Below are 83959 nucleotides of genomic sequence, written 5' to 3' on the forward strand. Positions count from 1 at the left end.
TATACAAGAGCGATGCTTAAAGGGGGCTGAATAGAAAAGAATTTAAACCAAATAAATTTTATGCTCGGCATGTGCCACTACTTCGCCAATGATAGCGCTACCAGCGTAGCCTGCGTTTCTTAAATTTGCAAGCGCTCGCGCTGCGTCCTTTTCCGCTACGGCAAGCAGAAGTCCGCCGCTGGTTTGCGCGTCGCAAAGCATTATGTCCGGCTCGGAATCGACGCCAGGCGCGATAAATTTTAAATTTTTATAGCTTCCGGCAGGGATTAGCCCCTCATCAAGGCACCTGAGGGCGCTTTTTAAAAGCGGAATTTTGCTAGGATAAATTTTAAAACTCACGCTCTCATTTATCATTTCAAGCGCATGTCCAAGCAGTCCAAAGCCCGTCACGTCGGTCGCGGCATGTATTTTTAAGCCTGCTAGCGCGCGCACGGCATAAAAATTTAACAAAATCATGCTCTCTATCGCGTCACGAAATTCTTCAAATTTAAGAAATTTCGCCTTTATAGCCGTAGCGATGATTCCCGTACCGAGAGGTTTTGTTAGGATCAGCAGGTCGCCTTCGCGCGCTGTATTATTGCTCCAAAATTTATGCGGATTCACCCGCCCCGTGACGCTAAGCCCGTAATAAATTTCGGGGGTAGAGATGGTGTGACCGCCTACCAAGACCCCTCCGCACTCTTTAATTTTGTCTTTACCGCCGCGCAGAATTTCGCGCAGAATTTCGTTTGAGAAATGACAATCGTCAAAACCCACGATATTTAGGGCATTTATTACTTCGCCGCCCATCGCAAATACGTCGCTTAGGGAGTTTGCCGCCGCGATCTGTCCGAAAATAAACGGATCGTCCACCAAAGGGGTAATGAAATCGAGCGTCTGCACGAGCGCAAGATCGTCGCTTATGCGAAATACGCTCGCATCTTCGTTGCTGCAGGTGGACGACAGCAGGTTTACATTAGGCTCGATTAAATTTCCAAGATTTTCGGTTAGACCCGCCGGGTCAAGCTTGGCGGCTCAACCGGCGGCTGCAATAAATTTCGTGAGGTTAAAATCTCTGTAGATCATAGCTTGATTACTTCGTATTTCGATAGGACGTCCATGATTTCGTATGCGTTTGAAATTTCGCCGATCGCGAGCTTATCGACCAGTTTGTAACCCTCTAGGCAGCTTCCACAGCTTAAAATTTCAGCTCCCGCTTCGTTTAGCTTCTTGATCGCCTCAAAGCATTCGTGGCCGCGGTTGGTGGTTATGCGCACGGCGTTGTTTACGCAGATGACCTTCACTGGCTTTTCGTCTAAGCTTAGCGTTGCGCCTAAAAATTTAGCAAGCAGGCTTTTTCCGATCGGGCCGCTTCCGCACTGCTCCTCGTTTAGGAATATCACCTTGCCTCTTTTTGGCGCCGCGACGTCACAATAAATATCGTCGATACTTTCATCTTTCAGCTTGTCCGTTTTTACGGTTTTTATAAGCGTGTCGGCACCTGCTTGTGAAATTTGCGCCTCAAAGCCGTTTTTAGCCAAAAAGCGCTTTATGTTTTCGCGCGGCGCTACATCGTTTACTAAAATTTCTAAACTCTCTCCGATTTTTAGCTCGCCGAGGGCTTTTTTAGTGCGCAAAAGCGGCTCCGGGCAATTTAAATTGCGACAATCTAGTTGCATATGTAATCCTTAAAATAAAATTCTTTGAACCTCAAAGCTAATGCGAGCCTCACGCAAGCAGGCCCGCATAAAATTTACCCAAGTTATAAGCGCGGGTACTTCGCTTCGAATTGCGATTTGGCGATCTGCCCCTTATCCAACAGCTCGCGATACCAGTAGTGGTGAAGTACGTAAACTTCCTCCTCCGGCTTGTGTCCATCGATCATCGAGTGGATGGCGCCGCTGATCGCAAAGACCGCCATATAGATATGCACGAGCAAAAACACCGCGCAGACTGCGCCCAAAAGGTTATGGATAATCGCGCTTGCTCTTAAAATTTCGATCTGGCTCATACCTAGTGCGCTTCTCATCTCAGGGATATTGTAATCTAAGAAAAACATCGATGCGCCCGTGGCTATCATCACTATGCCGCCTAAAGTCGCGACCCAAAACCACGCCTTTTGGCCTGCGTTAAATTTACCCGCAGGAATCGTGCGCTTCTTCTTACTTAGATAGCCGCCCACGATCATCATCCATCTGATATCGTAAGTTCGCGGCAGCATACGCCAAAACCATGTCACTAGCATAGGCATAACGGCGATCGCAAAGGCTATCGTAGCCAGCCCGTGAGCGTTTTTACAAAATCTCACGAAAGCGCCGCCGCCGAATTCCTCGCCAAACATCATAATTAAGCCTGTCGGAACCAAAATCGCCCATGCTACGGCCGCTACGAGATGATATAATCGCTCAAATTTATTAAATGCATAGATCGGTTTGCCCGCGTGATGATCGAAGTGCTTCGGCCCTATGATCGCGTAGTGCCCAATAAAAGCTATGATTACGCCCAAAACCGCACCCAGCGCCAACCAAGCAAAAAAGCCCGAGCTTTGCAGATGTCCTTGAAATTGCAGAAAAATCGGACCGAAGCCGTTGCCGTAGCTATCGATGTTTTCTAGCCTTGCGTTGCCCCAAACATCGCTATTTCCCTGCACGATATCGGCGTATTTTTTCTCCTCGGCCTGCGCATAAATACAGGTGAAAAGCGCGAGAAACAATCTTTTCATGGATTTCCTTAGATATAAAATTCGAGCCGATTATATCATTTTTTGCAAAAAAATTTCTTAGAAAGCAAAATTACATTTTTGCATTAAGCGCCGCGCTAGTTTCGCCTCGCATACTCGTCGTAGCCGAATTTTTTGATCATTAAAACCTCTCCGCACTCGTCCGCCAAGACGAGATCGGGCAGCTTGATGCCGTTAAAGGTCGTGTTTTTCACGATCGTGTAGTGGATTTGATCCTCGAAAATGACCCGATCGCCGATGTTCAGCGGCGCGTCAAATTTATACTCGGGCTGCCCGCTCTCAAGCCCCGCGACGTCGCCTGCGAGGCAGGTATTGCCGCCGAAGCGATAGCTAAATTTACCGCTCTTACTCTCGCCGCGCACCGCAGGACGATACGGCATCAGCACGGTATCGGGCATATGAGCTTCAGCGGAAGCGTCTAAAATAGCGATTTTAGCGCCGTTTTCTACTATGTCAAGCACGCTAGCGACCAAATATCCGCACTCCCAGCCTACCGCCTCGCCCGGCTCGAGATAAATTTCGACTCCATATTTTTCGCGAAATTTTTTAATTAAATTTATCAGCAGCTCCACGTCGTAACCTGCACGCGTGATATGGTGCCCGCCGCCGAAATTTAGCCACTTTAGGGCTCTAAAATACTTGCCGAATTTCGCCTCGAAAACCTCGAGCACCCGCTCTAAGCTCTGAGCGCTCTCTTCGCACAGCGCGTGAAAATGTAGCCCCGAGATGCCGCGCAGAAACTCGCCGTCTTGCAAGATCGCCCGCTGCAGCGCTTCAAGGCTCATCCCGAGCCTGCTAAAGCTGCCGCACGGATTGTAAGCGTCTTTGGGCGCGAAGGAGGTCTGAGGATTTAGCCGCAAGCCGCACGATGCGCCCGCAGCAAGCGCCTTTGCGCGATATTTTTGCCACTGCGCGGCGCTATTGAACACGACGTGATTTGAAATTTTTAAAATTTCGTCCAAATCATCCTCTTTGAATGCGGGCGAGTATGTGTGGATTTCGCCGTTTTTGATAAATTCCACGGCAAATTTCGCCTCGTACAAGCCGCTGCAAGTGGCGCCCCAGAGGTATCTGTCAACGTAGGGCATCGCGAAGCTAAACGCAAAGCCTTTCAGCGCGCATAGAATTTTTGCTCCGCTTCGCTCGCCTACGCCGCGTAAAATTTCTAAATTTTTTACCAGTTTTTGCTCCTCGCACACGTAAGCGGGGGTCGAAATTTCATCGATTTTCATCATTTTTCCTCATTAAATTTTTACGCAATTATATAAAATTTTATGAATTTTTGGTTAAAATCGCCCAATCTTTAAAAAAGGACAAAAATGGTAGAGATAGAATTTTTAGGACCGATCGGGCGCGAGCCCCTGCGCCTAAACGCAAACTCCTTGCAGGAGGTAAAAGCGGAGCTGCAAAAGGACGAAAGTCTGCGAGAGTGGCTCGTAAACTGCGCCGTAGCAGTAAATGATAAGATGATTTATGATGCGAATTTCGAGCTTAAATCCGGCGATCGCGTGAGCCTTCTGCCTCCCGTTTGCGGCGGCTAAGCTTAGGAGGCGGCGATGAGTAAGGCTAAATTTAATCCAGAAATTTTAAACGGGATCGAGCCTGAAATTTATGAGGGCAGCTTGGACGTGAACGCGATTTTATCGCGCTGGTACGCTAAATTTAAGGACGCAAATTGCGGCGCGTTCATCACCTTTGTGGGCATCGTGCGCGAAGAGGGCGGCATCTGCGCGCTGAGCTTTGATATATACGAGCCGATTTTGCGGACGTGGTTTGAAGCGTGGCAGCAAAAGGCCGCGGCACAGGGCGCATTCGTGCTTTTCGCACATTCAAAAGGCGATGTACCGATCCACGAAAGCTCCTACGTCGCAGGCGTCGTAAGCCCGCAGCGCAAGGTCGCTCTGGCGCTAATAAACGAGTTTGTGGAGGATTTCAAGGCGGCTGCGCCGATCTGGAAATATGACGTAAAGGGCGGTAAAATCGAAGGCGGCAAGGTAGTAGGCGGGAAGAGGTTCTACGCGGTGGATCGCTCACAGAGGGTAAAAGGCGCGGGGCTTTTGGGTTAAATTTACTATTTGATTCTTAATTCAAAACTAGCGAAGTCTAGTTTAAGTTGTTTTATAATTTTTTTATGGACTTTATCCTATATTTCCAGTTATCGATAAATTCTACTTTATCTTTTAAAATACATGAATCCGTAGGTAGCCATCCATCAGGCATCCACTTACCAAACTTTTTATTATAATACCTCTGTACTATTTTTTTCTTCCTATCATTATACAAGCTACACCATATCTTATATCGGAGGCCTTTATAACCAACACTCCTTGCGTTCTTTATATCTTTGCAAGCTGTTTGCCAAGTAATATATTTTTGATCATGTTCTGACACTGCATTGGAATAATCCGGCTTAGTCTTTCTAGGAAAAATTTCAACAATGAAATAGTTAAAATCAATTCTCCCATCGATCCTGTCGCAAATATTGCTCTCAATGATATCAACCCACTTACCGATCGTATTTACGCTTCTCACCAAATCTCTAGTAATAAGAACTGCGGCGGAATTACCATTTCTAATATAGCTAATATATTCTGCATCATATTTATGATTATTTACAATATTATCAGCCATTGTTTTTACTCCATATAAAATTCCGTTATTACAAAATTTACTTAAAAATCTATTCAAACCAAAATATTAAAATTTAAACACGCTCTTAGCTTCAGCGATGCGCTCACCAAGGCTCGTAGCGGTATCTTCGCCGCTTGCCGCGCACCTAAAGATCGGCTCAAGCACCTCGGCGAAAAAGCCGTTTAGCCCCTCCTGCATGATCTGCGCGCCACTTTGATAGCGCGCAAGCCCCATAAATACGCCGTGTCCGATCGCACCCAGGCCCTTTGCCTCATCGGTGATAAACTTATTCAGCGCCTTGCAAACCGCAACGACCGCGCTTGCATTTACGATCTCGCGATCTCTTAAATAATCCTCAAGCGCGCCGTAATCGCACTCGCATCTGATCCATCTAAACGCCTTTGCAATCGACGGCGAAACGCATTTGTGCTCATTTAGAGTGCATAGGACATATAAATTTTTAGGCACCGCAAAATATGAGCGGCTGTCCTTTAAAACGACGCTAGCGCGCACTTTTTCGCCCTCTTCAAAGCCGTCGATTATGTGAGAGTTTTTCGTGCGGATCAGCGAAAGCTCGTCATTCTCGTCGTAGCGGCGATCCAAAAGCACCGCCGCCTCGCCAAAAATTTTATCCAAGCTCGCGGCACTTGCATTGTCGATCAGAAAATAATACTCGCCCTTCGGATCGTTTAGCGCCTCTTTGCAAAGCGCTTTAAACTCGCCGTCGATGAAACTTTTGCCGTAAAATCCGTCTATAAAATCGCGATATTCAAAGCCTTCGTGCAGGCAAACGTAGCGGAAATTTTTTGCCGCAAGCTTCTTTTTGGTGATCAAAGATCGCAATCTGCGGGTCTTGCCGGTACCGATCGCGCCGTAAAAGATCGTATTTTTTGCGACCTCTTCGCTCTTGTAATTTTTAACGTATTCGAAAAATAGCGAGGAGTACACGATCCTAGCCGCGCCCACGACATCCTGCGGATACGGGGTAAATTCCGCGATAAATCGCGAACTTACTTCGTAAAATTCTTCGAAAATTTCAACCTTTTCGTCGTAGAGCAAGGATAAAATTTGCGCGGTTTCATCGCGATAAACGAGCGTCGGAAACTCATCATTGCACTGCGCAAATATGCTAGCTAGCAGATAGAGCTTTTCGCGCGAAATTTGCGCGAAATCGCCGTCCTCGGCAAGTCCTAAATTTAGCATCCCATCATCGCTTAAGTAGCTGTCAATCAGATAGAAATTATCGGCATTTATCGCGGATTTTAAAAATTCCATCAGCACGAAAGGCTGATTATGCAGCGCGACGTCGAAAAAATCGATCGCCAAAGCGCTGTCCACCGCCGTAAGAAGCCTGTAAAGCTCATCGTAGAAATTGACTAGCTTTTGTTTAAAAATATCGCGCGCAGTGCGCTCCTGCGAATAGCTATTGAAATTTTTGACGATATTTTCGATGAAAACATAAAGCGAGACGATATTTTTATCCTCGCCACTAAGTACGCTATCTACGCTTTTTACGGCATTTTTAGGAAACAGCTCCTTTTTGCCGACGATGCGGTCTTTGAAAGCGAAATCGTAATAAAACGCGCTGATATTGGAATCAAAATACTGATCCATAAAGAAATACTCGGCGTGCGCGAACTTCTCGCCCAAAGATAAAATTTTGCAGCTTCTAAGATTGCCGTCACTGAGATTTATATACAGAGTTTGCAAAAACTCGTTCTCGGCCTCATCAAAGCTCGCCAGACAGCGTTTGATCTCGCCTAAATACTTTGAAATCGCGGTTTGTTTTTTAAGCCAGAATTGGTTTTTGTTGTGATTTTTCCAGCTGACGACCAGCGACTCTATCTTTTCCTTGCTAAAATCTTGCATGACTCATCCTTGAAAGATTAAAATTGTGTATTGTACTTGAATTTAAATAAATAATTAATAAAACTCTGATCTCGCGACAGAGCGCGAAAGCAAATTTTATTAAATTTACGCGCCCGGGGCGATAGGAAATTTTAAAATTTACTGCGCGCTAGATCTATCCGCGACCCTGCACCAACGGGACGAATTCGCAGGCGCCAAGCTCCTCTTCTTTGATCTCGCTTGGCGAAATTTTACTAAATCTAACGATCTTTTGCGAGCCGCCTCTATTCATCGGAGCGACCAAAATTCCGCCGTCCGCAAGCTGCGCAAACAGCCGCTCGTCGATCCGCTCGGCGCACGCAGAGAGCAAGATCCTATCAAAAGGGGCAAAATTTTTCCATCCCGCGTTGCCGTCGTCATGACGCAGGCTGATATTTGAAATCCCGAGATTCGCAAAGTGCCTTTTCGCCTCGCCCACCAGCCGCTCGACGCGCTCGACGGCAAAGACGCGGTGAACCATCCTGCTTAAAATCGCCGCTTGATAGCCGCTGCCGCAGCCGATCTCTAAAATTTTCTCGACCTTCGGATCCACGTTTAGCGCCATCGTCATGCGCGCGACCGTCAGCGGCGAGCTGATCCACTGGCTGGCCAAAATGGGCTGCGCGTTAAGGCTGAAAGCGTGCGCGCCGAGCGGAGCGAACTCGCTTCTAGCGACGCTACAAAACGCCTCAAAAAGCGCCGGATTTAAACTTACCTGCTCGGCAATGTCGTTCGCCATCTTTTCGCAGCGAAGCCGCTCTAGCGAGACCATGGCGCGCTCTCAATTGAACTCGCTTCGAATTTAAAGCCGCGGAAATTTTCGCTTCGCTTAAATTCGGGGTCGATAAAATTTTTAAAAATACCGCCAAAGCGTTCGCGCTGCACCGAAAAAGCATACGCCGCATTTCGGTACATAGCGCGGCTAAATTTTAAAAATTTTGCCGACGATGGAGCACTTGCAGCACTCATCGCATGTCCGTGCCGCGCCGGACAAGTATCTGCAAAATATCCGTGCCGCGATGCGGCAAAGCAAAATTTCAAACCGCAAAATCCGCTAAAAATCATCGAAACTCAAACTTCCTTTGCTGTAGTTCGTGACTTTGCTCTCAAAAAAGTTGCTCTTTTGATCGTTAAATTTAGAAAAATCATCGACCCATTTTATCGGATGTTTCGCGCCGTATCGTTTCTCAAGCCCGATGGCAAGCAGGCGCTGATCGACCAGGTAGTGGATGTATTCTTCGATGATGTCGTCCGTAAAGCCCATGATTTGGTTATCCGTGATGTATTTGCCCCAATCGATCTCTAAGTTTCCCGCCGTCTCGAACATCTCGTAAATTTTATCCACGTTGCGCTTGTTAAACAGATCGGCACGCTCCTTGCGAACGGAATTTATCATGTTTTGAAAGAGCAGCAGATGCGTGATCTCGTCGCGCTGTATGAAGCGGATCATCTGCGCGCTGCCTAGCATCTTGCCCGCGCGAGCAAGCGCATAGATCGACGTAAAGCCGCTGTAGAAGTAGATCCCCTCTAAAATTTGATTTGCCACCATCGCTAGCAGTAGCTTATCGTCGCTAACCTCGCCCGCGAGCTCCTCATAGACGCTTGAGATGTAGTCGTTTTTCCTGCGGAGCATATCGTCGTGCTTCTCCATCTCGTAAATGAGATCGGTGTTTTCACAGATCGCCTCGACCATGACGGCATAGGATTTGCTGTGGTTGGCCTCCTCGTAGGCTTGGCGAGCGAGCACGGCGTTGATCTCCGGAGCCGTGATGTAGGGGTTGATATTATCGGCGAGATTGTTGGTCTGAAAGCTATCCATCGATATCAGCTGGCTCCACACGAGATCGTACATCCGCTTCTCGGCGCTTGTGAGATTGAAGTTATAATCGCGCACGTCATCGGTGGTATCGACCTCTTTAGGAAACCAGGTGTTGGCCTCCATTAGATCCCAAAGCTTCAGCGCCCATTGATATTTCGCCTTGGTAAAATTTAAAATACCCTGCGGATTGCCGCCGAAGACCTTGCGATCGGTAAGCGTCTCGTCGGAGAAGGGGTTGTAGATTTTTTTCCTATCCATTTTTTGCCTTTTTAAAAATTTAGGGCGTATTGTAACGAAAAAAATCTTATCGAAGGCTTTGCAGACAAAATTTAAAGGCGTGAAATTTCACCCGTAAAATTTGCGCAGAATTTTATAAGACGCACACAGCTCGGCAGGAGCACATGGCGGAATTTTGCGACTAAGCGTGCAAAAGCTAAATTTTATACCAGCTGCATACTTGGAGCTTTGAAATGAAATTTTACGGCGAAGCTTTGGGGTAAAATTTTATGATGGAGGAATTTTATGATGAAATTTTAAAGGCATGCGGTGCGATTCCATCTATTTACTTTTTGCCAATGCCTGCGGCAAGCGCCATTGCGGCAAACGACGAAACAAAATTTTATCGAGACACGCAATACATACTGTAAAATGTGCGCGCTAGATTAAAATTTCATCGCATTCATTGCGGCAAGATGCTCGTGGCAGCGCAAATTTAATCAAAATTTCGAAGTTCGATCTTTAGATCGGTGCGGATTTTGCTCGGATCAAAGCTCGCAAGCGGCGCGCTTAAATTGCCGAAATTATCGCCGGTAGGCAGGAAGTTTTGCAGATAATAGACGCCGCGGTAGCCCTCGCTGTATAGAATTTGCGCCATCCGCTCGATCTTCGCTTCGTTTAAAAAATCCGCATGCATGGTCGTGCGCACCTCAAATTTAAAATTTAGCCGCTGCAAAAGCCTAAGAGTTTGTAGAAATTTATCATATAAACTTGACTTCGTAATGAGCTCAAAATCCTGCCGCGGCGCCTTAAAATCAAGCGCGATATAATCGATCAGCCCTAAGTTTAGCGCCTCTTCGATCTTTTGCGGATTTGATCCGTTGGTGTCAACCTTTAGCAAAAAGCCGCGCCGCTTAACTTCGTGCGCCAGCGGGATAAAATCGCTCGCACAGGTGCATTCACCGCCGCTAAATACGATGCCCTGAAGCTTGCCAGCGCGCGCATCCAAAAAGCGCAGAAACTCTTCGTTTGAAATTTTACCCTGAGAAGTAACGATTTGTGGGTTGTAGCAGTATATGCAGCGCATATTGCAGCCGCAAAACCACGCAATCGCGGCGATGTGATCAGCAAAATCAAGCATCGTAAACGGCGTGATCTCGTAAATCTCCGTGTTACGCAGGTTTAAGGCTTGCGGCGGCTTCGTATGCGTTTGTTGCATTTGGCCGGTAGCGGCGACTAGGCGATCTGCTTTTTGTCTTTTTTCTCTTCAAAAAAGACGCGCTCTTTGTGTTCGCCCTTCTTTCCGATATTAAAGCTCTCTACGGGGCGCAAATAGCCCATTACTCTTGTGTAAACGACGCATTTTGTGCGTTTTGCTTCTAACTCTTTTGGAAATTCCATCCTCCATCCTTTCATTAAGATTAAAATTTAAATCGCTATTTAGGCGCCCTTGCTCTGCTTGGCCTTGTATTCCGCAAGCAGCTCCTCGTCGCATTTCGGGCAGTATTCATGCTCGCCGCTGATGTAGCCGTGCTTATGACATACGCTGAAAATCGGCGTGATCGTGATATAAGGAAGCTTGTAGTTTTGCACTACGCTTTTTACGAGCTGTTTGCATGCCTGAGCCGAGCTTATGCGCTCCTTCATATACAGATGCAACACCGTGCCGCCTGTATAGGAGCTTTGCAGCTCGTCCTGCATCGCCAGCGCCTCGAACGGATCGCTTCCGAAATTTGCCGGAAGCTGCGTAGAGTTGGTGTAGTATATGTTTTTATCAAATCCCGCTTGGATGATATCTGAGTAGCGCTTCTTATCCTCTTTGGCGAAGCGATACGTCGTGCCCTCGGCAGGCGTAGCTTCGAGATTGTACAGGTTGCCCGTCTGCTCCTGAAACGAGCGGATCTTCTCGCGCAGATACTCAACCATTTTAAGGGCAAATTTACGCCCGAATTCCGTCGTAATATCTTCTTTGTTGCCGCTGAAATTTCGTATCATCTCGTTTGCGCCGTTGATACCGATGGTACTGAAATGGTTATTAAAGCCCGGCAGATAGCGCTTCGTATATGGATACAAGCCGCGCTCGAACATCTCGGTAACAAATTTTCGCTTCTTCTCAAGCGTCGATTTTGCAAGCTCTAAAAGCTCGTCCAGCCTCGCATAAAGCGCCTCTTCGTTATTTTTATATAGATAGCCTAGGCGGGCTAAATTTATCGTTACGACGCCGATACTTCCCGTCATCTCCGCGCTTCCGAAAAGTCCTCCGCCGCGCTTAAGAAGCTCGCGCAGATCAAGCTGCAAGCGGCAACACATCGAGCGTACGGCGCCAGGTTTATACGCCTTTGGATTCGGTACGCGCTCGCCCTTTTCGTTCGTGATATATTGCGAGCCGATAAAATTTTGAAAATAGCTAGAGCCTACCTTAGCGGTGTTTTCAAATACCGCGTCGGCCGCAGGAGTATCCCAATCAAACTCCTCCGTTAAATTTACCGTAGGAATCGGGAAGGTAAAGGGCTGACCGCACTTATCGCCCGTGGTTAAAACCTCGTAAAACGCGATCACGATGCGATTCATCTCAGGCTCGAAATCGCCGTAAGTCAAGGCCTCGAGCGAGTCCTTGCCGCGCCTTTTAGCCTCGGCCAAAAGCTCCTCGTCGCGTAAATTTTTAAATAGATGTTCGTTGTTGTGCGTAGGGATCTGCGTTTTTAGATCATCCGGGCAGGTCATATCGATGGTGACGTTGGTAAACGGGCTCTGACCCCAGCGCGCCGGAACGTTTAGGTTAAACACGAAGCTCGTGATCGCCTTTTTGACCTCATCGTCGCTTAATTTGTCGCGGAAAACGTATGGCGCCAGATATGTATCAAAGCTACTAAACGCCTGTGCGCCCGCCCATTCGCTTTGTAAAATTCCAAGAAAATTCGCCATCTGATACAGCGCTTCGCGGAAATGCTTCGGCGCCTTGCTCTCGACGCGACCGCGCACGCCGTTAAAGCCCTCGTTTAGAAGCACGCGCAAGCTCCAGCCCGCGCAATACGCCGTAAGGCAGTCCAGATCGTGGATATGATAATCGCCGTTTCGGTGCGCCGCGCCCTCCTCGCGAGAGTAAATTTTATCTAGCCAGTAGTTTGCGATGACCTTGCCGGCGGTATTATTGATAAGGCCTGCGTTTGAGTAGCTGGTATTGGAATTTGCTAAAATTCGCCAATCCTGCTTGCTGATATATTCATTGACCGTCTGGGTGCAGTTGATATAGGTCGTATCCTCCTCAAGCCCCAAAATGTGCTCGCGCTGCATCTTGTGCGTGTGGCGGTAAATCATAAAGCTTTTCAAAACCGCGAAATTACCCGCTTCGAAGAGTTTTTTCTCGATGAGATCCTGAATATCTTCGACGCTTAATTTATCTTTAAAAACGATCGCGCTCATTACATTATCAAAGACTTTTTCGTCAAACTCGCTACCCACGCTTTTGTAGGCTTTTTTGATAGCATCTTTTATTTTGTAGGATTGAAATTCTTGAAAACTTCCGTCTCTTTTAATGATTCTCTTCATAATAACCCCGCGAATTTTCTGAATAAATTGGCAGAAAGTATATCAAGGAATCTTTAACTCAAAATTAAAGGAACGAGCGGAATATCCGTTACAAATTTTGCTTATAAAAAACGAAATTTAACCAAATCTCGCTATAATCGCGGAGTTTATTTTATAAAATTTGGAAATGCTATGAAAAATTTTAAAATAAGTTTTTTCGTGATCTTGCTGTGTGCCTTTTTAGCGGGCTGCGCTGCGCTTAAAGGCTCCAAAAGTGCGGATAATTCGGCACTTGCAGGAGGCATAGATCATGCTGGGTATCCAAACGCATATCTGGAGCGCATCGCAGGCGAAAGCATCGCCGATCTACTCTCGAAGCGCATAGTCGGTAAGAAAGGCGGTAGATTCAGCGTCGTCGGCATCGAGCCACTGGACGGGACGAACGCGCACGGCGTAGATGCAGAATTTTTAAGCAAAAAAATTAGAATTTCGCTGCTGCATTCAGGCAAAGCGGTCGTCACAGACGCCCCAAGTAAAGATGAACTCGTATTTAGCAACGATGGTGTAAGCCGTGGCTATCACGCCGTAGAAAGTGGCTCGATCTACGCGCCAGATTACATCTTGGTAGGTAAAATTTTACCGCAAAGCCCCGCTGCGACAAACAATGGTAAAACAGGATCTAAAAAAGCAAAAAGCTTAAATTCTGCAGCCAAAAATTCTACCGCACAAGCAAGCGAAAGCCTACTTTTAGAGCTTTCGATGATAGATACTCGCAACAACAAAAGCGTGTGGAAGTATAAAAAAGCGCTTCAAAAGCAAATTTAAGGAATTTTTCGCTAAACTCACAATTCATTTTTTTGAAAGGCGGTGAGGAAAGTGCCTGGAGTAAAGGTATATCCGAACGAATCATTTGACGAAGCCTACAGACGCTTTAAGAAGCAGACCGATCGTAATCTAGTCGTTACTGAGGTTCGCGCGAGACGATTTTTTGAGCCGATGACGGAAGTCCGCAAAAAGCAAAAAATTTCAGCTCGCAAAAAGATGCTTAAACGTCTTTACACGCTACGTCGCTACGAGTCACGCTTGTAGCAGCTTGCGCGGATTTGCGGATTTTAAATTTGCAGATCTGCGCGAAATTTTATCCCACATCTTTTTTAAATTTATAGCCCGCTTAAAATTTATCCACCGCGTCAGCGCCGAAATTCCGATCTAAATTTTAAAATTTATCTAATTAAATTTACCCGCCTTTTTGCGGCGCCTGCTTTATACGACATATCCGCCGGCGAGCCACTAAATTTTGAAATTTATTTTTACCTATTCGTTTTTTAGATATACTTCTACATAAATTTCAAGGAGTAACCATGGACTTAAACGACTACCTCCACACTCAAGGCCAGCAGCCCTCAAACCCTCAAGAAAAAGAAGTAGCACTCATCAAATACACCTTCATCGCAGCCTGTGCCTTAAAAGCTATAGCTGAACTAGTGCTATTGCTATTAGGAATTTACGGTGGATTAGGAGTATTGCTAAGCGCAGCGGCATTCGTGCTTTTTATCTTTAGTATTTATAATATCTCTAAGCTTATCGCAAGCCACAGTCTTTTGCGCAACGCAGCCATCGCCTTTGCGGCAATATTTATAGGCGTATTGTTATTTATATTTTTAGCGGGCGGCATCATCGCTCAAATACTACTTGCATTGGGATTCATCGCATCGTTTCTATTTTTTTATAGATTTTATCAGGAGCTTGCCGACACTAGCGGCGTCGCGATATTTTCATATTGCTTTATCGCGCTTGTACTTGCAGCTATTGCAAATGCGTTTTTGGCGCGTTTTTCACTGCCTGCTACGGTGCTACTAAGCTTAGCGGCTCTTGCGCTTAACGCTTTTGCTATGTTCAGCGTAGAGGGTTTTTCTCGTTCGTATTATTCTTATGATCTTAGAGGCAAGAGATAAATTTTGATTGCTTGATCGATTGTGGAAAGACCAGCAAAGAGCTAAATTTTTAAAATTTAAAATCAAGGAACAAGCCGTGGTCTATTTCAAACACATATTTCTCGCGCTATTTTGCGGAGCGCTGTTTTGCGGTGCGCTTTACGGCGAAAATCCAAATAAAATTTCAAAGCAAAATTCTAAATCCGACTTCATCTGGGGCGTTACGATCGACGACGGCTGGTACGAGGACGCGCAAGACGCTTCGGGCGCGAAGCTGCAAAGCATCGTACGCGCCCTGCAAGCCCTACCCGTAAAGCCGACCGTGCGCGTCGTAATGTCAAAAGAAATTAGCCCGCGCGAATACGAGCCCCTTTTTAGGCGACTTAGCGAGGTTTCGTACGTGATGGCCTGCCCCGTGGACTCCTACGAGATGAGCTCATACAAAAGCGTGAAAAGCTACGAAAAGAGATTCGCGGACGCCTTCGCTGCGCTCGCGCCCTATGTGCAGATCTGGGAGATCGGCAACGAAATAAACGGCGAGGGCTGGCTCGGGGACGATGCGAATTTCATCGCCGCTAAGATGATCGCGGCCTTCGAGCTCATCCACAAAAATGGCGCTAAGACGGCGCTTACGGCGTATTATACGCCGAGCGGAGCGCAGAAAACGCAGATGCGCGAGTGGCTTCGAAAATTCGTGCCGCAGGATATGAAAGATGGGCTGGATTATCTTTTCGTAAGTTACTACGAGGACGACAACGAGGGCTTTGCGCCTGATTGGAGCGAAATTTTTACCGATCTGCAAAGCGCCTTCCCCGCTTCAAAACTCGGCATCGGCGAGTGCGGAAACACGGCATCAGGCGCTACGCAGGCGAGCAAAAAGGCGATGATGAGGAGATATTATACAATGCCGCGCTACGTGAAAAACTACGTAGGCGGGTACTTTTGGTGGTATTTCGTGCAAGACTGCGTAAGCGGGGCGGGACTCGGCGCTTCAAACGGCAAAAATCGCGGCGAGCGCGACAAAGCAGAGGCCGCGAACGAACTGCTAAAAAGCCTTAGCGAAGCAATAGGCGAAGCGTACAGATAATGCGCGGAGGATTTCAAATTTAAAGCGAAATTCTACGATTTTTAAGTGCAACGAGGTAAAATTTAGATATGAAAACTTTTATAAAAATTTTAAAAATTACCGCCTTGGTCGTGAGCGTTGCGTGCGTGCTTTTTGTGCTGTATATATTTGTGATTTTAAATTTGCTTTTTTCATCCGATACGCCCGAGGGTTGCGATCCTAGTATGCCACTAGCGCTTGCGATTATATAGATGAAAAATTTGAAAAAGAGCTACAAAATTTGCCTCCCGTCGCCGCTCTGCCGCCCCTAGAAAAAAGACCCGTATTTTGGCTAGGCGAGAAAAAATTCGCAGGGGGTGCGAATTTTGATTATCTATACATTAAGGACGATTTTGGGGTCTGGCTTAGGTATAAAGACAGCGATAGCGACGACTTTTTGCTACAAAAAGATATGCCAGAGCGCTACTATGGATACGACGAGATCGATCGTTCGCCGGACGAAAGGTGGGTAAGTAGAGAGCTTGGATATTATAGCTACGGCATCTACGATATTTCGCTTTTTGAAAACGAAGCCAAGATATTTTCTCAAACGGCGTATAAGGTCGTGAGAAAATTTATCGGTTTCTTTAATCTACACTCTATGAGGGGCACCTCTTTTGCGGCTCCACAAGGCACCGAGGAAAATTTAAACGCTATAAGCGAGCTTCAAACTCCGCTTGCGGATTTTCCGCAAAAGCAGAACTACTCCTCGCTCGGTTGGGCTTATAAACCAGAAGCCAGAGGTTATGTCGGAGATAAAATAGCCAAAAAGCTCGCTCGCAATATCTTTGAGATCCCTGGCGAGGGATGGCAACAGACCATACGTATAAACAGCAGCGCCAAGGATATCAAGGTTATCTGCGGAGATGAAATTTGCCTCGCGCTTGCCTTCGATGAAAGCGAATTTAATCGCTGCGATAACGATACGCCTCATACAGCAATTTATACGCTAAATTTAAAGCAAAAATTTAATAATTTTCATACGCTTACTAGCGAAAATTTTAACTACGTCAAGCTCGGTGATAAATACTCTTTAGACGATGTGGAATCCTTTAAAATAGTTTTATCGAGATTCAGATATATCAAGGGGTATAACAAAGATCGCGAAATCACGGACTACGAGGTTATATTGCGAAATAGCGAGGGCGAGCAGGTTAATGAAATCTGCAGAAATGAAATTAAGAGGGCTCGCAGCCGCTTGCGATAAATCTAAGATAGCGCCGCAGGATTTGACACATAAGATCATAATTACGACGCGCTTTAATTTAGCTCTTAAAATTTACGCGAGAATTTTAAAAATTCGATGCTTCAAGCTTTAAAATTTGCCCGCGGAGCTTTTAAAATTTATCGCGCGGCTTAGGTTTATTTTATCCGCGCCAAGACGGCGAAATTTTTAGGGCATCGCGATAACTAAGCACAAGATAGCGAAATTTCACAAAGCTGCGGTGAACAAGATACGCAGAGAATGCACGCAAATTTCAAATTTATCTGGATTTTGCCCGCCTGCCCGACGCCTAGCACAATTATTTAGCTACAATCCCTCTTGCTCGCTTTACTTTTCGCTCGTCTTACGATTTGCTCGTCTTGATAGCTATTGAACTTTGCCGAAGCTACTGCGCGCCCTTTTGCAAAACTGCGCGGTATGCGGGATTATATGGCCATCGCTCGCAAGTTTTGTAGCACATGCGCGCGATAAAATTCCGTAGCGCAGGTATTTTAAATAAATTTTGATTTAAAAGCGCAGACGCAGAGGCGATTTAAATTTAAAGCTCACGTGCTCCACGGCTAGCCTGCAAGCGCTCTGCCCGCGAGCAGCCCAGCGTAGCAAAACAGCATACAAACGCATACGCTTAAGACCGCGTTTAGCACACCCATAGCAAATTCTCGCGCCAGCAATAATTGCAGCGTATCGTAGCTGAACGTAGAAAATGTCGTAAAGCCGCCCAGCGCGCCTGCGACAAAAAATACCCGCAGGCTCTGCGTTAAATTTAGTGCGAGTAAAAACCCTATCAGCAAGCTTCCCAGCGCATTCACGCAAAAAGTAGCGATCGGAAACGCGCTCCAAAATCCGGCGCGATCCATTGCGCGCGCAATCACTCCGCTTAAGCCTACTCGCGCCATCGCGCCTACACAGCCGCCTAGACCTGCTAAAATCAAGTTCGTCAATCCAAGTCCTTTTAAAATTTGTAAATTTTATTTCGCTATCTCGCCTCCATAGGACGAAAGATGTGTGACTTCGCTATTTTAACGCGGCTAGTTAAAATTCAGCTTTTAAAATTTGCTCGCGCTTTTTGAAATTTTGTTTTAAAATTTTACTCGTGCGGCGAAATGCGACGTTTTACGCGCCGCCGCAAAACGGCGATCAAACGCGCGCAGTGTAAGAGGACGATAATGCAAAAGGGCGGCGTAGCAAAACAGCGCGAACGCTTAAAATCGCTCTGACGTGCCCGTAGCAGGCGCTTAACCGCGCTTGTAGCGGAACGATCGCAAAGCAAAACAATAGCGCGGCAATCGCTGCAGCGCTACTACAGCGGGCGCTACTGTAGCACCTTTTTTAGCGCCAGCGCAAATAGCACGACGTAGAGGACGAGCAGCCATTTTTTCTGCGTTTCGCGCCTTGCGCGGCGAGCTTGAGAGGTGCCGAAATACACGCCCAAAAGCCCGCCCACGGCTAGCAGCGCGCCGCGTTCGTAATCCACATGGCCGTTGTACGAAAGGCTCAAAAGCGCGCTAAATGAGCCAAAAACGATGAAAAATAGCCCCATGCAGACCGCTCTTTTGATATCGACGCCCAAAAATCCTACCAAAATCGGCGTCAGAAATACCGCGCCGCCCACGCCCATGCTAAGCGCGATCGCGCCGATAGCAAAGCCGATAAAAAACAGCACCGCGCCGTGGGGATCGGCGTTGCCGCCGCTTGTTACGTTCGTGCTAAAGAGTTTAAGAAATGAGATCGCAAGCGTCAGCAAAAGACCGATCTCAAGCACGATTTCTGGCGAGTATTTTACGATGAATCCCGATATGCTCGCGCCGCACAGCCCTCCGAGCCCCACCGCGATGCCGCTATCTAGGCGAAGCTTGCCCGCGCGGTAGTTCAGATATGAGCCGAAAAGCGAGACGATGAACATCTGCATCACCGAGATGCCCGCGGCGGTCTTGACGTCGTATCCCAGAGCCATCATCACGGGCATTACAACTGTACCGCCGCCGATACCGAAAAAGCCCGATATGAAGCCCACGACGACGCCGACAAAGGGGAGTTCTAGCATTTTTGATCCTTAAAATTTGAAGCGAAGTTTATAGCTTTAAAATTTAAAGCTTGATAAATTTACGGAATTTTGGATTTGAAAGCGGGAAATTTGCGGGGTTTTGAGGCGGGGAATTTTGATAGTGGGATTTCGGTTTAAAATTTTATGTGTGGGATTTGTGAAATTTGGAAATTTACGGGATTTTAAAGCGTGAAATTTCAGAGCACAGAATTTTAATTGCAGAAATTCGGCTAAGAACTTTATGCGCTGGGCTACTAGAGTTTGTAGCGACGGCGTATTTTTACTGCGTTTGCGGATTTTTGGAATTTCAAAGCGTAAAATTTTGTCTCAAAATTTTATTACGGCGTAATTTAATACTGCAAAATCTCGCAAAGTAAAATTTTAGACAGAATTCCTGCGGTGAATTGCAGTTAAAATTTTTTCCGCACAGAGCCCCGTTTCACGTATATATACGCGGTGCGTGTTTCCTAGCAAAATTCTTTCTATGCGGAGGACGACAGCAAAATTCCCGCGCTCCGTATCCTAAAAATCGCCGCAAAAGCGGTGCAAAAGTCACGACAAGATCGGCATAAAATCGGTTTAAAATTACGGCCAGATCGCCGTAAAATTTTATGCAAAGCGCGTATGAACTCAAAGAGCGTAAATTTTGCTCTGAAAAATCCTTACGGTAAAATTTCGCCGCTAAAAGCTCGTTCAAAGCTCGCCAAAAGAGTGCAAAAAGACTAAAAAGCCGCCGAAAAATCCTCGCGCTGAAATTACGCCCGCAAATTTCTCCCGGTAAAATCGCTTTGGATATGGGGTGGGCTTTGAACTCGCGGCAAATTTTCCGGGCTAAATTTTACGCAAAATCCGCATTAAACCTGCAAAATTTATCGTAAATTTCTCCGAGCGGTTTTCGCGCTTTATGAAATTTCCAGCACGATCTCCTTTTTTAGCCCGATCTGTTTGATCTCAAGCACGGAAGCGCCGCCCAAACGCAGCGCAAGCACCTCCGCCTCGCTGCAGGCACGAGCAAGGGCTATTTCGCGCAACACCTTGCCGCGCCAAGCCTTGGCGTAGTGGCTCAGCACCTTGCCGCCTTTTATGAAACTAAAACTCAAATATTGGCGCTTCATCTCATAAAATTTTTCGTAAAATCCCGCGCGCAGATCCACGACGCACTCATCCGCCAGATACCGATCCAGCGCAGCGGAGAAGCTATCGCGATAAAATTTCGCCGCGTCTATGCCGCCAAATTTTTCGCCCTGCTTGAGCTTATAATTCGGCAGCGCGTCGCCGCCCAGCACGGGGCCGAAAAGGTTTGAAAAAATTATCGTGTTTCGCTCCGCAAACTCCCGCGCCCCGGTGCTTAGCGACGCGTAGCCTAGGGCGCGATACGCGGTGCCGGTGTAGCGCAAAAGCGCCTTCGCGCAGCCTTTTTCAAAGATGTTTTCGCGCAGGGATGCATCCCATTTTTTCAACCCGAAAAGCTTGCAAAGCTCCGCCTCGCTCGCTTTATCCACGAAATCCGCATAGGCGCGCAGCATCTGCAGGCGCTTTTCGTAAAGATCTGCAAAGATGAAATTTCGCTCGCAAATGCGCGTGCTGCCGCTTTGCTCGCTTTTCATCTCGCTTGGGGAAAATAAAATCTTCATACGCTCTCCTTAAAATTTGCTCATTTTACTAAAATTTTGCTTGCATTAAGCCCGTCTAGGCTCGCGCCGCCCGCTCAAATTTAAGCTAAGCAGCGTATAATGGCGCTAAAAATTCCAAGGACGAAAATGCTTTTAGAAGAGCCGCTTTTTTACTACCGCGAAATTTTAAAAACGCATCCGCAAAGCTACCTCGCAGAGGACGACGCTCAGGTCATCATCGGCATCGATTGCGATTATTTCGACGGATTTAAGATGAGCTTTGAGGCGCTAAAGCTTAAATTTGATGAGGTAAAAAACGCAAAAGCGGGTGCAAGCGAGTTTAAAAACGCGAGCTTTGCCGGGTTTTTCGGCGTTTTGGGCTACGACATCGTGCGCGCGTTCGAAAATATCGGCTCGCCAAAACAGGCGCTGTATAACTTCCCGCCGTTTTTTTACGCCGACGCCGCAAACTACCTGCATTACGATAAAATCAGCAAAATTTACGATTTTTACGGCAAAGACGCCCAAATTTACGAAAGCCTGCGCGAGCTTAGATTGCAAGCCTCGCAGCAAAGCTCCGCCGAAGAGGGAGCTGCGCCCCAGAGCGCCGCAAGAACGGATGCCGCGATAAAGGGCGGCTCGAAATTACAAAACGCGGCGAAACCTGCGCCGCAGAAAAGAGAGCTTAAATTTAAAATTTTAACCGATCTTGGCGCCGAGGAGTCGCATTTTAGCGAGATGGTCGAAGAAGCGAAAGAAAAGATAAAAAGCGGCGACGTGTTTCAGGTCGTGCTGGGCGAAATTTTAAAAATCGGCACGAATCTCGGCAGTTTGGAGTTTTACGAGCGACTCAAAAAGAATAATCCAAGCCCCTATATGTTTCACTTTCCGACGCCCTACGGCTGCGTCGCGGGCTCCAGCCCCGAGCTCATTATGGAGATCAAAAAGGACGAAATTTTTGTAGCTCCCATCGCGGGCACCCGCAGCAGAGGCGCGAATGCTGAAGCCGACGCGGCGCTTGAGCGCGAGCTTTTAAGCGACGAAAAGGAGCTTGCGGAGCATCGGATGCTGATCGATTTAGCTCGCAACGACATCGGCAAATTCGCTGCGCCAGCCTCGGTGCGGGTGCAAAACGCGATGCGCGTCGTGCGTTACGAAAGCGTGATGCACATCGTAAGCGAGGTCTATGGCAGCAAGCCGCGCGGGGTGAGCGCGTTTGAGGTGCTTGGCACGATCTTTCCTGCGGGCACTCTAAGCGGTAGCCCGAAGATCCGCGCGATGCAGATCATAAACGAGCTGGAGCGCTACGAGCGCGGTATATACGGCGGCGGAATCGGGTTTTGGCGCTTTAGCGGCGACGTGATGCAGGCGATCTTGATTCGCTCGGCGATCTTTGTAAATCGCGACGCGCAAAATTCCTGCTCGGACGAGAATTTTAAACGAAATTCCTGTTTAAATTTAGACGCTGCTTGCGGCGGGATAAATTCCCAAGCGATGGAGCTTTGCGACGGTGAAAATCCCGAGACGACAGAGCTTTGCGGAGCTGCGGCGCAAAATGGTAGCGGTGAGGCGCAAAATTTACCGGCTCGCGCAAGCGAGCGCGATGCGAGATTAAATTTAAAAGCTTGCGCAGGCGGCGGGACGCAAAATTTAGAAAGCGGGCCGAGCTTTAGCTGCGCGATGCGGTTTGAGGCCGTTAAATTTAACGCGGAAAATTTCGGCTGCGAAGGGCTAAGTAATCTCGTATTTATCGGCGCGGGCGCAGGTATCGTTTACGACAGCTCGCCAAAGAGCGAATACGCGGAGATCTGCAAAAAGCGCAAAAGCCCGCTCAAAGCTATCGAGGAGCTATGTGAGGAAGTTTAGACGCTTTAAATTTAGCTAGCCGGGCGCGCCGCTTGCTTCGGCACGCTGTTCGCTTCGGCTAAATTTAAAAGCGTGATCGCTGCGAGAGCGTTAAAATTTAACGGCGAGCTTCATTCGGTATCGTAAAGCGCGCAACGTCACGACAGATGCGGTAATGCCGCAGCCGCGAGCGGAATCTTAAATTTAGCCCGCAAGCGACGCTAAAGCGGCATCGGATTTGTCCGCCGCAAAGTGGTTAAATTTAAACTATTTAGAATTTTAAAGAGGCGCAAACGCCATAAAAAAGGATAGAACTTTGATTTTAATGATAGATAATTACGACAGCTTCGTTTTTAATATTTATCAATACATTTTGGAGTTAAGCGATGAGGAGGTGCGCTACTTCCGCAACGACGAGATAACGCTAGAGCGGGTGCGCGAGCTTGCCCCGTCGCACATAATCCTAAGCCCGGGGCCAAATCATCCAAAAGATAGCGGCGTCTGCTTAGAGATTTTGCGCGCGGATTTGGACGTGCCGATTTTAGGCGTGTGCTTGGGGCATCAGGCGATCGGATATGCGGCGGGCGCGGAGATAAAGCAGCTGGAGGTGCCGCTTCACGGCAAGAGCTCGGTGATCGAAATTTTCAATGACGGCGTGCTTTTTAGCGGGCTGCCGCGTAAATTCGAAGTGATGCGCTACCACTCGCTTTATGTGGACGAAGCGACGCTACCGCGCGAGTTTGAAATTTTAGCAAAGAGCGAAAATGACGGCATTATAATGGCGATGAAGCACCGAAGCAAGCCTGTTTTCGGCATTCAATTTCATCCCGAGAGCTTTTTTACGCAATACGGCAAAAAGATCATCGAAAATTTCATCAATTACGGCAAAAAGATAATTTTAAAGGAGAAACTCGTGGTAAATTTCGCCCCGTTTATGTTGAAGCTACAAAAGGGCTTCCCGCTAGATAGCGACGATTACGCCGTCATTTGCAAGGCGCTTTACGAGCAGGATTACGACATCGTGCAGCTTGCGGGACTACTCGTGCTGATCAGCGAAAAATCGCTCTATCCGAGCAGTCTCACGGCGCTCGTGCGCAGTATCTTAAAATACTCGATCACCTACGACGATCCGAGCCCGATGTTTGACATCGTAGGCACCGGCGGCGATAGGCTAAAAACGATCAATATCTCAACGACCGTGGCCTTTATCGCGGCAAGCTTCGGCGTACGCGTCGCCAAGCACGGCAACCGCGCGATTACCAGCAGATCGGGCAGCTCCGATGCTCTGGATGCTCTGGGCGTGCCGCTACTTAGCGATCTTGCGCAGATTAGGGCGCTGCTAGATCGCACGGGGCTAGCGTTTTTTCACGCGCCGTTTTTTCACAAGATCACCGCCGAGGTCAAAGAGGTGCGAAACCGCCTAAAAATCGGCACCGTCTTTAATATAATGGGGCCGCTTCTAAATCCAAATTTAAGCCTAAGCAATCAGATCGTAGGCAATTATCTGGAGGAAGTAAACGGGCTCATCGCCGAAACGTTGATGATTTTGGGGCGCAAGCACGCTCTGGTGGTGCACGGTATGGACGGCATGGACGAAATCAGTCTGTGCGACGAGACGCTAATCCACGAGGTCAAGGACGGCAAAATTTTAGAATACCGCGTAAATCCCGAGCAGTTCGGCTTCGCTCGGGTATTTCACAGCGATATCGAAGGTGGCGACGGCGAAGCTAATGCCGAGATTTTAAAGCAAATTTTAAAAGGCGAGCTGAACGGGCCGAAATTTGATATCGTAGTGCTAAATGCGATGTTTGCGCTATACTGCGCGGATGTCGCGGCAAGCCCTGCGGAGGCTAAGCCGCTCATTTTAGAGGCGATCAAATCGGGCAAAACGTGGAAATTTTACGAAAACTACGTAGGAGCGAGAGCTTAGATGGCTAGCGGCGAAAAGAGGGAGTTTTTAAGCGAGCAGCTCATTAGCTATTTGGGTAATAAGCGCTCGCTGCTAGCGCCGATAGAGCGGGCGATCTGCGAAATCAAAGCGGAGCTTGGGCGGGACAAGATCAGCTTCGCAGACGTCTTTAGCGGCAGCGGCATCGTCGCGCGCCTTGCCAAAGCGCACTCAAACCTCGTGATCGCAAACGACTTGGAGGGCTACTCGCGCGCGATAAACTCCTGCTATCTTTCAAATTTTAGTGATGAGCTATGGCGAGAATTGAGCGAGCTGCACGCCGAAATTTTAAGAAATTTTACGCCGGAGGAGAGTTTTTTTAGCGAGCTGTACGCGCCGAAGGACGACCTGGATATCAAGGCGGGCGAGCGCGCTTTTTACACGCGCCGAAACGCCCTGATTTTGGGCGGGCTTTGCGAGCAGATTGGTAAAATCCCGCAAAAATTTCGCGATTTTTTCACCGCGCCGCTGCTTAGCGAGGCGAGTATCCACTCAAACACGGGCGGCGTTTTTAAGGGCTTTTACAAGGACAAAGCGGGCGTAGGCAAGTTCGGCGGCAGCGGCGAAAACGCGCTAGCTCGCATAATGGGCGAGATTTCCTTGCGCCTGCCCGTGCTTTCAAGCTTCGCCTGCGAAAGCGCAGTCTTTCAAGAGGATGCCGCGCGCTTTGCACAGAGCGTGCGCGAGCGCTTTTCACAGCTTGACGTCGCGTATTTTGATCCGCCCTACAATCAGCACCCCTACGGCTCGAACTATTTCATGCTAAATTTGATCACGGATTTTATAAACGAAGGAAAGCGCCCAAATGTCGCAGAGCTTAGCAAGGTCTCGGGAATCCCCGCAGACTGGAACCGCTCGGCGTACAACAAAAAATCAAGCGCTGCTGAGGAATTTTTCGCGCTGCTGGCCAAATTTCCGGCGAAATTTTTAATAATCTCTTTTAATTCCGAGGGCTTTATCTCGAAAGCGGAATTTTTAAAAAACCTCGCGCACATCGGCTCCATGCGCACGATAGAGATCCGCTATCCGACCTACCGCGCGAGCAGAAATTTAAATGCGCGCGAGCTTTACGTGACGGAATTTTTATATGTCGTGCGAAAGTAAGATCAAAATTTGCGGAATCAAAAGCGCCGCCGAAGCCCGTGCGGTGCTGGCGTGCAGTTCGGCTTTATACGCAGCGAACGACGCCAAAAATTTACCGCAATCAGGCAGCGAGAGCTCGATAAAAACTCCAAATTTTTGCGGCGAAAATTCTGGGCGGAATTTTAATTCGGATGCCGAGAATTCTACGCGAAATTTCAATTCTGACAGCCAAAATTCCGCACAAAATTTTAATCAGGACGGCGAGAATTTTACCTGCCGCGCACAAAATCATGCAAATTTTACGTCCGAGCAAAATTCTAATTGCAATAAAAATTTTGGCAGCGATTCGCGAAATCTGGGCGACGGCTCAGGCGCGCGCGTGGAATTTTTAGGCGTGATCTTCGTATCAAGCTCCAAACGCCGCGTTAGCGTAGAAACAGCGCGCAAGATCGCGCGTATCGCGCATGAAAACGGCGCAAAGTGCGTTGGAGTTTTTGCTTTGAGCTCCGAAAAACACGCCGCCGCGTGCGAATGTAAAAATTTTGGCGGCAAAACTCGCGGCGAAGAAATTTGTGAAGATAAAATTTATGCAGACACGAGCGGCGGCTTAAAATTTTACGAAAACGAGCGCGACGATTTGAGCGTAAATTTAAACGCAAACTGCGCCGCACCTGCTTCAGTAAAGGATCTAAATTCTGAAATTTTAGATACGGAAGCTTTAGACGAGGAGCAAATTTTAAAAATTTGCGAGGCTTGCGAGCTGGACTGCGCTCAGATTTATGGACACATAAGCGCGGACTTTAAAACGCGCCTCAACGCGGCGGGCATCGAGGCATGGCAGGTGCTAAGCATCGGCGCTGAGATGCCGCCGCTTGAGGGTTTGAGCTGCGATCGGATATTATTTGACGCCAAAGGGGCGAGCCTGGGCGGTAACGGCGTGAGCTTCGACTGGGATCTGTTGCTATGCGCAGGGCTTGGCTGCGAAGGACAATACGGCGCGCCACGTGATGAAAAATATTGCGCGGGTAGCGCAACTCAAAACATAGACGACACAAAATACGACTCGGCTAGCGGGCGTTGCGATACGCAAAACGACACAGCAAGTAACGAAAAATACTACGTAGCAGGCACAATGCAAGGCGCTGGCGACACAAGGAGCCATCTTAAACATAGCGCGATCTGTAGCGGATATAGCGAGGGGAATTTAAAGCGCGATAAAAATGGCGACTGCAACAATTCCTGCGCGGAGCATAGCGAAAACGGAAATTTAAAGCTCGAAAGAGTAAGTAACGTTTGCTGTGCCTCTAATAGTAACGAAGTGAGCGAACGCGCACATGATATTGTTCGATCGAGCAATATAAAACAAGAAACGAGCGCCGATCGTCGCGCCGCAAAGAATGACGATGAGTGCAAATTTAGTGCGTGTGCTACCGCTCGGCTGAGTGGTGTAAGACCCGCAAACGAAGGCGTCAATGATCAAGGTGCAAGCGACTATGAGGCGAGTGCGCCAAATACTTCAAATGACGACGGCGAAGTGGACAAGCTGGGTGCCACAAAAGATGATAGTGCGGATAAACATGGTACTGCTGCTAAAAACGGTGCGATCTCTTTTATTCTTGCAGGCGGCATCGGCGCGCAAAATATCCGTGAGGCACTCGCACTGCGCCCATACGCTATCGATCTAAACAGCCGCGTGGAGGACGCGCGAGGCATTAAAGATCCGAAAAAGATAAGCGAAATTTTGCGAATTTTAAAAAATGCGCAAGGCTGATCTCCGTGTGCAAACTCGCGCGATAGTTATATCTAAATCAAGCGCGTATAAGGAGGAACCAAATGCGTAATGACCAAATTGCTAGGTTTGGCATAAACAAAACGCGGTATGATAAAAATATAAAGGATTTCTTGCAAAATAAAAATTGCGATAAGCGAAATTTGGCGGGCGGTAGGCTGAAATTTGCGAGCAATTGCGGGCAAAATTCTATAAATGCCAACGAGCAAAATTTTACGAATGCCGTTGAACAAAAATCGCAAAGCAATCTCTCTTGCGCCGCTGATACACCCTCGCAAAATTTTAAAACTCAAGCAAGGGATTACGACAAAGAGCCGATAATCATAAAAGACAACTCGATAGAGATGATTAAATTTTATTCGCCATTTCTGTATTTTCTTAATTTCATAGATTTTGGAACAAGGCAAGACTCGCCAAGATCCGTTAAACGCTGGCTAGAACTTTCGGATAAATTTGGCACCTGCTATATAAAATTTAAAAATTCAGTTATCGAATATTATTCAGAGAAAAAGAGGGCGACTCTATACTCTATAAATTTATCCGAAATAATTGCAATAAAACGCACCTTTGGACCGTCTACTTTTAAAATGACGAAAAAAGGTAAAATTTCAACATTTTTTGTCGCGTTCGTGTGGATAATCCTTTTATCTTTGGTAGTAACTTTTAAAAATAAAATTTCTTATGGAATTTTAATTGTGCCGATTTCCTTATTTTTGGCGTTTGCGCCCTTAATCATATTTAGATTTAAGAAAAATTTGGGATTTGACATAGGTAACGACAGCCTTATTTTTATGAGCAACGGTAATTATATCGAAGCAAGCATACTAACAAGTAAAGAATACAGGGAACTAAAGACATATTTTCTACTCAAAACAGGGAAAAATTTAGATAAAATCCAGCCGCAAATTTTTGTGTAGACTATAAAGAATAAAAGATGAATAAAAAACAGAGGCTTGAGAAGCTAAAGAAAATTCTAAATGAACGGCGTCAAAATTTAGAGCAGGGTTCAGGGCGGAATTTTGATGCCGAAAATTTTAACAGTAAGAATTCTAAATTTGAAAAACTCACGGATGACTCTACGATAAATACAAACGAAAAATCTAATAAATTTGAACAAAATCCGAGTTGCGCTAGTGATTACAATAAAGAGCCTTTGGTGGTCAAAGATAGGACGAATTTTTATATAGTTCTTGCTACGGTATGCACGCTTGCGATTATGATTTTTATGTATTCATACGAACCCAATCAAACTAGATATAATCAGCTTTTTATAGTATTTCCATTTTTCGGATTGCCTATAATAATGGAATATTTTACAAATTTTTACAATAAGAAACTTGTAAAATTTTATAATGATCGAGTTACTTATTATACAAATAAAATGCCCGAAAAAACTATATTCTTAGATGATCTTAAGGATGTACAAAGAGCCTATTTTGCAAGAGATAATGAGTGGCTTAGGAGGCAAGGCGCTTTTTATAGATTTCTCTTTAAATTTGAACCATACACTACGATAATCGCTTTTTTATTGATCTGCATATTGGTATTAGCTATCGGCGTAAGAAAATATATAGAAACAGGTAGTTCCAAAGTAATTTTTATATTAATATTGACGTTTTTGTTTTTATTCATCTCAAAATTTATATATTTTTTGGTTTTTAAATTTCAACTTAGATTTATATTCTACGATAATATAATAATCCGAGGCAAGGATAAAGATATCGCCTTTACGATAGAAACTATGGATGACTACGTTAGGATAAAAGAATTTTTTATGAGGACAAAAGACATTGATTTGGATAAGACCGAGCGCCACGTATGGCTGGATTTTAATTAATAATTAAAGAGTTTTAAATGAAAAAAGCCTCAAACGGCAAAGCCTTTAAATTTTAAAATTTAAAGGAGCGACTCTTAAAAATTGATCGTAATCTTTCTTGCACGGAATATATTTTTATCATTTGCTTTATCACGTTATGAATACGGCTACAAATTCTTAAATTCCATCTCTAGCTGCTTGCGCCAATCTTACAGCGAGCGCTCTGCTCCAGCAGCGTATTTCTTTATAAGTACGCCGCCAGAGCTTGATCAGATACGCTGCCTATGTATTCGATTGATCTCTTAGATTGAATATCAGCTTTAAGCGTTACGTCTTTGAAAAATCCCCACGTAAAGCGCGAAAACAAAACCAATCGCAACCGCGTAAGGAGCGAACTCGGTGATACCTTTGGCCGAACTTGCGAGCAAGAAATTGTGCGCGATCGCAGCGCCCGCCGCCATGCCGATGACGAAGACGCCCGAGCTTAAATTTCCCGTCCCGGCCTGCACCAGATGCTTACCCGGGCAGCCCTCGCTGAGGCTAAAGCAAAGTCCTGCGAGAACCATGCCTAAGAAATTCCAAACGAAATCGTTATGTGCGATAGGCTGGCCATCAAAGCCGAGTTTGTATTGCCCAAACGCGATATTTGCGATGCTCGCAAACACGATGACGCTTAGCACGCCCCAAAACATCGAGAAATCGCCGCTGAAAATTTTGCCGAACGCGCCGACGCTGCAAAATTTGCTCTTGTGCATCAAGGCGCCCACGATAATGCCCGCAGCCAGCGAGATGCCTACCGCTGCGTGTTGCGCGCCGGGGCCTTTAGCGGAGATAAAAAGTGCGCTGCCCTCGCCCGTTTTGAGTCCGAAAACCAAAGCCGCAAGCAGCGCAGCGCCCAGTAGCACGGGCAAAATTCCGATCGCGCCGCTAAGTCTTGCCTCTTTGCTCGCCTCATAGCCGCGCTTTTTAAGCAAAAACCCGATCGCTACGCCGCAGATCAGACCCGCTAACCCGGCTAGCGCAGTCAAATCGCCGCCGCCTAGGCGCAAAAACGCGCGCCACGGACATCCCAAAAATACAAGGCAGCCGATCATCGCGAAAATCCCTAGGAAAAATTTCGCAAACGGCGAGCTGCCGGTAACCGGCGCAAACTCGCGCGTCCAAAGCACGCTTGCCAAAAAGCCGCCGAACACGAGCCCTATGATCTCGGGTCGGACGTATTGCACCGCGCTAGCTCGGTGAAAGCCCAGCGCGCCCGTGGTATCGCGCAAAAAACAAGCGACGCAAACGCCCATATTGCCCGGGTTTCCCAAATGCACCAGCGTCGCACCCAGCACGCCTAGCACGGCGCCTGCGATGATGTACCATTTAACGTTATTCATGAAAAAGTCCTGAAATAATCTAGATCGACCGATCTCTTAGGCGCGATTTTATCCTTTGTAAAATAAAAAGCAAATAAATTCCGATCTAAATTTTAAAAAGCAAGAATCCTATCCATACTTAAAAATGACTAAAAATAGAATTTAAAAAGTAGTTAAAACGGGGTTCGGACATACGAAGCCAGTCTTAACTATAGAATTTTACTTAAATATAAATAAACCAACCTTAATTTCTCGCACGAAGTCGGAAATTATATTTTACATACGGTCGCAAAGCCCGCAAGTTATGAAATTTCTCGCCTCATTAATCGATAGCGTTGGAGCTTTTTAATACCACTAGATGTTTTTTGCCTGCGAAGCTTAGCACTACGGCAGCATTATTTTCGTCGATCTCGCGCACCAGCTCTACTCGCACATCGCTAGGTCTTGCGGTATCCGAGCTAAGCAGCTCATTTTCTAAAATGCTTTTAAATGCCGAAACTTTGGGCTCTTTTGCATCCGATCTTTCTTTTGCTCCCTCGCAAAATTCCATCGTGCCACTCTCGACAGGGCTTACTTTAAGCGGCGAAATTTTATCCGCTGCCCTTATATTCTCGGCGCTCTCAGAGCTTTCGTCCGCCTCCGTAGCTTCCGAACGCTCGGCACGCGCAACCTCATCGTAAAATTTATCGTGGGCACTCTCTTCGCTCACATTCTCGCCTCTGAAAAAATCTGCGCTATCTACGCTTTTTGAGTCATTGGAATTTTTGGAATTTAAAGCAGAGGTCTCATCTTTCTTCGCAAACTCTTGCGCGTCAGAATAATTTGCGTTCTTTGATCCGCTCTGATTTTTAAAAGAGGAGTCGTTTAAAATTTCATCGATGCCCACTTCGTCCACATCGGCATCCTCCATGCTAGCGTCGTCTTCAAAAACCCGCCATGTCTCGTCTATACTTTTTTGCGGCTTGTGTGATAAAAATTTCCGCACGCCGACGAAAGCCGCAGCCGCAAGCAGTAGCGCTACGATTATCGGCATTACAGAAACTCCGCTACTACCGCTTTGCGCCGTCTCATTCGCTTCACTTTTGACGCTCATCTTGCTTTGATCGAAAGCGGGGTTTTTTACGCGCAAAATGAGCTTTAAATCATCGTCTTGGGAGTGGGCATCTACTAAAAGATCGGCTCCGGTGGGGAAATTTATCTCGATATCCTTACCCTTAGGCGCTATCGTAAAGCTTTTTAAGACCTTTTGATTAGTGCGCATCTCGTTAAATTTCTCATCGCCGCCAAGCCCCTTTAAAATGAGGCTCATCGACTGCCCATTAACTATGCGTGCAATATTGTTAGGCTTATAGGCAGAGTCAAACGCCAAAACGATGTCGACGCTGTCGTCGTGGTTGAAAAGATCGTATTGCATCAGATTGGCGCCGAGGCAAAAATTTGCGATTAAAATCAAAAATATCTTTTTCATGCTCTTTCCGTTAGTTAAAAAGTTCGGCGATCTTGCCTTGCAGCTCGCGCCCGCCGTAGTTCGCGCATAAATTTACGATCGCGGTGCCTATGATAGCGCCGTCTGCGTATTCTTTCGCGGCGCGAACGTCGCCGGCAGTGCGGATACCAAAGCCGATCGCTACGGGCAGATCGCTCATCTTTTTAAGATCGGCGACCATATTTTTTAGGCGCGAGATCGGAGTTTGCTTGCTTCCTGTCACGCCGATAGCGCCTACGCCGTAGATGAAGCCTCGCGCGCGGCTCAAAACTCGCGCGGCGCGGTGCTCGCTCGTAACGCTGATAAGCGGGATGAGCGCGATACCGAACTCCTCGCAAAGCACGAAAATTTCTTCGTTTTCCTCATACGGCAGATCGGGGATTATTAGTCCGCTGATGCCGTAGCGCGCCGCCTGCGCTACAAACTCGCGCGCGCCGTAGGCAAAGACCACGTTGTAATATACCAAAAACACAAGCGGCTTGCGCGTTTGCACACCTTTTAAAATTTCAAATACCTTCTCCGCGTTTACGCCGTTTTGCACCGCGGAAAAGCTCGCCTTAAAAATTTCGGGACCGTCTGCGAGCGGATCGGAATAAGGAATGCCGATCTCAAGCAGGTCGATCACGCTTTCGTCTAAATTTGACAAAAACTCCTTCGTGTGCGCTGGGCTCGGATATCCCGCTACGATGTAGCCGATGTTTGCCTTTTTGCCGGAAAAGGCCGCCTTGATCTTATCCATAAATCGTTCCTTTTTTATAATTCATCACGGTATCCATATCCTTATCGCCCCTGCCGCTTACGTTTACGACAATCGTTTTTTTGCCTTTTAACTGCGGACAGAGCTTTTGCAAATACGCTAACGCGTGCGCGCTTTCGATCGCGGGGATAATGCCCTCAAGCCTACAGAGCAGTTTAAGCGCCGTGATGCACTCATCGTCGGTTACCGCTTCATATTTTGCGCGACTTATCTCGTGCAGATGCGCGTGCTCAGGGCCTACGCCCGGATAATCAAGCCCCGCCGAGATGCTGTGAACAGGCTCGATCATGCCGAATTTATCCTGCAGTACGATCGTTTTCATGCCGTGTATGATGCCCGCGCGCCCGTTAGTAATAGTCGCTGCATGATAAGGGGTATGTGCGCCCAAGCCGCCCGCTTCGACGCCGATGAGTTGCACGGCGGGATCGTCCACGAACGCGCTAAAAATTCCTATCGCATTGCTTCCGCCGCCCACGCAAGCTAGGACGTAGTCGGCTTTGATCCCCTTGCTTGCGAGCTGCGATCTGGTCTCGGCGCCGATGACGCTTTGAAAATCCCTAACCATCTTAGGATACGGATGCGGTCCGACCGCCGAGCCGATGACGTAAAATACGCTCTCGATCTCGTTCACCCACGCCTGAATCGCCGCGGTGGTCGCCTCTTTGAGCGTTTTTAAACCGGTGCCGATTTTGATTAAATTTGCGCCCAGAAGCTGCATCCTAAAGGCGTTGAGCTGCTGGCGCGCCGCATCGGTCTCGCCCATATACACATCGCACTCAAGCCCAAATAGCGCCGCTGCCGTCGCCGTCGCCACGCCATGCTGCCCCGCGCCGGTTTCGGCGATGATCTTTTTTTTGCCCATTTTTTTGGCGAGCAACGCTTGCGCTAGGGCGTTATTGATCTTATGAGCGCCCGTGTGGTTAAGATCCTCGCGCTTTAGATAAATTTCATGCCCGTAGTGCTCGCTAAGACGCGCGGCGTAATATAACGGCGTCGGACGCCCAGCGTATTCGCGCAGCAAGTAACCCAGCTCGTCTTTAAATTCCTTCGTCTGCGCTATGGTGTTGTACGCCTCCTCCAGCTCCTCAAGCGCAAACATCGCCGTCTCAGGCACGAATTGCCCGCCGAAACTCCCGAAATACGCCTTTTTATTCATCCTATCTCCTCGCATTAAATCGTAGGATTATATAAAATTTCGCGTTAAATTTCGCTTTTTTGACGACACCTTTTGTGGCGCTATTTTAAAATTTATCGGATATGCAGCCGTAAAAACGCACGGCGCAAGATAGTAAATTTTAAAATTGTAGCTAATATTTTGCTTGATGAGTAGCCTTAGCTTCGTAAATTTGAATGATTTGTGAATTTATTTGCTTTCATTGCTAATATCGCTCTTTTTAGAATTACCGATAGGACAAATTATATTGTCAGTATCCGTAAGCCTTAATTTTTTCCACTCTTCAAAGCTGTTAACTCTAATAAGATTATGTGGGATCTTTGACGGTTCATCAATAATTTTAAGGCACTCGCTCGTCTCTCTTTTAAAATACTGCATAATAAGGTGATTATCGTCATTTTCCAAAGCCTTTTTTATACATTTTGCTTTTAACTTAACATAACCGCTATTACTTAGAGAATTTTTTGAAAAGAGCCTTATTGGGGCGCACTCGCTAATTATTTCCGTATAAATCATACGAAAAACAAAAAACGAAATAATTAGCAAAAATGGTAATAGAATAATATTTTTGTATCGTTTTAAAAATTTTAATTTTCTTTGAGCCGTCATTTTTATTCTCGCCAATATAACTTATACAATTCAAATTCATCTTGTATTTGATTGCTTATATTTATATCGTCTATACACCTGTGAGATTGCAAATCCAACTCCTTTAATTTCCTTTTATTCTTCGTTTTATTTGCTTCATTTAATTCTTTTATAAAATTATCATAGTTAAAATCCGCGCATATCATTTTGGAAGCTTGATTATAAATTTCTTTTTGTCCGCAAACTCTACTATCAAAGGCAATACCGTTTAATAACAATAAATTTTTAGTTTCATTTGCTTCTTTTAGCTTAGCTGAAAGTCGTATTTCCACAAATAAACATTTGCTTTTATCTAGCATATACGGTAGAATTAAAAGTAACGTAAAAATAATTAACACCAAATAAAAGACTATTTTTAAAATCTTTTTTAGCAATCTCATTTTATCTCTTTATTTTTTGATTAAAATTCTATCTATAAAATTAGTATTGCCGTCTCTATAAATGACCTTGCCATTTCTGTATATGACTTTTCCTGAGCCCGGATTTAAATACGGCACATAAACCAGTTGTGTTGCATAATAACCTTCATAAGCAATAATTTCTCTATTTGGCTCCAACAAACTCAATTCTTTTTGAATATCGCTTCCACCAATATAACATACAGTCAACTCTATAGGCATGTTGGGATTATTTTTATACTTTTCTAATTTTAGAAATTCTTGCTGTAGCTTTTTTGCGGTTTCTATTGGAGGATCGTTATAAAAACTAAATAATGTAATGCCTTCTTTATCTGAAATACCGTGGTCTGCATAGGTTATTTTATCGGAAGGGTTATACTTATCCATACCTATTTTATTAGCCGTTTCTATAAGCCGCGATATAATATTTGTCTTTGATTCCGGATCCAATTTATTTATATCCACATTCCTACTTTTTGAATAATCGAGTCCTGAGAAAATTCGCAAGTTATTTATCAATGTACTTTTATTCGCCATAGAGTTACTAGCCGAAAAACTATATAGACCGATGTTGGAATTTCCTTTTGAGCTTATGCCTAGAGCCTTATTGAAATAATTGAGGCTATCTGTTGCCCTAGCGTTAGCTCTTGTCTCCTGATTACCATCGATATCAGCTCGATAAATTCCATCCTTAAAATCTTGTAAATGGCTGTTTTCATGCGATTGTACAAAATAAAAACTGCTAAAATCGGTTTTTATATTATTGTGTTTATCTGTAGAGAATACAGTTGTAATAGTTTGGTTTTTGGGATTAAAATTCCCCATTAATACTTGACTATTTTTACCATTAGGGCTCGCTAGATATACTGCTGTGATATCCGTTCTTAAGCCCATAGCATAGTTCTTGGCATTCATATATGCCTCTTGAATTTGTTTCTTTTCTGCTAGGCTTAGGCTTTTATCACTCATAGCTTTAGCAAAAGATTCACCAAATTCTTTATCGAATTCATAGCTTGTATTATATCTACCAAGCTCCGTAAAATATTTATCAAACGATATGTCTCCCATCAATATATTATATCCGACATTTCCTATCATAGAAGCGCGATTATAATCATCCTTTATCTCATTCCTTCCCCCTTTACTAAACAACCTCATATCCACGCTTGCATCAACGTTAGAGCTTAGCTTGGTAGAGTATAGCTCTTTGCTTAGCTTGGAGCTATCTCTGTTTAATCTAGTAAGATCGTCTGAGTTATATAGAGCCTTATTGTTGGGATCGGATTGTAAAGAAGCAAGCTCATCTTTACTTAAAGAGCTTATATCTTTATCTCCTACTATAAGCTCTCCTTTTCCTATAGTAGCTAAGCTCTTACTCATAGAGTAGGATAGGTTTCTATTATTAGCGTAGTTAATCGATGAAATTTTAGACTTAGGATCGGTAGAGCTTTCTTTAGATTGAGCGTTTTGGCTATCCTTAGCTTGGGTATCGTTCTCTTTGCTTTCGCTTCCCTGTTGCGGATCTTTAAAAGCATAATTTGCCCCTATGCTTAAAGAATTTGATTTGTCGTATCTAGTGTTACTTAAATTTGAAAAAGTTAGAGTATCTGTTTTTAATCTAAGCTTGCCGTTATCTATGAAATTTCCATTCTCATCATAGTAGCCTGCGGCTATTAGTGAGCCTTTTAGATCGGTATTAGCTCCTACTTCTATGTTTAGCTCTTTGGCGGTTATACTAGATAGCACGGTCTGTTTTACCATAGTGCTTGATTTGGATCTGGAGTAGTTAGCGTTTATGCTTGAAAGCTTGGAATTTGAATACCTTACTATGTTGTTGCTTATGTCAAAGGGATTGTCCGGATCGGAGTTTGTTTTAGTTCCGCTTACGCCTATGCCTGCTGCTATAGAGCTTGATTTGCTATCGTAATTATAGCTATCTCTTAAGCTATGAAGGCTTAGATCATGTCCTACCTTTAAAGCTAAAACGTTATCCGCTCTAAGGTTTGCTCCTTTTATTAAAGCGTCGTTACTAGCTAAGGCGTATATATTATGTCCTGCATAAACTTTAGCATTATTGTGGCTAAGGCTATCCTCTTTCATATTGCTTCTAGAGTAATCAAGCCCTGCGCTTCCTCCTCCGCCTCCATACATAGTAGCAGATACTCTTCCGCTTACGGTTTTAGAGCTTTGTTTAGCTTCATAGCTATCTTGCGAAGCATCGATAAAGAGATTATGAGTGTTTAGGTGTATATCGTTACTAGCATATAAATTTGAGCCTTTGATATTTATAGCGGTATCTTTATTGCTATCAGTTAAAATTTTAATATTCTTGCCGCTAAGATTAGAAGCTAAGGAGCCAGTTGATTTAGAGCTATCTTTGGAAGCGGTTCCGCTAAGCTCTGCGGAGGCGCCTACGCTAAAGCCCCAGGTATATGAGCTTGCAGATGCGGCGCTTTTTTGGGAGATGAGGGCGGCGGTTAAAAGAGCAAGGGTAAAGAAAGAAAGCTGCTTTATAAATTTATTCATTTTTACCTTTTGAGCAGGGTATTAGAAATTTATTTTCTACGCCGTCTCTCTCCCCACACAAATTAATAATATATCCCGTCTACGCAGACATCGGCATTTAGTTCGGCGCACATTTTTATCATTTCTTTACTAAAGTCGATGGAATATATATCGTCCTTTTCTGTCATATCTATCACTATATCGATATTGGCGTCTAAATTTAATTCCGATACCCTCTTTTTGATATCATCGAAGTTCGTTTTTAAAATTTCATACAAATCTTTTAAGGCATCGCTTGTAAATACGCACTCTTTCTTGGCAGTATAGCATAGCCATCTACAGCTATTTCTAACCTTGCCGCGCCTTTCATCTATGTCGCCGATTTTATATTTTTTTATATAACTAATTTTATATTCATTGGTCTTCTCATCTAGGATCAAGTCCGAAAAATCAAAGTTATATTTATCCGACGATAAATAAAAAGCAACATACATAGTAGTCATTTATGCTCCTCATAAATTTACAAATTTACTGGGCTTCTATCATTCGCCCGGTAGTTTTATGCTTCAAAAATATAGTTTTACTTTCCTTATGATAATATATATCATAATGTGAAGGTATTTTATCAAATTGACCATCTAAATTCGCTTCTTTTAGAGCATGCGCATCTGCATAATCTCGTGTTTTTGCTAACTCATTTGCCGCTGCGTTACTACCAACTCTTTTGGCATCTTTTGCATTGTCTGCATAACGTATATTCTCCCCAAATCCCGTTTCTCTACCCTGAATACCGCCGCCGATCGTTAATTCTGGTTTTATAGGCGATTGAGGCATTTGAGTGTATGGTAGTTTTTCTTCTCTATTTTTAGGGAATATTTTTATATGATCATTTTTGTCCCAGCTTCTTGCCTGTATATTTTTATTTTCTAAATCGTTTAGAATTCTATCATAATTTATGTTTGATCGTTCCTTTGTAGTGCCGCCATTGTCAGGATATTTTCCAGGATAATTCCAGTAAGCATTGTATTGATCGCCTTCATACCAATTTGTTAACCAATTTCCAAAATCTTTTGATAACTGTCTAGTCTTAATAAAAAAGATAGAAGCGGAGGCTGCCTCTATAATAGGCAGAACAGCTGCCACAGCAGCATCATCACTCTTCCTCTGGTCCAGCGAGTAAAAGTATCTGGTATCGGCTACTACGGTTTTATCGTTAGGATTTACTTTGGGCGAATAGTCGTTAAGGCTTCTACCGTTTAATCTTAAAGCCTTTTCCGACATACTTAACATGCCTAGGGCATAGTTGGTAGCGAATTGATTTTGCGCGGGATCTTTAGGTATGAAAGAGCCTCGTTTATTATCGCTGCGATGAACAAGCTCGTGTCGCAAAGATGTCATAAATTCTTTCGCATTGCTAATGTGCTTCGTATTGATATATACGGCATTCGGATCGTCTGAGTTAAATTTTCCTCCGCTTCCTCTATTTAGATTGGCAAATTTAACCTTTACCCCCATTTGATTTGCTATATCCTGTGCGGCTCGTTGCTTTTTAAATATATCGGCACTAGGATCGTTTAGTACGTCAAGATTTGCCGCAAGCGACATACTATCTTTATCGTATCCGCTAGTAAAGCCTCCGATATAATCAAATATTTTAGAGACTTTCGCATTCTCGGTAGTGGCTATTAAATTTATCGCTTCGTCTATCGCACTACCCCTATTAAGCTCATCCTTTATCTCATTCCTTCCCCCTTCGCTAAAGAGCCTCATATCCACGCTTGCATCAACGTTAGAGTTTAGCTTAGTAGAGTATAGCTCCTTGCTTAGCTTAGAGCTGTCTCTGTTTAATCTCGTAAGATCGTCTGAGTTATATAGAGCTTTATTGTTAGGATCAGATTGTAAAGAAGCAAGCTCATCTTTGCTTAAAGAGCTTATATCTTTATCTCCTACTATAAGCTCTCCTCTGCCTATAGTAGCTAAGCTCTTACTCATAGAGTAGGAAAGGTTTCTATTATTAGAGTAGTTAATCGATGAAATTTTAGACTTAGGATCGGTAGAGCTTTCTTTAGATTGAGCGTTTTGGCTATCCTTAGCTTGGGTATCGTTCTCTTTGCTTTCGCTTCCCTGTTGCGGATCTTTAAAAGCATAATTTGCCCCTATGCTTAAAGAATTTGATTTGTCGTATCTAGTGTTACTTAAATTTGAAAAAGTTAGAGTATCTGTTTTTAATCTAAGCTTGCCGTTATCTATGAAATTTCCATTCTCATCATAGTAGCCTGCGGCTATTAGTGAGCCTTTTAGATCGGTATTAGCTCCTACTTCTATGTTTAGCTCTTTGGCGGTTATACTAGATAGCACGGTCTGTTTTACCATAGTGCTTGATTTGGATCTGGAGTAGTTAGCGTTTATGCTTGAAAGCTTGGAATTTGAATACCTTACTATGTTGTTGCTTATGTCAAAGGGATTGTCCGGATCGGAGTTTGTTTTAGTTCCGCTTACGCCTATGCCTGCTGCTATAGAGCTTGATTTGCTATCGTAATTATAGCTATCTCTTAAGCTATGAAGGCTTAGATCATGTCCTACCTTTAAAGCTAAAACGTTATCCGCTCTAAGGTTTGCTCCTTTTATTAAAGCGTCGTTACTAGCTAAGGCGTATATATTATGTCCTGCATAAACTTTAGCATTATTGTGGCTAAGGCTATCCTCTTTCATATTGCTTCTAGAGTAATCAAGCCCTGCGCTTCCTCCTCCGCCTCCATACATAGTAGCAGATACTCTTCCGCTTACGGTTTTAGAGCTTTGTTTAGCTTCATAGCTATCTTGCGAAGCATCGATAAAGAGATTATGAGTGTTTAGGTGTATATCGTTACTAGCATATAAATTTGAGCCTTTGATATTTATAGCGGTATCTTTATTGCTATCAGTTAAAATTTTAATATTCTTGCCGCTAAGATTAGAAGCTAAGGAGCCAGTTGATTTAGAGCTATCTTTGGAAGCGGTTCCGCTAAGCTCTGCGGAGGCGCCTACGCTAAAGCCCCAGGTATATGAGCTTGCAGATGCGGCGCTTTTTTGGGAGATGAGGGCGGCGGTTTTAGAGGCTACGTTGGCAGTAGCCAGAGCGATATTTGATAGATAGTATTTCTCTTCGTCCTTTACGTCCTCTATTATGTTTTGTAAGTCTTCGATATCGGAATAATCTATGCCTACCTCTTTGGCCTTATAGCGGTTTTTTAACTCGATAAGTTTATCCTGTAGAGCATTTTTCTGATCCTTATACTCCTTAAATTGCTTTTTAGTCTGATTTAGCTGTTTTATCGCTTCCGCTAAAGCAATAGCCGCAGGAGCGAGCTGGGCGTATTCGTTTTGTACGGTAAGAGATAGGGATCCTTCCAGATGCTTAGAGCTAGATGAGGAGCTTGCGGTATCGGTGGAATTTATTATATTTATATTTCCATCTTTGGATATTAAGTTAAGATCCTCTTCGGCCTTTAAGCTTGAACCTATAACGCTTAGGCTATTATCCCCTCTAAGAGTTATGTTTTTAGCTTCCATATTAGAAGAGACGGTCTCGGTACCGTATAAGTTCGTATTGGATTTATCGTATGAGGCGTCGGCTAGCTTTACTTTAATGCTCGTATCTTTCTTAAACTCATCTAAGGACTTAGGCTTCATCTGATTTAGCGAGTCTTTCGCTTTAGTAATAGATACGGAGGCGCTTTTTGCTACATTGTGCTCGCTGTATTCGTTAGTGGCTGCGGATATCGTTAGGTTTTTAGCGTCTATATTTATATCTCCGCCCGCTTTCATATTTGAAGTTATAAAAGCTGTAGGAGAGTTTAAGCTTATATCGCCCGCGGCTTTGATATCGGATAGTTTAGATATACCTTCCTTTACCTGCTTGCTATTATAATCCGATCTATATACCTCGGTAAAGTTACTACCGCCTATCTTTTCTATCCCGGCCTCTAATGCGATATTATCCATTGCCCCTACGGAAGCTGCTATCGCTACGGGATAGTTGAACACCGAGAGCGGATTGAAGCTTCTTTTCTTATGGGCGCTTAGCTCCTCTTTATACTCCTTGGCCGCTAGGATATTTATGGAATTTCCCGCGCCTAAGTTTAGATTGCGTCCGCTTGAAATATCCGCGGATATTAGGCCTAGATCGTTCTTTGCTCTTAAGTTTATATCTCCCGTTTCGCTCGATAGGGAGGAGCTTTGCAAATTTCGTTTATAAAGCGAGTGCATATCCATACTAGCTTTCAATCCGCCCAAAGAGGATTTGGAGCTATTTTTATAGTTTAAGGAGTTATAGCTTAGAGGCGATATATTTATATTGTTTCCCGCCTGCATATCTATGGCTTCTTTAGCTTTTAACGCAGAGCCCGCTATATTGATATCCGCTTCTTGCGAGCTAAGCATTATATTTTTAGCCCTTATGCTAGTTGGTACTACGCTTTGATTTAAAGCTTTAGTAGTAGTGCTTTTTTTGGATAAAAAGCCGCTTTCTTTAAATTTGCTCTCGTAGTAGTTGCTATCGATATCCCCACTTAGATTTATGGAGTTCTTTGCCTGTAGCAAAGCATCTCCGTTATGAGCATTAATATCCGCTCCGCTTATGGCTATACCGCCTGCTTTTATTAAGATATTATCTTTGGAGTTAAGTTTGGAGCTTGTATTCTTAACGATATCCTCTTTATAGTATCCGCCCTTGCTTTTAAAATTATAGCTTAGCTTCTCCTCCGCGCTATTTATATTTACGTCCTTTGCGGCGTTTAGGATTAAATTTGCAGCAGAGTCTATGCTTGCTCCGGTTACGGTTATATCACGAGCTGCATTTAATGCTACGTCGCCTTCGATAGATTTTATATTTGAGATAGTGCCTATATAGGTGCTGCTTTGATCGCCGTAGGCTCTATTTAGGTTTATCTCTTTACTTAGAGTTTTATGTACTATATCTCTGCCCGCGTTTAAGCTTACGCTGCGTCCTTGTATCAAAGAGGATGCGTTTATTATATCCTTTTTGGCCGATATGCTTAGGGCGTTCGCGGCGATGATGGAGGCGGAGTTTAAATTTGATACGCTGCCCGCTTTGAGGCTCATATTAGAGCCCGCGTAGATTATCCCTTCGTTTCTAAGATCGCCGTTTACGCTTAGATCTATGCTGCCTCCTGCGTATATCAAAGAAGGTGCGGAGCTAAGCAGGGTGCCGTCATCTTCCTCCGAAGAGTTCAAGGATGTCCTTTTTTTATCATAAAGCAAGCTTAGCTTATTGTGCATATATGAAAAATCCGGTATCAGCTCGCTATAAACGTAGAAGGTGTTATAAAATTTACTGCTTATAGGCGAAAAGAGATTGTTTATATAGCTGGGCCTAATGATATCTTGCATATCCGCTTCGTTATTAAGGCTAGGCGCGAGATCGTTTTTATCGAGATTTAAAGCGTTAGGATTACCGAGCCCTTTGCCTATTAGGGAGTAATCTATTTTAGAAAAAGCTTCCTTTATAAGAGTAGGAGCGTTACCAGAGTTTATCTGCCCGTGTGAGTTTAAATTTGAAATATCGCCCGCGTAGCCTTTTATATCTTTTTTAGCTCCTATTATGGAGATAATAGCAGGCTGGGAGTAGTAGATAATCTTTTGGTCGCTATAGCCGCCTTTACCGCCGTGGCTTTTATGTTTCCATCTATACTCCGCCTGGCTCGTTATACTATGATTTAGACTTAAAGAGCGGTTGTTTAGACTCTTTACATTTAAGAGCAGATCGTTATAGGCATAAATTACGCTCTTATCGTTATTTAGCTCATCTATGTTAAGGTTGCTATCCCCTGCGGAGATTATGTTTGAACCCATAAATTTACTTAGGCTATCTTCGCTTATATACTCTTTATTGATGCTGTAGCTTATCTGCCTTAATCTCTCCTTCTTATGAGGCTTGCTTCTTCTTATGCCGAAGAGATTGTCTTTTAAGCTTAACGTTATAGCGTCATATAGCCTAGTATCCTCCCCCGGAAGCCTAGTATTTTTATATAAGCTTAATACGTATAGATTCATATCCTGCTCGCTAAGCTCCTCCATGATCTTAGCGTTTAGCTCGTCCGGGCTAATATTGGGATTTTGCTTGAGGATGCGCTCTTTTATCTCTGCCGCATTGACCTTTAAAGGGATGGCTACGCCGCTGCAACCCCAACCGTCACCATTGCAAGTAAAATCTATATTATAACCGGTGCTTTGAACCCTCTTTACGGGCTCGTTAACCGAGCGGTTGTTTAGCTTTTTAGCGCCGATATTAAGAGTGTTTTTTGCATATATCAAAGAGGAGGCGTTAATTATCTCGTCTGCCTTGCCCTCCCCGCCTCTTTCATTAAAAATATTTAAATTTCTTTGAGAGATGATGTTGGATAGCGCTTCGTTGCTAAGAAGGCTCGTATTTATAACTATATCCCCTCCGCTAAGTATATTGGACGCGTCTTGATTGAGGATATTTTTAGCGTTTAAAGCTATGCCGTTTTGCGCATAGATGAGAGCTTTTTTATTGATTAGGCTTTCAGAGTTTGTTATCAGCTCGCCGCGCGCGATTAAAGAACCTAAATTTAAAATTTGCTCCTTTGCTTTTAAAGCTAAATTTCCAAGTGCGGCTATGATGCTTTCGTTTTTGATACTCTTTGCGTTTATGATCAGATCTTTATTGGAAATCAGCCTTTGCAAGGCGATAAAATTTCCTTGTAGGTTTAAGTATATATCGCCACTTGCGTAGATCCCTCCGTTATAGCTCAAATCGTCCTTTAGCCCCAGATATAAACTACCGTCAGATCTTAACTTACCTAAAGCGCTAAGACTATCTAGGTTTAAAGCGAGATCCCCTTTGGAGCTTATCAGCCCCTCTTCGTTGTTAAGAGTGCCTTTGTTTATGATTAAATTTCCTCCGCTTAGGATAGAACCCTTAGAGTTATCTATGCTGTCGTAGCCTAAAAGAGCGCCTCCTAGGGAGATGATCTTTGAGCTTTCGTTGCGTAGATTGTTGCCGCGCAAGCTTAAGCCCTCTTGCACTATAAAGGTAGAACCTGAAAGGTTATAAAAATTTGGAATTTCAGAATCCAACGCCCTTAATACCATTAGGCTATTATCGTTTAAGAGACTCTCTTTTATATCTAAATAGCTTTCGTTTGAAAGTATCGCTCCGCCTATATTTGATATATGATCCGCGCTTATTATGCTAAGCTCGTTTTTGGATGGAGGGATAACTCCTGTTTTAAAAGAGTCTTTGCTCTCATCTAAGCTTAACTCCTTTAGTCTTTCGCTCTTAGCCGCTCCTATTACGGCTCTATCTTTGTTGCTTAGGCTTTTCGCTTCTATCTTTAAGGCAGAGCTTGAGCTTATGGAGCCTTTTATATTATCTAGCCTATCCGCTTTTATCTTTAGAGTATTAGCCTGTATATTTCCTCTGTTTTCTACCGAGGAGGCTTTTATACCCAGATTAGAGGCTGAAATTTTAGAGCCCTTTTGGTTGGAGACGGTCTTGGAGCTGATTTGAGTCTGTCCGTTAGAACCTAGCTTTCCTTCATTTATCAGATCTCCGTTGGCATCTATCTTTAAAGAGCTGTCCGCCAAGATAGCCCCTTTATTGTTTATGCCCGCTCCATCTTTAGTAGATATTATATTTATCCTGCCCGCATACATTCCTCCTAAGGCTGAGGAGTCTATGGATACGCCATTGGGATGCGATCCCCCTTCTTGCTCGATCTTTAGATTATCCTGCCTCAATCCGGAGTTTGTATTTTTTAAAGATACCTTACCGTCAGTCGCTACTACGTTGATCTCGTTTGCGTAAATTTTACCCTCCAGCTTTAGGCTATTAGATATTACGTTTAGATAATCTCCGTTGTCGTTTAGGCCATTCGCTCCTATATTTATAGAGCCTTCCTTGCTTATGTTTAGGGATTTAAGATGTCCGTTTTCATAGGAGGGTGTGGTGGTGCTTAACGTAGTGGAGGAGGAATTTATTATGGTAGCGCCGTTTACGTTGATGCCGCTAGGATTAGCGATGATGAGATCGGCTTTTCTGCCCGCTATCTCTATATTACCCTGTAAATTTGAAGGAAGAGGCGAGTTTACCTGATTGATTATAAGCTTAGCCTCGCCGCGATTGAGCCTCGGATTTGGCGGTATGTAGCCTGCAGTTTTACTTATGGATCCTGCTTGAGAGTTATTAAATACCGTGCCCTCTTTAGGAGTGTTGAGCTTGGAGTATTCGTTGATAGAAATCCCCTTATCGTTAGGGGAAGCGATATCTATTTGAGTGGCGGGAGCATTCGGAGTTTGAGACACCGAAGCTCTATGATTTACGGGAGCGGAGTTATCGGGTATTATCTCGCAATATGAAAAACAGGGAGCCAGCAAACTAAGAAGCAAAAGAGCGGCAAGGCGTTTCTTCGCTTGGGTAAAGACGCCGAAATATTCTTTTGTATCAGTAGGGGCGCTAAGACGCCCTGCGCCATTAAAAATAGAGCTTAAACATAAGATTTGCATACTAATAACCTCCGATTGCGATGGGTTTATATCTTAAATTTCTTGAATACTTTCTTAAAAAAATAGTAAATTTAGGATATTTTATTTAAAATTTGTTTGAATTAACTTTGGAGTTCGGTCTGGGCGCAGGATTGCTATTTCTCGGCTCTTAGTACGGCGTATCTGCGCTAAAATAGTTAGTAAAATTTATTAAGCATTATATAGTCTTAGTTTATATTAAACGCCGCGGTAAGCGCCGATAAAATTTCGCTAAATTTAAAAGTCGTAGCTTAAAGAGAAATTTAAAGCGGGACTATCCGTTTTAAAATTTTCCGGTTTGCTAATAGGAAAAGCCACCAAAAGATCATAGGTAAAAGAGCCTGAAATATTTCCTCTAAGGCCTACGCCTCCTCCGCTAAGCATTTCACCCTCTGCTGGATAATCTTTTCCCTTAGAGCTGAGTTTGCCGACATCAAAGGCCAGGTAGACGCCGTTGTTTTTAAAATACTTATATTCCAAGGTATTTCTTATATAAAAACCGCTATCTCCAAGCAGGCTCATCTGCCCGTCAAACCCTCTAACGCTATAGTATCCGCCGATATTTAGCCTATCTATGGGGCTAAGATGAGTGCTGGCTCTTCTTGCATAAAGCTCCAGTTCGTAGCTTAAAGGGATGGCGGAGGATCTGGTTTTAAAATTTAACGCGGCGTTTATCAAATGGTACCTTGAGCTTCCGCCGCCGAAGTCTTCATCGGGCGCCCTTAGAGCGTTAAACTCCCCCGTGGATTTTAGGTACGAAAGCATCATCTCTACCGAAGAGTTGTCAAAAAATACCTTGGATTTTAGCCCCGCCTCATAGCCGCCTTCACGCTTTCTTTGGTTACTAAGCTCATAATCTTGTATATAGTTTTTATACTTTTTTTGCCAAATTCTAAAAAACAGAGAATTTTTGGAGTTTTGATTTCTAAAATATACGTAGTTAAGATCCAAATTTCTTCTAACGCTGCTTCCGCTATAGGTATAAAGCTCATACGCTCCAGGCACTATTTGATCATAGGTGTATCTGTTCTGCCAAAAAGATAGAGAAAAGTATCCAAAAGGTATACTAAAGCCCGCATAGTAATTAGCTGATCTTCCGCTCTTGCTATCATCTCCTAAAGATTTTTTATCTCCTCTTAAAAAATTTCTACCGTAAGAAGCAAATACGCTCTCGTTTAATCCAAGCAAATTTAAGCCGTAAAGCATAGCTGCACCTTGGTATTTGCCGCTAGATTTGGAGCCCATATTATCCGCGCTTAATCTAAGCAATAAAGGAGAGCTTTGCTGCTTAGAGATATTGATATCGGAGTAGCCCTGCTTTGCGGAAGGGCTTAAGCTTATCTCCGCCTCGCTTCTTGAAGCGGCATTAAAATTTTCCATAGCCTGCTCCAGATCTCTTAAGCTTAAAATCTCTCCCCTCTTATCGCCGCCGAATGCGGTAAAGATGCTCCTTTGATTTTTAGCTCTAGAGCCCGGCTCAAGCGAAATCTCGCCTATGCGTCCGGGATGCAGAGCCAAAAGAAGGGTGCCCGAGGAGATGTTTTGCTGGGGGATGGAAACGGACGTAGTGATAAAGCCTGCGGATATGATTTTGTTGTTATACGCTCTTGCCAGAGCTAAAATTTCATCGCTTCCCAAGCAGTCGCCGCTTTTAAATTTAAGCTCTTTTAGAGTGGAGCTTAGAATTCTTTCAACCCCGGGCGGAACGGAATGATCGGAATTCGAGGTAGAATTGATGGACTTAGCGAGAGTTTTTACTTTCGCGCGCCCCAAGTTTTCATCATTCGGCTTAAAGGGAAGAACACCCCAGCCAGCACCGTCTTTAGGGTTAACGGCTGGAGTTTTGGGATCATCTTTGTTTTTAAATTCGTAATCCGCTTCGTTAAATTTAGAATCCGCGCTACTTTTCTGCTCGTTTTGCGCTTCTGCGCTAATCAGTTTGATATCATAAATTTTAAAGCAAATTCCCGCTTTCTTGGGCTCCGCGGTTGCGCTTGAAGCGAGAGACTCTTCGCTGCGTATCGTTATGAAAGGATCCTCGGTGCCCTGTCTAATTGATCTTATTCTTTGCTCTTCGGAATTTATGGCGCCAGAAATATCGGCAGGAGCAGCCATTAACACTTTAGGAGCTAGGCTTAAGCCTATAAAGATAGAAGCTAGAATAAGCTTGACGCTTTTAACGCCACAGGGTTGCAAAGAGGCTCCTTTAAATTTGCTATCGTAGCGATAAGATAATGGTTTTTTATAAAACATCGATTGCGCCCATTTTTTACGATCGGAATATTGCCGCAAAAGAAAACTTTTTATAGCTTAAGCTGGCAAAAGCATCTATTGGCATATATTCGCATATATTCGCTTTTTATAGGCTTTGTCTTCCGCTAGGGCTATCAATTAAAATTGATGATAATACACTAATTTTTTAAATTTTCGGGCAAGGCTTCTTGGGTTTCGGTGCTAATTGAGATTTTAGATTTTATTATGCCTAGAATTTTGATTTTTAATATAGTAGTTTCTCTTAAACTACCTGTATAATCTAGCGTTTTTAGCATTTGAAATTTTTTTGAAAAAATTTACAAAAGCCGTAAAGTATGGCTTTCAAAAAAATCAAAAAATTAAAAATAGGGATGAAATTTGATAGATGGTGTCCCCGACAGGATTCGAACCTGTGGCCTCAAAATTAGGAATTTTGCGCTCTATCCTACTGAGCTACGAGGACAAAATCGACAATTTAATCGCCGATAATATTCATAACATCGTCTAGTTTTTTGTGAAGATCTTTGTCATTGATGGGCTTTGTCATAAAGTCATAAGCACCTTTATTTAAAGCCTCTCGTTTAGCGGTCTCGTCCGTCGTAAGGACAATGACGGGGATATGAGCTATACTTTCTCTAGCGTGAAGATTATCTAAAAATTCCAGCCCATTCATCACAGGCATTACGATATCTAATAAAATTAAATCAACGGGCTGAACTTCGAGTACGGCAAGGGCGTCCAAGCCGTTTTTGGCTTGGAGTATGGTTTGGAATTTGCCGTATTTTTTTAGCATAACTTCAAGTAACTTTAAATTTATAGCGTCGTCATCAACCGTTAAAACTTTCAAATCTCTCATTTAAAACCTCATCCTTATATATATTTTTGTGCGAGTTTCTCAAGACCCGACTTGGTGATATTGTAACTAGCGACTTCGCTAAATAGTGGATTTTCATCGTTGTCGTTAGAAAACAGCACTAGCTTTGTCATAGGCGCTTTTAGGCGTAAGCTCTCTAACGCCGCCAAGTCTAGCCCTGCTAGCTTTTTATCAACCAAAACAAGCTTATAGCTGCCCGTAGCCGCCATAGAAATAAGCTGGTCGAAATTGCCCGCAATTTCTACGTCTTTATACTGGTGTTTTAATATGCTGGCAAAAATTTTACTTTCCATAATGTTTGCCTTGCATATAAGTATATCTTTTGTCGGCACACGCGCACCTTTAGCTTTCACTACGTCATCGGAAACTATGCTTTTTTTAGGAACTAGCTTCATTATCGTCTTTGGCACTTTGACAGTTTTAATGACCGTCTTAGGCACCTGGCGTTTGACAAGCTTTTTAACCAGCTTCTTTGTAGTTCCACCGGCAGGCGCTGCATCAGATCGTTTATCACCGATAAAATTATCTAACATTTGAGCTAAGATATCTTTTTTGATTGGCTTGGTGCAGTATTCGTCAAGTCCTGCTGCCATAAATTTCTCTCTATCGCCCTTTAGCGCATTGGCAGTAACAGCCACGATCGGGATGTGGCGAAGATTATTCTCGTGTTCGTATTGCTTGATCTGCTTTGTAGATTCGATACCGTCCATAACAGGCATCGAAATATCCATAAATATGAGATCATAGTCGTTATTAGCTTTTCTGGCTTCCAGTGCTAAAAGCCCGTTTTCTACTATCGTCAAATTCATATTAAAGCTATTTAACGTATGCTTCATAAGCTTTTGGTTGATCTCATTATCTTCCGCTATAAGAATTTTAGCGTTATATTTTCTATTGACCAAAGGTACATTTTCATCGGCAGGATTTCGCTCTACCGGCACTTCAACCTCTTCTTCAACTTCGACATCCTCTTCGACCATAATGGTTTCTTCCTGCTGCTCGTCTTCGTATACGGTGACGGGCACCTCGACCATCTCCTCTTCCTCAGGCTGCGGGATAACTACCGGTTCGACTTTTACGCTAACAGGCTCGATCTCGGGCTCTTCGACATAGTCGTTTTGAGTAGCAGGCTCCACCTTAGGAATATCTACAGGCTCCGGCTCAATACTCGGCTCTTCGACAGGAATATTTTGAGCTGCTGGTTCTACTACTGGCGTTACCGGTTCAGACTCGATATTTGAAGGCTCCTGTTTAACCTCTTCAAGTTTTGGCTTGATAGGTTTTAGTTCAGGCTCAATTACTACCGGCTCTGGCTCAACAGCGATAGGTTCTGGTTCGATTATCTTTTCAGTTGGAATTTCAGGTTCTGAAAGTTTAACACTTGAAATTTCATCTTCATGAGCAGAAACACTTGAAGTATCAGGCTTCGAAGCTTTAGCGATAGGAATTTCAGGCTCGGTTTTAACGGCTACAGGAATTTCTTCTTCTACGCTTGGAATTTCAACCTTTTTGGCAGGCTCTTGCACCTTGGCACTCGGTTTGATATCCGAAAGATCGATATCTATATCAGGAATTTCAATCTCAGCCTTAGGCGTCTCAACCTTAGCCTTTGGAATTTCTATTTTTGCAGGCTCAACCTTTACTTCTTCTTCCTCTTTTTTGATCTTAGGAAGCTCTATTTCGATATCAGAAAGATCAATGCTAGGAGTTTCGGCTTTAGGAGCCTGGGTCTGCGTCGCATGTGTTTTGAGCCCCACAAAATCATCAGGAATTTCCAAAGATATAGGCTCATCGATATCAGTCTGGGCATCCTTTGTGCTTGAAGGCTCTACCTTTGGCTTTTCTGCGCGCGGGATTACTATTTCAGGAATATCAATATCGATCTTTGGCGATTCAGGCTCTATCTTTTCAATCTTAATATCACTCATAGGCTCGATATCTATAGGCTTAATGACCGGCTCTTCCACCTTAGGAGCTTCTTTTTTGAGCTCTTGAGCAATACTAGGCTTACTAACAGCCTCCTCTTTATGCGCAGAATGAGCCTCGGCATCATGCGTACGCCTTCTGCTTTGCAAGATAGCGCGTAGCTCGTCTGCCGACGAAGTACTAGCATGTCGTAATTCATCGAGCTTGTTGATGATAGGCCTTTCTTTTACTACCGGCTCTTCCATAATCATTTCATCAGCGACGATAGGCTTTTCTACCTCAGCATCCAGCTTAATCTCATGCGTCTGTGGAGCAAAATCCGATCTGCTTAGAGCAATTCCGGATTTTGAAATTTTATCTAGCGTCTTAACAAATTTAGTTAAGTTAAAAGGCTCTGTGAGGGTAAAAATTTTAGAATTTGAAATACTAATACTTTGAAGCTCTTTCGGCTTAAGAGTTAAGATCGTAGGCATACTCAATATATCGCTAACCTCGCCGTAATTCTTAAATCTAGTGATAAGAGCGTCATATTTATTATTATTTTGCGCTGAGCGGAACTGCGCGTTTGTATTAAATATCGAAATTTTACCGCCTAGCTTGCTGATATAGTTTTTAACGATATCATTATACATCGTATCGGCGCTATCGGCTAAAAGCGCAAAATTTAATCCTTTGATACTTTCAAATACTGCGTCCGCATCGGTCTTTTGTGTCTCTTTAAAAGCAAGGGTGAAATAAAATCTAGTACCTTTTCCTACGGTAGATTTAACCTGAAGCTTACCACCCATCATCGCGACGTATTTGGACGAAATCGTAAGTCCAAGGCCCGTTCCGCCGTATTTACGCGTGATGGTAGAGTCTGCTTGCGAGAAGGCGTTAAATACGTTAGCGAGCTTATCTTCCGAAATTCCGATACCGGTATCCTCGACGCTAAACGTTACGATCGCCTCTCCCGGAGCTTTGCTAGGCTCTCTTAAAATTTCAACTACGATAGTGCCGTGCTCAGGCGTAAATTTGACCGCATTTGACATGAGATTGATAAGAACCTCTTTGATCTTCGTAATATCTCCGTATAGGTGGTGCACGAGTGTAGGATCGATGTAAAGCAAGATGTCGATATTCTTTTCGGCAGCCTTGGCGACGTAAATTTCAACCGCACTTTCGAAATCTTGGATAGGATTGAATAAAATATCCTCAAGCTCGACCTTATTGCTCTCGATCTTAGAGACATCCAAAATGTTATTAATGATCGTTAGAAGGTTTTCGGACGATTTTTCGATGGTATCAACATAATCGCGCTTCTCTTCATCCAGATCGGTATTTTTAAGAAGCTCCGTAAAGCCGATGATGCCGTTAAGCGGCGTTCTGATCTCGTGCGACATATTGGCTAAAAAGATCGATTTTGCCTTATTGGCATCCTCCGCAGCACCCTTTTGATATGCAATCAGATCGAGCGCGTCCTCAATAAGCGAATACGCTTTGTTAACACCCTCACTAGTCCTAACGTCGATATGCTCGTGCTGATTCGTCAAATCGCCGATTCGGCTAAGCACGTTGCCGAGGTCGGTAACGTTCTGTCTTAAACGTCTTGTGATACCCAAGGCAAAAACGACCAAAATAGCCGCTAAAACCCATATACCAAGAGCTATAAATAGGTTTCTTAGTCTTTGCGCTAGATAAGTATCAGCATGCGCTGCAAGCTCAGCATTGATCTTTTCAGAAATTTCGCTTAACTTTTTATATTTAAGTGTAGTAGAGGCAAACCACTCTTGAAAAGGCACGCTATAGTGTCCCTCATCCGCTTCTTGCTGCAATGTGGCTGAAATTTTAGCAGTCTCTCTTAATGCGTTTTGAAATTCCTCTCCGTCTAGAATTTTTAAAATCGCGGCTCTAGCATCCGATTCCGGCAAGAAGTAGTAATTAGGAAGCGAACTAGATAGGTTGAAGCTAGCCCAAGTCCTTAGTTGCGCCTGATTCATCGCTTTGCTGCCGATGATGTATTCGATAATATAGTCGCGCTCCGATGCGGTGGCGTCCATCGCCTCATAGGTATTAAGCAATGAAACCGTCCAAACGGTAATATTTGAGCTTACAAGACCCTCTCTTAGCACTCGTTGGATTGTTTTTACATCATTATCGAATTTTTGAAAATATGAGCTGAAAAGCTCACCGAAGCTTTTGCTTTGAGCATCAACATCCCTTCTTACCTGCGGAAGCTTGTCTAATAAACCGTCTATATCGGCCTCGGCAGCCAAAAGCTCGTCATTACCGGTGCCGTAAGCGAAAATATCAAAAATAGTCTTTTTTACGACATTTTCACTGATATTTTTGCTTTCTTTATACTTTGCAAGCGCATCGTCGGTTTTTTTACGTTGACCCGATAGAAGGGTTCCCATACCGGGGTTTCCCTCGCTACCCAAAAACGCCGAAGTAATACCGCGCTCTTTATCTACCTGCTCTACTAACGCCGCGAGATTGCTATTTTTAGCAATTTGCTGCTGCAAAATTCCCACCCTGGCGTAATCCTGTAAAGAGATAAACAAGAAATATGATGCAAACGCGAAAATCAAAAGTAGCGGGATACCGCTAACAAGTCTCAAAGCACTTGTAGTATTTAAATTCATACAAAATCCTTCAAAGCGCAGCTTACGCGACGTTAAATTTTATTCAACCGGAGAAACGAAGTCGCTTCCGTCACGCTAGGCGGAGACGATTTAGCCGTCCTGCAAAGTTAATGGGTGATTTTACTAAACAAATCTTTAAATATAGCTTTTTGCGTTAGGTTTTCGTTAATGATTGTTTAAAATTTTTTCGGCGGTTTGGATATTCGTAAGCGATCTGATCTCCTCGAAGCTCGCCGCATAAATGCTCTCAAAATCGCCGTAAAAGTCCAAAAGCTTCTTCAGGCTGCCCTTGCTAACGCCCAAGCTTAGCAGCTTTGAGCTTTGCAGATCGAGTTTGCGTTTGCTCTTTTGGTGAAACGAGATCGCAAAGCGGTGCGCTTCATCGCGTAGGCGTTGAAAAAACTGCAATTTTTTATCATCCGTAGGCAGCGAAAAAATTCCGCTTTTCGTGCAAATTTTATCTTTCGCAGCTCCCTTTGCACGGTGGGCCTTGGCGTCGATCTTTTCTTTAGAGATAGCGATTATATCGACGTTTGCTCCGACGCTGCAGATTATTTCCTCCGCCAAGTTTAGCAGAGCCGTTCCGCCGTCGATAAGCCACAGATCGGGCGCTGCGAGCTCGTCAAATTTAAGCGCACGGCTAGTTAGATACTCGCGCATCTGATCGTAGTCGTTGTTTGAGCTAAGGTGCTTGTGGCGGTAGTTTTGCTTGTTAAACTCGCCGTCTTGAAAGCTTATCATAGCCCCCACGGCCGCGGCGCCGAACATATGCGAATTGTCAAAAACTTCGATATTTACTGGCAAATTCGTAAGATTAAAATAATCCTTCAGCTCCTGCAAAAATGCATAATCGTGCGTTTTTAGATGCTTTTTGATATTGATCTCGCAGTTTTGGTATGCGATCTCGCAAATTTTACGCTTCTCGCCGATCTTCGGCGCGTAAATTTTAAAGGCTCTTTCATGCCGCTTGGATAAAATTTCGCACACCAGATCCGCATCGTCAAACTCGTCGTAAACGTAAATTTTAGCGCACGCCACGGGAGCCGCGGCCGGAAAGGCGCTTAAGATCATCTGTTTGTAGGCGTTTGCGATATCATCGGCGCTTGGGGCTTTGCAGTTAATTATATGCGAGTTTGAGGCTGAAATTTTACCCTCGCGTATGCTAAAATGCACGGCACAGACGAGCTCGTCGCGTGCAGCAATCGCAAAGACCTCGAAATCATCGAGCTTTGCCAGATCGACCTCAACCTTTACATTCATCTGTTTTAAAATTTCGATCGTATCGCGGATCTGCGCGGCTTCTTCGAAATTTTCGCTCTGCGCTAGCCGCGCCATCCGATCCTGAAGCTGCGGTACCATTTTTTGCGGATTTTTAAGAGCTGCAAGCGCGCTTTGTACGATACGAGCGTAATCCTGCTTTGAAATTTTATCCTCGCACGGAGCGGCGCAGCGCCCGATCTGGTGGAACAAACAGGCCTTTTTGCCCTTGACGCAATTTTTCTTCTGCACGAGCGGAAACTGCATGTAAAGCGTCTGTAAAATTTCCTTTGCGCCGTGAAAATAGGGGCCGAAGTATTTGATGTTTCTGCCCTTTACGATCTTTCGTGTGATCTCAAAGCGCGGGAAATCGTCGTCTAAATTTACGTAGATATAAGGATAGGTCTTATCGTCGCGCAGCAGGATGTTATATTTTGGCTTAAGCTGCTTGATGAAGGAATTTTCTAGTATCAGCGCGTCGCTCTCGCTGGGGGTGACGATGTATTCTAAATGCGCCGCCTCGCTTATCATCTTGGCAATGCGCGCGCTTAAGCGCGGGCTCGGCGCGAGAGCGGGCGTGAAAGAAAAGTAGCTTTTGACGCGATTTTTTAAAATTTTAGCCTTGCCGACGTATAGCAGCTTGCCCGCGACATCGAAGTACTGATACACGCCGGGGCTAGCAGGCAGGCTCTTAATCTCCTCTATTAGCAAGGATCAGCCCTCTTATCTCTTCAAAAATTTTATAAATTTGCGGATCTTGGATTTTGTTTTTGAATCCTCCGTTCGAGCGCTCGGGCGAGAAAATTTCGCTGCTTCGGCGCATATTCATTTTAAAGGCTTGCGCGCGTCTTTTATTCATCAGCCTACTTGCGACGAAAAATTTTATATCGCGCACGCTGCAAAGCTCCGCCGTCTCTCTAGCGGCTACGAAGCGCTTTAATACGTCTTTTATTAAATTTATATTACTATCGCGTTTTAGTTCGCAAAGCCCCGCCGGGTGCTTCGCGGCTATCATCAAAATGCCATCTTTGACGTAGATGAAGGCGATCAGCCTTTGCCAACTAAGCGGCAAAATCGCTAAGAACTCGCCTCTTTCTCGCATCTTGGCATATAAAGGATCTTTTCTGATATGAGCGATTATTTCTCTTGCATTTTCCATAGACGGATTTTAGCATTTTTTATCTTAGTTTTGCTTAGCGGCTGCGGATACAAAGCACCGCCTTTTTACTCGGACGCGGATGAGCAAACCGTGAATGCAGAGGCATCCGCCGCGGATGACAACAAAACAAACGACACGAAAGGCGGCGTTAGAATTTTACGCGATAAATAGCCTACTTTTAGCTTTGCTTTGTTATACTTTTAAAAATTTTTACAAAGGAATTTCATGCAAACGGCAGACATTTTAGTGCTGGACTTCGGCTCTCAATACACCCAGCTGATCGCTAGGCGCTTGCGCGAACAAGGCGTTTACACTGAGCTAATCGCATACGACGCGCCGATCGACAAGATAAAAGCAAAAAACCCTAAAGGCCTTATTTTAAGCGGCGGACCCGCTAGCGTTTACGCCAAGGATGCGTATTTTTGCGACGATAGAATTTTTGAGCTTGGAATTCCGATTTTAGGTATCTGCTACGGCATGCAGCTCATCGCGCATAAATTTGGCGCCAGCGTCGTGCCTGCGGGCAAAAAAGAGTATGGCAAGGCTTCTTTAAAGCTGCTTCGCGCTAGCAAGCTATTTGGCGGCGTGGAGGATAACTCGATCGTTTGGATGAGCCATTCGGACAAGGTCGAGAGCCTGCCAGATGGCTTTGAGGTAATGGCAAGCTCGGACGAGAGTGAGTGGTGCGTATTTGGTGACGAGATCCGTAAAATTTACGCGCTACAATTTCACCCCGAGGTCTGCCACAGCGAGTTCGGCGATAGAATTTTAAAAAATTTCGCCAAAGAGATCTGCGGAATAACCAGCACTTGGAATATGGGCAGCTTCGCCAAAGAGCAGATGATCAAAATAAAAGAGCGCGTAGGCAACGCCAAGGTGCTTTGCGCGGTAAGCGGCGGTGTGGATAGCTCGGTCGTAGCGGCGCTTTTGGCACATGCGGTGCCGCAGAGCCTGATAGCGGTTTTCGTCGATAATGGACTGCTCCGCACTGGCGAGCGCAAGGCGGTAGAGGAGATGTTTAGACTCAAACTGGGCGTGAGCCTGGACGTAGTCGATGCTAGCGAGCTGTTTTTAAGCAGGCTGAAAGGGGTGGTCGATCCGGAGCAAAAACGCAAAATCATCGGCGCGACCTTTATCGAGGTTTTCAGCAAAGAGGCGGCAAAATACAAAAACGTAAAATTTCTAGCCCAGGGTACGCTCTACACCGACATCATCGAAAGCTCGGTCGCGGGCTCGAGCAAGACGATCAAGAGCCATCACAACGTAGGCGGCCTGCCTAAGGATATGAAATTTGAACTGATCGAGCCTCTGCGCGAAATTTTTAAAGACGAAGTGCGCCAGCTGGGGCTTGAACTAGGCCTTTCGCGCGAAGTCGTTTTCCGCCATCCATTCCCGGGTCCTGGCCTTGCGATCCGCATAATGGGCGAGGTAAATACGCCAAGTCTAGAGCTACTGCGCAAAGCCGACGTGATCCTACGCGACGAGCTAAAATCAAGCGGCTGGTACAACAAAACGTGGCAGGCGTTTTGCGTGTTGCTAAACGTACACTCCGTCGGCGTCATGGGCGATAACCGCACCTACGAAAACGCCGTGTGTATACGCGTAGTGGACGCCAGCGACGGTATGACGGCCAGCTTCTCGCACCTACCTTACGATCTGCTAGAAAACGTCTCTCGCCGTATCATAAACGAAGTGGACGGCATCAACCGCGTAGTTTACGACATCTCGAGCAAACCGCCTGCAACGATAGAGTGGGAGTAAAATTTTATAAATCAATATTAATGCAAAGAGCCAAAGATATGAAATTTAAATATTGGTTGCCAGACGAAAATAATGAGAGGCAAGAGCATGAAACAGATAAAAATGCAGTTATTATAGTCGGCGCTAATGGCTCTGGAAAAAGTAAGCTAGGAGCATGGATAGAACAGCAGAGTATGGACTTGGTTCATCGTATAGGAGCACAAAGGAATTTAAATTTCAAAGAAAATATTCCTTTAAGAAATTATTCCCAGTCGGAAGATTTGGTATTTTATGGGACTGACAATCCTGACTCTAAGGCAAATAAAGGGTATCGATGGGACTGGGGGAAATATACAACGAAAATGATGGATGATTTTGAAGCTGTTCTCTCGGCTATACTTGCATTAAAAAATGAAGAAAATGATGCATTTGTTAGTGAATACAAGAAAAGTAAAGAATCAAATCACAACATGCCAGATCCTCCAACAACAGCTGTTGATAAACTACTGGCTATATGGGATTGCGTATTTCCTCAAAGGAAACTTTATATATGTGATTCAAAATTTTATGCGGTACTGGGGGATCAAAAATATCCTGCTAATCAAATGAGTGACGGTGAGCGTTCAGTTTTATATTTTGCCTCTCAGGTATTATGCGTTCCTAAAGATAAAATTTTAATCATAGATGAGCCAGAAATTCATTTGCACAAATCTATAATGAATACTTTATGGACTACGCTCGAGCAATATCGTAAAGATTGTTTGTTTATTTATATTACACACGATATAAATTTTGCTACTTTACATGAGCATGCAGACAAATTTTGGATAAAACAATATAATGGTGTAAAATGGGTTTTTAAGAAAATTGAAAAAGATATAAATCTTCCTGAAAATTTACTACTGGATATACTTGGAAGTAGAAAAAGCGTATTGTTTGTCGAGGGCGGTAAATTTAGTTGTGATATACGACTTTATTCAATATTATATCCAAATTATTACATAATTCCTTGTGGAAGCTGCGAGCAAGTTATATCTCGAACAAAAGCATTTAGAGAAACCAATATACTACATCATTTTGAAGTATATGGAATAATAGATAGAGATTTTCGTAGTGAACATGAATTGGAAATATATAAAGCGAAAAATGTGTATGCCATTAATGTCGCGGAAATTGAAAATTTATTTATAACCGAAGAAGTTGTGCGATTTATAGCTAGCTGCTTTGGCAAAAACGAAAATGATATTTTTTCAGAAATTAAAAATTATATAGTAAAAGAAAGATTTGAAAAACAAATCGATAGCCAAATATCCAAGAGCGTCTTGTATGAGATAAAGTATAGGCTATCAAATTCCGCTATAGACGGCAGAAATAAGGAGGAAATAAATAGTTCGCTTAAAAATTTTATATCATCCTTAAAATATGAAGATATATGGAAAGAACAAAATGATAAATTTCAAAATGCATTATCAGACGATAATTACAAAGATATTATTAAAATATTCAATGAAAAGAACTTATCAAGCGCAATCGGTCACTATTTTGGAATTAAAAATAAAGAATACATTGCAACAGTCATTAGTATGATGTCTGCAAATGAAGTAAATAAGAAAAAATTTGTGTCAGCCTTGACATCATATTTGCCAACAGAAATACCAAGAAACTAAAATCATGTGGGCGAATTACGCAAAACTAATAAACTCTATAGAATAAGTAAAATTATATAAATTTTTGAATATAGAAAGATAGGAATATGAAACAAATCTGCATCATTTTAGCGCATCCTTACGAGAGAAGTCTAAATGCGGCTATTGCGAACGTAGCAGCAGAAAAACTGCAAAATAGCGGCTACGAGGTTAAATTTCATGATCTATATAAAGAGAAATTTAACCCAATCCTTAACGACGCTGAGCTCGTGAGCGACGAAAGCGACGACGAGCTGTTAAAAGTGCATCAAAAAGACATCGCAAACGCCCATGGTATCGTGATCGTCCATCCGAACTGGTGGGGCGAGCCGCCAGCCATCCTCAAGGGCTGGATTGACCGCGTGCTAAGGCAGAGAGTAGCCTACGATTTTGCGCCGGGCGATAACGGCGGTGGGCTTCCGATAGGGCTTTTAAAGGCTAAAGTCGCCGTAGTTTTCAACACCTCCAACACCCCCGAGGCCAGAGAAAACGAGATATTTGGCGATCCGCTGGAAAGAATTTGGAAAAACTGCATTTTTGATTTTTGCGGCGTGAAAACCTTTGAGCGGCTGATGTTTAGAGTGGTCGCAGATAGCGACGAAGCTGAGCGAAAGGTCTGGTTAGAGCAGGTAGCGCAGACGCTGGATAGGTACTTTCCGAAGCAGATTAATTTGCTTTAAATTTGAAAATTCGCTGCTAGCAAAATCCGCGCGGCGTAGAATTTTGATTGCCTATTTTAAACAAATGTGCGCAAAAATTTTGTACGTGTATTCGGTGCAAAATTTATGAATTTAGGAGGCAATTATGCTTAGATTAATCGCTGCGATGGCGATTTTAGCGGCTCTCATATACTTCGTGATGGGAGGCGGCGGCAAAAAGACGATCAAGGATTACAAAAATTTCAGCCGCGAGGAGCTAGAGACTTTATGCCTCGAAAAGAACGATAAAATCGCCTGCCAGCGTATCGCCGTGGACTATATCAAAGAAAATAAACCGAAAAAATGATCTAAATTTGCGAGGCTAATTTTGCGGTTTCGTTCAAACAGCGCGCAGCTAAATTTCTGGCCCGGTCCAAACGCTGCGCGGATAAATTTGCCCGCAAAGCACGGCCGAAATGCCGATTTGATAGGTACCGAGCACCGCGCAAATAGCGTAAATTTAAGCAACAGCAAGGATTGGCATGCGCGCTGATAAAACCGCTAGCACAAATTAAAAGCAATAAATCGTGCTGTGTTCTTACGCGCAGACGGAAGGAGCGACGGATGAAAATTTTATGGCAAAGTAAGCTTCAAAACAGGCTTCGAGATATCGGCGAAAATATCCTGATAAAGGGCGATCGCGCATTTTACGTAGGCGATAACGACGAACAAAAGCAGATGAAGCTTAGAAAATTCTCGCTCGAAAGCGGCGAGCAGCTAGCAGGCGCGCCTTTCCGCGATTTTACCCGTGCCGCGACCTTTGACGATGACGGCCGCACGCTCGTAGTTTTGGGCTTTATTGACACGATTTATAAATTTAACGCCGCGGATCTCGCGCTCATCTCAAAGCATAAAAAGGGCGTGCTAAAATACGGCAATTTTATCGCGCTAAGTAGCAAGGGCGGCGATAAAAAGGCTATTACGGCGACTGACGATACGCTTTTTATTTACGATTTTGAGACGCAGACGGGCACGCGAAAGCGATTAAGGAGCTGCGCGGCGATTTTTAAGCAAGATGAGCTAAATTTCTTGATTTTTACGCGCTCGGGTCAAATTTACGGCTTAAATTTGAGCAGTTGCGAGCTTAAAATCATCGCTAAAGCTTGCCCTATGACGCAGGCGCAGCGCGCAAGCGGCGGATATTGCATTCGCGCGGGCGAGGCTGGCGAAAACGGCGAAATAGAGGGTGCTAACGAGCTTGTTTTTACGGACGCAAATTTTAACGTTAAATTCCGTGTGAAGCTGGACTTTGATTTCGATAGATTCGAGCTTGCGGCGGATGGACCAGACGGCTGGCGCGGATACTTTATAAACGAGCTGAATGAGCTGAAGGTTCTTGATCTGCGTAGCGAGGCGGGCGGCTTCGAGCACGGCAAAACGGGCGACCTCGAGAGCGGCGAGCACGACGGCTCGGGCAAATTTGCGCACGATAAAGCCGAGGAATTTAGATGTGACGAAGCGGACGAATTTAATTGCAGCGGCTCGGATAAATTTACACGGAACGAGACGAGCAAATCCGGATGCGAAGCGATGGATAAATTTAAACAAAATGAGCCCGCCCGATATCTCGCGACAAAGCCTGTTTTGACGCATCAATTTAAACAAAAGGGCGCGAGAATTTTAGGCGTCGTTACGGCTGCTTCTTGCCAGGCTGCGAGCGCAAAATACGAAGCGGAGCAAAAGGGCGCATTTGCCGAGCAAAATTTAATGCCCGAAGGCGGCCGTGGTATCGAAAACCGTGAATATTCACTCCTCGCTCCCAGTAAAAATGAAAAACGCAGGCATCGCACGCCCGAGCGCGCCCTCGATCTCGTACTAGTCGATAACGCTTACGACGAGGACGCGGATCAAATTTTAACCTGCTATGAGATCTAAGCCATTGTCCAAGCACACCCATATTCCTGATTTAAAATTTGCAGCCGTGATTTCACGCCTTTAATTAAGGCGGGTTTGTTAAAAATTTTGCAAAAATTTTATATAGAATTCTACTAAGACGCGGAAATACCCGTTTAAAAATTCTACGACATGCAGGCGAGACCGCTGCAAAGCGTCGCGGCTAGCGATGAGTACAGCGCGACGGCAAGGACAAATCTTAACGCCCTAAGTGCGAGCAAATTTAAAGCGCAATCTCAAAGAGGTACGCGCGAAATTTTATCCCTAGCAGCGGGTTAAATTTCATGACTCGCGCACCCGTGCCCTATCAAATTTAAAATTTCAAATCCGCGGCGAAATTTCGTGATATGACGGCAAAGCGTCGCGGGTCGGCGATTTGTACGGCGCGACCGCGCCCTTTTCGCCGCTATCAGCACTTGACGTTTTTTGCCTTGCTATCTTGCATCGCGCGGAAAAATTCCGCCCTGCTTAGCGGGACTTCGTCAGGATGGGCGCTTCTGAAATGGCGCAGATAGCCCTCGTAATCGCCGAGCCCGATGAGCGGCGCAAGCGCGGCATCCGCGCGCGCCAAAAACCTCGCCACGGCCTTCGGGGCTGCGAGCGGGTTAAATTTAAACTTTTTCATAAACGCCCCTATCTATGTGCTCGCTTTCTGCCAGTTTGAAATACCCCTCGTTCGCGCCGCCCTTTGAAATTTTAAGGCACATTCGGATCGTTTGGGCGATGACGATGATCGTAACGACGACGAAAAGAGCACATAGCACGGCGTCGATGACGTTATTTCTGATGATAGCCTGCGCCTTTTCGATCGCGGCGGGATCGCTCAGGCTAGCGAGCTTGGCGGCGGTATTTTGCGCGATGGCCACGTGGCTTACTGCGTCGTGCACGCGCTCGCCGTTAGCCGGCATTAACTTTAAGATCGCCGCATAAAGCGTGGTTATAAGCACCCAAATCGCAGGAGTGATCGTAACGAAGGCGTATTTTTGCTTGCCCATTTTAAAAAGCACCACCGTCGCAAGCAGCAGCGCGATGCCCGCGAGCATCTGATTGGACGCGCCGAAAAGCGGCCACAGCGTGTAAATTCCGCCCATAGGATCGGTAACGCCGCTGTAGAGCAGATATCCCCAGCCCGCCACGCAGATCACCGTCGCGATGATGCCGTAGAGGGAATTTTTAGTATCGGAGAATGGCTTATAGACGTTGCCTAAAATTTCTTGCACCATAAAGCGCCCCGTGCGCGTGCCTGCATCGACTGCGGTCAGAATAAACAGCGCTTCAAACAGAATCGCGAAATGGTACCAAAACGCCATCAGCTCCTTGCCGCCGATGATCTGATGCAGCAGCATCGTTAGCCCCATCGCAAAGGTAGGAGCGCCGCCCGTACGGCTCATCATCGTGGTTTCGCCGACGTTTGAAGCCAAGGCGCCGATCTGCTCGGGCGTAATGCTAAATCCGATAGAATTTATATACGCCGCGGCGCTTACCGCGTCTTTGCCGAGTACCGCGGCTGGCGAGTTGATAGCGAAATATTCGCCCGGGCTTAGGATGCACGCCGCTACGAGCGCCATTACGCCCACAAGGCTCTCCATAAGCATCGAGCCGTAGCCGATGAAAAGAGTGTGGGTTTCGCGCTCGACCATCTTAGGTGTCGTACCGCTGGAGATCAGCGCGTGAAAGCCCGAGATCGCGCCGCATGCAATCGTGATAAACAAAAACGGAAATATCGAGCCTGCAAAAATGGGACCCGTGCCGTCGATAAATTTCGTCGTAGCGGGCATTTTAAGCTCGGGCGCGACAAAGATTATCGCGACTGCCATGCCGATGATGACGCCGAGCTTAAGGAAGGTACTTAGATAATCGCGCGGCGCAAGCAGCAGCCACACAGGCAAGATCGCCGCGATAAAGCCGTAGCCGATCGTAAGAAGCGCGAGCGTCTCGCCCTTTAGCGAAAAAACGTCGTGCCAGTACGGATCGATCGAGACGTAATGCCCACCCCAAAGCGCAAGCATCAGCAAAACAAAGCCGATGATCGATGCCTCGCTGACCTTGCCCGGGCGCAAAAACCTCATGTAAATTCCCATAAATATAGCGATCGGTATCGTCATCGCGATCGTAAAAAGCCCCCACGGCGAGTTCGCAAGCGCCTTTACGACAACCATCGCCAAAATCGCCACGATGATCAGCATGATGAAAAAAATCCCGATCATCGCGATGCCGCCCGTGAGCTTGCCCATCTCGTCTTTTATCATCTCGCCGAGGCTCTTGCCACCGCGTCGCGTAGAGAGCACGAGCACGATGAAATCATGCACCGCGCCTGCGAGCACGACGCCTACCAAAAGCCAAATAGTGCCGGGCAGATAGCCCATCTGTGCGGCCACTACGGGACCTACGAGCGGTCCTGCGCCTGCGATAGCGGCGAAATGGTGGCCAAAAAGGACGTATTTATTCGTAGGGACGTAATCTCGCCCGTCGTTTCGGATCACCGCAGGAGTTGCGCGGCGATCGTTCAGCTCGAATACGCGATACGCGATAAAGCGCCCGTAGAAGGTGTATCCGATCAGATAGATGCACGCGCTGGCCACTACGAGCCAGACGGCGCTGATGCTCTCGCCTTTATTTAGCGCAAGTACGCCGAAACACCACGCCCCTATGACGGCGACCGCCGCCCAAAGGATCTTTTGCCAAAATTTCATACTCACTCCTTAAAGCTTAGCGAGCGGCTTTGGCGCAGTTTGCCGTTTAACAAAACGGTTTGCGCCTTTAAAGCGGGACTCGTTAAATAAATTTAGTGCGTATTTTATCGGCGTTTTTATAATTTAAAGCTGAATCGCGAAATTAAAAAGAGCTCTTTCGGCGTTTAAATTTAGCGCCTAAATTTTGAATTTCAAATTTAAATAGACGGCTTGGCGACGCACAAAATTTTAACATTTAATCGCCCAAATTTAACCTCGCAGCTTTTAGCCATCACGGAATTTATCGCGATTTAAGAAATCAAGCGATAAAATCCCATGATAACGATTTTAATTTCTTAATAAAAATCGCGAATACTTTTAGGAGGAAATTTATGCCGGATCAAGTGTGCGGCTATGTACTTTTTCGCGCTGATATCAAAAGCTACGCAAACCGTAAAAACAACGATGCGAGCCGCGAGAATTTCATAAATTCCGCGCGCATAAATTCCTGGCACCGCTTAAATTTTAAAAATATCCGCCGCGACGAAAATTGCGCGTATAGTTCGCCTGGTGGGCTATGAGCTTTAAATTTTATCTCTTTCTAATCGCAGCTTTCGTCTTGCTTGCTTTAGTAGCCGTAAGTAGCGGCGGGGCGAACATTTCGCTGGGCGACGTCGCGAAATTTTTTACCTTCGGCGAGATAGACGAGACCAAGCAGCTCATCTTGCTGCAAATGCGCCTACCGCGCCTAGTAATGGGTATTTTAGTGGGCGCGCTGCTGGCAACTTCGGGCGTGGTAGTGCAAAGCGTATTTTTAAACCCGCTTGCAGATCCTTACATCATCGGCATTGCCTCGGCGGCGACCTTCGGCGCGGTCATAGCCTATCTGCTGGGGCTTAGCGACGTTTTTTACGGAATTTTTGCGTTTTTAAGCGCAAGCGCGCTGTCACTCGTGATCTTTAAGCTCGCAGCCCACACCCGCTCGATCTCGACTTTGCTGATCGTAGGTATCGCCGTATCGTCGTTTTTGGGCGCATTTACCTCTTTCGCGGTCTATCTCATCGGAGAGGACAGCTTTAGAATTACGGCGTGGATGATGGGCTATCTAGGCGGCGCAAATTGGCAAAAGATCGCGCTTTTGCTGCTGCCGCTGCTGTTTTGCATGGCGTATTTTTACGCGAAGCGTCACGAGCTAAATATCATCTTAAACGGCGACGAGGAGGCGAAGTCACTGGGGCTCAACGTCGAGAAGTCCAAAAAAAGCCTGCTCATCGTCTCCTCGCTCATCATCGGCTTTTCGGTCGCGTTTACGGGGATGATAGGCTTCGTGGGGCTCATCATCCCGCATACCTTGCGTATGGCGCTTCGCACGTCTAGCAACGCCGTGCTGATCCCTGCTAGTGCGCTTACGGGAGGACTTTTTCTTTTGTTTTGCGACGTCATAGCCAAAAACATCCTATCGCCGGTAGAAATTCCGATCGGCGTGGTGACCTCCTTTTTCGGCGCGCCCTTTTTTCTATACCTCGCATTTAGGAAGCATGCATGAAAATTTCGGCGCTAAACTTCAGCTACGGCAAGCGGGCGATCCTGCAAGACGTATGTCTGAATTTAGAACGGGGTAAATTTTACGGGATTTTGGGCCCTAACGGCTGCGGCAAGAGCACTTTGTTAAAAAATATCTTGCAAATTTTAAAGCCTGCAAGCGGGATCATCGAAATAAACGGCAGAAGAGCGAGCGAATACGGCCTTAAAGAGCTTGCGGCGCTCATCGGCTTCGTACCACAAAAAACGGCTCTCGCCGCGCCGCTTAGCGTGAAAGAAATTTTGCTTGCGGGCAGATTTTGCCGATTAAAAAGCGCCTTTAGCGGCTACGATGCGAGCGATCACGCTAAAGTGGAACAAATGGCAGAGCTTTTGGACGTGAAAAAATTCCTAGAGCGTAGCGCATTTGAGCTAAGCGGCGGGGAGTTCGGACGCGTGCTGCTTGCTAGAGCGCTCGTCAGCGAGCCTGAAATTTTACTGCTCGATGAGCCCACGGGCGCGCTAGATATGAACTACGCCATCGAGGCGATGAGCATCTGCGAAAACCTGACGCGCTCTTTAAATTTAACGAGCGTCATCGTGCTGCACGATCTAAATTTAGCCTCGCTGTTTTGCGATGAAATTTTTATGCTAAAAGACGGCGCAGTGAGATATCGCGGTAGTGCGAGCGAGCTTTTTACGCCGCAGATCATAAAAGAAATTTACGGCTTTGAAGCCTTAATAGTAGAAGAAAACGGGGTAAAGTTTATACTACCCAAAAAGGAGAAATTATGAAAAAAATTCTTATAGCTTTGACTGCGGCGAGCTTTGTATTCGCCAAAGGTCTAGTCGTACTTGATCCCGCCGCGGTCGAGATCATCTACGCTTTAGGCGCGCAGGATCAGATCGCTGCGATTGCCACCACTTCGATGAGCAAGATCCGCCCGCAGGCTGAAACCGCGAAACTACCCAGCGTAGGCACTTACGTCAAGCCGAATATGGAAAAGATCGTCGAGCTTAAGCCCGATCTGGTTATCACGAGCTTCCACTCCGCAGGCGTTAGCGAGGATCTGAAAAAGCTAGGACTTAAGAGCCTTGCGATGGATGCAAACTCCACCGCAGACATCTGCCAAAACGTAAAGAAGGTCGCGGCGATCGTAAAAAAAGAGAGCGAGGCGGATAAAATTTGCGCTCAGATGGATGGAATTTTTGCAGACAAACCCGCTCTTCGCGGCAAAAAAGTGGCGCTATTTTTCGGCTCAAACGCCACTATGGCCTTTAACGACAAAACTCTAGTAGGCGACATTTTCGCTCGCCTAGGCGCCAAAAACATCGCAGACGGCCTAAAGGGCAGCACGCCTTCAGTATCTGCAGAATACATCTTGGAGCAAAACCCCGATATAATCGTCGTCGTAGGCGGCGAGACGGAGGATTTTTTAAAGGCAAATCCGATCCTTAGCAACACCAAAGCGGTAAAATCGGGCAAAATTTTAAAGGCCCCGACGCTCATCTTGCGCGGAAGCCCACAGATCGGCGAGACGGTGGATGAAATTTACGCGGAGGCAACGAAATAGATGTTTAAAGAACGCATTAAATCCCACCATCGCTCCAAACTCTTCGAGAGCGTCTCCGCGAGCGAAAACGAGCTGTTCAATGCGCTGGAGCAGCCCGCGAAAGACAGCGATTGCGTGATCTATCTGCACGTGCCGTTTTGCGACAACATCTGCTCGTTTTGTTCGATGATGCGCTCCAAACTCGGCGACGAGCTGGACGAATACGCTAAATTTTTGATCCGCCAGATCAAAGACTACGGCGAGATGCCCTACTTCGACACCAAAAAGATCAAGAGCATATACTTCGGCGGTGGCACGCCGAGCGTCTTTAGCGAGACGCACTTCGAAAAGGTTCTAGGCGCGCTGCATAAAAATTTCAAGATCGCAGAGGACTGCGAGATCAGCATAGAAACTACGCTGCATAATCTAGATACGCAAAAAGCGCTCGCTCTGCAAAGCTTCGGCGTAAATCGCTTTAGCATCGGTGTGCAGACCTTCAGCAGACAGGGGCGTGCGCTTCTAAACCGCGTGCATAAGCCCGCTCGCGCAATCGAGCGACTAAAGGATCTTAGAGAAAAATTTGACGGCATGCTCTGCTGCGACATCATCTACAACTTCCCGAACGAAAGCGTGGAGGAAGCGATCGCAGACGCGCGCTACGTAAATGAGCTAGGTCTAGATAGCGCCAGCTTTTACTCGCTGATGTTTTTCGAAGGCTCGGAGCTATCCAAAAAGATCGACACCTCCTACTACGATCTGCCGACTGATAAAAAGCTGCACCATGCCTTTGCAGAGGCGCTACTGCAAAGCGGGAATTTCGAGGTTTTGGAGCTTACCAAACTTGCTCGAAAAGGTCGCGATAACTACGGCTACATCAAGCTAAGCCACAAGGGCACGGATATCCTGCCTATCGGCAACGGCGCGGGCGGACACGTAGCGGGCTTCGGAATTTACGGCGTGTCGGGGCACAAGATGATCTCGCGAATCGATGAGCGCGAAGCAAAATACGGCGTGCTAAGCAATTTATTTCAATACCCGATCGTAAGCTTAAACGCGCTAAAAGACGGCCTAAGCGCGAGCGTTTATGACGAAGCGCTGCAGAAACTAAAGGAATTTGAGAGCTGGGGGCTTTTGGAGCTTAAGGATGAAAAATCGGTCTTGAACTTGGACGGAATTTTTTGGGGCAACAACATCAACGAAGAGATGGCAAACATCATTAGAAAGGACTTTGTATGAAAAAAATCGTGCTTTACACCTCGCAAACGGGTAACACGAAAAAAGTGGGCGACGCGATCGCCGAGCAACTAGGCTGCGAGAGCCTAAATTTCCGCGACTTTGAAGGCGAGATCGATGACTACGACTTTATAGCCTTGGGCTTTTACGTCGATAAGGGCGAGGCCGAGGCGAAATTTACGCGCTTTTTACGCAAGATTCACGGCAAAAAGCTTGGCGTTTTTATGACTCTGGGCGCGGAGCCGGACGGCGAGCATTCGCGCAAGTGCCTAGATAGCTTTGAAGAGGGGCTTAAAGCAAACGGCAACGAGATCGTAAGGGAGTTTGCCTGCCAGGGCGCGATCGATCCGAATCTACTTGAAACGATGCGCAAAATGGCGGCCGGCGGCAACTCGCCCCACCCTATCACCCCCGAGCGACTTGCGCGCTGGGCGGAGGCTGCGAAACACCCGGACGAGAAGGATCTGGCGGACGCAAAAGCAGCATTTACGGGGATAGAATAAATTTTAATTGCGTTGCGCCGCCTAAATACTGCGCGATGCGAACAAAATCAAATCATTAACCGTCCCCTCCCGCGATTTACACGATTTAAAATTTTATCTTTGCTAAATTTGAACGACAAATTTCATTCCTACAAGCAAATTTGCCGCCACGGGCACCGGTCTTTCTTTGGAATTTAGATGATAAATTTTATCTCACGCACAACATATCAAATAAGCCGCCGACCTTGCGCCGCTAATGCGCGCTCTGAACGCGAAAAGCGCTTTTGTAAGCAACCGCGAGCGCTACCGTCATCCAATACACCGCCCGTCGCCTTACGGCGGCCTGAGCGCAAAAAATCCGCTTCTGCGAACAAGTAGGCTGCGAGCGCTGCAGTCGCGATCATAGGCTACCCCTGTCGTCACGTGCCGTAGGCGCCGCTATCAGACGTCCGCCGCCGCCGCGCGATACCCATCCACCGCTACTAACCGCCCGCACGACAACCCGTCGCCGCTCATCGCCCTGCCGCTTTGTCGCTGTACCGAATCAAAACCGAATCGCTAAATTTTAAATTCTACAAAAGTCTCATCGCACATAAATTTTAATTCGGCAAATGCGCAAAATTTAGGTAAAATTCCACCCAAACGCTTTGACGGTCAAAATTTAAAGGGGCGAAAATGACGAATTTCGAGTACGCTAGTCGCATTAACGAGACTGCTGGGCTAGATCTTGATTTAGATTGCGAAGAGATCGATCTGCAGGATAAGCTTTACGGGCTTTTTCAGTGCTTCATGCCTGACGGTGCGGGCGCGCGGGCGGTGTTTGCGCCGCTGCAAAACGGCGCTGAGCTACAAGCGCGCATAATGCCGATCTACGCAGTCACGGCGCAACAGACGCGGGAGGCGTTCGATCAAGGCGTGGCGCCCGGGTATTTTTGCCCGCCGCAGGATCCGAAATTTAACGACGAAGCGCTTAAAAGCCTAGCTTTAGCATACGTTCGAAATTTAAAAATTTTTGCCGAGTTTATCGGCGATGACGGACTTTTAGAGATGCTTGGCGAAATAAAATCCGCTCGCGTGCAGGAAGGTTTTGATCTCGCGCATAACAAAGACGAGCTTGCGCACGCCGTCTATGAGACGATCACGGAGTGGATGATAGATACGCCTAAGCTCGATGCAAAGCTATGGGTGCTCGGCGAGGCGTACTATTCGATTAACTGCGACTACCTGCTACCTGCGTACTTGCAGTATCCAAACTACGCGCAAAGGCCGCGGGAGGACTTTTTGAAGCCCTACTTCGAGCTGTATCTAGCGGGACGGCAGATCACGTTTGAGCGCGACGAGGTCGTGGCTTTCACGCGCTAAATTTACGCAGGCAAGGAAGCGAATGAACGCTCGTAAGCATTTAAAATTTAAACTTTTTAAACAATAAAGTGAGCTACGCCCACAAATGGCTGAAATTTAAGCTCAGCAACTATGAGCGCAAATGTTTATCGCATATCCAAAAAATCTGCCTCCTAATCAAGCAATCTAGTAGGTTTCTGCGCGTCGCGTAAAATCGCTTAAAATAATTTCTGCTTTGCGTAGCCGCTGCTTTCAGTACCTTACTGGAGCAAAATCTCAACACATCGTTGATGTTTGGATAATTGAATTTCTTCCATCACCCTGCTGCCATCACTTCGTTTGTGGCGCTCGAGAATTCACTCTCGCCAACGCTTGCTAGTTAGAATTTATCTAAATTTTAAAGAGGAATTTTGACGCAGAATTTTATGGAATTTCGCTACCGCAAATCTCGCAAGCAATAAAATTCTATCGATTTACGCTCTTAAATTTACTCAAATCGCCGCCTGTTTTATAAAATTCTTCAGCGTCGATCATAGTACCGTCAGGCAGCTTACAAACGGTGTAGTCCACGCCATTGCCGTCTTTGCGGACGATCAGCTCGCCGCCGTTTTTGATACAAAAATCCCCAGCAGCGCTAGCCTCTGCGCTCACCGAAGCGCAAGCGCCCACCACAAGCGCTACTGCAAAAAATCTCTTAAAACTCATTTAAATCCTTTCGTTTAATTTTGCCCGTTTTTAGGGTTAAGCTTAAATTTAGACGCCAGATACGCTAAACCTGCGCCTAAATAAATAAACCGCCGACCCTCCTCGAACACCGATAATAGCGTTTTAGATGTTAAATCCTACCTAATAAATCCCAGCAGCACCAAGTCTGCTTGCCGCTGCAAAATCAAAGCAATCAAACTTCATCCAATGCAAAATTTTAACATCATAAAATCTCATCTTCAATAAAATTCTAGCGACGAAATCTAAGCCGAATCAAAGCTATTTCTCCCGTAAAATACCAGCTATAAAAGCTAGGGCTATGGCAAACACTAGCTCAGCGGCAAGGCAAGCGCAGATCCTAAACAATCTTGTCTATAAGCGCGAGCTGCGCTCAAACCCTCTAAATTTAACCGCCGCTAGCCGTTTTTGCGCGCAAACTCGCTCATAAAAGCGACTAGTTTTTCCACGTCCTCGTAGTTTATCGCGTTGTAGATCGAGGCGCGGATGCCGCCTAAAACGCGGTGTCCTTTAAGCCCGATCATCCCCGCTACCTCCGCCTGCGCGACGAAAACCGGCTCAAGCGCGGCATCTGCGATATTAAAGCTCACGTTCATCAGGCTGCGGCTCTCCTTTTGCGCGTGGCCGCGGTAGAAGCCGCCGCTAGCATCGATCGCGCCGTAGAGTAGCGCTGCCTTGCGCTTGTTGCGCTCATGCATTGCCGCGAGCCCGCCGATTTCGTCCTTGATCCAGCCGAGCATTAAATTTAGCATGTAAATTCCGAAAGTGTTTGGGGTGTTGCTCATCGAGTCCGCGTCCGCCTGCGTCTTGTAGCGCAGAATCATCGGCGTTTTGGGGTTTGCGCGGTCCAGCAGATCCTTGCGGATCGCCACCATCGTGACGCCCGCAGGGCCGCCGTTTTTCTGAATGCCGCCGTAAAACATCCCTACGCTGCTAAGATCCACGGGGCGCGAAAACAGATCGCTCGAGCTATCGACTACGAGCGGGCAGCCGCACTGCGGCAGCTGCGGATATTGCGTGCCGTAGATCGTGTTGTTCGAGCAGATGTAGCCGTAATCGGCGCCGTCAGAGAATTTAACCTCGGGGATGCGATCGAATTTGCTCTCCTCGCTGCTTGCGACCACGCGGTAGTTTATGCCGAGCACGCCCGCTTCCTTGATCGCTTTGCTTGTCCAGTTACCCGTGTTGGCGTATTCTGCGATGCCGCCTGCGTATAGGTTCATCGGCACCTGTGCGAACTGAAGGCTCGCGCCGCCTTGTAAAAACAAAATCGTAAAATCGTCCGAAAAGCCATAGAGATCGCGTACGCGGTCCATCGCGCTATGCAAAACTTCCTCAAAAATTTTAGTGCGGTGCGAGATCTCCATTATCGAAAATCCGCGCCCCGCGTAGTTTAGTAGCTCCTCTTGCGCCTGCTTTAGCACGCCCAGCGGGATGGTGCTTGGGCCCGCGCTAAAATTTATTACTCTATCCATTTTGCCTCCTTTAGATGATTTTTGCGTTTTTGCTGAGCTGCTGCGAGCAAAGGACGAACTCGTCGCCCGCGGCAAGCTCGCCCAAGCTCACCGTTTTGCCGCCCTTTTGGATTTGAACGAGGTCTTTGGTGATCTCAAAAAATTTCGCCTTTTGCGCCAAAAGCTCATCCTTAGCGCTTAGCGTATGCTCTGCGGCACTTAGTTTGGAGCCGATGAAATTTTTAAATTTAAGCTCGAAATTTAAAAGCTTTGCAAGCGAGCCTGAAATTTTTGGCTCGACCGATTTTGATCTAAGCTCTAAAGCTGCGATGCTCAGCACGCTTTGTGCGGATGAAATTTTATCTTTTATCAGCCTATCAAGTGCGTCGCTTACGCCGTCTAGGCTCTGAAAGATCGCGCAAATATCGGGCAGCAGATCGATCATCGCGGCGGTGGGCGTGAGGCTTCGGTGATCGGCTACGAAATCGCTGATACTAGAATCGATCTCGTGCCCGACCGCCGAGATGACGGGCGTTTTGGCTGCGTAGATCGCGCGAGCCAAGGCCTCGTCATTGAAGCACCACAGATCTTCGCGCGAGCCGCCGCCGCGAGCGATGACGATCGCATCGTAGCCCTTCTCGTCGGCTGCACGCAGCGCGCTTATGATCGAAGCAGGCGCGCCCTCGCCTTGCACTAGCGCGTTATACAGATCGATCTTACAAAGTGCGAAGCGGTCCTGTGCCGTGCGAAGCATATCCGCCTGCGCCGCGGAGCCCGCGCTCGTGATGATCGCGATGCTTTGGGCAAATTTCGGAAGCTGTTTTTTATGCGCGGCATCAAAAAGTCCCTCTTTGCTAAGCCTTTCTTTTAGCGCGGCAAACGCGGCCTCCAGTTCGCCCTCGCCGCTTTTGCGGATATTTGAGACCTGGATCTGATACGCGCCCGTGGGAGCGTATAGCGAGACCTTGCCGCTTACGATGAGCTTATCGCCGACGGCGGGGATAAAATTTATCCGCGCGGCGTTAAATTTAAACATCGCGCAATCGATCGCCGCGCTTGCGTCTTTGATCGTAAAATACCAGTGCCCGCTCGTGCTTTGAATTCTAAACTTAGATATCTCGCCCTCAACCTCGACGAAGCTAAAACTCGTCTCCAAAAGCGCCTTGGCTTGGGCGTTTAGCTCGCTTACGCTAAGCATCGTCGCTCTTCCGCGCGATTTTCTCAGCTATGAAAAGCGTGCTGACGTCGAAGCTGAAGCCCTTTTGCACGCGCAGCTCAAAGCCCGCGTTTTTGAGCTTTTCGCTAAAGCTCGCGGCGTCTAGGAAGCTACCGATGGAGCTTGGCAGATACTCGTAGGCTTCTTTGTTTTTCGAGATAAAGGCGCCAATTTTGGGTAAAATTTTACTTACGTAAAAATCTCTGATTTTAAATGCGAGCCCGCCGCTTGCGGCTTTGGTAAATTCCAAAACTACGAGCGAGCCGCCGGGTTTGATGACGCGGTTAAACTCCGCAAGCGCCGCGTCCAGCTCCACGACGTTTCTTATGCCGTAGCTGATGCTTAAAATATCCACGCTTGCATCATCTAGCGTCGTGGCGCCCGCGGTTGCCTTGATAAACTCGCAGCTAGGAAATTTTTGCCTTGCTACTTCGAGCATTCCCTCGCTCGGATCGATCCCCACGATCCGCTCGATCTGCACGCCGTGCTGCGTCGCGCCATCGCGCCACGAGCTTATCATATCGCCCGTGCCGCACGCGACGTCGGCGATACTCACGAGCTTTCCCTTAAGCTTTTCAAGCGTCAGCTCGACCGCTTTTTTGCGCCACGAAACGTCCACGCCGAAGCTGATGGCGCGGTTTGCCAGATCGTAGGTAGGCGCGATCTCATCGAACATCTTTATGATTTTTTCCTGTTTTTGCACGGGCTTTCCTTATTCGTATGCTTTGATTTTGCGCAGCGATCTTTTCAGAGCGCGCAAAAGAGGCTCTTTTTCATTTAAAATTTTTTCCTCCAGCTCGGCGCGGCGGTCGTTTAAGCGGGCGTCCAGAGCCAGCAGGTACGCAAACGCGACGCCGCTTTTATCGCTTGCTTTTTGATAGATCGCGATAAAATTTTGCCACACACTGATATCTTGCAGCGCGCCGAAATCCTCGCAGGCGGCCTTAGCGCGCTTAAACAGTTCCCTGACGCAGCCTTCATCAAAGCTTCTTGCAAAAATTTCAAGCGCGTATCGTAGCCTCTTTAGCCCTATACGCGCGTCGTGAAATGCCTGCAGCGATGAACCTTGCTTTAAATTTTTTAGCTCCGCGCGCAAGCTTTTAATCAACTTGCAAAGGCGGGCGGAGGCGAACTTTTTTGAAATTTTTTCATATTCGCTGCGTGCGTAGATGCCGTCCGCGCCGTTTAAAAAGCCGCTAATAGCGCCGCTTAAATCTGTAAATTCCGCGCTAGAGAGAAATTCTAAAATTTTATCCTCCGAGCGCTTTGCGATAAGATTTAGCTGCTGCAAAAAGCTCACAGGCGCGTCGTCGGCTTTTAAAAACTCCGCAAAAACGTGAAGGTCTCGCAGCTGATTGGTGCGGCTCATAAATTCTGCGAGCAGTTTTAAAATTTCATCCTTTTTTTCAGCTTCGAAAAGCGGCGCGGATAGTTTCAAAACGGCTCTAAATTTACGGATCTGCACGCGCAGCTCGTGAAGCGCTTCGGGGGCTAGGCTTTTTTGATACTCGCTTTTTGCGCCGCACGCCCTCGTCCATGCTAGCTCAAGCGCCAAACGCGCGAGCTTGACGCTGTCCGCATAGGGCGGCGCGAGAAATTTAACTCGGCTAAATTTTTCAAAAACGCTGCGGGCGTGCGCGAAATCAAGCGAGCGCGGCGGGATGCCGTAGCGCGCCAGATAGCGGCTTTTGTAGCGGTAATCGTCGGTGATCTCGCAAAAATCGGTGCTGCCGAAGGTTTTTGTAAAATCAAAATTTGCGCTCGCCGCCTCGCTTTGAAATTTCGCTCGTAAAATCACGAGCGTACTTAGCTCGCCGCCGTAAAGCTCTAGCCAAAACTCCGCCTCGTCGTTAGCAAAGCCGTAGCGGCTCTTTTGCACGACGCGGGCGATCCTGCTTTTTAAAGCCTCTTTGAAATCATCTTTTGAAATTTTAAAATTTAGAGTTTGTCTGTCGAGATCCTCTTTTTTGTGATGCAAAGAGCATTCGTCGTTTTGGCGGATGTAGTAAATTTCGGGATAGAACGAAGTATAAAACCAAGCGATCTTTACCTTGCGACATTTCAACCCCGCACGCTCTAGCGTCCGCAGAATCGAATCGTCGCTCAATAAAAATTTACGCTTAGTTTGCATACCCGCTCCAAAAATAAAGTGGGTAATAATAGCAGAAAATTCTTTAAACTATCTACACTTTTCGCAGTCTTCGACCGTAGCCGTGATATTTAGCTTGCGGATGAAATTGCCCGCTTTGCGCTCGATGTTTTTCAAAACGTCCTTATTAAAGGCATCGTCCATGAAAAGATCCGTGACATTGCCGCATTTTTCGCATACGACGTGAATGTGCGGCATCTGATAAATGTCGTAGCGGCTCTTTTTATTCGGTGCGTTCACCTCGATCACGACCCCTTCGTCAAGTAGGGTGTTTAAATTTTTATAAACCGTCGCCAGTGAAATGGATGGATAGTCCTCTTTGATCCCCTCATACAGGTCATCTATGCTTGGATGCTCGTGGCGATCGAGCACCTTTAGGATACACAATCTTTGCGGAGTTGCTTTCAAACCGCAGGTTTTGAGTAGTTCTACGTGGCTCATTTTTGTCCTTCAAAAAATTTTAAAGTGATATTATCAAATTTTACTTTAAACAAAGTTGATATTAACTAATACTTTTTATCACTTAATATTCGCTCGGTTAGAGTTTGGATATCCAAGCCCAAGCTGCGCTCCACGTCGGCGGTCTTGCCGTGCGGTAAAAACATATCGCCAAACTCGAAACTTACGATCTTTACGTCCGAAATTTCATTTTCTTGCAAAAATGCGCTTAAAATTTCACCGACGCCGCCCTTTTTGGCATTGTCGCTAAAGACGTACCAAATTTTATCTTTGCGAGCCAAATTTTGCAAAAACTCGGCGTCCAAAGGCTTTGCAAAGACTAGATCCACGACGTCCGCTTCAATCTGCCCCTCTAGCGCCTCAGCCGTTTTATACGCTCTGCCCGCTCCGTTTCCGTAGCCGATGAGCGCCACTCGCGCGCTATCGCTGCGCTTCAGAAACACCGATTTTGCAAGCTCTACTGCAGGTGCGCTGGTCTCGTCGCAACCCAAGATAAAGCTTCCGCGCGGATAGCGGATCGCTAAAACCCCCTCGTGCGTGTAGGAGTACTCGATGATCCGTTTAAAGCTCGCCTCGTCTCGCGGCGCGCACATACTGACGTTTGGAATCGCGTTTAAGAAACTCACGTCAAAGACCCCCTCGTGCGTCTCGCCGTCCTCGCCCACGATGCCCGCGCGATCCATCGCAAGGACTAAGCTTAAGTTCATAATCGCCGCGTCATGGACGATCTGATCGAAAGAGCGCTGCATGAAGGTCGAATATATCGTAACGTACGGCTTAAAGCCTTCGCGCGCCATCGCAGCCATCGAGCTTAGCGCGTGAGGTTCGGCGATTGCTACGTCCCAGAAGCGGTGGGGAAATTTCTCGATCAGCTTATCCATGCCGGTGCCGCTTGGCATCGCGGCAGTAACGCCTACGACGTTTTCATGCTTGGCGGCTAAGCTTAAAAGCGCCTCGGCGTAAATTTGCGTGGCACTTTTGGCGGCAGATTTTTTCTTAAATTCTCCGCTTTGAATATCGAAAGGCCCTACGCCGTGCCAGCTCTCCAAATAGCCCTCGGCCTTGTCGTAGCCTTTGCCTTTGATCGTTTGAGCGTGCACGACGACCGGCTTGCGCGCGCTTTTTGCCGTCTTTAGCGCCGATATTAGATCCTCTAAATTATGCCCGTCCACGGGACCAATGTAATCAAGCCCAAGCTCCTCAAAATACATCCCCGGGATGATGAGCTTTAAGGAATTTTCAAAGCGCTTTGCCATATATGTCGCGCTTTGCGGAGCGTGGGATAGCAGCTCTCTTACGTGGGATTTAAATTTTTGATAGGTTTCGCCCGCCATCGCTTGGCTTAGGTATTTGCTAAAGGCGCCGATAGGCTTGCTGATGCTCATTTTATTATCGTTTAGGATGATGATGCAGGGCAGGCGTAGATCACCTAACTCGTTCATCGCCTCATAAGTCATGCCGCCGCTCATAGATCCGTCGCCGATGAGCACCACCGGCACGCGATTTTCGCGCTTTAGGCTTATCGCTTTTGCTGCGCCCACGGCTAAAGAGATCGACGTCGAGGCGTGCCCCGCCACGAAGTAGTCAAATTTACTCTCGCTAGGCTTTGTGTAGCCGCTGATACCGCCGAACTGCCTAAGCGAGCCGAACTCCTCCCAGCGGTCCGTTAGAAGCTTGTGCGCGTAGCTTTGATGGCTTACGTCGAAGATAAACGGATCGCTCGCGGCGTCGAATACGTAGTGCATCGCCACGATGAGCTCGACCGCGCCCATATTTGAGCTTAGATGGCCGCCGTTTTTGCTCACGACTTCGATGATGCGCGCTCTGATCTGCGTGCAAAGCTCCCGCAGCTCCTCCAGGCTTTTATTTTTAATATCCACTTAAAATTTCTCCCAAAGCGCCCAAGACGCGATCGTTTTGCCCCTGTGTGCCGATCGTGATGCGCACGGCGTTTAGCCCGTAGCTTTTTAAATTTCGAATGATGATGCCGCGGCGCAGAAGCTGCTCGCAAAGCTCGCTGCTATCTATCGGCGGGCTAAGTTTAAACGTGATGAAATTTGCGTAGCTAGGGATAAATTCCAAATTTCGCTCGCGCGCAAAATCTTCAAAGCGGCTCATCTGCGCGGCGTTGTTTTGCAGGCTCTTTTGCACGAAAGCTTCGTCTTTTAGCGCCGCAATCGCCGCTGCGAGGCTAAGCGTCGTGATATTAAAAGGCGGGCGCAGCTTATAAAGCGCGCTTATGATTTGCCGCAGCGCGATACCGTAGCCTACGCGCATACCGCCCAGGCCGTAGACCTTCGAGAAGGTGCCTAGATAGAGCACGTTTTTAAAATTTTGAATTAAAAATTTCGGATCGAGCTTTTTGCGCTCATCTTTAAACGCCGCAAATTCGTTGTACGCGGCATCGATCACCAAAAGCGTGTTCTCATCCACGCTTCGAGCGAACTCATACACAGCCTCCGCATCCAAGCACTCGCCTAGCGGGTTGTTCGGCACGCACAAAAAGATGACCGAAATTTCATCCCTGTGCGCGTTATAAATTTTTAAAAGCTCAGCTAGATCGTGCTCCTGCGCGCTCGTTTTGTAAACTTTAGCCTCGCAGTGGCTTGCGTAGATGCCGTACATTGCAAAGGTAACGCCCGCTTGCAGTATCGCGCGGCGCGAATTGAGCTTGGCGTGCAGCGCAAACTCGATGATCTGATCGCTACCCGCGCCGATGATGATATTTTGTGGCTCTACGCCGAATTTCGAGGCGAGCGCGTCCTTTAGCTCATACATCGAATCATCGGGGTAAAGATGCGCACAGGCGGCGTTTTGCACGATCGCCTCCTGCACCGCCTCGCTAGTGCCGAAGGGATTTTCGTTGCTGGCAAGCTTTAGCACGTCCTGCTTGCGGATACCAAACTCCCGCACCACAAGCTCGATCGGCTTGCCCGCTTCGTAATTGCTTAGATTTTCTACGAATTCATTAAATTTCATCACTCCCCTCCGTTTATATAGCTTCCCAGCCATGTGATTTCGTGGCCGTTTTTCTGCGCGTTTTGCAGCACACGCGCCACGCGCTCGTCGTCGATGTGCCCCTCAAAATCGACATAAAAGACGCATTTAAAATCCCTAAGCTTAACAGGGCGGCTTTCGAGTTTGGTTAAATTTATCCCCTCGTTGCGAAACATCTGCAAAAAGTCCACGAGCCCGCCCGGGCGATCGTCGGTTTTGGCTAGGATGCTCGTTTTGTTGCGGTCGCTCTTTTGGTTTTTAAAGTCGCTCAGCACGAAAAATCGCGTGCGATTGGCAGAGTTATCCTCGATCTTTTGAAACATCATCGGCACGCCGTAAAGATCGGCGGCGATCTTGGAGCAGATCGCGGCAGAGTGTGGCGTGGCAGCCGCCATCTGCGCCGCAAGCGCGGTAGATTTGGTCGCGGTAAATTTAACGCCGCTAAGGCCGTGATCGTCTAGAAATTTAAGGCACTGATTGTATCCTTGCGGATGCGAGAATATCTGATCCACTGTGCTTACGTCGTCGCAGTGGCTCGCAAAGCAGTGGTGGATATCCATATAAATTTCGGCGACGATCTTGACGCCCTCGTATTTTCGCAAGCAATCAAGCGTCGCTCCCACCGCGCCTTCGGTGTTGTTTTCGATCGGCACGACGCCGTATTTGGCCTCGCCGCTATCAAGCTCCTTAAAGACCGCCTCGATGTTTGAGAGCGGCAGGTAGGAGCTTACCGCGCCGAAGCGGCTCTTGGCGGCTTGGTGCGAATAGGTGCCGAAAGGCCCCAAAAACGCGACTATCTGGGGCTTTTCTAAATTTCGCGAAACCGAGAAAATTTCAAAAAATATCGCCTCGATCGCCTCTTTGCTTAGATTTCGCGCCTTTCCGCCGTCCAGCCTGCTGATGATCGAGCGCTCGCGCTCCGGGCGGTAGATTGCGCTGCCCGCGGTCTGCTTCAGCTCGCCGATCTTTTTGACAAACCCCATACGCTCGTCGATAAGGCGCAAAATTTCATCATCCAGCCTATCGATACAAACGCGCAGATCATCGATGTTTTGCATCGTAGCCCTCCTTTTGCTCGCCCTCAAATTTCGGCGCAAATTTTAGAAATTTCACGCCGCTTCTTTTGCCGCACGCTTTGAAATTTTGACCTCGCGAACTTAAAATTTCATCGCTTAGTACAGCTACGCCGCAACTTCCGCGCGCCAAAAAGGCGCGATAAAATTCGTCGCAGCGGGATCTGAGATTTAAAGGGGCGCGGTTAAAATTTAAAATAGAGCTTCGTTTTACCGTAAAATTTAGAGGCGCATTTTGTTTGGATCTGAAATTTAAAGCAGGGACGCATTTAGGCTCGGAATTTAAAGCGGCGGTGCGTTTAAAATTTAAGACCGCGCTTGCTGCGGCATTGAAATTTAAAGCCGCAGCGCGCTCGGATTTGAAATTTAAAATTGCGCCACGTTTTAGACGGCTCGCCGCGCGGATCATACGAAATCCTTTTCGAGCGCGATTAGCTCATCAAAGCTCTCGCGCTTTCTAATCAGGCGATCCTGTCCGTCGTAAACCGCGATCTCGGCGGCGCGGGGGCGGGTGTTGTAGTTGCTCGACATCGAAAACCCGTAGGCGCCGGCGCTTTTGATCGCGAGCAGATCGCCGCTTTGCAGGCTAGGAAGGCTAACGCCTTTGGCCAAAAAATCGCCGCTTTCGCATATCGGACCCACGACGTCGCAGAGGCTTAAGCTCTGGGCAGAGCTTTGCGGCGCAGAATTATCCACGGCAGAGCTTAGATTAGGGGAATTCTGTAGCGCGAAATTTCCTTGCAAGCTTTGTGAAACGCCGTTTTGCGGCGTGGAATTCTGCGGTGCGAAATCCTCTGAAGCGGACTTAGCCTCGATGCCGAAAGCTTTGCTATACGTGGAATTCTGCGCCGTAAAATTCTCGGCTAAATCTTGCGTAATGCCGCTTTGCTGAGAGGAATTTCGTGCCGTAGAATTCTCGGTGTCGTTTTGGCTCGCGCAGCTTTCGCAGGCGAAATTCTGCTCGCTTACAAGCTCGATTTTATGGTGCGCGCCGTAGAGGCTCGGGCGTATGAGATCGTTCATCGCGCCGTCAACGATGACGAAGCGCTTGCCGCAGTTTTGTTTTTCGTAAAGCACACGGGTAAGGAGGACGCCCGAAGCTCCTGCTATGAAGCGTCCGGGCTCGCACACGATCGTGACATCTAGACCGCTTAGGCTCTTTAGAATTCCTTGCGCGTAGTCGTAGAGTACGATCTGCTTTTCATCCTCGTAGCGGATGCCGATGCCGCCGCCCACGTCGAAAAATTTTATATCGATCTCAAGGGCTCGCAGTTCGCGCAACAGATCGCTTACGATCTTTGCGGCGTCGCAAATCGGCGAAATGTCTGTAAGCTGGCTGCCGATGTGAAAGTGAATACCGACGGGGTTTAAAAATTTGCTCTTTTTGGCGTAGATATACATCTTGCGCGCGGTCTCGATGCTGACGCCGAATTTGTTCTCATTTAGCCCCGTGGAGATGTAGGGGTGGGTCTTAGCATCGACATTCGGATTTACGCGGATGCTGATGCGAGCGGGCTTATTTAGCTTTTGCGCGATCCGCTCCAGGCGCAGCATCTCGGCTTCGCTTTCTAAATTTATCAGCAAGATGTCCGACTCCAGCGCAAACTCGAGCTCGCTGTCTTGCTTACCGACGCCCGAGAATATGATCTTATAGCTCTTTGCGCCGATATACAGAGCGCGGCGCAGCTCGCCGATGCTGACGCAGTCAAAGCCACTACCCAGATCTGATAGAAATTTTAAAATGCTCAAATTCGAGCTTGCTTTAATCGCGAAGCAGACGAGCGACTTGCGCGCGGCAAAGGCCTCTTTGAGCGCTATAAAATTTTTTTGTATCTCGTTAAAATCGTAAACGTATAAGGGAGTGCCGTATTTGCGGGCTAAGCTTGAATAATCCATAGAATTTCCACCGATAAATTTTGCGCCATTCTAACAAATCAAGGCTTAACGATGCTTAAAAACCAAAAATGCTGCAAAGCCTAATAGCGCTGTTATGGGCAAGATAATGCCAAGTTCTGGGATGATGACGCCGTTGAGAGAAAACCTAATCAACACGAAAAGCACGCCCCAAGCGCATAGCGTAGCGATAAAAAATCCAAAGCTTAGTAGCGCGAGATTAAAAAATCGCCCCGTAACAGGCAGATAATAATACAGAACCAATACCGCCAAAGGTGCAAATAACGGAAAAAATATCATATTATAAAGACTTGCTTTTATAGTGGAGATATTCACGCCTTGATGCGAAAAGGTGCGGATCGAACGCAAAGCATCCCTGATCGAATATACATTACTCGTATCATAAACGCTTGCAATTGAGCTTGGATCAAAGCCCTTAAGCGCCTCGCTCTGCGCGCTAAACTCACTTCTTAATCCACTCCCTCCAAGCTTAAGCTGCGCTGGTAAAGTCGTGGTATTTACGTCGCGTAGATGCCAAATTTTACCTGCGTATTCGCCAGAGCTTGCGTTCGAGCGCGAAGCAACGGAGTTATCACCCATATCAAAGATCGTTATATCATTTGCGTTTTTACCGTTTAGAGCTTTGATGTAGATATATTTACCCTCAAATTTCAAAAACATATCTCCCCCCGTAGGCGATAAATCGGTTAAATTCTTTTGAAATTTTAGCGCGTATGCAAACGGGGTGGAATTTAAAGCTATAAAGCCTGCAGTAATCGCAAGTGCGATCAAAAATGGAGGGATTATCAGAGCATTTTTGCTAACTCCAAGCGCATAAAAGCTCACCAGCTCGTTGCTACGGATCATATTAAAGCCCATCAAAATAAGCGCAAAAATAAGACTTAGCGGCAGCGTGTAGCTAAGCGCGACTGCGGCCGTTAGGGCGATATATAAATCGAAGCATCCCGACTTTGCCGTACTGAGCGGGGATGACGCGATGACGCTT

The 83959-nt window shown here is 46.0% G+C and carries 67 protein-coding genes, 1 tRNA gene and 1 pseudogene; 27 read left to right on the plus strand and 42 right to left on the minus strand.

Translation table 11 applies throughout. The features are described 5' to 3' along the window. Nucleotides 1-42: 42 nt before the first annotated feature. From selD to nspC, 4 genes are all read right to left on the minus strand, one after another. Nucleotides 43-1062, minus strand: a complete 1020-nt coding sequence (selD, locus tag Q0460_RS08750) for a selenide, water dikinase SelD (protein ID WP_299086442.1) — start codon at nt 1060-1062, stop codon at nt 43-45. Next, complete coding sequence (gene yedF, locus Q0460_RS08755) at nt 1062-1658, minus strand: sulfurtransferase-like selenium metabolism protein YedF (protein ID WP_299086386.1); 597 nt, start codon at nt 1656-1658, stop codon at nt 1062-1064. The genes selD and yedF overlap by 1 nt, the downstream gene beginning before the upstream one ends. A gap of 83 nt (nt 1659-1741) precedes the next feature. Then, nucleotides 1742-2701, minus strand: a complete 960-nt coding sequence (locus Q0460_RS08760) for a formate dehydrogenase subunit gamma (RefSeq protein ID WP_299086387.1) — start codon at nt 2699-2701, stop codon at nt 1742-1744. Nucleotides 2702-2796: 95 nt separating this feature from the next. Further along, a complete protein-coding gene (gene nspC / locus Q0460_RS08765; RefSeq protein WP_299086388.1) occupies nt 2797-3954 on the minus strand; it encodes a carboxynorspermidine decarboxylase in 1158 nt (385 codons plus the stop codon). A gap of 84 nt (nt 3955-4038) precedes the next feature. Here nspC and Q0460_RS08770 point away from each other — a divergent pair, with 84 nt between their 5' ends. Then, on the plus strand, nt 4039-4260 hold the full coding sequence (locus Q0460_RS08770; protein ID WP_297945346.1) for a MoaD/ThiS family protein: 222 nt from the start codon (nt 4039-4041) through the stop codon (nt 4258-4260). A gap of 15 nt (nt 4261-4275) precedes the next feature. Further along, nucleotides 4276-4785, plus strand: a complete 510-nt coding sequence (locus tag Q0460_RS08775) for a molybdenum cofactor biosynthesis protein MoaE (RefSeq protein WP_299086389.1) — start codon at nt 4276-4278, stop codon at nt 4783-4785. Nucleotides 4786-4837: 52 nt separating this feature from the next. Here Q0460_RS08775 and Q0460_RS08780 read toward each other — a convergent pair whose 3' ends face one another. The 6 genes and pseudogenes from Q0460_RS08780 to Q0460_RS08805 all read right to left on the minus strand — a co-directional run bounded on the left by Q0460_RS08780 (nt 4838) and on the right by Q0460_RS08805 (nt 12821). Then, nucleotides 4838-5350 carry a hypothetical protein gene (locus Q0460_RS08780; RefSeq protein WP_299086390.1) on the minus strand — a complete coding sequence of 171 codons (513 nt, stop codon included), beginning with the start codon at nt 5348-5350 and terminating at the stop codon, nt 4838-4840. 66 nt (nt 5351-5416) lie between these two features. Next, nucleotides 5417-7219 carry a hypothetical protein gene (locus Q0460_RS08785; protein WP_299086391.1) on the minus strand — a complete coding sequence of 601 codons (1803 nt, stop codon included), beginning with the start codon at nt 7217-7219 and terminating at the stop codon, nt 5417-5419. 154 nt (nt 7220-7373) lie between these two features. Beyond that, a complete protein-coding gene (locus Q0460_RS08790) occupies nt 7374-8009 on the minus strand; it encodes a protein-L-isoaspartate(D-aspartate) O-methyltransferase (RefSeq protein WP_005869383.1) in 636 nt (211 codons plus the stop codon). A gap of 282 nt (nt 8010-8291) precedes the next feature. Beyond that, complete coding sequence (locus Q0460_RS08795) at nt 8292-9314, minus strand: ribonucleotide-diphosphate reductase subunit beta (protein WP_177387058.1); 1023 nt, start codon at nt 9312-9314, stop codon at nt 8292-8294. A gap of 454 nt (nt 9315-9768) precedes the next feature. Continuing rightward, on the minus strand, nt 9769-10491 hold the full coding sequence (locus tag Q0460_RS08800) for an anaerobic ribonucleoside-triphosphate reductase activating protein (protein ID WP_299086392.1): 723 nt from the start codon (nt 10489-10491) through the stop codon (nt 9769-9771). A 17-nt stretch (nt 10492-10508) separates the two neighbouring features. After that, nucleotides 10509-12821: pseudogene (locus Q0460_RS08805) on the minus strand (ribonucleoside triphosphate reductase). 171 nt (nt 12822-12992) lie between these two features. Here Q0460_RS08805 and Q0460_RS08810 point away from each other — a divergent pair. From Q0460_RS08810 to Q0460_RS08835, 6 genes are all read left to right on the plus strand, one after another. Beyond that, a complete protein-coding gene (locus Q0460_RS08810; protein ID WP_299086393.1) occupies nt 12993-13625 on the plus strand; it encodes a hypothetical protein in 633 nt (210 codons plus the stop codon). Between the two features lie 51 nt (nt 13626-13676). Next, complete coding sequence (gene rpsU, locus Q0460_RS08815) at nt 13677-13889, plus strand: 30S ribosomal protein S21 (protein WP_005869392.1); 213 nt, start codon at nt 13677-13679, stop codon at nt 13887-13889. Nucleotides 13890-14161: 272 nt separating this feature from the next. After that, a complete protein-coding gene (locus tag Q0460_RS08820; protein WP_299086394.1) occupies nt 14162-14755 on the plus strand; it encodes a hypothetical protein in 594 nt (197 codons plus the stop codon). A 76-nt stretch (nt 14756-14831) separates the two neighbouring features. Next, on the plus strand, nt 14832-15821 hold the full coding sequence (locus Q0460_RS08825) for a hypothetical protein (protein WP_299086395.1): 990 nt from the start codon (nt 14832-14834) through the stop codon (nt 15819-15821). A gap of 68 nt (nt 15822-15889) precedes the next feature. Beyond that, on the plus strand, nt 15890-16051 hold the full coding sequence (locus Q0460_RS08830) for a hypothetical protein (RefSeq protein WP_299086396.1): 162 nt from the start codon (nt 15890-15892) through the stop codon (nt 16049-16051). Nucleotides 16052-16080: 29 nt separating this feature from the next. Continuing rightward, the gene (locus Q0460_RS08835; protein ID WP_299086397.1) at nt 16081-17046 is read left to right on the plus strand and encodes a hypothetical protein; all 966 of its coding nucleotides are present in this window, start codon (nt 16081-16083) and stop codon (nt 17044-17046) included. 578 nt (nt 17047-17624) lie between these two features. Here Q0460_RS08835 and Q0460_RS08840 read toward each other — a convergent pair. The 3 genes from Q0460_RS08840 to Q0460_RS08850 all read right to left on the minus strand — a co-directional run bounded on the left by Q0460_RS08840 (nt 17625) and on the right by Q0460_RS08850 (nt 20742). Continuing rightward, the gene (locus Q0460_RS08840; RefSeq protein WP_299086398.1) at nt 17625-18005 is read right to left on the minus strand and encodes a CrcB family protein; all 381 of its coding nucleotides are present in this window, start codon (nt 18003-18005) and stop codon (nt 17625-17627) included. Nucleotides 18006-18376: 371 nt separating this feature from the next. After that, nucleotides 18377-19108, minus strand: coding sequence for a sulfite exporter TauE/SafE family protein (locus Q0460_RS08845; RefSeq protein WP_299086399.1), 732 nt, complete (start codon nt 19106-19108; stop codon nt 18377-18379). Between the two features lie 902 nt (nt 19109-20010). Beyond that, nucleotides 20011-20742: a YaaA family protein gene (locus tag Q0460_RS08850; RefSeq protein WP_299086400.1), complete on the minus strand. Its 732-nt coding sequence runs from the start codon at nt 20740-20742 to the stop codon at nt 20011-20013. A gap of 126 nt (nt 20743-20868) precedes the next feature. Between Q0460_RS08850 and Q0460_RS08855 the strand changes: the two genes are divergently transcribed. From Q0460_RS08855 to Q0460_RS08880, 6 genes are all read left to right on the plus strand, one after another. Then, a complete protein-coding gene (locus Q0460_RS08855; protein ID WP_299086401.1) occupies nt 20869-22587 on the plus strand; it encodes an anthranilate synthase component I family protein in 1719 nt (572 codons plus the stop codon). 295 nt (nt 22588-22882) lie between these two features. Beyond that, complete coding sequence (gene trpD, locus Q0460_RS08860; RefSeq protein WP_299086402.1) at nt 22883-24496, plus strand: anthranilate phosphoribosyltransferase; 1614 nt, start codon at nt 22883-22885, stop codon at nt 24494-24496. Next, a complete protein-coding gene (locus Q0460_RS08865; RefSeq protein ID WP_299086403.1) occupies nt 24497-25618 on the plus strand; it encodes a DNA adenine methylase in 1122 nt (373 codons plus the stop codon). Next, entirely contained in the window at nt 25602-27368 is a 1767-nt protein-coding gene (locus tag Q0460_RS08870; protein ID WP_299086404.1) for a hypothetical protein, read from the plus strand. The genes Q0460_RS08865 and Q0460_RS08870 overlap by 17 nt, the downstream gene beginning before the upstream one ends. 62 nt (nt 27369-27430) lie before the next feature. Next, the gene (locus tag Q0460_RS08875; RefSeq protein ID WP_299086405.1) at nt 27431-28303 is read left to right on the plus strand and encodes a hypothetical protein; all 873 of its coding nucleotides are present in this window, start codon (nt 27431-27433) and stop codon (nt 28301-28303) included. A gap of 17 nt (nt 28304-28320) precedes the next feature. After that, entirely contained in the window at nt 28321-29223 is a 903-nt protein-coding gene (locus Q0460_RS08880; RefSeq protein ID WP_299086406.1) for a hypothetical protein, read from the plus strand. Nucleotides 29224-29522: 299 nt separating this feature from the next. Here Q0460_RS08880 and yedE read toward each other — a convergent pair whose 3' ends face one another. The 15 genes from yedE to Q0460_RS08955 form a co-directional block, all read right to left on the minus strand. Beyond that, nucleotides 29523-30584: a YedE family putative selenium transporter gene (gene yedE / locus Q0460_RS08885; RefSeq protein ID WP_299086407.1), complete on the minus strand. Its 1062-nt coding sequence runs from the start codon at nt 30582-30584 to the stop codon at nt 29523-29525. 301 nt (nt 30585-30885) lie between these two features. Further along, nucleotides 30886-32031: a hypothetical protein gene (locus Q0460_RS08890; protein WP_299086408.1), complete on the minus strand. Its 1146-nt coding sequence runs from the start codon at nt 32029-32031 to the stop codon at nt 30886-30888. Between the two features lie 10 nt (nt 32032-32041). Beyond that, nucleotides 32042-32788 (minus strand): tryptophan synthase subunit alpha, encoded by a 747-nt coding sequence (trpA, locus tag Q0460_RS08895; protein WP_299086409.1) that lies wholly within the window; start codon nt 32786-32788, stop codon nt 32042-32044. Next, nucleotides 32781-33962 carry a tryptophan synthase subunit beta gene (trpB, locus tag Q0460_RS08900; RefSeq protein ID WP_299086410.1) on the minus strand — a complete coding sequence of 394 codons (1182 nt, stop codon included), beginning with the start codon at nt 33960-33962 and terminating at the stop codon, nt 32781-32783. The genes trpA and trpB overlap by 8 nt, the downstream gene beginning before the upstream one ends. A 207-nt stretch (nt 33963-34169) precedes the next feature. Continuing rightward, nucleotides 34170-34589 carry a hypothetical protein gene (locus Q0460_RS08905; protein ID WP_299086411.1) on the minus strand — a complete coding sequence of 140 codons (420 nt, stop codon included), beginning with the start codon at nt 34587-34589 and terminating at the stop codon, nt 34170-34172. Between the two features lie 2 nt (nt 34590-34591). Continuing rightward, on the minus strand, nt 34592-35008 hold the full coding sequence (locus tag Q0460_RS08910; protein ID WP_299086412.1) for a hypothetical protein: 417 nt from the start codon (nt 35006-35008) through the stop codon (nt 34592-34594). 9 nt (nt 35009-35017) lie between these two features. Continuing rightward, on the minus strand, nt 35018-37552 hold the full coding sequence (locus Q0460_RS08915; RefSeq protein ID WP_299086413.1) for a hemagglutinin repeat-containing protein: 2535 nt from the start codon (nt 37550-37552) through the stop codon (nt 35018-35020). Nucleotides 37553-37614: 62 nt separating this feature from the next. After that, entirely contained in the window at nt 37615-38034 is a 420-nt protein-coding gene (locus Q0460_RS08920) for a DUF4279 domain-containing protein (protein ID WP_297962257.1), read from the minus strand. A gap of 25 nt (nt 38035-38059) precedes the next feature. Then, the gene (locus Q0460_RS08925; RefSeq protein ID WP_299086414.1) at nt 38060-46060 is read right to left on the minus strand and encodes a hemagglutinin repeat-containing protein; all 8001 of its coding nucleotides are present in this window, start codon (nt 46058-46060) and stop codon (nt 38060-38062) included. A 255-nt stretch (nt 46061-46315) separates the two neighbouring features. Next, nucleotides 46316-48274: a ShlB/FhaC/HecB family hemolysin secretion/activation protein gene (locus Q0460_RS08930; protein WP_299086415.1), complete on the minus strand. Its 1959-nt coding sequence runs from the start codon at nt 48272-48274 to the stop codon at nt 46316-46318. Nucleotides 48275-48717: 443 nt separating this feature from the next. Further along, nucleotides 48718-48794, minus strand: a tRNA-Arg gene (locus tag Q0460_RS08935). 12 nt (nt 48795-48806) lie between these two features. Further along, nucleotides 48807-49187 (minus strand): response regulator, encoded by a 381-nt coding sequence (locus tag Q0460_RS08940; protein ID WP_005869488.1) that lies wholly within the window; start codon nt 49185-49187, stop codon nt 48807-48809. A 14-nt stretch (nt 49188-49201) separates the two neighbouring features. Next, entirely contained in the window at nt 49202-53755 is a 4554-nt protein-coding gene (locus Q0460_RS08945) for an ATP-binding protein (protein WP_299086416.1), read from the minus strand. Nucleotides 53756-53920: 165 nt separating this feature from the next. After that, nucleotides 53921-55723 (minus strand): excinuclease ABC subunit UvrC, encoded by a 1803-nt coding sequence (gene uvrC, locus Q0460_RS08950; protein WP_299086417.1) that lies wholly within the window; start codon nt 55721-55723, stop codon nt 53921-53923. Next, on the minus strand, nt 55704-56114 hold the full coding sequence (locus Q0460_RS08955; RefSeq protein ID WP_299086418.1) for a hypothetical protein: 411 nt from the start codon (nt 56112-56114) through the stop codon (nt 55704-55706). The genes uvrC and Q0460_RS08955 overlap by 20 nt, the downstream gene beginning before the upstream one ends. A 27-nt stretch (nt 56115-56141) precedes the next feature. Here Q0460_RS08955 and Q0460_RS08960 point away from each other — a divergent pair, with 27 nt between their 5' ends. The 6 genes from Q0460_RS08960 (at nt 56142) to Q0460_RS08985 (ending at nt 62169) form a co-directional block, all read left to right on the plus strand. Further along, on the plus strand, nt 56142-56342 hold the full coding sequence (locus tag Q0460_RS08960) for a hypothetical protein (protein WP_299086419.1): 201 nt from the start codon (nt 56142-56144) through the stop codon (nt 56340-56342). Nucleotides 56343-56396: 54 nt separating this feature from the next. Further along, nucleotides 56397-57932, plus strand: coding sequence for a glutamine-hydrolyzing GMP synthase (gene guaA / locus Q0460_RS08965; protein ID WP_299086420.1), 1536 nt, complete (start codon nt 56397-56399; stop codon nt 57930-57932). Beyond that, nucleotides 57923-59578 (plus strand): DUF4435 domain-containing protein, encoded by a 1656-nt coding sequence (locus tag Q0460_RS08970; RefSeq protein ID WP_299086421.1) that lies wholly within the window; start codon nt 57923-57925, stop codon nt 59576-59578. Before guaA ends, Q0460_RS08970 begins: the two co-directional genes overlap by 10 nt. Nucleotides 59579-59664: 86 nt before the next feature. Continuing rightward, on the plus strand, nt 59665-60276 hold the full coding sequence (locus tag Q0460_RS08975) for an NAD(P)H-dependent oxidoreductase (protein ID WP_299086422.1): 612 nt from the start codon (nt 59665-59667) through the stop codon (nt 60274-60276). A gap of 124 nt (nt 60277-60400) precedes the next feature. Then, a complete protein-coding gene (locus Q0460_RS08980; RefSeq protein WP_297882160.1) occupies nt 60401-60601 on the plus strand; it encodes a hypothetical protein in 201 nt (66 codons plus the stop codon). Nucleotides 60602-60858: 257 nt separating this feature from the next. Next, nucleotides 60859-62169 carry a hypothetical protein gene (locus Q0460_RS08985; protein WP_299086423.1) on the plus strand — a complete coding sequence of 437 codons (1311 nt, stop codon included), beginning with the start codon at nt 60859-60861 and terminating at the stop codon, nt 62167-62169. 427 nt (nt 62170-62596) lie between these two features. Here Q0460_RS08985 and kcuS read toward each other — a convergent pair whose 3' ends face one another. Then, a complete protein-coding gene (gene kcuS / locus Q0460_RS08990) occupies nt 62597-62812 on the minus strand; it encodes a KCU-star family selenoprotein (protein ID WP_295150910.1) in 216 nt (71 codons plus the stop codon). Continuing rightward, on the minus strand, nt 62799-64880 hold the full coding sequence (locus tag Q0460_RS08995; RefSeq protein WP_299086424.1) for a carbon starvation CstA family protein: 2082 nt from the start codon (nt 64878-64880) through the stop codon (nt 62799-62801). The genes kcuS and Q0460_RS08995 overlap by 14 nt, the downstream gene beginning before the upstream one ends. A gap of 371 nt (nt 64881-65251) precedes the next feature. On the opposite strand from Q0460_RS08995, the gene Q0460_RS09000 reads away from it, so the two are divergent. The 7 genes from Q0460_RS09000 to Q0460_RS09030 all read left to right on the plus strand — a co-directional run bounded on the left by Q0460_RS09000 (nt 65252) and on the right by Q0460_RS09030 (nt 71010). Further along, complete coding sequence (locus tag Q0460_RS09000) at nt 65252-65440, plus strand: hypothetical protein (protein ID WP_299086425.1); 189 nt, start codon at nt 65252-65254, stop codon at nt 65438-65440. Further along, entirely contained in the window at nt 65437-66405 is a 969-nt protein-coding gene (locus Q0460_RS09005; protein WP_299086426.1) for an iron ABC transporter permease, read from the plus strand. Before Q0460_RS09000 ends, Q0460_RS09005 begins: the two co-directional genes overlap by 4 nt. Next, nucleotides 66402-67175, plus strand: a complete 774-nt coding sequence (locus Q0460_RS09010) for an ABC transporter ATP-binding protein (RefSeq protein WP_299086427.1) — start codon at nt 66402-66404, stop codon at nt 67173-67175. Before Q0460_RS09005 ends, Q0460_RS09010 begins: the two co-directional genes overlap by 4 nt. After that, nucleotides 67172-67954, plus strand: a complete 783-nt coding sequence (locus Q0460_RS09015) for an ABC transporter substrate-binding protein (protein WP_299086428.1) — start codon at nt 67172-67174, stop codon at nt 67952-67954. Before Q0460_RS09010 ends, Q0460_RS09015 begins: the two co-directional genes overlap by 4 nt. Continuing rightward, a complete protein-coding gene (locus tag Q0460_RS09020) occupies nt 67955-69169 on the plus strand; it encodes a radical SAM protein (RefSeq protein WP_299086429.1) in 1215 nt (404 codons plus the stop codon). Beyond that, nucleotides 69166-69669 (plus strand): flavodoxin family protein, encoded by a 504-nt coding sequence (locus tag Q0460_RS09025; RefSeq protein ID WP_299086430.1) that lies wholly within the window; start codon nt 69166-69168, stop codon nt 69667-69669. The genes Q0460_RS09020 and Q0460_RS09025 overlap by 4 nt, the downstream gene beginning before the upstream one ends. A gap of 654 nt (nt 69670-70323) precedes the next feature. Further along, nucleotides 70324-71010, plus strand: coding sequence for a hypothetical protein (locus Q0460_RS09030; RefSeq protein ID WP_299086431.1), 687 nt, complete (start codon nt 70324-70326; stop codon nt 71008-71010). A 444-nt stretch (nt 71011-71454) separates the two neighbouring features. Here the strand turns inward: Q0460_RS09030 and Q0460_RS09035 are convergent, their stop codons facing one another. The 12 genes from Q0460_RS09035 to Q0460_RS09090 all read right to left on the minus strand — a co-directional run. Beyond that, nucleotides 71455-71694 carry a DUF333 domain-containing protein gene (locus tag Q0460_RS09035; RefSeq protein ID WP_298755831.1) on the minus strand — a complete coding sequence of 80 codons (240 nt, stop codon included), beginning with the start codon at nt 71692-71694 and terminating at the stop codon, nt 71455-71457. Nucleotides 71695-72110: 416 nt separating this feature from the next. Further along, on the minus strand, nt 72111-73187 hold the full coding sequence (serC, locus tag Q0460_RS09040) for a 3-phosphoserine/phosphohydroxythreonine transaminase (protein ID WP_299086432.1): 1077 nt from the start codon (nt 73185-73187) through the stop codon (nt 72111-72113). Between the two features lie 10 nt (nt 73188-73197). Next, entirely contained in the window at nt 73198-74364 is a 1167-nt protein-coding gene (gene xseA / locus Q0460_RS09045; RefSeq protein WP_299086433.1) for an exodeoxyribonuclease VII large subunit, read from the minus strand. Beyond that, nucleotides 74357-75085, minus strand: a complete 729-nt coding sequence (gene ubiE / locus Q0460_RS09050) for a bifunctional demethylmenaquinone methyltransferase/2-methoxy-6-polyprenyl-1,4-benzoquinol methylase UbiE (protein ID WP_299086434.1) — start codon at nt 75083-75085, stop codon at nt 74357-74359. Before ubiE ends, xseA begins: the two co-directional genes overlap by 8 nt. Nucleotides 75086-75094: 9 nt before the next feature. Further along, nucleotides 75095-76513, minus strand: coding sequence for a CHAD domain-containing protein (locus Q0460_RS09055; RefSeq protein ID WP_299086435.1), 1419 nt, complete (start codon nt 76511-76513; stop codon nt 75095-75097). A gap of 48 nt (nt 76514-76561) precedes the next feature. Continuing rightward, nucleotides 76562-76972, minus strand: a complete 411-nt coding sequence (locus Q0460_RS09060) for a Fur family transcriptional regulator (protein WP_299086436.1) — start codon at nt 76970-76972, stop codon at nt 76562-76564. Nucleotides 76973-77037: 65 nt separating this feature from the next. Then, a complete protein-coding gene (dxs, locus tag Q0460_RS09065) occupies nt 77038-78870 on the minus strand; it encodes a 1-deoxy-D-xylulose-5-phosphate synthase (RefSeq protein WP_299086437.1) in 1833 nt (610 codons plus the stop codon). After that, complete coding sequence (gene hisC / locus Q0460_RS09070; protein ID WP_299086438.1) at nt 78860-79969, minus strand: histidinol-phosphate transaminase; 1110 nt, start codon at nt 79967-79969, stop codon at nt 78860-78862. Before hisC ends, dxs begins: the two co-directional genes overlap by 11 nt. Beyond that, on the minus strand, nt 79969-81045 hold the full coding sequence (pheA, locus tag Q0460_RS09075) for a prephenate dehydratase (RefSeq protein WP_005869547.1): 1077 nt from the start codon (nt 81043-81045) through the stop codon (nt 79969-79971). Before pheA ends, hisC begins: the two co-directional genes overlap by 1 nt. Then, entirely contained in the window at nt 81029-81469 is a 441-nt protein-coding gene (locus Q0460_RS09080; RefSeq protein ID WP_299086439.1) for a hypothetical protein, read from the minus strand. Before Q0460_RS09080 ends, pheA begins: the two co-directional genes overlap by 17 nt. Continuing rightward, entirely contained in the window at nt 81466-82956 is a 1491-nt protein-coding gene (lysA, locus tag Q0460_RS09085; protein WP_299086440.1) for a diaminopimelate decarboxylase, read from the minus strand. The genes Q0460_RS09080 and lysA overlap by 4 nt, the downstream gene beginning before the upstream one ends. Before the next feature lie 45 nt (nt 82957-83001). Beyond that, on the minus strand, nt 83002-83959 hold a 958-nt coding region (locus tag Q0460_RS09090), incomplete at its 5' end, for an LptF/LptG family permease (RefSeq protein WP_299086441.1).

Origin of the sequence: uncultured Campylobacter sp. (genome assembly GCF_937980635.1) — a bacterium.
In the GTDB taxonomy this organism is placed as follows: Bacteria; Campylobacterota; Campylobacteria; order Campylobacterales; family Campylobacteraceae; genus Campylobacter_B.

Coding starts and splice junctions, on each gene's coding strand:
- Q0460_RS08850 (WP_299086400.1), bottom strand. CDS start 20,742: ATGAAGATTTTATTTTCCCCAAGCGAGATGAAAAGCGAGCAAAGCGGC.
- Q0460_RS09005 (WP_299086426.1), top strand. CDS start 65,437: ATGAGCTTTAAATTTTATCTCTTTCTAATCGCAGCTTTCGTCTTGCTT.
- Q0460_RS08910 (WP_299086412.1), bottom strand. CDS start 35,008: ATGAGATTGCTAAAAAAGATTTTAAAAATAGTCTTTTATTTGGTGTTA.
- Q0460_RS08795 (WP_177387058.1), bottom strand. CDS start 9,314: ATGGATAGGAAAAAAATCTACAACCCCTTCTCCGACGAGACGCTTACC.
- Q0460_RS09000 (WP_299086425.1), top strand. CDS start 65,252: ATGCCGGATCAAGTGTGCGGCTATGTACTTTTTCGCGCTGATATCAAA.
- Q0460_RS08780 (WP_299086390.1), bottom strand. CDS start 5,350: ATGGCTGATAATATTGTAAATAATCATAAATATGATGCAGAATATATT.
- Q0460_RS09025 (WP_299086430.1), top strand. CDS start 69,166: ATGAAAAAAATCGTGCTTTACACCTCGCAAACGGGTAACACGAAAAAA.
- trpB (WP_299086410.1), bottom strand. CDS start 33,962: ATGAATAAAAAGGCGTATTTCGGGAGTTTCGGCGGGCAATTCGTGCCT.
- xseA (WP_299086433.1), bottom strand. CDS start 74,364: ATGCTTAGCGTAAGCGAGCTAAACGCCCAAGCCAAGGCGCTTTTGGAG.
- Q0460_RS08940 (WP_005869488.1), bottom strand. CDS start 49,187: ATGAGAGATTTGAAAGTTTTAACGGTTGATGACGACGCTATAAATTTA.
- Q0460_RS08830 (WP_299086396.1), top strand. CDS start 15,890: ATGAAAACTTTTATAAAAATTTTAAAAATTACCGCCTTGGTCGTGAGC.
- Q0460_RS09015 (WP_299086428.1), top strand. CDS start 67,172: ATGAAAAAAATTCTTATAGCTTTGACTGCGGCGAGCTTTGTATTCGCC.
- Q0460_RS09080 (WP_299086439.1), bottom strand. CDS start 81,469: ATGATCCGCGCGGCGAGCCGTCTAAAACGTGGCGCAATTTTAAATTTC.
- Q0460_RS08870 (WP_299086404.1), top strand. CDS start 25,602: ATGTCGTGCGAAAGTAAGATCAAAATTTGCGGAATCAAAAGCGCCGCC.
- Q0460_RS08905 (WP_299086411.1), bottom strand. CDS start 34,589: ATGACGGCTCAAAGAAAATTAAAATTTTTAAAACGATACAAAAATATT.
- yedE (WP_299086407.1), bottom strand. CDS start 30,584: ATGAATAACGTTAAATGGTACATCATCGCAGGCGCCGTGCTAGGCGTG.
- Q0460_RS08855 (WP_299086401.1), top strand. CDS start 20,869: ATGCTTTTAGAAGAGCCGCTTTTTTACTACCGCGAAATTTTAAAAACG.
- Q0460_RS08845 (WP_299086399.1), bottom strand. CDS start 19,108: ATGCTAGAACTCCCCTTTGTCGGCGTCGTCGTGGGCTTCATATCGGGC.
- Q0460_RS08975 (WP_299086422.1), top strand. CDS start 59,665: ATGAAACAAATCTGCATCATTTTAGCGCATCCTTACGAGAGAAGTCTA.
- Q0460_RS08865 (WP_299086403.1), top strand. CDS start 24,497: ATGGCTAGCGGCGAAAAGAGGGAGTTTTTAAGCGAGCAGCTCATTAGC.
- Q0460_RS08925 (WP_299086414.1), bottom strand. CDS start 46,060: ATGCAAATCTTATGTTTAAGCTCTATTTTTAATGGCGCAGGGCGTCTT.
- kcuS (WP_295150910.1), bottom strand. CDS start 62,812: ATGAAAAAGTTTAAATTTAACCCGCTCGCAGCCCCGAAGGCCGTGGCG.
- serC (WP_299086432.1), bottom strand. CDS start 73,187: ATGGATAGAGTAATAAATTTTAGCGCGGGCCCAAGCACCATCCCGCTG.
- Q0460_RS09060 (WP_299086436.1), bottom strand. CDS start 76,972: ATGAGCCACGTAGAACTACTCAAAACCTGCGGTTTGAAAGCAACTCCG.
- Q0460_RS08985 (WP_299086423.1), top strand. CDS start 60,859: ATGAAAATTTTATGGCAAAGTAAGCTTCAAAACAGGCTTCGAGATATC.
- Q0460_RS08980 (WP_297882160.1), top strand. CDS start 60,401: ATGCTTAGATTAATCGCTGCGATGGCGATTTTAGCGGCTCTCATATAC.
- pheA (WP_005869547.1), bottom strand. CDS start 81,045: ATGCAAAACATCGATGATCTGCGCGTTTGTATCGATAGGCTGGATGAT.
- Q0460_RS09030 (WP_299086431.1), top strand. CDS start 70,324: ATGACGAATTTCGAGTACGCTAGTCGCATTAACGAGACTGCTGGGCTA.
- Q0460_RS08800 (WP_299086392.1), bottom strand. CDS start 10,491: ATGCAACAAACGCATACGAAGCCGCCGCAAGCCTTAAACCTGCGTAAC.
- Q0460_RS08955 (WP_299086418.1), bottom strand. CDS start 56,114: ATGCGAGAAAGAGGCGAGTTCTTAGCGATTTTGCCGCTTAGTTGGCAA.
- Q0460_RS08880 (WP_299086406.1), top strand. CDS start 28,321: ATGAATAAAAAACAGAGGCTTGAGAAGCTAAAGAAAATTCTAAATGAA.
- Q0460_RS08775 (WP_299086389.1), top strand. CDS start 4,276: ATGAGTAAGGCTAAATTTAATCCAGAAATTTTAAACGGGATCGAGCCT.
- Q0460_RS08810 (WP_299086393.1), top strand. CDS start 12,993: ATGAAAAATTTTAAAATAAGTTTTTTCGTGATCTTGCTGTGTGCCTTT.
- Q0460_RS08920 (WP_297962257.1), bottom strand. CDS start 38,034: ATGACTACTATGTATGTTGCTTTTTATTTATCGTCGGATAAATATAAC.
- Q0460_RS09010 (WP_299086427.1), top strand. CDS start 66,402: ATGAAAATTTCGGCGCTAAACTTCAGCTACGGCAAGCGGGCGATCCTG.
- yedF (WP_299086386.1), bottom strand. CDS start 1,658: ATGCAACTAGATTGTCGCAATTTAAATTGCCCGGAGCCGCTTTTGCGC.
- lysA (WP_299086440.1), bottom strand. CDS start 82,956: ATGGATTATTCAAGCTTAGCCCGCAAATACGGCACTCCCTTATACGTT.
- Q0460_RS08875 (WP_299086405.1), top strand. CDS start 27,431: ATGCGTAATGACCAAATTGCTAGGTTTGGCATAAACAAAACGCGGTAT.
- trpA (WP_299086409.1), bottom strand. CDS start 32,788: ATGGATAAGATCAAGGCGGCCTTTTCCGGCAAAAAGGCAAACATCGGC.
- Q0460_RS08995 (WP_299086424.1), bottom strand. CDS start 64,880: ATGAAATTTTGGCAAAAGATCCTTTGGGCGGCGGTCGCCGTCATAGGG.
- Q0460_RS08785 (WP_299086391.1), bottom strand. CDS start 7,219: ATGCAAGATTTTAGCAAGGAAAAGATAGAGTCGCTGGTCGTCAGCTGG.
- Q0460_RS08760 (WP_299086387.1), bottom strand. CDS start 2,701: ATGAAAAGATTGTTTCTCGCGCTTTTCACCTGTATTTATGCGCAGGCC.
- Q0460_RS08820 (WP_299086394.1), top strand. CDS start 14,162: ATGGACTTAAACGACTACCTCCACACTCAAGGCCAGCAGCCCTCAAAC.
- Q0460_RS08960 (WP_299086419.1), top strand. CDS start 56,142: ATGAGCGATTATTTCTCTTGCATTTTCCATAGACGGATTTTAGCATTT.
- Q0460_RS08790 (WP_005869383.1), bottom strand. CDS start 8,009: ATGGTCTCGCTAGAGCGGCTTCGCTGCGAAAAGATGGCGAACGACATT.
- Q0460_RS08915 (WP_299086413.1), bottom strand. CDS start 37,552: ATGAATAAATTTATAAAGCAGCTTTCTTTCTTTACCCTTGCTCTTTTA.
- Q0460_RS09055 (WP_299086435.1), bottom strand. CDS start 76,513: ATGCAAACTAAGCGTAAATTTTTATTGAGCGACGATTCGATTCTGCGG.
- Q0460_RS09020 (WP_299086429.1), top strand. CDS start 67,955: ATGTTTAAAGAACGCATTAAATCCCACCATCGCTCCAAACTCTTCGAG.
- Q0460_RS08890 (WP_299086408.1), bottom strand. CDS start 32,031: ATGAAAAAGATATTTTTGATTTTAATCGCAAATTTTTGCCTCGGCGCC.
- hisC (WP_299086438.1), bottom strand. CDS start 79,969: ATGAAATTTAATGAATTCGTAGAAAATCTAAGCAATTACGAAGCGGGC.
- nspC (WP_299086388.1), bottom strand. CDS start 3,954: ATGATGAAAATCGATGAAATTTCGACCCCCGCTTACGTGTGCGAGGAG.
- Q0460_RS09035 (WP_298755831.1), bottom strand. CDS start 71,694: ATGAGTTTTAAGAGATTTTTTGCAGTAGCGCTTGTGGTGGGCGCTTGC.
- Q0460_RS08945 (WP_299086416.1), bottom strand. CDS start 53,755: ATGAATTTAAATACTACAAGTGCTTTGAGACTTGTTAGCGGTATCCCG.
- Q0460_RS08770 (WP_297945346.1), top strand. CDS start 4,039: ATGGTAGAGATAGAATTTTTAGGACCGATCGGGCGCGAGCCCCTGCGC.
- guaA (WP_299086420.1), top strand. CDS start 56,397: ATGCAAACGGCAGACATTTTAGTGCTGGACTTCGGCTCTCAATACACC.